Raw genomic sequence first — 115,343 nt, forward strand, 5'->3', positions numbered from 1 at the left:
CCAACCAACCAACCAACCAACCAACCAACCAACCAACCAACCAACCAACCAACCAACCAACCAACCAACCAACCAACCAACCAACCAACTAACCAACTAACCAACTCGCCCCAGCCAATCCGCTATCAACATCCCAACCTGTCACTCTGTATTGATGGGCACCTGTGATAACAAGAGCACACTCCATCACCTCCTATCCCCTACCCCCAACGAATTACCCTGACGGGCAGATATGAGCAGTCAACGCCATCTCAAGAGCTAAAGGTGTGATAAACAGGATAAGCGGAGCCTCGCTAACGCAATGCAGCAGAACTGCGACTGGCATACGTACAGGGCCAACCAACTGGCAGAGACAGAGCAATGATAATTCGCAGAGAAAACGGGAAAGATTGTCAGTGAAGAGAATTGTTGCGCCGATTGCTCAACCGACACATCAGCAGTTGCCACGATGCAAAGATAAAAAAATGGCAGCCATCAGGCTGCCATCGGGAGAGCACGATTCAGCGATCAGAGGGTCGCAGCGACTTCATCGGAGATGGAGCCGTTGTGATACACCTCTTGCACATCGTCCAGATCTTCCAGCATGTCGATCAGACGCATCAGCTTGGGTGCAGTTTCTGCATCCAGCTCCGCTTCGGTGGAGGGGATCATGGTCACTTCGGCGCTCTGGGCCTTGAAGCCGGCAGCTTCCAGACCATCCAGCACGGTACCGAAGTCGTTCGGGGTGGTGTACACCTCGATGGTGCCATCCTCTTCGGTGACCACGTCATCGGCGCCCGCTTCCAGCGCGGCATCCATCAGGGCATCTTCGTCTACGCCCACGAAAGTCAGCAGACCTTTCTTGCTGAACAGATAGGCAACGGAGCCGTCGGTACCCAGGTTGCCACCGCACTTGCTGAAGGCGTGACGCACTTCGGCTACGGTACGGTTACGGTTGTCGGTCAGGCACTCTACCATCACGGCAGAGCCAGCCGGGCCGTAACCTTCGTATACGATGGTCTCGAGCTGTTCGCCATCGCCACCACCGGCGCCACGCTGAATGGCACGGTTGATGGTGTCGCGGGTCATGTTGTTGGTCAGGGCGGCAGTCACCGCAGCACGCAGACGCGGGTTGTTGGCGGGATCGGCATCACCCAGACGCGCGGAGGTAGTGATTTCGCGGATCAGCTTGGTGAAGATCTTGCCACGCTTGGCGTCCTGAGCGGCCTTGCGGTGTTTGATGTTGGCCCATTTACTGTGACCTGCCATAGAGACTCTCCGTTATTTTTTAAATGTCAGTAACACTGATCATGACTAACCCAAGGGAAACACAGAGGCCGCACGGCGGCGGCCTCCGGTGCCGGTATCGGCTTACTCGTCGCCCTTGACGGTGGTTGCAATCGCCAGCTCACCCAGTTGGGCGGCGTTGGCAAGGCTGGGGGCGTCTGTCATCAGACAGGCGGCCGCGGTCGTTTTCGGGAAGGCGATGACGTCCCGAATGTTTTCGGTGCCGGTCAGCAGCATGCTGAGACGGTCCAGACCGAAGGCCAGACCGGCGTGCGGCGGGGTGCCGTACTTCAGCGCATCCAGCAGGAAGCCAAACTTCAGGCGCTGCTCGGCCGGGGTGATACCCAGGATATCGAACACGGTGGATTGCATCTCGCTGTTGTGGATACGGACAGAACCGCCACCCACTTCGTAACCGTTGATCACCATGTCGTAGGCGTTGGCGTAAGCACCCACCGGGTTGGCTTTCAGCTCGGCCGGGCTCATGTTGCTCGGCGCGGTGAAGGGGTGGTGCATGGCAGCCAGACCGCCTTCGCCATCTTCCTCGAACATCGGGAAGTCGATGACCCACAGCGGCTTCCAGCTGTTCTCCAGCAGACCCAGATCACGGCCCACTTTCAGACGCAGGGCGCCCATGGCATCGCAAACCACTTTCTTGGAGTCGGCACCGAAGAAGATGATGTCGCCGTCGGCCGCGCCGGTACGGGCCAGGATCTCGCGCACGATGGAGTCAGAGAGGAACTTGGCAACCGGAGACTGCACGCCTTCGATGCCATTGGCCGCTTCGTTGACCTTCATCCAGGCCAGGCCCTTGGCACCGTAGATACCGACAAACTTGGTGTACTCGTCGATCTGCTTGCGAGAGAGCTCGGCACCACCCGGTACTTTCAGGGCTGCCACACGGCCTTTCGGATCGTTGGCGGGGCCCGCGAACACGGCGAACTCGACAGCAGTCAGCAGATCAGCCACATCGACCAGCTCCATCGGCAGACGCAGGTCCGGCTTGTCGGAGCCGTAGCGACGCATGGCTTCGTCAAAGGTCATGATCGGGAAGTCGCCCAGATCCACGTTCAGGATGTGCAGCCACAGTTTACGGATCATCTCTTCCATCACTTCACGCACCTGCGGCGCGGTCATGAAGGAGGTCTCCACGTCGATCTGGGTGAATTCCGGCTGGCGGTCGGCACGCAGGTCTTCGTCACGGAAGCACTTGACGATCTGGTAGTAGCGATCGAAGCCGGACATCATCAGCAACTGCTTGAACAGCTGGGGGGATTGCGGCAGAGCGTAGAACTTGCCCTTGTGCACGCGGCTCGGCACCAGATAGTCACGGGCACCTTCCGGGGTGGCCTTGGTCAGCATCGGGGTCTCGATATCGAGGAAGCCGTGCTCGTCCATGAAGCGGCGTACGAAGGCGCTGGCCTTGGCACGGGTCTTCAGGTACTTGGCCATCTCGGGACGACGCAGATCCAGGTAACGATACTTGAGGCTGATCTCTTCGCTGTTGACCTGATTGAAGTCCAGCGGCAGCGGCTCGGCACGGTTGATGATGTTGAGTTCGTGGGCGAACACTTCGATGGCGCCAGTGGCCATGTCGCTGTTGCGCTGGGACTCGGGACGGGTGCGCACCACGCCGGTCACCTGGATGCAGAACTCGCCGCGCAGCTCGGAGGCCAGGGCGAACGCGTCCGGCTTGTCCGGATCGAAGAACACCTGAACGATCCCTTCCCGGTCGCGCATATCGATAAAGATCAGACCGCCGAGATCACGACGACGATGAACCCAACCGCACAATGTAATGGTCTGCCCTGCATGGGCCTCATTGACCTGTCCGCAATAGATAGAGCGCATGGACTTCTTCCTTCGAAATTGTAGAGAGACGGTTAACCTTGGGCCGCCGGGCACGACTGGCAAGCACCGTCTGTCTCACAGCTGGCCAGATTCTTTTTCTTACCCGGTTTGAAATCAGTCTCGTACCATCCGGTTCCCTTGAGCCGGAAGCCTGCCGCCGATATCAGCTTGACCAGATTCGGCTTGCTACAGGCCGGACAGTCGGTCAGGGGGGCATCGGAAAGCTTTTGCAGTTTTGCCAATTCATGGCCACAGACGTCGCAACGATATTCGTAGATAGGCATGGGTCACAAGAAATTGAAAAACAAAAGGGCTGGCATTATAGAGGAAAACCCCCTTTTGGGTAAAATGGCCAGCAGCCTCCTTTCGCCAGTTTTTTGCACTCGATGGCAAAAAGCGGGTAAAAAATCGGCACGAATGCACCAAGAGTGAAGAGAATAGCCATCATGAGCCTCTATTTGGGCCTGCCGCAGTGGTCCCACCCCGGCTGGCCCGGCCAGCTACTGGGCCTTGGCGCCAAGCCTGCCGAACACCTCGCCCACTACGCCACCGTGTTCAACTCAGTGGAGGGTAACACCACCTTCTACGCCCTGCCGACACCGGACACGGTACAGCGCTGGGCCGATGCGGTGCCCGATCATTTTCGTTTCAACTTCAAATTTCCGCAAACCATCAGCCACCAGAGCGATCTGGTGAGCGCAGACAAACAAGTCGCCGACTTTATTCGCCTGCTCGCCCCGCTGCACGACAAGCTGGGGCTGCTCACCCTGCAGTTGCCCGCCCGTTTCGGGCCACAGGGGCTGGCCAGACTGGCGGCCTTTATCGAGCGGCTGCCACGGGCGTTTCGCTACGCCCTCGAGGTGCGTCACCCTGACTTCTTCGCCAAGGGGGAGGCCGAGCGAGCATTGAACCGGCTGCTCATGGAACAAGGCATCAACCGGGTGATGCTCGACAGCCGGCCACTCTTCTCGGTGCAAGCAACCACGCCAGCCCTTGTCGATGCCCAGGGCAAGAAGCCACGCCTGCCGGTACATCTGCTGGCCACCGCCAACGCCCCCATGGTGCGCTTTATCGGCCTGCCGGATCCGGCGGCCAATCACCCCTTCCTGCCCAGCTGGCTCCCCCACTGGCGCCAGTGGCTTTCCGAGGGCAAGGATCTCTACCTCTATATACATACTGCCGACAACGCCCAGGCACCTGAGCTGGCCCGCCAGATCACCCGCTTGCTGGAGCAGGAGATGGCCCCCTGGCCAGGGGAAAACGATCGCGCACGGCAGGGAGTGCTGCGCTTTTAGCCAACCCATTCTGCGGCCATCGTTTCGCTGCAAAAAAAGTGCTTTTTTGTGGCGTGGCAAGCCCTGGCGTCAAGACAAACGGCCATCAATCCTCTACACTACCGCCCCAAGTAAGGGTCCGGAACATGGCCCGTACGAACAGGACAGGTCCAAAGGATTTCACGACCAGCCACCCCGTTCGTAAACAGGTGATAAATCTACTCTGATGGGTGTCACCCAACGACTCAATTGAACAATACAGCCGGGTGATGTCCCGACTGTCAGGTTGCGCCAGCATGCATACCAAAGATCAAATTTTTGCCGCCCCGATCGCCCGATTGGGTGACTTCTGTTTTGACGAACAGGTCGTCGACGTGTTTCCCGATATGATCCAGCGCTCGGTGCCGGGTTACAGCAACATCATCTCTGCCATCGGCATGATGGCCGCCCGCTACGCCCAACCCGAGAGCCGACTCTATGATCTCGGCTGCTCACTGGGCGCCGCGACCCAGGCGATGCGTCGCCATGTCAGCCAGTCCGGCTGCCGCATCACCGCGGTGGATCTCTCCCACCCGATGATTGAGCGCGCCCGCGCCCACCTCTCCGGTTTCAAATCCGAGGTGCCGGTGGAGCTGGTGGAAGCAGATATCTGCGACATCGAGATCGAGAACGCCTCCGTGGTGGTGCTCAACTTCACCCTGCAATTTGTCGAGCCCGAAAAGCGTGCTGCCCTGATCCAGCGCATTCACGATGGTCTGCGCCCGGGCGGGATCCTGATCCTGAGCGAGAAGTTCCGCTTTGAAGATGAACCGGTCAACGAGCTGCTCATCGATCTGCACCTCGACTTCAAGCGGGCCAATGGCTACAGCGAGCTGGAGATCAGCCAGAAACGCACCGCCCTTGAGAACGTGATGCGCACCGACAGCCTGCCGGTGCATCAGGCTCGCCTACGGGACGCCGGTTTCGTCCATCAGGATCTCTGGTTCCAGTGCTTTAACTTCGGCTCCATGATTGCCATCAAATCCAGCGACGCCCAGCCATGATCGACTTTGCCAATTTCTATCAACTGATTGCCAAAAACCGGCTGAGCCACTGGCTGCATACCCTGCCCGCCCAGCTGCACGCCTGGCAACATGACAACCAGCATGGCGACCTGCCGCGCTGGAACCGCGCTCTCAACAAGCTGCCGGTGGTCTCCCCCGGCAACGTCGAGCTGAAAAGCCGGGTCGAGATTGGCTCGGCCGAGAGCCTGGGCGAAGGGGAGCGCAAGAAGGTCGAAAGCCTGCTGCGCCACTTCATGCCCTGGCGCAAGGGGCCGTTCACCGTGCACGGCATCCACATCGATACCGAGTGGCGTTCTGACTGGAAGTGGGATCGGGTGCTGCCCCATATCAGCCCGCTCGAAGGACGTTACGTGCTGGATGTGGGTTGCGGCAGCGGCTACCACCTCTGGCGCATGGTGGGTGAAGGGGCTCGGCTTGCAGTCGGCATAGACCCGAGTCCGCTGTTCCTCTGCCAGTTCGAGGCCATTCGCCACTTCGCGGGCAATGATCAGCGTGCCCACCTGTTGCCGCTCGGTATTCAGGAGCTGCCGGAGCTGCGTGCCTTTGACACCGTCTTCTCCATGGGAGTGCTCTATCACCGCAAATCCCCCATCGAGCACATCGAGCAGTTGCGCAATCAATTGAAAGATGATGGCGAGCTGGTGCTGGAGACGCTAGTGATTGACGGCGGTGTCAACGACGTGCTGATGCCCACCGATCGTTACGGCAAGATGCGCAACGTCTGGTTTATTCCCTCAAGCCGCGCCCTCAAGCTATGGGTCGAGCGCTGCGGCTTCACCGACGTGCGAATAGTAGACGAGAATATGACCAGCACCGACGAACAGCGTCGTACCGACTGGATGATTAATGAATCCCTGAGTGACTATCTGGATCCAGACAATCCGGCACTCACGGTAGAAGGACACCCGGCGCCGAAACGTGCCGTACTGATTGCCCGCAAGGCCAAAGACTAGCCGGTGGCGCTTGTGGAAGTTACACTGACCCAATTCCAGGAAGCACAGTTAAATGAATGACATGAAAAGCAAATTAAAAGGAATGACCCTGCTCTCCCTGCTCAGTCTCGGCGGGTGTGTCAATATGGAAAAAACGCCTCAGGTTCCCGCTCTGACGCTGGCCGAGCTTCGTAGCGAGCTGAGCCAGAGCGAGCTGCGCCTGCAAACATCCATGGAACAGCAACAGAAGCAGTATGTGCAGCAACAGCACCTGCTGGTTCAGCTCAACACAGATGTCACCAATATGAAAGAGTCCGTCAAGCAAGTAGATCACAAGCTCGCAGCTCTCCCCTCCGAGCCACCCAAACCGATGGCCATCCCCACCGAGAAGTGCCCGGCCCCCAATCAGGGCCACACCATCGATGGCAAGCTGATGGTCGGTGAAGCGGAGTGGATCTGGGTTGATGCCGCCAACGACGCCTTCCAGGCGCGGGTCGATACCGGTGCGACCACCTCCTCCATCAGTGCCCAGGAGATCACCATTTTCGAACGCAATGGCAAAAACTGGGTGCGCTTCTTCCTGAGTCATCAGGATGTGGATGACAAGATCCAGATCGAAGCGCCGCTGGTACGCCATGTGCGGGTGCGTCAGGCCTCTGCCGACGATCTCGACCGCCGTCCGGTGGTCCGTCTGGCGGTACGGATTGGCGACATGACCGAGAAAGCCGAATTTACCCTGAAGGACCGCAGCGACATGACCTTCCCGGTGCTGCTGGGTCGCGAATTTTTGAAAGACATCGCCGTGGTTGATGTGGCCCGCGAATATATCCAACCCAAACCCAAGCTCAAGGATGTGAAATAATCCATGGTTTCCCGTAAGCCGTTCTATTTGCTGGTAGCCCTGCTGTACATTGTCGGCCTGGGGATGACGATCTATCACCATATCGCGTTGGATGTGCCGCTGACGCCCGGTGAAAAGCGCCAGATCTGGTCCATCGAAGCCAAGCTGGAGTTTGAGGCGACCGGTGAGCCGGTGATCGCCTCCCTGGCCATTCCGGGCACCCAGCCCGGTTTCACCCTGATGAACGAGAACGCCGCCAGCCCCGGCTACGGCCTCTCCTTTGTCGAGAAAGATGGCGATGCCCGCGCCGAGTGGTCCATCCGCACCGCCTCCGGCCGTCAGGAGCTCTACTACCGCGTCGACATGATGGCAGATGCCCATGCCAAACCGGCCGCCAATCCGCAGCCGCCTGCCATCGAGAAGCAGATCGAGAGTGAGCCTTATGCCACCGCGATGAAGCAGATCCTCGAGCGGGCCCAGGAGCGCTCTGCCGACGGCTACACCCTGACTCGCGAGATCATCAAGGAGATCGAGAAGCAGGAGCAGAACGCCGAGCTGCTGAAAAAGCACAAGAGCCGTGCCAACCTGATCGCCGAGCTGCTCAACAATGCTGACGTCCCCACCCGCGTGGTGCATGCTCTGAATCTGGAAGATGGCCGCCGTCGTCAGGAGCTGGTGGATTACCTGCAGGTATTCAACAGCCCGACCGACTACAAGCTGTTCAACCCGCAAACCGGTGAACAGGGCCGTCCGGCCAACCTGCTGCTGTGGGAGTACAACTCCGGCGCCCTGCTGGATGTGACCGGTGGTCACAACTCCCGTGTCAGCTTCTCGATGATCGAGCAGGAGCAGCCGGTCAGCGTGGCGCTGGCCCAGAAGTTTGAAAAATCAGAGATGATGAACTTCTCTATCCACAGCCTGCCGCTGGAAGAGCAGACCCTGTTCAAGGGCTTGCTGCTGATCCCGATCGGCGTGCTGATGGTGGTGTTCTTGCGCGTGATTGTCGGCATCAAGACCTCCGGTACCTTTATGCCGGTGCTGATCGCCGTCGCCTTTATCCAGACCCAGCTGATCACCGGTCTCATCGGCTTCCTGCTGATCGTCGGCACCGGTCTCATCATCCGCTCCTATCTATCTCGGCTTAACCTGCTGCTGGTCGCCCGAATATCGGCAATCATCATCATGGTTATCTCGATGATCGGTATCTTCTCCGCGTTCGCCTTCAAGCTGGGGCTGACCGACGGTATGAAGATCACCTTCTTCCCGATGATCATCCTCTCCTGGACCATCGAGCGGATGTCCATCCTGTGGGAAGAAGAGGGCCCGAAAGAGGTGTTCCGTCAGGGCGGTGGCTCCCTGCTGGTGGCCATCATCGCCTATCTGGCCATGGACAACGAACTGATCCGTCACCTCACGTTCAACTTCCTCGGCCTGCAGCTGGTACTGATGGCGACCGTGTTGTTGATGGGTAACTACACCGGCTACAAGCTGAGTGAGCTGAAGCGCTTCAAGCCGCTGGTGGACGAGATCAAGTCTGGCGCCACCCCGGGTAAGGACAAGTAACAGATGTGGTTCTGGGAAAAGTACACTACTCCGTGGAGCCTGTCGCAGGCAGGCATCCTCGGTATGAACAAGCGCAACCACTCCTACATCAGCCGCTACAATCCGCGCAGCCTCTATCCGCTGGTGGATGACAAGCTGCAGACCAAGCAAATTGCGCTGGATGCAGGCGTGACGGTGCCTGAGCTGATCGGCACCATCCGTGCCCAGCACGATGTAGGTCGCATCACCGAGCTGGTAAAAGATTGGCCGGGCTTCTGCATCAAGCCGGCCCGTGGCTCTGGCGGCAAGGGGATCCTGGTGATCCTCCGTCAGGAAGATGGTCTCTTCTACAAACCCAACGGCAGCGCCTGCAACGGCCAGGATCTGGAGCGCCATGTCTCCAACATTCTGGCGGGGCTCTATTCGCTTGGTGGCAAGCCAGACGTAGCGCTGGTCGAAGGCCTTATCAACTTCGATGACGTATTCGACGGCTACTCGTTCGAAGGGGTGCCCGATGCCCGGGTGATCATCTTCAAAGGCTTCCCGGTGATGGCGATGATGCGCCTCTCCACCTCGGCCTCCGATGGCAAGGCGAACCTGCACCAGGGCGCCGTTGGGGTGGGTCTGTGCCTGCGTACCGGCCGCGCGCTGCGGGCGGTGCAGTTTGGCAATCCGCTGCGACACCACCCGGATACCGGCCTCGACCTCTATGAGCTCAAGGTACCCCACTGGGATACCCTGCTCACCCTGGCCGCCTCCTGTTACGAGATGTCTGGTCTGGGCTACATCGGTACCGACATGGTGCTGGACAAGTTCCGCGGCCCCATGCTGCTGGAGCTCAACGCCCGCCCGGGTCTGGCCATTCAAATCGCCAACGGTCGTGGCCTGGTGCCCAACCTCAAGACCATCGAGAAGCTGGGACAGGTCAAGATGAGCGTGGCGCAGCGGGTCAACTTTGCCAAAGAACACTTCGGTATCTTTGACGAGTAGTCCCGCCCCCCATGTCAAAAGCGCGCCAAAGGGCGCGCTTTTTTATGACTGCCGTTTATCGGCGCGCTGCCGGCAACGACAATCCTGCCGAGCAATGGGACAGAACCAGACAGCCAAACAACGGCCATAAAAAAACCGATGCCTGGGCATCGGTTTTTCACTATCCGGCACGCAGACCCGATTACAGGGAAGCGGCGTTCTCGGACAGATACTTGGCAACGCCATCCGGGGAGGCGGTCATGCCTTTCTTGCCTTTCTCCCACTGAGCCGGGCACACTTCGCCGTGCTCTTCGTGGAACTGCAGGGCATCCACCATGCGCAGCATCTCGTCGATGTTGCGACCCAGCGGCAGATCGTTGACTACCTGGTGACGAACAACACCGTTTTTGTCGATCAGGAAGGAGCCACGGAACGCCACACCGGCTTCCGGGTGCTCGACATCATAGGCTTTGCAGATCTCGTGCTTGATGTCGGCCACCAAGGGGTACTTGACTGGGCCGATGCCGCCGTCTTCGATCTTGGTGTTGCGCCAGGCGTTGTGAGAGAACTCGGAATCGATGGAAACACCGATCACTTCCACGCCACGCTTGTTGAACTCTTCCAGACGGTGATCGAAGGCAATCAGCTCGGACGGGCAGACGAAGGTGAAGTCGAGCGGATAGAAGAACAGGACGGCTGCCTTGCCTTTGATGTGGGATGAGAGGGTGAACGAATCAACGATCTCGCCATTACCCAGAACGGCTGCGGCGGTAAAATCGGGTGCGGGACGGCCTACCAATACCATATTCAATTCCTCTTTAAGTGAAGTGAACAATCCAGTCAGGATTGGGCTACCAAGAGCCTAGTCCGTCTAATTCAAGCGACAAACTATAGACCCGGTGGTAGATTAGTTAAATCAAATTAAATAGATAGCATTAATCGGATTTTCCTATGCAACGTTGGCCCAGCCTCAAACAGCTGCAATATCTGGTCGCTCTCGACGAGCACAAGAACTTCAACCGCGCCGCCAAGGCCTGTCATGTCAGCCAGTCGACCCTGAGTACCGGGATCCAGACGCTGGAAGAGATGATGAACCTGCAACTGGTGGAGCGGGACCACAAGAGCTTCATTATGACCCCGGTCGGCATGGAAATCGTCGAGCGCGCTCGCAATTTGCTCTCCGATGCGCGAGATCTGATGGAACTAGGTCAACACCAGGGTGGTGTGATGCAGGGGACCGTGCGTCTGGGCTGTATTCCCACCATCGCCCCCTTCCTGCTCAGCAAACTGCTGAAAGTATGCAGCAAAACCTATCCTGACCTCGAATTGTTACTGCGGGAAGACACCACCAGCAATCTGCTCAAACAGCTGGAACAAGGTCAGCTCGACTTGCTGATCCTCGCCCTCCCCATCGAGATCGGTGGTTTTCACTGCAAGACCGTCGGCCAGGATCCGTTCCACATGGTGATGCCCGCCAGCATGGCGGCCGGTCTGCACACCCCGTTCGACTACAAGGAGCTGCCAAACCAGAGCATCTTCCTGCTGGAGCGGGAGCACTGCCTCACCGAGCACGCAGTGAGCGCTTGCCGTCTGCGGGACAAGAGCAAGATCAATCCCTTTGCCGCCACCAGCCTGCACACTCTGGTGCAGATGGTCGAGGCGGGACTTGGCACTACCTTCCTGCCTCAGATGGCCATCGACGCCGGCATTCTTGCCAATTCGGATCTGGTCGCCATTCCCCTGCCGGGGGAAAAATCCTATCGCGAGATCGGCATGGTTTGGCGTCCCAGTACCACCCGGGTGCAAACCTTCTATAAGCTGGCCGAATTGCTTACCCCACTGATCAATCCCGCCCACTGACCCCGAATGCCAGCCGCAGGCTGGCGTTTTTCGCTCACTTGCCGCATTTTCTCCTTGCGGGACTAGGTATCAAGCCAGATCCCTGTTTATGATGGAAAAGTTGTCACGCCACTGGCGGCCGTCACCACATTCTGTCCGGGGTGGCGGTTAACAGACGTCTCTATTGGTAGACCCCGTTGTGGAGAGCTCTCCGATGTACCGCAAGCTGATGCTATCCCTGCTGACCCTGCTGCTGGCCGCCTGCTCCAGCACGCCAGAGCCACCGCCGCCCCGTCAGCAGAGCAGTGCCTTTGACGGTTTCTACCAGCAGTGGCGTGGCGTCCCCTACCGGATGGGCGGCACCAACCGCGCCGGACTCGACTGCTCCGCCTTCACCCAGCTCGCCTACAATCAGGTGCTGGGAGTCAACTTGCCAAGAACCACCGAATCCCAGGCCAGTATCGGCAAACCGGTGGATCGCTACCGGCTGCAACACGGGGATCTGGTCTTCTTCAAAACCGGCTGGCAGCAGTACCATGTGGGGGTCTATACCGGTGCCGGCGAGTTTATCCACGCCTCCACGAGCAAGGGTGTAATCCGTTCGAGACTCGACAATGTCTACTGGAACAGCCGCTATTGGCAAGCCCGTCGGGTAACCCAGTAAAGGTTCAAACACCTGCCCGTTATACTGCTGGACTCCGTCAATCCCGGTCGCCAGGTCGAGATAATCCCCTGCACTGAAAACTCAATTGGCCCCAAAACCTGCCTTTCATACCATTTTGTGATAAGGTGGTGGCCAATTTTTAGCACTTTCGCGCTTTTCTCATACGCTATCTGTCCTGATTGACAATAAGCGAAGCAGCGAAAGTGGCTGTGACAGCACTGCCGGACGGGTGGCTCACAGCAGCAGTATCAAGGGTTAAATAGATAAGGAGATCATCCAATGAAACAGTATCAAAACTGGCTGGGGCAATACCTGATGAGTCGCCGTGACGGCGACCACGCCATGGCATGCGAGATGGCGAGTTCCATCTGCGAGTTCTGGCAACAACAGGGAGATGAAACCGAACTGGACAAGTGGCAGCAGATTTACCAGAACCATCTGGAAAAGACCACCTGATCCCGACCGTCACCTTGCTGCCAGCCATCTGTTGGCAGCAAGGCTGCCCCCTATTGCTTCGCGCATAGCCAGTTCCCGCATAACGCCCTTTTGCATGCCCCCTCTACCATTTCTTGAGTCCATGACAGTGCTCATCCAGAACCAAGTGTCGAGCTCGTCGATGCAACCGGACACAACAGGGTTCCCCACCCTGTTTCCCCGGGTTTCATCCAAACCAACCGCGTCCTCACGGCGGGTTTTCTGTTTTGAGAACAAGGGGATGGGCAGTTCTGTCGCAATCCATGGCGACAATTTCCCCAAGTTGGTCAGTTTGTGCTAAAATGGCGCTCATTTTTTGACATCTCGCGTCACGTTCGCCGCCAGATTGCCCATCGGGCTCTCTGCCCGGGTCGTGACTTTGCACCATCATGCCTGATGATGTTCCCCCCAAGATGAGCCGACAGGCTCCCGTCAAGGTGGGCACCTTCAAGGGCACATGAGATAAGGAGATCGGGTAATGAAACAATATCAAAGCTGGCTGGGAGATTATCTGATGAGCCGACGTGACGGAGATCACGCGATGGCTTCGGAACTTGCCAACACCATCTGCGCCTTCTGGAAGGCCCAGGGTGATGAAGCAGAAACCAGCAAATGGCAGCAACGCTATCAGCAACACGTAGAGCAGGCGCAATAAGCCCCTGCACTCTTTCGCGATAAGAAAACCGGCGCACATGGCGCCGGTTTTGCGTTTCTGGCAAGCAGCAGATTACATCTGGTCGATCATGTCCTGAGCAAACTGGGAACAGGAGCGCAGGGTGGCCCCTTCCATCAGACGCTCGAAGTCATAGGTGACGGTCTTGTTGCGGATCGCCGCTTCCATCCCCTTGATGATGAGATCGGCCGCTTCGACCCAGCCCATGTGGCGCAGCATCATCTCGGCGGAGAGGATCAGCGAGCCCGGGTTGACCTTGTCCTGACCGGCATATTTCGGTGCAGTACCGTGAGTTGCCTCGAACAGAGCCACGCCATCACCGATGTTGGCACCCGGCGCGATACCGATACCGCCCACCTGAGCAGCCAGCGCATCGGAGATGTAGTCACCGTTGAGGTTCATACAGGCGATGACGTCATACTCGGCCGGACGCAGCAGGATCTGCTGCAGGAAGGCGTCGGCGATGACATCCTTGATGACGATGGTCTTGCCGGTTTTCGGGTTCTTGAAGGAGCACCAGGGGCCGCCGTCAATCAGCTGGGCTCCGTACTCGTTCTGGGCCAGGGCATAACCCCAATCCTTGAAGGCACCTTCGGTGAACTTCATGATGTTGCCCTTGTGCACCAGGGTCACTGAGTCGCGATCGTTGTCGATGGCATACTCGATGGCGGCACGCACCAGGCGCTCGGTACCGGCCTTGGACATCGGCTTGATGCCGATCCCGCAGGATTCGGGGAAGCGAATTTTCTTCACGCCCATCTCGTTTTGCAGGAAGGCGATTACCTTGTTCGCTTCGGCGCTGTCGGCCTTCCACTCGATACCGGCGTAGATGTCTTCGGCGTTCTCGCGGAAGATCACCATGTCGGTCAGATCAGGACGCTTCACCGGGCTCGGGGTGCCGTCGTAGTAACGCACCGGGCGCAGGCAGATGTAGAGATCCAGCTCCTGACGCAGGGCCACGTTGAGGGAGCGGATACCGCCACCGACCGGAGTAGTCAGCGGGCCCTTGATGGCCACGCAGTATTCGCGAATGAAATCCAGGGTTTCGGCCGGCAGCCAGGCACCTTCGCCATAGACATGAGTCGATTTCTCGCCGGTGTAGATCTCCATCCAGGCGATCTTGCGCTCGCCCTTGTAGGCTTTCTCGACCGCAGCATTCACCACATTCAACATGGCAGGGGTTACGTCAACACCGATGCCATCCCCTTCAATAAACGGAATGATCGGATGGTTGGGAACCTGCAGCTTGCCGTTGGCATCGACTGTGATTTTCTGACCCTGGGTCGGGATTACTACTTTGCTTTCCATCGGCATCTCCTAACTTCCGTTTGTTATCAACTTGTTTGTTGCGCGCGGCCATCTTAGCCCATTCATTTTCATAATAAAACGACAAGAAAGCATGTCAGACCAAAGAGGTAGCCACCCGCCAGTGCACCGTCACAACGCCTTGCCGACCCCGCCCCGTTATCCCTCCAGCTCGCTGGCCGCCGCCTGCGGCTGACTCAGGGAACGGTACTGGGAAGGGGTCAAGCCGGTCTTCTGTTTGAACACCCGGCAGAAGTAGTTCACGTCGGTAAACCCGCAGCGATTGGCGACCTCTTCGAGACGGAAGCGATACTTTTTCAGCATGAACTTGGCCCGCTCCAGCCGCACCCAGCTGATGTAGTCCGCTAGCCGCATGTGCCCCTGCTGGCGGAACAGGCGTGAGAGATGGCTGGGGGAGAGATTGAAGCGGGCGGCGATGCATTCGCGACTGATGGGGCGGTGGAAATTTTCCTGAATGTAGATGCAGATGCCGTGAAAAAGATCGGAGCCACGAGGACGACCGCTCTCTGACTCCACCAGCAACTGCCGTGAATAACTTAGCAGCGCCTGCAGCAGGTGATTGTCCATCGGTGCCCTTATCGGCTCCTGCGCAAGGGTGTTGAGGGAGAGCAGGATATGATCGAGCGCCCGTCCGGCACCGGCCTGAATACTGTGCTTCTGCACATCGAAGAAGCCGGTGTCTCCCTTGTGCTTGCTCACCAGACTGAACCCTATCTGACGCTTGCCGAACAACAGGCTGAGCACGGAACAGTCATTGTCCCAATCCGGCTTGTTCCAGCCGTTGGGGGGAATGTACATCGCCTCCCGCGGCCCCATCTGTACCGACTGCACATCCCCTTCCGGGGACCAGATCTGGTTGAGATAGTGGCCACTGAATACCAGCTCGAGACGCGGAAAATTGACCTGATAACTGAAGCAGGGAGGCACCCCTTTGTCAGAGGCAAACAACACCTTCTCAAAGCCTCCCCCCTCACTTAGAAAGCCGTCCAACAGCTGGGTAAAGATGATACTCATGAATGATCCTGATCAAGATGCAGAGAGCAACCGATTGCGGTGCGCTGCCCCTGCCATGCTATAGTCCGCGCCAGACTGAAATTCCCAAAAAATCGTTCTGATACAAGGAGCCATCCATGAGCTACCCGCCGTTTTTTCTAATGTGCAACCCGATCCAGGATTATGTCTGGGGCAGTCGTGATTCCCTGACCACGCTGTTTGGCATCAAAAATCCCGAAGGCAAACCACAAGCTGAACTGTGGATGGGCGCTCACCCCAATGGCTGTTCCGAAGTGACCCTGGCAGGCGAGACCGTGAAGCTATCCAGCCTGATTGACGCCAACCCCACCGCCATGTTGGGCGAAGCTACCCAGGCTCGTTTCGGCTCACTCCCCTTCCTGTTCAAGGTGCTCTGCGCCGAGCAAGCCCTCTCCATTCAGGTACACCCGAGCAAGGCACAGGCCGAAGCCGGTTTTGCCAAAGAAGAAGCCGCAGGCATCGATATCAAGGCGAGCAACCGCAACTACAAGGATCCGAACCACAAGCCGGAGCTGGTCTTTGCCCTCACCCGCTATCAGGCGATGAACGGCTTTCGCGCCATCCCGGCCATCCTGGCCCTGTTCGATCGCATGGCGCTGCCCGCACTGGTCGACCTGACCGCGGCGCTTCGCCAGTCACAGGATGAAGCTGGCCTGCAGCACTTCTTCCACCAGTTGCTGATCCTCAGCGGTGATCGCAAGGACGAGGCGCTGGCTGGCCTGCTGGCCTATGCCGCCGCCCATCAGGATGAAGAGACTTTCGCCACCATCAGCAAGCTGGCCAACCAGTACCCGGGGGATGTGGGGCTCTTCTCGCCGTTGCTGCTCAACGTGGTAACACTTGAGCCGGGTCAGGCGATGTTCCTCGACGCCCAGACCCCCCACGCCTACATCCACGGCACTGGCCTCGAGATCATGGCCAACTCCGACAACGTGCTGCGTGCCGGTCTGACCCCCAAATACATGGATGTGCCGGAGCTGCTGGCCTGCACCCGCTGTGTCGCCAAACCGGACGACCAGATCCTGCTCACCCCTCGCATGGAAGGCACAGTACAGCACTTCGACGTGCCGGTACCGGATTTCACCTTCAGCGTATATGGCGCAGGCGAACATGCCCTCACCACCGGCAATGCCGAGATCCTGTTCGCCATCGATGGGCCCATCACCCTCATTGGCCAGGATGGCGAGCGTCTGACACTGACCATAGGGCAATCTGCATTTGTACCCGCCAGCACCAGCGATTATCGCGTGACGGCTGAAGGGCGTTTTGCCCGCGCCAGCAACCGCTGATCCTGGTGGGCCATCGGCTCATCACCCTCTGTTCAAAGGGCCCAGCAGGGCCCTTTTTTTCAGCTCATCTGACCATGTGGAGCCCGGTACGACTCACAAAATCGGTCATTTAACTCAACATCGAAGAATAACACGCTGACTTATAATGATTAATATCATTTAGCCTCCCTGGTCACGCCACCCTGCAGTTATGCGAGCCAGCTCACACCCTTCCCCACACGTCATAAAAATCCAGTTAATGCCATTTTTTTCCTCTGTCCCAGGATATTAATCAACGAAATAATAGAAACCGTTAATTTACAGGCAGCAGGAAAAACATTTAAGAGCATTTATATATTCCAGATGTAACACAGCTCAGCCACTTATTTCATAAGTGTAAGGGGCGATTTTTTAAATCAGGCTCTGGGTGCCTGTTATTTTTCTGCGCATTTATTTTTCCGCCTGTATGGCCAGATCGTTTTCACGATCCATTTTATCTGGCTGATATTCCCCCCGTCACCCTCTATATCCAGTGACAGTCGGGGTAATACATGCAGATGGCTCTCTCATCCGGCAGATATTCATTGGCTGGCCCGGCGTTCTGCATTATCTGTTTTTATACGTTCGATACCCTACTTTCATTAACCTGTGGCGACAAATATGAAACTGAAACGTTCCCTGCTCGCGTGTGCCGTACTGGCTGGCCTGGTTGGTATATCCGGTTGTCAAAATGACTCGGATACCGCTGTCGATAACAATAAAGAGACTAACGTCTCCCGTTACGTCAATCCGTTCATCGGCACAGGTAATTTAGGCAACACCTATCCCGGCGCCACGACCCCGCATGGCATGGTGCAGCTGTCGCCCAATAATGGGGCCAATGGCTGGGAATATATCTCCGGCTATTACTACCACGACAACCGCCTCGCCGGGTTTTCCCACACTCACCTCTCGGGCGCCGGAGCTGGAGATCTCAACGATATTCTGGTGATGCCGATCAACTCACGCTCCAATTTCATGCTGAACGAGGGGTCGGCCTCACTGAATCTGGAGGCCTCCCGCTACAGCCACAAGGATGAAGAGGCAACGGCGGGCTACTACAAGGTCAATCTGAAGGATTACGGGATCAAGGCCGAGCTGACCGCCTCAGATCGGGTGGGGGTTCATCGCTACACCTTCCCGCAAGATAAAAAATCGGAAATCGTGGTCAACCTCGGCTTCAAGGTCAACTGGGACTACACCTCCGACTCCTATCTGAAATGGGACAAAACCCACAACCGGATCGAGGGCCATCGCTTCTCTGACGGCTGGGCCCCCAGCCAGAAAGAGTTCTTCGTGATGGAGTTCGACCAGCCCATCAAAAACATCCGCTTCGCCTACTTTGACAAAGACCAGAACCGCTATCTGGACCTGCCGGAAGGCACCACCGAGATCGGCAACGAGACCCGTGGCAAATATCAGTACGCGCGTGCCTATGTGGAATTTGATACCGCGGCGGCGGGCTTGGTCGTCGAGGCCAAGGTAGCCCTCTCCAACGTCGAGATCGGCCGGGATGGCAACGCTGGCGCCTCACTCAACATGACCGAAGTGGCCAATATGTCGTTTGACGATGTCCGTCAGGCTGCGACCCAAAAATGGGAAAAGGAGCTGGGCAAGATCCGGGTCAGTGGGGATGAGGAGTACAAACAGACCTTCTATACCGCGCTCTACCACACCTATCTGGGCCAGACCATTCACTCTGATCTGGACGGGCGCTACCGCCAGGTGCATCAGGGGCGCAACGCCTATCCGGATGGCAACACACCGTGGGGCGAGCAGATCGATACCCTCAAGGAGTCGGTTCGCACCGCCGATGCCAACCGGGATGGCAAAGCGGACTTTACCCGTTACGACACCTTCTCCCTGTGGGACACCTACCGCGCAGTACAACCCCTCTCGTCACTGCTGGAGCCGGATCGCCTCGCCGATGTGGTGCTCTCCATGCTCTCCTACGCCGAGGAGGAGTGGATGGACGATCTGGGCAACCTGCGCAAGGGCAGATTGCCGGAGTGGACCTTCAAGGGTAACGAGACCGGCATGATGATGGGGATGCACTCCACGCCGGTGATCCACGACGTACTCTCCAAAGGCTCGCTGGACAGACGGATGATCGCGCTGGGCTTCAGCGATGCGGAACGTCAGGAGATCAAGGAGCGACTGGTGACCGCCATGATCACCGACGCCCGCGCAGCCACCAGCCAGGGGGTCGCCTGGATCAAGGAGTACGAGCAGCAAGGCTATGTACCTGCCCAGTTGCATGACACACCGCCGGGCAATGACTGGGAATCTCACTCCCCCTTCAAGGATGCCTGGACCTCATCCTACTCGCTGGAGTACTCCATGAATGACTGGGCGATCGCCCAATCGATCAAGGCAGTATTTGGCGAAAGTGACCCCCGCTATCAGGAGTTTGCCGATCGATCCAAGAACTGGCAGGCGCAGTTTGACTTTGGCGGCAAGCAGTACAAGGGGTGGTTCAAGGCCCGCGACTACGCTGGCAACTTCATTGATGCCGGTTGGGTAGACCCGAAAACCGGCCGGGCAGTGGGCAAGGATTGGCGCCCCGACATGTTCAACTGGTCATTCGCCGAGTCCAACGGTTGGCAATACGCCTTCAGTGTTCAACATGACATTCATGGCCTGGTCGATCTGATGACCCGCTTCGACCAGACCCAGAATCCTCAGGCCAAACGGGGCGAACTGTTTGCCAAACGGCTGGACGAGTATTGGAGCACCTATCCGGATCGCAACGCTGGCGACAACCAGTTCCCGGTATTCAACACCGGCAACGTGGGACAGCATGTGCAGGGCAACGAGCCCGATATCCATGTGCCCTACCTCTACAACTACGTAGGACAGCCCTGGAAGGGACAGGCCGCCATCGTGGCAGCCACCAACGTCTGCTACAAGAACACCCCTGACGGCATCTGTGGCAACGATGACTTTGGCACCCTCTCTGCCTGGTTCGTGTTCCGGGCGCTGGGCTTCTTCCCGGTCAATGCCTCCTCCGGCATCTACGAGATTGGCACCCCCATGTTCGAAACCGCCTCGCTCGATGTGGGTGCGGGCAAACAGTTCACCGTCACGGCCCAGAATGTCAGCCGCGACAACATCTACATCCAGTCCGCTCGCCTCAATGGCAGCGAGTTCAATCGCAGCTACCTCACCCATGAGGAAATCCTCAGTGGCGGCAAGCTTGAATTCGTGATGGGCGATAGCCCCAACCAGAATTGGGGCAGCCAGCCGGAAGATCTGCCGCCCGCGCAAGGTATCGGCACCTTCCTGCACGAAGGCGACCTGCCTGCCGGTTCCCGTTAATCACCTGTTCGGGGGAGGACTTCCTCCCCCATCACCACTCAAAAATGGAATGACCATGTTCAAGTGCAATCTTCTTTCTCTTGCGGTGATTGCCGCACTGACCGGTGGCATCGCCGGTTGCAACAGTGAGAGCGAGTCTACCGCTATCGAGAAACCGGTAACTCCGGTTGTCGATCTGTCGGTACTGAAATACGTTGACCCCATGATAGGCACCGCCGCATCAGGCCACACTTTCCCCGGTGCCACCCGCCCTGCCGGCATGGTGCAGCTCTCGCCGGATACCTTTATTGGCTCCAACACCGATCACGAGAGCGGACTCAACCCCTGGCACTCAGCCTCCGGCTACTGGGACTCTTCCAATTACCTCACGGGCGAGATCGTCGCAACCGATGTTCCGCTCTACGGCTTCTCCCATACCCATCTCTCCGGCACCGGCGCCACCGATCTGGGCGACATTCTGGTACTGCCCTACGCCGAGATGGCCGACGCCCAGATAAACGCCTTTGACAAAACCAATGAGCACGCCAGCGCCGGTTATTACAAAACCAGACTGAACAAGGGGGAGATTGAGGTTGAACTGACCACCACCAAACGAGTCGGTTTGCACCGTTACACCTTCGCCAAAGGAGCGGATCGGAATGTGAAATTCGATCTGGGTCATACCCTGCTGAACAACAACGGCCAATCGCTGAAAAACAAAATCGAAGTGGTGGATGAGTACACCCTGCGTGGCCGCAAAACCTCCACTGGCTGGTTCCAGGGACAGAACCATCAGGGCCAGAACATCTTCTTCTACGCCAAATTCAACCAACCTGTGGCCAGGGCCATGCTGGGCGAGCAGGACAAGATGCCCACCCGGGAGATGCGCCCCAACAGCGTCTATCAAGGGGATGACCTGACCGCCTACCTCAATTTTGGCCAGGGTGACCAACCGCTCGAGATCCGGGTCGGTATCTCGGCGGTGAGCTGGCAAGGAGCACAGAAGAATCTGGAGGCGGAAGCCCCCACCTTTGATTTTGCCAAGGTGAAGTCAGACGCAGAATACGCGTGGGCCGAAAAGCTGGCAACACTCAAAACCGAAGGGGGGACGGAGACCGAGAAGACCAATTTCTACACCGCTCTCTACCACATGATGATCGCCCCTATCGAGCTCTACGATGTGGATGGCAAGTATCTTGATATGCAAGGCACCCTGCGCACCCTGCAACCTGGCGATACCCCCAACTACTCCATCTACTCGACCTGGGATACCTTCCGCGCCGTTCACCCCATGTGGACCATCATGGACCCGCCACAGGCGACTCTCTACGCCAAGGATCTAATCCGCAAATCCAACGTGGAGTTCGGCCTGCTGCCCAAATGGGAAGGCCACGGCTCGGAAACCGGCACCATGATTGGCTACCCCTCGGCGGCCATCCTTGCCGATGCGGTGACCAAGGGGCTGATCGATGCGCAAGAGGCACTGGAAGCCTCGGTCAAATCGGCCCACTACCGGCCTGCCGATTACCCGCAGATCCATGACGACATCCTGAGCTCGCTGATGGCCGGTCAGCTCAGCTATCACGAGAAAGAGCAGTGCGTCCGTTATCCCAACTGGAACTCGGTCTCCTACTCGCTGGAGTTCTCTTTCTACGACTGGACCATCGCCGAGATGGCGAAAGCCGCGGGCGACATGACTACCTATCAGGAGTTCAAGGCACGATCCTACAACTCGCTCAAACATTGGGATCCCCAGGCTGGCAATGCCGATGGCAAAGGCTTCTTCGTACCGACCGAGCTGAAAAACGGTGACCCGTGCGCCCTGAAATACGCGGCGGCCGATTTCGATCCCTACAAGTCGGATGCCTTCTACTACACCGAGGGCAATGCCTGGCAGTGGCAGTGGTCCTTCATGCAGGATCTCGACAAGCTGACCGAGATCATGGGTGGCCAGCAGGGACTGAACGACAAGCTCGACAACCTGTTCAACGCCGACCCCAACGGGGGCGAAGCACATCGGGACATGACCGGTTACATCGGGCAGTACATTCATGGCAACGAGCCCTCACACCACGTCATCTATCTCTACAATCGCACCGCCCAGCCCTGGAAAGCGCAGGAGTACCTCGACCGGGTCTATAAGGAGTTCTACAAAACCACCCCGGATGGCCTGATCGGCAATGAAGACGTCGGCCAGATGTCGGCCTGGTACATCATGAGTGCCATGGGCTTCTATCAAATCTCCCCGGGCGACCCGACCTACACCATCGGTCGTCCCATCTTTGACAAGGTCACCATCAACCTGCCCGACGGTCAGTTCAACGTGGTAGCGCAGAACAACAGCCCGGACAACCTCTATGTCAAAGAGGTCACCATCAATGGCAAGCCACTCAACCAGTACAACACCTTCGCCCACAGCGAGATCCGTCCCGGTGGTGAGCTGCGTTTTGTGATGACCAACCAGCAACCGACCCCGTAACTCTACAAGCGGCAAGCCACCCGGCTTGCCGCTTTTTCATCTCCGGAATTTGAGGAACAACAATGTTCAAACCCCACAAGCTGGCCATCATGGTGACAGCCCTGCTTGGCCTCTATGGCTGCAACACAAATGATGAGACTACTGACAATGGCCGCCCCAATAATGCCCTGCAGGTGCTGCAATATGTCGATCCGCTGATCGGCACCGATGGGCTGGGCAATGTCAATCCGGCCCCGGTCATGCCGGAAGGGATGATCCAGCCGGGCCCGGACAACTGGAATCCGGCCAACTGGAATGGCAAGGGATCCCCTTCCGACTATCACCACCATCTGGCCAAGCTTTCCGGCTTCAGCAGCACCCATATCTCGGGGGCAGGCAAGGGGGATCTCAATGATTTCGCCTTCTTGCCCTTCATCGGCAGCAATACCGACCCGGTCACCATCAACAAGACGAGCGAACAGTCGGAAGTAGGCTATTACAAAGCGGATCTGGTGGAGACCGGCATCAAGGCCGAACTCACTGCCACCCAGCGGGTCGCCTTCCACCGTTACAGCTATCCGGCGGGTGAAGATCGCAAAGTCCAGCTCGATCTGCAGCACGAGCTGCTGGAGCAATACGGCAACCACTCCCGCAATATTTACTTCAAGCGGGTGAGCGACAACACCATTGCCGGAGCCAGAACCAGCAACGAGTGGGGGCAGTGGCAGACGGTCTTTTTCTACGCCGAGTTTTCCGAGCCGTTTGTGGATCAGATCCTCTATGTCGATGGCAAATTGAGCAACGACACCGAGGTGGGGTTGGCCGATTACATCGGGTATGGCGAAACCAGACCCCGGGTACGGGATGTGGTGACCCAGCTCAACTTTGCCAAAGGGGAACGGCCCATCACCATGAAGATGGCCATCTCGGGCACCGGCATTGAGGGGGCCATGGCCAACCTGCGCGCCGATGAACATGACTACCGCTTCGATCAGGTGGTGCAGGAGAACAAGCAGGCATGGGCGAAAGTGCTCAATAAGTTCACCCTGGAGGGTGGCAGCGATGCCGACAAGACGATGTTTTATACCTCGCTCTATCGCACCTACATCGCCCCCTTCGTCTATCAGGATATGGATGGTCAATATCGCGGAATGGATGGCAAGGTGCATCAGGCCAAGCCGGGCTTTACCAACTATTCGGTCTACTCCATGTGGGACACCTTCCGCGCCGCTCACCCATTGAAGACCATCATCGAAAAAGAGCGATCCATCGACTATGTGCACGATCTGCTCAACAAATATAAAACCGGCGGCATCATGCCCAAATGGGAGCTGCACTCCGACTATACCGGCGAGATGGTCGGCTACCCGGCGGTCTCCATCATCGCCGACGTCATCGTCAAATACCCGGATGCATTCACACAGGAAGAGATAAAGCTGGCGCTGCAGGCGGCCAATGTCTCCGCCAACTTTGACCTCGCGCTGACCAAAAGCTGGGTGCCCTATCAGGATCCCTGGAACGGCGACAAGCGCTTCACCGTGATGACCCGTCACGGCCAGTATGCCGAGCAGCACGGCTATGTCCCCGCCAACGTCAAACTCAAGCCGGAAGAGGGCGGCATGGCGCAGGACAAGTACGATGAACTGGTCAACGAGTCCGTCTCGTACGGTGTCGAGAATGCCTACTATGACTGGTGCATCGCCCAGCTGGCCCGACTGGCTGGCGACAAATCCGCCGAGAACCGCTATCTGGCCCGGGCGACTACCTGGCGCGCCTATTTTGACTACAACCCGGCGCAATATGGCAAATATGGCGCGACCGGCTTTATGCGCCCCAAAAATTACGATGGCAGCTGGGTCAACAATTACCCCTCCTGCGCCATCGATAAAAACGGCAATCCCGTTACACCACCACAAAACTGTGACACCAACGACAGCAGCCGTTATGACATCTTCTGGCCCTATCGGGCCGAGCACAGGGGGCAGGACTTTACCGAAGGCAATACCTGGCAGTGGAGCTGGTTTGTTCCCCACGATATCGAGGGGCTCAAAGAGGTGATGGGGGGCGAGGAGGGATTCCGGAAGAATCTGGATGCCCTCTTCACCGCCAACTCCAACGCTGATACCTCGCAAGGGGATATGACCGGCTATATCGGGCAGTTCGTGATGGGGAACGAACCGGATCACCATGTTCCCTATCTCTATAACTGGACCAAGGAGCCGTGGAAAACCCAGGAGTATGTGGATCAGGCGGTGCGCAGCTTCTTCCACCCGACCACCACAGGGCTGATTGGCAATGAGGATGTGGGGCAAATGTCCGCCTGGTACATCATGAGTGCGCTGGGCTTCTATCAGGTCACGCCGGGGCTCCCGGTCTACACCATAGGTCGGCCACTGTTTGACAAGGTGATCATGGATATCGATGGCGGAAAATTCACCGTGATCGCCGAAAACAATGGCACCCAAAATATCTATGTGGAATCGGTCACCATCAATGGCAAACCATTGGGGGAAAACCTGACGTTCAATCACAGCGATATTCGTGCCGGTGGTGAACTGAAATTTATCATGACGGCGCAAAAACCGATCCGCTCAGATAATAAATAACCATCATGCACTATCAATATATGTTCAGGCCCAAAGCTTCCTTTGGGCCTCTTTTTTGTTCACTAACAAAAATGTTCAAAAATATACCGCACGCAATTACATGATACCCGGATCACAAACAACGCGCCTTGCCACAAAAGTCTAGTGAATGACACTTTTTTACTCTGTCGATGAAACAGATGGCATGGGAATAATAGTGCTCGCCGGGATCAATGCCATCGAGCACCAATATTGCTCAGGGATCGCTCCGGTCTCATAAAAATAGATCATGACTGCTCACCCTCTACCCGATGGAGCCGCTCAATATGTTCAAGAAAAATATTCTGGCCATTGCCCTGACCAGCACAGTAGCCATGTTATCCGGCTGCGATTCAGATAACAGCAGCGACAATAACGACGATCAAAAGCCAACGCCAACCAATGTGTTGCAATATGTGAACCCATTCGTTGGCACTGGCTTTAACGGTCACACCTTTCCCGGCCCTGTGGTACCGGAGGGCATGGTGCAACTCTCGCCGGATACCGAGTTGATCGGCTGGCACTCCTCCTCCGGCTATCACTTTGACAAAGATACCCTGTTCGGATTTTCCCACACCCACCTCTCAGGCACCGGCATGGGGGGGCTGGGGGATATTCTGTTCCTGCCCTTTACCGAAGATAAATCCAAATACATCGAGCAAAGCGATGATTACCGCAAAGCCATCTCGGTCAAAATGGACAAAAAATCCGAGCAGGCCGAGCCTGGCTACTATGCGGTGCGCATCGCCGAGAATGGCATCAAGGCCGAGCTGACCGCCTCCGAGCGGGTGGGCTTTCACCGCTACACCTATCCGCAGGGGCAACCCCAACGGCTGAAGATCGATTTGAACTCGATCCTCAACAGCGACTGGGGATCGAGTTCGCTGCGCAACAAACTCACCGTCAGCGAAGATGGCTACACCATCACCGGCGAGCGAGATGCGACTCACTTCTCCGGCTGGGCGAAAAACCAGAAGATCTTCTTCCATGCGACCTTCGACAAGAAGATCAAAGGGGTCTACATCCTCGCTGGTGGTGTGCCGGTAGAGGGCTTGAGCGCCGAGCACAAGGCCAAATCCAAAGCGGATGTCACCGCTTACGTCGAATTTGAAGAGGGCGGCTCAGCCCAACTGAACGCCAAAGTTGCCCTATCGGCGGTCGATGCCACCGGCGCATGGAACAACTACCAGGCCGAAGGGGATGTTTCGTTTGACGAGGCCCGCGCCAACGCCCGCGAGAAGTGGGCCAACGCCCTCAATTTCACCATCGAGGGGGGCAGCAAGGAGCAAAACGAGATCTTCTACACCGCCCTCTACCACACCAAGATCGCCCCCATCGTCCATCAGGATGTGGATGGCAACTACCGCGGCATGGGCAAAGGGGCGCAGGCCAAGGGGGAAGGCAGCTACTCCATCCACTATGGCCAGGCAAGCGAAGATCAGCCCAACTTCTCGGTCTACTCACTGTGGGACACCCAGCGAGCGCTGCACCCGCTTAAAACCATCACCGAACCCACCCGCGCCGTGCAGTATGCCAAGAACCTGCTCCAGAAGTATCTGGAGAGCGGCCTGCTGCCCAAGTGGGAGCATCTGGGGGATGAGACAGGCACCATGGTGGGCTATCCGGCGGTGGTGGTGATTGCCGACGCCATCACCAAATACCCCGATGCCTTCACTGCGCAGGAGAAAAATCTGGCGCTCACGGCCGCCATCGACTCCTCCACCTATACCAACTACCCCATGCTGGCGACCGAGTGGGACAAGGCGGTGCTGGACAAGACCCTGACCAACCACATCGATTACATCGAAAAGAACGGCTTTGCCCCGGCAGTGCAGCGGATCGACGGTCAGCCCGTCTTCGCTGACTACACCCTCGAGTCGGTCTCCTACGGTCTGGAGAACGCCTTCTATGACTGGGCCATCGCCCGGATCGCCAAGGCGGCCGGCAACCCGGCGGCCGAAGCGCGCTATCTGGCCCGTTCTAACGGCTATCAGCGCTACTTCGACCACAATGCGGCCGAATACGCCCAGTACGGGGTGACCGGTTTCATGCGTCCGGTGATGATCGATGGCGCCTTCATGACGCCGTTTGATCCCTATGGCACCGAACATGAGACCGGCAACTATACCGAGGGCAACGCCTGGCAGTGGACCTGGTTTGTGCCCCATGACATCAAGGGTCTGAAAACCGCGATGGGCGGAGAAGAGGCCTTCAAGCAGAATCTGGACGCCACCTTTGCTGCCGAGAGTCAGGGGTCGGAGACCGCTGACATGACCGGGATGATGGGTCAGGTGGCCTTCGGCAATGAACCCTCCCACCATATTCCCTACCTCTACAACTGGACATCGGAGCCCTGGAAAACTCAGGAGACGGTCGACTACATCCTCGACACCATGTACTCGAACACCCCGGCAGGCATCATAGGCAACGAGGATGTGGGCTCCATGTCTGCCTGGTATGTGATGTCAGCACTTGGCTTCTATCAGGTGAATGCGGCAGACCCCGTTTACACTATTGGCCGCCCGCTATTTGCCAAAGCGACCATCCCGGTCAAGGGGGGAACCTTCACCATCATCGCCGATAACAACAGCGCCAAGAACCGCTATGTCCAGTCGGTCACCATCAATGGCAAACCGCTCAAGGATGGTCTCTTCTTCGAGCACAAGGAGTTTGTACCGGGGGGCAACCTCCACTTCGTGATGGGCGATACCCCGCCACAAAAGTAACGATCGATAGCATTGAAGTGACATTCAGCACGCAATCCGAAAATGTCACTTTGTGATACCCGACGGCCCACGCCAGATGGATTGATAAAATCCAATCAGCGCTGGGCCATTTTATTTTCCAGTGGGAAACCCAGGTTCAGCCATTAACCCGTTTTTCTCAAATATGCCTTAAATCGGGCAATAAACCGCAAAAAATGGCTGTAAATCCCATTACAAGGGTTTTTCTGTCATACCTTGACCGCTGTCACATCCTGCCATTAATTAAACAAAAACCACTATTGAGTTAAAGATCAACACTTTGCGAGCTGGATCACACCAGCAAAACCATGCAACAAAAATCCAGTTATTGCTACATTCATCGCCTGTCCAACCCTACCCGTGAGGGCAATAATGAGCCCAATTCGCAACGCATGACTTAGCCCTTACAGGGAAGGAGAGTGAGATGTTACCCACCATGACCAACGGCAGACTCATCTGCCTGGAGTTGAAGGCCACCAGCAAGGAGGCTCTGTTCGACGAGATGGCACAGATGCTGGCGCGCGATGGCGCCGTGTCTGATCAACAGCAATTCGTCAAGGATATCTGGGCCCGCGAGCAGCTGGACTGCACCGGCTTCGAGCAGGGTGTCGCCCTGCCCCACGCCAAGAGCAAGGCGGTCAGCCGTCCGGCCATAGCCATCGGTGTCAGCCGTCAGGGTATCGAGTACGGCGCCGAAGATGGCAAACCGACCCAGCTTATCTTCATGATCGCCTCCCCGGATGGCGGCGCCAACCACCACATCGAAGTGCTGGCCGAGCTCTCCACCCGTCTGCTGGAACCGGGCTTTATCGAGCAGATGAAAGCCGCCACCACCGTCGAGCAAGCGCTGACCCTGCTCAAGCAAGGCCCGAAAGTGCAAAAACCGGCCCCAGCCGCCAAACCGGCTGCCACTGCACCGGCTGAACCCGAAGAGCGCACCTTCAAGGATCGCCTCAATACCATGAAGCAGCACCTGCTGTTTGGTACTTCCCACATGATCCCTTTCATCGTGGCGGGCGGTGTGCTGCTGTCACTGTCGGTGATGATGAGCGGCAAGGGCGCCGTGCCGGAAGCGGGCTTCCTCAAAGACATGGCAACCATGGGGATCGCCGGTCTGACCCTGTTTACCGCCGTGCTGGGTGGCTATATCGCCTACTCGCTGGCTGACAAGCCGGGCCTGGCCCCGGGCATGATCGGCTCCTGGATTGCCGTTCAGCACTATCAAACCGGTTTCCTCGGCGCCATTCTGGTGGGCTTTATCGCCGGTTTCGTGGTCAATCAGCTCAAACGGATCAAGCTGCCTGACTCCATGACCTCCCTCGGTTCCATCTTCATCTATCCGCTGATCGGTACCTTTCTGGTGTGCGGCATCGTGATGTGGGGGATCGGTGCCCCGATCGCCGCCATGATGGAAGGGATGAACCACTGGCTCTCCAGCATGGCGGGCTCAGGTAAAGTGATGCTGGGTGCCATTCTGGGTGGTATGACCGCCTTCGATATGGGCGGCCCGGTCAACAAGGTTGCTACCCTGTTTGCCCAGACTCAGGTCAACACCCAGCCCTGGCTGATGGGCGGCGTCGGCATCGCCATCTGTGTGCCGCCGCTCGGTATGGCACTGGCTACCCTGATGTCTCCGAAGCGTTACAAGAAAGAGGAGCGTGAATCCGGCAAAGCGGCCGCCATCATGGGCATGATCGGTATCAGCGAAGGTGCAATCCCGTTTGCCGCCGCGGACCCCATGCGTGTCATCCCAGCCATCGTCGCAGGCGGTATCGTCGGCAACATCACCGGCTTTATGATGCACAGTATCAACCACGCCCCTTGGGGTGGCTGGATTGTCCTGCCGGTTGTTGAAGGCAAGATGGGCTACATCCTGGGTACCATCCTCGGCGCCCTGACCACCGCCATCATCGTCAACCTGCTGAAGAAGCCGGTGAGCGAAGAAGATGACGTCACTACCACCCAAACCAGCTTCGAAGTCATTGAAGCGGAAGGAGAAGCAGACGTACTGGCCATCACTGCCTGCCCGTCTGGCGTGGCCCACACCTTCCTCGCCGCCAAGAGCCTGCAGAAGGCCGCCGCCAAGCAGGGGATCAAGATCAAGGTCGAGACCCAGGGCGCCAACGGCATCATCAACCGCATCACCGCCAAGGATGTCGCCAACGCCCGCTGCGTCATCTTCGCCCACGATGTGGCCATCAAGAACCGCGAGCGCTTCACCAATATCGAGGTCATCGATGTGAAAACCAAAGAGGCGATCCACAATCCGGAAGCACTGCTGGCCCGCACGCTGGGCAACAAGGCAAACGCCGCCTGATAACCGTCAGACTCCACCTATAACAAGGGGCCCATCACTGGCCCCTTTTCGTTGCCTGTCGAGCAACCGCACATCATCCCACCGACCAAGCCACTGATTTAAAACATATTAACCAGTCACATCACGGATCTTGGCGAGCCGTCACAGAACGGTGACGTGTAAAAAAACAGCAATTGAAGCGCTGGTCAGATCTCATGTCAAATGGCTCCGCCTACTAAACTGGAGCATCACAAAAATGATAAAAATCAATAAATTGGTTCTGGCTGTTACCCTCACCCTCACTGCCACCCCCTTGCTGGCCGCCCACTGGGAGTGCGGTGAGCACGTGCGCTTCGGCCTGCCCTCCGAATCGGATCAGAAGCTCTGCCGTGAAGGGTATGCCGTCGGCTACAACTACGACTACAAGGTGGCGGACTGGGTCTCCTACCGGATGACAGCCCAGAGCGCACAGGGCACAGTGCCGCGCAAGGATGCCTTCGCCGAGGACAGGGAGATCCCGGTTGCTTATCGCGCCACCCTCTCCGACTACAAGGGCTCGGGCTACGACCGTGGCCATCAGGCCCCGGCGGGGGACATGAAATCGAACAAGAACACCATGAAAGAGAGCTTCCTGCTGAGCAACATGACACCGCAGATCGGGGTGCTCAACCAGAAGGCGTGGCGCGTGCTGGAGGACAAGGTGAACAAGTGGGCGGTCTCCCGCAAGGATGTGCAGGTGATCACCGGCCCCATCTTTACCGGCTCTGAAGAGTCCATCGGTCAGGGTGTGGCGATCCCGAGCGCCTACTACAAGATCGTGATGGACCCGGCCAGACTGCAGGCCATCGCCTTTATCATGCCGCAGGAAGAGGTGCCTATTAGCCAGATCGCCGACTACCGGGTCTCGGTGCGCGAGGTGGAGGAGCAGACCCAGCTCAACTTCTTCAGCGATATGCCCGAAGAGCAGCAAGAGACGCTGGAAGCTCGCGTCTCCCCGATGTGGAACTGACCGCGAACACTCGCCAACAGATGGATTGACACCCCATCTGTCTTGCATCGCGATAGATAGAGGGAGGGAGGGACCAGCGCCCCTCCCAGCAGGGGGAGTCACGCTCCCCCTGCCCTTTTCAGATGGCTGCTGACCCGTTGCGGCCATTTTTGCGGCCACTGGTGTGGCATCACCCGACGACCCGCCCCGACTCACAGTTTGCCACGCCGTTAGCTGCTATATTGCTCCGCTCTTTGGCACTAACAGACTGAATTGACGCACATTTGCCTTATCCCATCGGCCCACAAGCCGGCGCACCACGGCGCGATTCAGCCCGACAGAGGACCTTTTGATGAAACAGACCCTTCTTGCCCTCACCCTCGGCGGCCTGCTGGCGCTCTCGCCCCTCGCCCTGCAAGCGGCCGAGAGCTCGATGCAAATGGAGCACGACCTCAATACCCTGGTCAGCAAACGCCAGGCGGTGGACATGCTGCTCGGCGAAGCGCTGCAGATCTACAAGTCGCCAGCCAAAATCTCCCACGCCGGTTTTACCGCCAAGATGCCGAGCAATATGGAGCTGGTGACCGAGCGTCTGCTGGCCGCCTACCAGCTGGAACCCTACCGCACCGACCTGCTCATCTCGGCGGCCAACGCCCAGATCTACAACGGCAACCTGAGCCGCGCCATCACCTTGCTGGAGCAGGCGCAGGCCGTCGCCCCCGATGATCTCGACATCAACAGCTATCTCGCCATCTGGCTGTTGGTGAAGGGTAACAAGGAGGCCTCCCGCAGCTATCTGGCGAAAGTGGCGGATCGCAACAGTGGCCGCGCCGCCGATCTGGAGGAGATCATCGCCCGGGTGCAGCGGATCACCGCCGCCCCGCTGCAGACCGAACTGACCGAGGATCAGGTCAAGGCCAGCAAGGAGGGCAAGCGCGCCATCGTCACCCTGGGCTACGCCCTCAATCCCGACGGCAGCATGGACAAAATCCTGCTGGGCCGCCTGCAAACCACCCTTGGGCTGGCCAAAGCCGACCCGGAGGCGCTGATCATACTGACCGGCGGCGTGCCCCAGAACCGCCATACCGAGGGCAAGCTGATGGCCGACTGGCTGGCCAACCACGGCATCGACCGCAGCCGCCTGATTGAAGAGAACTACGCCACCAGCACGGTGGATAACGCCCTCTACAGCGCCTATGCCCTCGCCCGCCACCAGATTGACTATGCGGTGCTGGTGAGCTCAGCCAGCCATGTGCGCCGCGGTCAGACGGTGCTGGAAATCGCCTGCGACCAGATTGGCCCAGCCAACATCAAGGTGGCGAGCGTCAGCTACCCTGACAAGCCCCTCGAGGAGCTGGCCACCCCGAGCGAGAGCGAGCTGCTCGGCATCTACCGCGACGCCCTGCGCACCTACGGCATGTGGAGCTACCGCTCCGCCCCGCTGATCGAGCGTTGATCGGCCATCAACACGAAAAAGAGAGGGAGGCGTGATGCCTCCCTCTCTTTTATTGACCGATGATTGGCCAAGCCGCGCCCGTTAGCTGACGATAAAGCCCTGCGAGGGGCTCGCTTTGGGATCATCGCCGAAGCGGTTTGGCCCCTGCTGGCCGTTGCAGACCATAAAGTAGATAAGCACCAGGGTGCCGATAATGGGGATAAGCCCGAGCAGCAGCCACCAAGCGCTGCGGTCGGTATCGTGCAGACGACGGGCCGCCACCGCCAGCGATGGAAGCAGCACAGCCAGCGAATAGATGGAGCTGATCAGCTCATTGTCGCCGCCGATCAGCTTGTCCACCATGCCGAGCAGCAACATGACGATGACGTTGCACAGCACGAACATCCAGTATTCGGTGCGACGGGCCCGCCCGCTAAATACCGCATATTGCTTGAGGACCGAGATATACCAGTTCATTGCGCCTCCAGACTGTTTTCAAAAACAAGTAGTTGCAGATCCGAACCGAGCTTAGCGCGATCAGTGTCCGGCGTCGATCACCAGCAGCTCCAGATCCTGGCGACTGACCCGCTTGCTGTCCACCTTCACATAGAGCGAACGTTCCTTCCGTGCCAGCAGTACATCGTTCACCCCGTCGCAGGCTCGGAGTTTCTGCTCCAGTGCAGGGCTCGCCTCCACCCCTTCCGGTAACAGGATGCGCAGACTGCTCACATAGGGGGGCTCCTGCATGGTAAGGCTGACCCCGAGCCAGACAAGGGCCAGCGCAGAGCAGCCGCCAAACACCAGGGCGCCACCACCCAGACTGTAGAGCAGGCCCCCCAGGCTGCCACCGATAGCCACTCCGATAAACTGGCTGGTGGAGTAGATCCCCATGGCCGTACCCTTGTAACCCGGTGGCGACTCCTTGCTGATCAGGGATGGCAGCAACGCCTCCATCACGTTGAAGCCGATGAAGAAGAGCTGCAGGCCGGCGAGCAGGCCCCACAGCTGCAGGCCAGCCTGCCACAGCACCACTTCGGCGCTGAGCATCACCAGCACGCAGATCTGGAACACCAACTTCATCTTTCTGCGCGTCTCGGCATAGATGATGAAGGGTACAACGCTGACGAAGGCAATCAGCATGGTGACCAGATAAGCCTGCCACTGGCTGTCCCGAGGCAGACCCGCTTGCTCCAGCAGCGGCGGCAACGCCACGAAGCTCGACATCAACAGGGTATGCACGCACAAAATGCCGAGATTGAGTTTGAGCAGGCGCGGATTGGTCAGCACAGTGCGCATCCCGCCCCTGACCATGCCGGACTCGCGATTGAGCAGATGAGTTGTCGGTGTCGGCACCAGCCAGAGGGTGACGGCAATGCCCCCCAGCGCCAGCAGGGCGATGAGCCAGAACAGGCCGGAGAGTCCCAGCGCATGAGTGATGAGGGGGCCGGTCACCATGGCGATGGCGAAGGTGATGCCAAAGCTCACCCCGATGAAGGCCATCGCCTTGGTGCGGTTCTGCTCGCGGGTGAGATCCGACAAGAGCGCCATCACGGCGGCCGAGATGGCGCCGCTGCCCTGCAGGGCGCGGCCGGCGATGACGCCCCAGATGGAGTGGGTCAGCGCCGCGATCACGCTGCCGAGGGCAAACATCAGCAGGCCGCCGACGATGAGGGGCTTGCGGCCCACCTTGTCGGAGAGCAGACCGAACGGGATCTGGAACAGCGCCTGGGTCATGCCGTAGATGCCGATGGCCAGGCCGATGAGCGCCTCGGAGGCCCCCGCCAGCGACATGCCGTAGGTGGTCAGCACCGGCAGCACCATAAACATGCCGAGCATGCGCAACGAGAAGACGGAGCCGAGCGCCCAGGTGGCACGGCGCTCGCCCCTCGTCATGGTGAAATCATTCATGATGGCCTCGATAGGTCAGGGAAAAGGAAGACTCAAGGGGTGGCCGACACGCGCCATGCCACACCCGACAGAGGGGAAAAGTACCCGATGGGCGGCCCCATAATAACAGAGCCGGGGAGGTTCCCGGCTCTGGATCTCATGCAATCGGAAGCAACGCACACTATCGGAGCAACATGCTCACCAGCGCCACAGGCTCGGCCTCTGGCTGGAAGTCTACCGACATCATGACACTCAGACAGGTAATGGTGACGATGGAAAACATAAACAGCTTGCGCGCCCAGAGAGCATCATCAACCAGCTGTTTGTAACCCGACAGCGCCATCCCCAGCCACCAGACACTCACCGCAGTGGCCACCACCAGATACTTGTAGCCGGCGTAACCGCCGAGGAACAGCATCAGGGTCGGCACCATAAAGGCCAGGATGTAGAGGGTAATGTGGTGCTTGGCCACCGAAATTCCCTTCACCACCGGCAACACCGGAATGTTGGCCGCCTGATAATCCTTGAAGCGGAAAATGGCGATCGCATAGGAGTGCGGCATCTGCCACAGGCTGAAGATCGCCAGCAGGATCAAGGCCCCCGAGTCGAACTGACCGCTCACCGCACAGTAGCCGATGACCGGCGGCGCGGCGCCGGAGAGGCTGCCCACCAGGGTGCCGTAGACCGAGTGACGCTTCATGTAGAGGCTGTAGACCCCCACATAGACAATGAAGCCCAGCACCGCCAGCAGAGCGGCCAACGGATTGGCCGCCCAATAGAGCAGTGCAATGCCCGCCATGCCAAGCGCGGTGGCGTACCAGAGCGATACGCCGGGGGCGATCAGCCCCTTCACCAGAGCACGGTTCTTGGTGCGCTCCATGATGCAGTCGATGTCCCGGTCGATGTAGTTGTTGAACACGCAACCGGAGGCCACCACCAGCGAAACACCCACCATGGTCAGAATGAACAGGGGCAGGTCCAGGCTTCCTTTTGAAGCCAGCAGAAATCCCCCGATCACCGAGATGAGGTTGCCGAAGATGATGCCCGGCTTGGTCACTTGCAGGTATTGCTTCATCATTGCCAGCCTGCTCAGTGGACCATCATGTTGATGTTGAGGTTGTACATGATCCACAGGGAACCCACGACCACGATGGCAATGATGAGCACGGTAAAGACCAGTGCCACCAGGTTCCAGCGCTCCTCGGACGAGGTGTTCATGTGCAGGAAGTAGACCAGATGGACAAAGATCTGCACCACCGCCATGCCAACCACGGTGGCCAGCACGGTGGTGTGGGAGGCGGAGCCGTCTATCACCATCCAGAACGGTACGGCAGTCAGGATCAGTGACAGCACGAAGCCGATCAGGTAGCTCTTGGCGCTGCCGTGGCTGGCGCCGTGATTATCAACGGAATGACTCATTTACATTGCCCCCATCAGATAGACCACGGTAAAGACGCAGATCCACACCACGTCGAGGAAGTGCCAGAACAGGCTCAGGCACATCAGGCGGGAGCGGTTGCGATCGGTCAGCCCCTTCTTGGCCACCAGCACCATCATCACGATGATCCAGATAAGGCCGCTGGTGACGTGGATACCGTGGGTACCGACCAGGGTGAAGAAGGCGGAGAGGAAGGCGCTGCGATCCGGGCCGTAACCTTCTGCGATCAGGTGATGGAACTCGTAGATCTCCATCGCGATAAAACCGGCACCCAGCACAAAGGTCACCAGCAACCAGCCATTGACGGTAGACACCCGGTTCTTGTTCATCGCCAACATGGCAAAACCGAAGGTGATGGAGCTCAACAGCAGCAGCATGGTTTCGGCAAATACGAACGGCAGTTCGAAGATATCCTTGCCGCTCGGACCGCCGGCAGTGCCGTTGACCAGGACCGCATAGGTTGCAAACAGACATGCAAACAGGATGCAGTCACTCATCAGGTAGATCCAGAAACCAAACACCTTGTTGGCACCGGCATCATGGTGCCCATGATCATGGGCACTCTCGTGAGTGTGATGTAGAACGTCGGTCGCCATAGCGTCACGCCCCCTTGTTAATGTTGGCAAAATGCTGACCTTCGGGTGCCCATACCCTCCGGGCACCGTAAACGTGGATGTGATATGAAACGCCAGTGGTCATAGCACTAAGCCCCCTTGTTGATGTTGGCAAAATGCTGATCTTCGATGCGCGTGATCTCGTCAACCTGGACGTAGTAGTCCACGCCATCGTTGAAGCTATGGATGATCCAGCTGCCAATCATGGCGACAAAGGCAAGGATCGCCATCCACCAGATATGCCAGATCATGGCAAAGCCAAAGATGGCGCTGAAGCCCGCGATGATCACCCCAGCCCCGGTGTTCTTGGGCATGTGGATCGGCGCATACTGCTTGGGCTGCTGATAGGCTGAACCGTTTTGCTTGGCATCCCAGAAGGCATCCAGACCGGTGATCTTCGGCTCGATGGCGAAGTTGTAGAAGGGCGGCGGTGAAGAAGTCGCCCACTCCAGCGTCCGGCCACCCCAGGGGTCACCACTCACATCACGGTTCTGCTCGCGGTCACGGATGCTGACCACCAGCTGGATCACCTGGCACAAGACACCAAGGGCAATCAGGCCGGCACCACATGCTGCTACCACCAGCCAGGGGTGGAAGGCCGGATCCAGCTGTTGGCTGATGCGGCGGGTCATCCCCATGAAGCCCAGTACGTAAAGCGGCATGAAGGCAACAAAGAAGCCGATAATCCAGCACCAGAAAGCACGCTTGCCCCAGGTTTCGTTCAGGGTGAAGCCGAACGCCTTGGGGAACCAGTAGGTGATACCGGCAAAGCAGCCAAATACCACGGCACCAATGATGACGTTATGGAAGTGAGCGATGAGGAACAGGCTGTTGTGCAACACGAAGTTGGCCGCCGGCACCGAGAGCAGTACCCCTGTCATGCCACCTATGGTGAAGGTGATGATGAAACCGACGGTCCACAGCATGGGTGAGGTGAACTCGATGCGACCACGGTACATGGTGAACAACCAGTTGAAGATCTTCACCCCGGTCGGGATGGAGATGATCATGGTGGTAATGCCGAAGAAGGCATTCACGTTTGCGCCCGAGCCCATGGTGAAGAAGTGGTGCAACCAGACAATGAAGGAGAGCACGGTAATGGCAATGGTCGCCCATACCAGCGAGGTGTAGCCGAACAACCGCTTCTTGCTGAAGGTGGCCACTACTTCGGAGAAGATCCCGAATACCGGCAACACCAGGATATAAACCTCGGGGTGGCCCCAGGCCCAGATCAGGTTGATGTACATCATCATGTTGCCACCCATGTCATTGGTAAAGAAATGGGTACCCAGATAGCGGTCTGCGGTGAGCAGGGCGATGGTAACGGTCAGGATCGGGAAGGAGGCGATGATCAGCACGTTGGAGCACAAAGCCGTCCAGGTGAACACCGGCAGACGCATCATGGTCATGCCAGGAGCGCGCATCTTGATGATGGTGGCGAAGAAGTTGACGCCAGTCAGCAAGGTGCCCAGACCCGATATCTGCAGACTCCAGATCCAGTAATCAACCCCGACCCCCGGGCTGTACTCCAGCCCAGAGAGGGGCGGATAGGCCAGCCAGCCGGTCTGGGCGAATTCACCGACCCCGAGGGAGATGTTGATCAACACCACGGCAGCGGCGGTGAACCAGAAGCTGATGTTGTTGAGGAAGGGAAAAGCCACATCACGGGCACCGATCTGGAGCGGCACGACGATATTCATCAGACCGATCACCAGTGGCATCGCCACGAAGAAGATCATGATGACCCCGTGGGCGGTGAAGATCTGGTCGTAGTGGTGGGGCGGTAAAATGCCGTCACCACCAGCCGAAGCCATCACCTGCTGGGTACGCATCATCACCGCATCGGCGAAGCCGCGCAGCATCATGACCATACCCAGGATCAGATACATGACCCCAAGACGCTTGTGGTCGACCGAGGTAAGCCACTCTTTCCACAGATATTGCCACTTGCCGAAATAGGTGATCAGGCCGGCAACGGCCAGCCCCCCCAAAATGATACCGGCTACCGTCACCATGATGATGGGTTCATGGAACGGAATGGCATCGAGTGTTAATTTTCCAAACATCGGTTATTCCTCGGATCCTGCTTGCACAGCCTTGTTATCCAACGGCGCGTTCATATGTCCGGCATGCTCCTTCTGCCCGTCATGCGCCATAGCGGCATGGTCCATCTGCATATGTGCCATGTCATCGTGATTCATGGCGGCGCCATGCTCTGAGGGGGCTTTATGGGTCATCCCCTTGTGCTCGCCATGCCCCATGTCACCCATAAACTTGTTGATCAGCTTGACGAAAAGGGCCGGATCGGCACTTGAGAAATACTCTACTGGGTGGTTTTCGCTCTTCTTGGCCAGCGCATTGAACTCATCCATGGTGGTCAGCATCTTGGGAGAGGCCTTGACTTTGGCAACCCAGGTATCAAAACCGGCCTGATCCTGCGTAGCAATCGCCTTGAACTTCATGCCCGAGAAACCGGCTCCGCTATAACTGCTGGAGATACCGTCATACGCGCCTGCTTCATTGGCAATGAGATGCAACTTGGTCTGCATACCTGCCATGGCATAAATTTGCCCGCCCAGCTTGGGAATGAAGAAGGAGTTCATGACAGTGTCTGAAGTCACCCGGAAATTGACGGGGGTATTGACCGGGAATGCTAATTCATTGACCGAGGCAATCCCTAATTCTGGGTAGACAAACAGCCATTTCCAGTCGAGGGAAATAACATCAATCTGGATCGGCTTCACCGTGGACTCCAGCGGCTTGTAGGGATCCAGTTCGTGGGAAGTTTTCCAGGTAATGGTTGCCAGAATGACGATGATAATAACTGGTACGGTCCAGACAACCGCCTCAATTTTATTGGAGTGAGACCAATCCGGAGTATATTTGGCATTGGTATTTGATGCCCGGTATTTACGAGCAAAGACCACCGCCATAATAATCACAGGGATCACCACAATTAACATCAGCCCCAAGGCGGTTAATATCAGTGATTTCTGTTCCAGACCAATCTGCCCTTTGGGATTCATCAAGGCCATGTCGCAGCCGGTCAGCAAGCTGGCCGATGCGATCAACAGCAAAGCACCCAAGCCCCTCTTTAATTCAAAAGGTCTCATGCAGTGTCCTTATGGTCGCAAGGCTAAAGTTGTAAAAACGGGCAACATTGTGATCAGAACCGGAACATGTAAACAACATGGAAAATTAATCTTAAGATTGTGCCAAACTTGGCCTCAGCATGTGAAAAATGTTAATTTTGCATCCGTATCACTATTAATGGCGCCTTTTCCCATAATTAATCAATGACACTCTCTTCTCAATTTATAATTGGACAGGGAGCATTATCTCGCCAACTAACCTTACATAGCATATGGGTATATATGACGAAAAATTAATCCTCCAGCATGAATAATAAACACCTGTCGACTTTGATGATCTGCGACAATTTGAACTCATCATCATTTACGTAATTAAACGCGACGAACAGAACACAGCACGATATTTTTTAGCTGGATTGTTTTTTAACAATTCGAACCCAAACAGATATGTCACTCCATACTCGTTTGATCAATCTGTTTAATAAGTTATTATCAACCCATATAGACGCCATAAAAATATGGCGGTAGGTTGCGTCCTCTTGCTGCTGGCCAGCTACCCCACTCTGTACTTTTCCATTTTTCATACAGCAGGTATTGCCATGAGTATTACACGCAGAGATTTTCTCAACGGCGTTGCCATCACCATTGCGGCAGGCGTCGCCCCCATCAATCTGCTCAAGGCTGCCGAAGGCGGCAGCACGCTGGCGGATAAAACCCTAGCCTACCCGCCCGCCCTCACCGGGCTGCGCGGCAACCACCCGGGCTCCTTCGAACCGGCCCACAGCATCGCCCGTGACGGCAAGCAGTATGACTTCGCCAATATTCCCCTTGAGGGGGAGTACGATCTGGTGATCGTCGGCGCCGGGATCAGCGGTCTGGCCGCCGCCTGCTTCTATCAGCAACTGCTCGGCGCGGATAAGAAGATCCTGCTACTCGACAACCACGATGACTTCGGCGGCCACGCCAAGCGCAACGAGTTCACCACCCCCGATGGCCTGCGTCTGGGTTACGGCGGCAGTGAATCCCTGCAATCACCGCGTTCGGTCTACAGCCCGGTTGCGCTCGGTCTGCTCAAGGCGCTGGAGGTCAACATCGACGAGCTGGCCGCCGGTTTCCAGCAGACCTTCTATCCGGATCTGGGGCTGAGCCGCGGCGTCTATTTCGACGAGAAGCACTTTGGCATCAACAAGATAGTGAACGGGGATCCGGGCCACAACGTGGCGGACGATATCCCGCGCGATCGCCTGAACGGTCGTCCGCTGGCAGAATTTATCGGTGACTTCCCCCTCGATGATGCTGACAAGGCCGCCCTGTTGGCCCTGCACGAAGCGAAGATCGACTACCTGAGCGGCATGACCCGCGAGCAGCAGGACGAGTGGGTGACCCGCAACAGCTACACCACCTTCCTGCGCGATAAAGTGGGCCTCAGCGAGCGGGCGATCACTTACTTCCAGCAGCGCACCAACGACTTCCAGGCGGTCGGCATCGACGCCACCGCCTGCGCCGATGCGCGCCTCTGCGCCTTGCCGGGGTTCGACGGCCTCAATCTGACGCCGCTGGATGCCGAGGAGCAGGCGGAGCTGGACGATCCCTACATCTTCCACTTCCCCGATGGCAACGCCGGTCTCACCCGCCTGATGGTGCGCAAGCTCATTCCGCAAGTGGCGCCGGGTCACACCATGCAGGATGTGGTGCTGGCCAAGTTTGACTACAGCAAACTCGACCTGCCTGAGCACAAGGTGCAACTGCGCCTTGGCAGCACGGCATTGCAGGCCAAAAACGTGCGCCTCGCCGACGGCAAGCTGGCGGTGGATGTCACCTACATCAAGGAGGGGAAACTGCATCGGGTGCGGACCAAGCAGTCGATCATGGCGGGCTACAACATGATGATCCCCTACATGGTGCCCGAGATGCCGGAGCCCCAGAAGGAGGCGCTGCGCCAGAATGCCAAGGCGCCGCTGGTCTACACCAAGGTGGTGATCAAGAACTGGCAAGCCTTCGTCAAGCTGGGGGTGCACGAGGTCTACTCCCCCGCAGCCCCCTACAGCCGGGTCAAGCTCGACTATCCAGTCAGCATGGGTGGCTACGAGCATCCCAAGAGCCCGGATCAGCCGATGTGCCTGCACATGGTCTATGTGCCGACCCTGCCGGGCAGCGGTCTGTCGGCCCGCGAACAGTCCCGCAAGGGGCGCGCCATGATCCTCGGCATGCCGTTCGAACAGCATGAGCAGATGATCCGCGAACAGCTGCAAGGGATGCTCGGCAGCGCCGGTTTTAACCATGAGCAGGATATCCTCGCCATCACGGTCAACCGCTGGTCTCACGGCTACTCCTATGTCACCAACACCCTGTTTGATGACGAAACACAGTGCGAAAAATGGATTGAACTGGGTCGCCAGCCGATCGGCAACATCACCATCGCCAACTCGGATGCAGGCTGGAGCCCCTACGCCCACGCCGCCATCGACGAAGCGTGGCGCGCCGTCAACGAGCTGGTTGCCATGAGCAAGGGAGGTGCCCAATGAGCCGCGCCCTGTCACTGACCGCCAGCGCCCTGCTGCTGGCCCTGCCTGCCCTTGCCGCCCACGCCATGTCGGCGGGGGAATACGTGGCCAAGCTCGGCGATTGCGCCGCCTGTCACACCAGCGAAACCAGCAAGCCGCTGGCGGGCGGCAAAGGGTTCCCGACCCCCATCGGCACCGTATTTGCCACCAACATCACCCCCGACAAGACCCACGGTATCGGCAACTACAGCCTGCCGGAGTTCATCAAGGTGATGCGCGAAGGGGTGGCCCGCGATGGCCATCGCCTCTATCCGGCCATGCCCTACACCGCCTACGCCAAGATGAGCGATAAGGATCTCGAAGATCTCTATCACTACCTGATGAAGGAGGTACAGCCGCTGGCCATCGCCAACAAGGAGAGCGACATCCCCTGGCCCCTCAACATGCGCTGGCCGCTGATGGGCTGGAACTGGATCTACCACGATGACAGCCGCTTCACCCCGGTCGCAGGCAAGAGCGAGGAGTGGAACCGCGGCGCCTATCTGGTGCAGGGTGCCGGCCACTGCGGCAGCTGCCACACTCCGCGCGGGCTTGGCATGCAGGAGAAAGCGCTGACCGAGGCGGACCCTGTCTACCTGAGCGGGGCGGCGCTGGATGGCTGGTATGCCCCCGACATTCGCGGCAGCCGTTACAGCAAGCAGGCGCTGATCGATCTGCTGAAAACCGGCCGCAGCCAGCATGAAGCGGTCGCGGGCCCCATGGGGGAAGTGATCACTCACAGCAGCCAGTATTTCAGCGACGCCGATCTGGCCAGCATCGCCACCTATCTGACCGATCTGAAAGATGAACCGGTGGCGGAGAAAGGGGCCCGCGCCTACGCCAGTGCCAGCGGCAAGGCGGACTACGCCATGTACTGCTCCACCTGTCACGGGGTCAACGGCCAGGGCAATGACCACGTCATCCCCTCGCTGGTGAACAACCGCACCGTGCTGGCGAGCGATCCGTCGAGCCTGATCAATGTGTTGCTGCACGGCGCCGAAACACCGGTCACCCACGGCCATCTGGGTTACCACATGCCGGGCTATGGCTGGACCATGGATGATGAGCGGCTCGCCGAGCTGGTCAACACCCTGCGCGCCTCCTGGGGCAATGAAGGCACCGCCGTCAAGGCGGCTGCGGTCAAGGCCCAGCGCGAGCTGCACGGTAAAGAGTAAGGGCTGTCAGCCCTCTCTTGGCCAAGTGCCATAAAAAACGGGCCTCCACTGGAGGCCCGTTTGCTATTGATGAACCAGGTTCCGGTGCTTATCCCTTGCGGGATTTTGGCCCCGGCAGCGGCGCCGTTGGCTGGCGGTAATCGCCATAAGGGAAGATATTGCGAAAACGCTGGGCCACCGGCTCGGGGATGGAGCGGGAGAAGATCAGCTTTACACCATCGCCATCACGCTGCCCCACAATGCGACCGCGCACCGTGTCGTGGCGCAGGATCTGCTTGGCATGCTCAATAAAGGCGGGTGACACCTTGCCCTGCTTGACCACTACCTTGCCGGGGGCAAGACGGATCTCGAACAGGGCGCCACGCCCCAGCTTCATCAACCACCAGATCAGGGCTATCGCCACTATCAAGGAAATCCAGGCCATCTTCATCCCTCCCAAGCTCTTGATATAAGGCAGTATAAGCGGCCGAGCGTTCCGATTGTTTGGCGCCGATCACAGCCCCCGCGTCAACGCAATAGCGCCTCTTTGCTCAGCAATCCTTGCCCCAGCCCACCAGCGTCTCGCGATAGAGCGCCAGCAAGGCTTCATCGCGCACCGCCACCCCGACCTGCTGCGGACGATAGGCTGCCCAATCATCGTGGGAGTGGCGTTTGCCATCGAACTTTTGCAGGGTGTGGCCGATGGCCGGGCCGCTGGTAATCACCCGCACCGGCCCCTCGCGCAGGGTAAAGAGGGTCGGGTCAATGACATAGGCGATGGCGGACGGATCGTGAACGTGGCAACCAGAGAGCCCCAGCTTCTCGGAGTAGAAGCGCAGGTAGAAGCGGCTGACATCCCACAGGAAGCGGCCCGGCTCCCCCGCCTTGTCCCTGAGCTCATCCAGATAGGCGCTGCTGAAGAAGCTCTGCTGAGTCACGTCCAGCCCGATGATCACTACCGGCCAATCGGCGGTAAAGACCCGGTCGGCGGCATCGGGATCGTCGTGGATATTGGCTTCGGCATAGGGGGTGACGTTGCCGCGATGGCCGTTGACGCCAAAGGCTCCTCCCATCACTACCACCTGTTTCACCAGCGAGACAATCTCGGGCGCCTGTTGCAGCGCCAGCGCCAGATTGGTCAGCGGGCCGATAGTGACCAGGGTGATCTCCCCCGGTGCGGCTTTGACCGCCTCGACAATATATTGCCAGGCGGGGCGGGGATCCGGAGCGATAGTCACCTCCCCCGCCTCCATGTCGCCAAAGCCGCTCGGGCCGTGGACTATGGTAGTAGGGCCGACCGGCTCGCGCAGCAGCGGGGCAGCCGCGCCTTTGGCCACATCCGCCTTCATGCCGTACTTCTGCTTGAGCCAGAGGGCGTTGCGGGTACCATTGTCGATGGTGGCGTTACCAAAAACTGTGGTGATGGCGAGCAGCTCGATGGCGGGGTGGGCCTCGGCAAACAGGATGGCCATGGCATCGTCGATACCCGGGTCGGTATCCAGAATGATTTTATGGGTCATGAGAAATTCCTACGGTGACAAACCCTGCGACAAAAGGGAGAGTCTACCCGGCTGACGGTCTCGTATCCCGGCATGGGATCACAGACCGGGCCTTTGCTCCCGGCAGCGGGGGCGCTGCTGGCGACAATCTGCATAAAAAAAGCGCGGCCCTGTTGTCAGCGCCGCGCCCTTTATCGTTGTTCGTTATCTGCTATCTGGCAGTGATCTGCCTGACCGGATCCTCAGTGTTTGCGGTGCCAACGCGGTGAGGTCGCCTTCTCCCCCCAGGGGGTGACGCAGGGGAGCAGTGCCCCTTCAATCACCATCTCGCTGCCCGCCAGCGCCTCGGCGATCTTCTGGTGCAGCACCCGCAGTACCTTGCCCTCGTGCTCGGCCAGAGAGTGGCCCGCGGCAAAGAACTCCGGCTGATATTGCAGTGCCAGCTTCTGGGCGAATTCGTAGGTGTTGAAGCAATCCGGCATCCGCTCAACCACATCTTCAAGCCGGGCCAACAAGCTGTTCAGTTCCCTGGTCATAGTGCTCTCTCCGTGTAGGTTAATAGCCAAAAACTACCCCTTATTAGATAAGCCACCAACGAGCAAACCACAAAAGTGTGGGGAGACACACAGTTCTCTCTTGCGTCTGGCTTGTGGTGAACGGCAGACAGCTTGCCAGCTTTACATTCCGGTAACAAACAGCTAGATTTAGACCGACTAATCAGTCGGTCATTTTTCATACGGAGAACAACATGGGTGCGGCGCAGCTTCAACACACTCCTGAGGATATCCTCGCCATCAAGATGTCCCTGCCGGATCAGCTGGCGCGGCTCAAGCGGGCGAGTCTGGCTCACCCCATGCCAACCCTGGCCGAGCGCCGGGCGCAGCTGACCAAACTCAAGCAGGCGTTGCTCGCCCACAAGGGGCAGCTGTGCAAGGCGCTGGCAGCAGATTATGGCCAGCGCAGCCACTACGACAGCCTGATCGCCGATGTGCTGCCCTGCATCATGCAGATCAACTACACCCAGAAGCGGCTCAAGCGCTGGATGCAGCCCCACCGCCGTCACACCGGCCTGCTGCTGGCCCCCGCCAAAGTAGAGGTGCACTTCCAGCCACTCGGGGTGGTCGGCATTATCGTGCCGTGGAACTTTCCGGTGATGCTGAGCCTTGGCCCCCTCATCACCGCCATCGCGGCGGGCAACCGGGCGATGCTGAAACTCTCCGAGTTCACTCCCCATACCAATGCCGTGCTGCGCACCATGCTCACCAGCGTATTTGACGAAAGCGAGATCGCCATTATCGAAGGAGATGCCCAGATGGCGGCGGCGTTCAGCTCACTGCCGTTCGATCACCTGCTCTTTACCGGCTCCACCATGGTGGGCAAGCTGGTGATGGCCGCCGCCGCGCCCCAGCTTACCCCCCTCACCCTTGAGCTGGGTGGCAAGAGCCCCTGTCTCATCGCCCCCGACATGCCGGTCGCCACCGCGGTCGAGCGGATGATCTTCGGCAAGAGCCTCAACGCCGGGCAGATCTGCGTCGCCCCCGACTATGTGCTGCTGCCCCGTAGCGAGGTGGATAACTTTATCGCCGCCTATCGCAACCACTTTGCCAAGCTCTACCCTGCCGGGCTCGCCAGCCCCGACTACGGCGCCATCATCAACGATCGCCAGTATCAGCGGCTGGTCAGCTGGCTCGATGAGGCCAAACAGGCGGGAGCCCAGCTCCACCCCTGCTCCACTCCGGCGCGGGATGATCAGCGCCGCCTTCTGGCCCCGCATCTGCTGACCGGGGTGCCGGGCCACTGTCAGGTGATACAGCAAGAGATCTTCGGCCCGCTGCTGCCGCTTATCCCCTACGACACCCTGGAGGAGGCGCTCGCCTACATAGCCGAGCGCCCCCGCCCGCTGGCTCTCTACCTGATGAGCTTCGATCCCGAACTGCAGGCGCGGGTGACCCGGGAGACCCACTCCGGCGGCATGGCCATCAACGAGAGTCTGTTCCAGGTGGCGGCCGATGATGTGCCGTTTGGCGGCATCGGCGCCTCCGGCATGGGCCACTACCACGGGCACGAGGGCTTTCTCACCTTCTCCAAGGCGAAAACCGTGCTGACCCGCGGCAAGTTCACCACCGGCTCCCTGATCCATCCGCCCTACAACAGCTGGATCCAGAAGCTGATGATGGCTTTCTTCCTGCGTTGACGGAGCCCGCCATGACCGACAAGCGCCGCCAGATCCTGGATGCCGCCCTCGCCCTCTGCGCCGAAGATGGTCTGCAGGGAGCAGCTACCGCCCGCATTGCCAAGGCGGCCGGGGTCGCCAACGGCACCCTGTTCCACCACTTTCCGAGCAAGGAGGCACTGATCCTCCAGCTCTATCAGGATGTGAAGACCCGGATGGGCGCTGCCATCTGCGAAGCCGATCCCGAGCTGGCACTGCGCGAGCAGATCCACCACTACTGGCAGCAGGCGATGAGCTGGATGCTGGCCCACCCCAATGAGCTCAAATTTGTGCTGGGTTTCTTTCACTCTCCCCTGCTGGCCCGCCCGGCCCGCAGCCAGATCTTGAATGACACTCTGCGCTTTCTGCCCGCTCTGCTGGTAAAGGGGCAGGCCAGCGGCGAGCTGATGCAGGCCCCCGCGCCGCTGTTGCTGGAGGTGTGTCAGGGGCAGTTCCTCGCCTGCGCATCACTGTTTGTCGATCAACCCGAGCTTGGGCAGGATTCCCACTGGCAAGCCAGTGCCTTTGCCCTCTTCTGGTCAGCCATCTCAGGAGCCAACCCCTATGACAACTCCGACCGTTGAATCTCTGGCCGCACTGGGCCGCCGCCTCTGGATCACCACTCTGCTCTGGGTGGTGGGCCGTACTCTCTGCCGCGCCGCCCGCATCGACGAGGCGGTGCGCCGTGAACTGGCCCCCTTGCCGGATGGCCTGGCCATTCGCCTTGAGGTGGGGGGGCTTGATTACGCCATGAACATGCATAAAGAAGGAGGGCGCTGGTATCCCGGTGCGCCAGCAGCACCCCATGCCACCATCCATCCGCTGCGGGTGCGCTTCAAGCACCCCAATATCGCGTTTCGCGCCCTGAGCTTTCGGCTCGGGGTCAATCAGGCATTTGGCGAAAACCGGCTGCTGGTAGAGGGGGATCTGACCACCGCCATGCATCTGGTGCGGGGGCTTGAGCAGTTGCAGTCCCTGATCCTGCCTGCCTTTATCGCGCGGCCGCTGCTGCGCCACTATCCGGCCCAGCACAACAAGCTTGGCCGTGCCTGCAATATCTATCTGGGTCTGGTAACCGGCTGAGCGCAAGGAGCCTTGATATGAGCCGCTATTACGATTTTTTCTGTCCGGTCAAACTGCTGGCCGGTGAACAGGCGCTGGAGCAGCTGGCCAGCGAGCTGGCAAGCCTTGGTGCTCGCCGCCCCCTGCTGCTGACCGACAAGGGGGTCAATGCCACCGGTCTTGCCACCCTGCTGGCCAATGTGCTGGCCGAGGGGGAGCTGCCGGTCGCCGCCATCTGGGACGAGATCCCGGCCGACTCCTCCACTGCCGTGGTGGAGCGGATCGCCAAACGCTACGCCGAGCTAGATTGCGACAGTCTGGTGGCACTGGGGGGCGGCTCGGTCATCGATACCGCCAAGGCGGTCAATATCTTGGCATCCATGGGGGGTGAACACCTGCTCGACTACTCGGGCGCGGGCTGCCTGACCCGCCCCCTCAAGCCGCTGGCGGTGGTGCCCACCACGGCGGGCACAGGTTCCGAGGTAACGCTGGTGGCGGTGATCAAGGATGAGACGAGTGGGCGCAAGGTGCCCTTCACCTCCCCCTTCCTGCTGCCGCAGTTGGCGGTGCTCGACCCGCGTCTGACTCAGGGACTGCCCCTCAACATCACCGCCGCTACCGCCATGGATGCCATGACCCATGCCATCGAGGCCTTTATCGGCACCGCCAAAAACCCGGTGAGCGATGCGCTGGCCCTGATGGCGGTAGAGAAGATCGCCAATGCCCTGCCTCTCATCCTCAAGGATCCGCAAAACAAGCAGTTGCGGCTGCAGCTGGCTGAAGGTTCCACACTGGCAGGCATGGCCTTCTCCAACTCCATGGTGGGGCTGGTGCATGCCCTAGGCCACAGTCTGGGGGCTCGCTGCCATCTGCCCCACGGCCTGTGCATGAACCTATTCCTGCCTACCGTGCTCGACTACAACCGCCCCGAGGTGGATGGCGAGCTGTCCCGCCTGCTGCTGCCGCTGGTGGGAGCCGAGCGCTTTGCCGCCACCCCTGCCCACCTGCGGGCCGAGGCGACCATCACCGCCATTCGTACCCTGCGCGATACCCTGTGGCAGGCGGTCAAGCTGCCGCGCACCATGAGCGAGGCGGGGGTAAGCGATCGTTCACTACTCGGGGAGATACGGGATCTGGCCGTCAACGACGGTGCCATGCTGTTCAATCGCAAGGATGCCGACCGTGAGCAGTTGCTCACTCTGCTGGAGCGGGCCTGGGCCTGAATCACGCAGACAAAAGATACCCGGCAGAGCGCCGGGTATCTTTTGAGCAGGATCCCGATATGACGCAGAGAGGGCACATCAGGGGAGGATATTGACCCCATGCTGCCGTTATCTGTTCTATACCTTGGCTAACAGTTATTGTGCAGACAGCCATCTTCATGCCAGAGGTGCCCACCATGAGCGACATCATTCATCAGGCCAACCAGCAGCAATTCATCTGTATGGTGGAGGGAAAGGAGTCGAGATTGCGCTACCGGCGCCTCGATGCCAAGACCATCGATGCCTACAGCACCTTTGTACCGCCCGAGCTGCGGGTGCAGGGGATTGCCGATCAGCTGGCCCGCGCCCTCTTCAACTGGACTCAGGCAGAGGGGCTCACTATAGTGCCCAGCTGCAGTTACATTGACGTCTGGTTACGCCGAAATGCCAATAGTTGAGCCATTAGATCCCAAGCAAGAACACGCCTTCCAAGCCAAAACCGAAGCGCTGCTGCGGGCCGATCCGCAGCGGATGGCCTGCCTGCAGGCAGCCGCCGAGCTCAATCTGCCCGACTGGGCGCTGGGGGCCGGCTTTATCCGCAACCTCATCTGGGATCATCTCCACCACAAAACCGAGCCCACCCCGCTCAACGATATCGACCTTATCTACCTCGATAGCAGCGACCCGCAAGGGCTGGCCGAAGCAGAGCACGAAGCCTGGCTCGCCAAACGGCTGCCCGGCCAACAGTGGGAAGTGCGCAATCAGGCCCGCATGCACACTCGCCAGCTGGTGGCGCCGTTTACCAGCAGCCTGGAGGCGCTGAGCCACTGGGTCGAGGTGCCCACCTGCATTGGCGTGCGCCTGACCCAAGATGGCGAGTTCGAGTGGCTTGCCCCCTATGGCTTTGCCATCAACTGGTCGTTGCAAGTGAGTGCCAACCCCAGATGCCGCCAGGACAAACAGATCTTCACCCAGCGCATCAAGGAGAAGCAGTGGCAGACCCTCTGGCCTGACCTTCAGGTAAACTGGCCATAACCTGATTGCAATCTTTCGATAACCTTGGGCACACTAGGGTAAAAGCTGGTTGTAACTCAATGGGTTAAATAATGCGCGACTTCTTCTCTCTCGAACGCTGGCTGCCGGGTCTCGCCGCCCTGCTGCAATACCAGCGCGCCTGGTTGATGCCTGACCTTCGCGCTGGACTCTCGGTCGCTGCGGTGGCCCTGCCCGTGGCCATTGCCTATGCCGAGCTCGCGGGGGTCGGCGCCATCGTCGGCCTCTACTCCTGCATTCTGCCCATGCTGGTCTATGCCCTGTTTGGCACCTCCCGCCAGCTGATCGTCGGCCCTGATGCCGCCACCTGTGCGGTCATCGCCGCCGTGGTAACGCCGCTGGCCGCAGGCGACCCCACCCGTCACTGGCAACTGGTGATGACCATGACCGCCATGACCGGCTTCTGGTGCCTGATTGCCAGCCGCTTCAAGCTGGGGGTGCTGGCGGACTTTCTCTCCCGCCCGATCCTGATGGGGCTGCTCAATGGTGTGGCCATCACCATCATAGTGGGCCAGCTCTCCAAAATCTTCGGCTTCACTTTCAGCGAACGTTACCTCATCGAGCGGATCGCCAGCGGCGCCACCTATATTACCCAGACCCATCTGCCGACCCTGGCCATGAGTCTGGTAGCCCTGCTCACCCTGCTGCTGGCCAAGCGCTACAAACCGGCATGGCCCTCCTCCATGGTGGCCATGGTGGTGACCGCTGCGCTGGTGTGGGGCTTTAATCTCGGCCAGTTTGATATCGCCACCCTGGGGACGGTGGGCTCCGGCCTGCCCGCGTTCCAGATGCCGGAATTTCCCCCCGGTCTGATGCGAGAGCTGGTGCTGCCCGCCCTTAACCTGGCCATGGTGAGCTTCGTCTCCATGATGCTGACCGCTCGCAGCTTTGCCGCCAAAAACGGTTACGAAATCGACGCAGACAAAGAGTTTCGGGCCCTCGGTATGGCGAACCTCGCCTCCGCGGTCTCACAGGGTTTTGCCATCAGCGGGGCGGATTCACGCACCGCGGTCAACGACGCCAACGGCGGCAAGAGCCAGCTGGTCTCTATCATCGCCGCGGCGGTGATCGCCCTCATCACCTTCTATCTGACGGCACCGCTCAAATATATTCCCACCGCCGCCCTCGGGGTGGTGCTGGTGATGGCCTCACTCTCGCTCACCGATTTTCGCGGTCTCTGGGCACTGCGCCACTCCGATCGATCCGCCTTCTGGCTGGCGCTGGTCACCTTTATCAGCGTGCTTACCATGGGGGTAATCCCCGGGATCACCCTCGCCGTGTTGCTGGGCTTATTCCAGTTCCTGCGTAATGTGATGCGCCCCACCGACCAGCTGCTTGGCATGGATGACGAGGGGGTAGTACGTACCCTGGGGGACAACGAACAGGCCAAGGCGATCCCGGGTATTCTGGTCTATCGCTTCAACTCACCGCTCACCTACTTCAATGCACCCTATTTCAAGCGGCGGGTGCTGGCCCTGCTGGTGCAGGATCCCCGAGCCCCCAAGTGTCTGGTGATCGATGCTGTCGCCTGCTTCACCCATCAGGACATCAGCGTGATGAGCATGGTGGGAGAGCTGCACAAAGAGCTGAAACGGCGCGGCATCCATATGGTGATGGCGGGTCGCCACGGCCAGATGACCCACTGGCTAAAGCAGGCAGGCGTGCGGGTGGGCGATGAGGGGATCATCCTCTGCCCCGATATGTATCAGGCGCTACGCCTGACTCGCTGCTACCGCGAGCCGGTGTTCAAGGATGATGCGGTGGTGGAGAGCACCACTGATGCCATCCGCTCCAACTGGCCGCAGGATGATGCCCTGCCCGACTCGGCTCGCCTCACCCTGCCAAGCGAACAGGAGGCGGGCGCCACGCCTGCCTGATCCCTTGGCCTGCTCCCCTGGCCGGTGCAATCCTGCACAAGGATTGCACCGGCCTTGGCCTTGGTGTTAAATGCGCCCCCAGAGGGCACTCCCCCGTGCACTCCCAGCTGTTGGACATGCCATGCAATCTCAATCCCATGCAGGCCCGGGCACGCTATTTGCGCTGACCTGGCCGCTCTTTATCGATCTCGCCCTGCACTTTCTGACCGGTGCCCTCAACACCTTCATGGTGGGTCACGTCTCCTATCAGGGAGTGGCCGCGCTGGCGGTCGGCAATCAGGTGTTCGATCTCGCCATCACATTGTTCAGCTTCGTCAGCATCGGTACCAGTGTGGTGATCACCCAGTATCTGGGGGCGGGCGATCGAGAGAAGAGTCGGGTGGTGATCCACACCGCCATCGGCTTCAACCTGCTGATCGGTCTGGTAGCCGCCATCGGCGTGATGGCAGGAGCAAGCACCATGCTGGCGCTGATGAACCTGCCTGCCAATCTGATGAGCGACGGGACGCTTTACTTGCAGATCATCGGTCTCTGCCTGTTACCGGAAGCAGCAGCCCTCTGTCTGGCAGCCACCCTGCGCGCTCACGGCCACACCCGTCAGGCGATGTATGTGACCCTCATCGTCAACCTCATCACCTTCGTCGGCAACCTGCTGCTGCTCTACGGCTGGTTCGGCCTGCCCCAGCTGGGGGTCGCCGGTGTCGCCATCAGCACGGTCGCGGGCCGACTGGTCGGCGTGGTGCTGCTGGTGTGGCTGGTAGCCCGCAAGACCGGCATTCGACTGGTGGTGCGCGATATCGTCCACCCCAGCCGGGAGATGCTCGGCAAGGTACTCCATATCGGCCTGCCGGCGGCAGGAGAGAACCTCTCCTGGATGCTGCAGTTTATGGTGGTGACAGCCTTTGTCGGACTGCTGGGGGACAAGGCGCTGGCGACCCAATCCTACTTCTTCCAGATCTGCCTGTTTATCCTGCTGTTTGGCCTCTCTATCGGCCTTGGCAACGAAATCATCATCGGTCATCTGGCAGGTGCCAGGCAGTTCGATCGCGCCTATCAACAGCTGCTCAAGAGCCTCAAGCTGGGGCTGGCAGTCACCTGCGTCATCGCCGTGGTGGCTGCCCTCAATGGCCGTACCATCATCAGCCTCTTTACCGATGATGCCGACATCATCACCCAGGTGGCGCAACTGTTTCTTATCAGCCTTATCCTCGAGCCCGGCCGCACCTTCAATCTGGTGGTGATCAACGCCCTGCGGGCCACCGGGGATGCCCGTTTCCCCCTCTACATGGCGTTGCTCTCCATGTGGGGAATTGCCGTGCCACTCTCCTATTTCCTCGGTATCATGCAGGGTTATGGACTGGTCGGTATCTGGCTGGCGCTGGCCTGCGACGAGTGGGTGCGCGGTCTGGCCATGTTCTGGCGCTGGCGCAGTCGTCGCTGGCAAAACAAAATTCTTGTTGAAACAAAAGCGGAATCACAATGAAGAAGATAGGACTCTTGCTGGCTGCCATCCTGCTCAGCCCCCTGGCCATGGCGCAAACTGCCCCTGCCGCTCCCAAGGCTCAAGCCACCCAGACCTGGTATGTGGCCCCCATCGCCATCGATGAAACCAGCGACGCCCAGAAGGCGCTGACCAAGGACTTCATGGCCCAGATGATCAAGACCATCAAGATCAACGAGTACCAGACCGGCAAGGCGGTGGGCAACACCAAAAAGCCCAAGTGGCTGATCCGCACCAAGCTGATCCCCGCCAGCAACGAGCCGCTGGTCGGCAAGAAGCACCCGCAGGGTCTCACCTACGGCAAGGGCAATCCGACCCAGGAGATCGTCGGCGAGCTGCTGATGAACGGCACCCTGGTGGCCCACATCGGCCAGGGCTGGCGCGAGCCTATCGTCCCGGGCACGCCGGTGGCCGACAAGCTATCCATCGCCAACTATCGCTACGCCATAGGGGATCAGGCCAAGTCGGCGGATCTGGAGGAGCTGGCCGCCCAGATTGGCTTTGAGGCGGGCAAGGTGATCCACCGCGACGGCAAGCCGCGGCCCGAGAAGAAAAAGAAAAAAGAGTAAACGCCATACCGGTTACATGAAGGGGCTCTATGCCCCTTTTTTGCTGCCGTTTACCGGCTAACGGCCATCATCCCGCCGTCACAACTGTGATCTGGATTACAGTTTTTCCCTCTCCCTCTGACTAATGAATGTCTGATCTGCTTTTGATTCAACAAGTTAAAAAACATACTCTTTATGCAGCAAACCATTGTTGCCGAATTGGATCCGGATCACATTTATCTGGGGGGGTAAGGGGTAGTTTGGTCTCTAAGGCACAATCAAACGAAACCAAGGAGGCTCCATTACATGTTCCCAGAGTACAGAGAACTTATCTCGAAACTGAAGAGCAGTGATGTCCATTTCCAGAAGAAGTTTGACTTGCACAACGACCTGGATGCGGAGATTAGAAAGCTGGAAAAACATCACGCCAGCGACTATAGCGCCGAGGTGAGGGATCTGAAAAAACAGAAACTCAAACTGAAAGAGGAGATATACGACATCCTCAAGCAACATCCACAATAGATGCCTCGAAGATAATCCGGATAAGCAATTTATCCCTCAGCCCGGCCCAAGCGCCGGGCTTTTTGTCTCTTAACTCAATTAGTTGATCCACCACACTACCGGCAGTAGCGGTTGTTTGTTACATTTTTCATTTCTGATCCAAGGTACAGATGTGATGGTAACATGACCATAGATCGCGTTTTTTATCATCTTTTGCTGCTTTGCATCTTCTCTGGCATTCAGCCACTGCGGGCCCAGGAGCCAGTGCTGGAGTTGTGGCACTCCCAGCAGGCCGGGTATGTGATCGACGACGTGGTCACCCGCTTCAATCAGGAAGGCAATCACAAGGTTCACGTCACCCAGATCGAGCCGGGCAAGATCAAGGCAGATATCCTGCTGGCGGCTCAGGCCAGGGGGCTGCCCGACCTGATGCTGATCCCCTCCGATTTTATCGGCCTCTATCGCCAGATGACCCTCGCCCCCATCCCGGCCGAGTGGTTTTCCCCCGCGCTGATGGCCAGCGCCCTGCGTTATGTCACCCTCGACCGGCAGCGCTGGGGCATGCCCATGATGCAGGGCAACCATCTGATGCTGTTTTACAACAAGACACTGGTCTCAACCCCAATCACCCGCTGGCAAGAGCTGAACGCCATTACTCCCCCCTTGCTTGCACAAGGGGTCTCCCCCGTCAGCTGGCCCTATCACGACATGTACTACTTTGCGGCGTTTCTGCTTACCTTTGGTGGCTCGCCGGTGACCGAAGGGCGCATCACTCTCGACACCCCGGCCATGGTTCAGGCACTGGAAGCATACCGTACTGTCGCCAGAGAGCAGTGGGGCGATCCCGACTGCGACTATGATACCGCCCTGGCCCGTTTCAACGAGGGCAAGAGTGCCTATCTGGTCAATGGGGACTGGGCTTTCAATGACCTGGTGAAAAACATGGGTGAACGGCTTGGGGTGGCCCTGCTGCCTCACTGGGAAGAGCGCCCGATGCACTCCATGAGCGGAGCCTACGTTCTCAGTGTTTCTCGTTGGGCAATGGCAGATGAAGAGCGGCAGGCCGTCATCAAAGCCCTGATGGCCTTCATCCAGCGGGACGATAATCAGCAATTGATCTATCGGCAGGGAGCGCTGTTGCCAATCAATCAGCGGGCTTTTGCCGCCATCAACCAACACCCCGCCCCGCACGAAAAGGTGCTGCTGGAACAGTTTACCCTCAGTACTCCCATGCCTTCCGACAGTGCCATGTCCATTGCCTGGCAGGCGATGGACAAGGGGTTCGAGCGTTTCAAGGAGGGAAGCAGTGCTGCTGATGCGGCCCGTTACATGCAGCAACTGGCTGATCAGCAATACCGGCAGGTCAAGTCAAAATGAGCCACCGTACCTTTCGTCTCGGCCCCACGCTCATCGTCATCCTGTTCACCGTTGCCCTGCTGCCTGCGCTGCTGGTGAGCGGCATATTGCTGGCTCGTCAGCACCAGATCATTGCCCAGAGCGAACAATCCCAGCTGGAACGGGCCCTCACCAGCATGACCCGTGAGGCACGCTTTCGCAGCGAGCTGATCGGCACCCAACTTCAGCAACTCAGCAACGACCGGGTGCTCAATCAGGCACTCGAGAATTTTCTCTTCTCCAGTCATGCCCGGCTGGCGCTGGCTACCTTCATCAAGTCCAACAGTTTACTGACCTCGGCCTACCTGATCGATGATCAGGGTCGGGTAGTGGAGTACATCAACGGCCGGGCCTCCCACCTTGAATCGAGCAACCTGATGCCACAGCTGATGGCCTGGAGCAAGACGCGGGAAGCCAAACAGGGTAAACATCTGCTGATGCCTGTGGATGATCCCCTGCTGATCGGCGATATGGAGCAGGACCGCAGCGGCGGACTGGCGCTGGTGGCCCCCATCTATCGCAATCACCAGCGTGCTGGCGTGATGCAGACCCCTTCCGGCTTCGTGATGGCTATCCTCCCCTGGCGACAGATGGCCCAGCTGCTGGAACCTTATCTCAAGGGGAGCGAGTATCTGGTCATTTCACAAGGAGATACCCCTCTCTACGAGGGCTCACATGACAACACCAGAGACATGGATGACCGGGTCCCCAGCCAGATGGCGCAGCTCTTGACTATCGGCTGGCCACAACTTGCAGAGATGATTACCCCCACCATCACCCTCTACAGCTACAGCGATGACAGGGTTAGCGAGCTGAACAAATCCCAGCAGCTGCTCACCATCAGCATCGCCGTCATGTTGCTGCTGGTGGCCATCGGCTGTGTCTGGCTTACCCGCTGGCTCACCCGACCGCTGCGCTCGCTGGCCGCGCTGGTGCGCAGCTATGGCAAGGGCAACTACCAGCAACGGCAGGCACCGCTGCGCTTTGTGGAGTACGACGAGGTACGCCAACTGCTGCAGGAGATGGCCTACACCATCTCGGCCCAGGTGCGGGCACTCTATCAACAGAACGAACAACTGCAGCAGGCCAACAGCGAGAAAGAGGCCTTCAACCAGCGGCTGCTCGGCTTCAATGACGAGCTGGAGCAAGAGGTGGCATCCCAAACGACCGCCCTGCGTTCGGCCCTGAGCCGGGAGGAGCGCAGCCGCCATGTGTTGCAATCCTGGCTGCAGTTCGGTCTGCACCAGCAGCTGGATGTGGATATCGCCGAGCTGGCTAGCTCCGCCCTGTTGCAGCTCTCCCAGCTCTATCCCGGTCACCGCTGGGGGCTGGTGATCCGCCGCGATGGCCAGCCCCACTACTCCCTGACCCAGGGGGTCGATGCTCCCTTGCGGGATGCCCTGCAGGAGAAGCTGACCCAACTGATGGATGAGGAGGTCAAACACTCCGAATGCCAGTGGGATAACGCACTCTGGAAGATCATGACCCTGCCCGGCAGCCAGAGTGGCGTGCTGTTTGGCTATCTGATGGTGAGCGCCGAAGGGCTGGAGTCGGAGGACAGGGCTATCTTGCGGCTGTTTGCCAAGCAACTGGCAGTGGGCATCGAGGGGCGACTCTTTACCGATGAACTGGCACGGGTCGCCCGCACCGACAACCTCACCGGCCTGCCCAACCGCCAGGCGTTCGAAGAGATGTTCCATCACTATCAGGCTGTGCTGGCGCGCCATCCGGAGCGTCACCTCGCCCTCTTCATGCTCGACCTCAACGGCCTCAAGCGCACCAACGACCAGTATGGGCACGAGGCGGGCGACGCCCTGCTGATCCAGATGGCACGACTACTGCGCACGCTGTGCCGACAGAATGAGAGCATATTCAGAATGGGAGGAGACGAATTCGTGCTGCTGGCAGAGGCGGATCACCTCGCCTGCCAGCAGCTGGCAGGCAGGTTGGAAGCAAGCCAGCAGCACGCCATCGTGCAACATGGGGAGCATAGCTTCCCGCTGCGTTTTGCCATCGGCTGGAGCAGCAGCGACCAGACCCCGCTGGCGGAGCTGAGCCGGGTGGCGGATGACGCCATGTATGCCGACAAGGCGCGCTTCTATCAGGGGCAGCGCTAAAAACAGAGACCTCCGGCGTTGGCGAGCCTTTCGCCAACCCTCTGATTAGCTCGCAAAAATGGCGCGCAAAACTGGACGCGGTGCGGGGCATGACTAAGATAGGGGGCTCTTGATATCGCGATTTGCTAGGGAGTAGGAAATGGAGTTAGTACTTGGCCCACTGGAGGCCCGTGTCATCGGGTGTCTGATTGAAAAAGAGATCTGCACCCCGGATCAATATCCCCTCTCCCTCAATGCGCTGGTCAACGCCTGCAACCAGAAGAGCAACCGCGAGCCGGTACTGGAGCTCTCCGAGCTCGATATCCGCGCCGTGGTGGACGAGCTGATCCGCCGACGCCTGGTAGTCAACACTGCCGGTTTCAATGCCCGGGTCCCCCGCTACCAGCACAGATTCTGCAACACCGAGTTTGGTGAACTGAAATTCGATGCCCAGGAGCTCGGCATCATCTGCGAGCTGCTGCTGCGCGGCCCGCAAACACCGGGGGAGCTGCGCTCGCGCACCAACCGCCTCTGCAGTTTCGATGATGTCACCGAGGTGGATGCGGTGCTGACCCAACTCATCGAGCGTGGCCCCTACGTGGTCAAGCTGCCGCGCGAGCCGGGCAAGCGCGAATCCCGCTACGCCCACCTGTTCAGCGGTGAGGTGGATATTCAGGCGATGATGAATGCCGCTCCTGCGGCTGCCTATGCCTCCCCTACCGCCGACCGCCTGAGCGAGCTGGAGCAGGAGGTGAGCGAGCTCAAGAGTCGTCTCGCCGCCATGGAAGCGCGGCTGGCCGCACTGGATGGTCAGGGCTGATCGCCTTTACCATCGCCAATCTCTATCAGGGAGCCGGGGTTGATGTCCCCGGCTCCCTGTGTTTTTTATCGTGAGGAAGTGCCCGTGATCACCCTGATTAAAGAGTCTGACCACCAGAAGATGCCCTGGAAAAACCAGCAGGGCACAACCAGCCAGATCCTCATCTCCCCCAAGGGGAGCAGCCTTGCCAAACTCGACTTTGACTATCGACTGAGCTCGGCACCCATCAAGAGCGCGGGCCCCTTCTCCCCCTTTCCCGGCTATCAGCGCATTTTGCTGCCGGTAAGCGGGGCTGGCTTTGTGCTCAACGGCCACCCCTACGCCACCTTCGAGGCGGCGCATTTTAGCGGCGACGAGGAGACCCACTGCGAGTTGCTGAAAAAAGAGGTGACCGATCTGGGGCTTATCTACCATCCGGCTCGCATCAGCGCCAACGTGCGGGTGCTGAACCTCCCCTTCCCGCTGACCCTGACCCTCGAGCCAGGGAAGACCTACCTCTGTCACCTGCTGAGCGGCCAGCTGACCGTGCAGGGCAAAGAGGTGGCCATCAACGAGACGCTGGTGGTGACCGGTGAAGAGAGCATTCACTTCGAATGCCAGAAGAAGACCACCATCGCCTTCTTTACCCTGCAGGCCAAATAACGCGAAAGTCGGCTGTGCGCAGTCATGCCACGCCACAACAAGCGACAGATATGAAAAAGCCGGGAAATCCCGGCTTTTTCTATTGAGGCAACCGGCTCGATGCCGCTCAGCACCTTAGTTGACCTTGAAGGAGCCCTTCATCATGGCGAAGTGGCCGGGGAAGGAGCAGAAGAAGGTGAGATCCTTGCCCGCCAGACCGTCGGTCTTGAAGGTGACGCTGCTGCTCTCGCCACCGCCGATCAGCTTGGTATGCGCCAGCACGCGGGGATCATCCTTGGGCAGATAGCCGTTCTCGGCCCCGGCGCTCATCCCCGCCGTCGCCACAGTCTGATAGTCTGCGGTGCTGGACAGCACCCAGTTATGGCCCATGGCGGTCACAGGCAGCTTGCCGGTATGGTTCAGAGTGACCGTCACCTCTTTGCAGGTGGCCGGAACGCTCATCTCTTTGAGGTTGTACTGCATGGCATCATTGCCTTCGATGACCAGTGCACACTCATCCGCCAGAACCGGGGCAGCCAGAGTACTCAGAAACAGCAGGGTAATCGCCTTTTTCATCATCTTCTCCTTTGATTGGCAATGGATGGCAACGACTTGGCGGATGCGGTGAACGCTTCGCAAAGATGCCGTCTAAATCGACCTTCATTTTACTCAATTGTTTTCAATCGGCGATGGGTTTTGGCCAAAGCTGCGGGCTAGGTCACCAGACGGTGCTCTACTCGCCACTATCTCCCTCACGGATGGACGATACGACCCGCTCCAGCCACAGGTTCAAAAATGTTTAATTTTTTCTGCCCTTTTCCCTCCGATTGCCCCCATCAGGGCTCGCCCGGCGGGCGCCCCTTGGCTAAGCTAGCGCCCCGATATGAACCTTCTCCAGATGAGAGCGCCGGATGATTGCGATAACCCCCGTGGCGGCCCTGCGCGGCCTGCTGCTGACCCTGCTGCTGGCGCTGGCCGGCTGCCAGCCCACCCCGCCTGCCCAGACCCGTATTCAGGGCAAGACCATGGGTACCTACTATGTGGTGACCCTGAGCGATAGCTACCCCGGTGGGGAGCCCGCCCTCAAAAGCGACGTAGAGAGCCTGCTGGCCCGGATGAACAAGGAAATCTCCACCTACGATCCGGGCTCGCTCATCTCCCGTTTCAATCAGGGGCCCGCCAATACCCCGTTTGCCATCCCGCCCGCCATGGCCATCATAGTCCAGCAGGGGATTGATGCCGGTAAGCTGACCAACGGCAAGCTGGATGTGACCGTGGGGCCTCTGGTCAATCTGTGGGGCTTTGGCCCGGACAAACGGCCGGTCAAGCGGCCCGATGAGGCGGCCATCGCCGCCGCCCGCCACAAGGTGGGCATCGACAAGCTGACCCTGACCCCGCAAGGGGATCACTTCCTGCTCGAAAAAACGATCCCGGATCTCTATCTCGACCTCTCCACTCTCGGCGAAGGGGCGGCATCGGATGAAATCGCCACCCTGCTCGAGGGCAAGGGGGTACACAACTACCTGATCGAAGTGGCCGGTGCGGTGCGCAGCAAGGGCAACAACAGCAAGGGCTCGCCATGGAAAGTGGCCATCGTCGAACCCTCCGATCAGCCGGGGGCGTTTTCCGATATCGTCATCCCCAACGGTATGGCGCTCAGCACCGCAGGCAGCTATCGCAACTACTACGAGCTGGATGGCCAGCGTTACTCCCATATCATCGATCCTGCCACCGGCCAGCCGGTCACCCACAAGCTGGTCTCCGCCAGCGTGATCACCCCGACCGCGCTTGAGGCTGACGCCCTCGATACCGCGCTGATGGTGATGGGGCCCGAAGCGGGTATGGCATTTGCCAAACAGCACAAGCTGGCGGTCTATCTCATCATCAAGACCGAACAGGGGTTCAAGGCCAAGTACACGCCCCAATTCGCCCACTATCTGGCGAAGCAACCGACAGAAAAGCACTGATAAACAGAAGGCCCCGATAACGGGGCCTTCTCATTACGGTTGATGATGAACTTGTCACGGGCTATTCGATGGTCACCCGGTGAGGGGCTGGCGTTTCCACCTGCTTGGGCAGTTGCAACGTGAGGATACCGTTCTCGAACCTGGCGCTGACCTTGTCCAGCGCCACCTCGACCGGCAACTCCAGAGTGCGTGAAACACTGCCAAAATAGCGTTCACTGCGCAGTGTTCGCTCATCCTTGTTCTGGCTGTCAAACTGGCGGATCTCCGCTTTCAGCGTCACCTGTTTACCATGGATATCCACATGGATGTCCTCTTTGGCAACCCCCGGCAACTCGGCTTGCAGCACATAGTTGCCATCACTCTCCTTCAAATCCAGCCTGATCTGGCTCGGCAAGGGGTCCCCGTGCAAGGGGCGAATATAGAAGCCGGACGCCATATCGCGAAACAGGTCATCGAACAGACTGGTACGGCTTGGTAGCAAACTCATCTCTGATCCCTCCGTGATTCATGGACTGACAGAGGCAGGCCCTGATACCTGCCTGATGGGGCCTATATGTGACCGGGGCTTGTCGTTGCCCCCTCTATCAGTCTAAAAAGTGTGCCGCGTGCTGCCACCCCATCTGAGCTTTATTTGATATGGATCAACCACATCGCCCTGGCCACCAGGCACAGAGCGTGACATGGAAACTGGAAGTTGCGTGACAAAAGCACATTGATTGCCACTTGACACGCTTTGGTGGCACACTTTCTCCCATCAACCCGTAGCGCCTCGACCCAGAACAATGCAGACACCGGAAAACGCGTCAGAAAAGAAGAGCCCTGCCAAGCCACAACGCATTCTGATGGTCAATGAGCAGCGCTCGTTTCAGGTGATGATGAAGGCGATGCTGATCAATCTGGGTATCAGCAACATCACCTACTCCAATACCGCCGAGGATGCACGGCGTCGCTGCCAGAAGGGCAGCTTCGACATCTATCTCATTGATTACGATCTGGGGGTCGGCGAAAATGGCCGCCAGTTGCTGGAGAGTCTGCGCGACCAGAGCCTGATCCCGCCCCAGAGCGTGGTGATCATGGTGAGCAGCGACAGCTCCCGCGCCATGGTACTGAGCGCACTGGAAGCCGAGCCCGACGAATACCTGATGAAGCCCTTCTCTCAGGAGCAGTTCTCGTTTCGCTTGAAGCGTGCCCTCGCCCGGCGCAACGCCCTGGCCAGCGTCTTTACCGCGCTGGCTGATGACAATCTGGCAGCGCTCATTACCGCCTGTGCCGAGCGGGCCGATGCGGTGCCCCGTTTTGCCAACTACTGCCGCTGCCTGCAGGCCGATACCCACCTCAAACTGGGTCAGGCGCAAGAGGCACGCGCCCTGATGCGCCAGCTGCTGGCCGGGCAGGAGAACAGCTGGGCCCGCCTGACGCTGGGCAAGGCGTGCAACACCCTGGGGCTCCACGAAGAGGCGGTCAGCCATCTGCAGGCGACCCTCAAAAATACCCCGCTGATGGTGGAGGCTCACCTCTGGCTGGCAGAATCCCTGCTGGCCCTTGGCAATGACGAGCAGGCGCAGCAGGAGCTCAGACGGGCGGTGGATATTTCCCCCCAGTCGGTGCAACTCTCCCGTCGGCTGGCGGAGGTGTGCCTGCAGCGTCACGACTATGCCCAGGCCAAGGATGTGCTGATGTCGCTGATCGACCTGTCGCGCAACTCCATCCACCGCACGCCCCATTATCTGGGGGCCTATATCCAGACCCTGACCCTCTACGCCCTCAACAGCAACGACAGCTACCACATCGCCAACCTGCAAAAGCAGGTCAATTCTGCCCTGTCGCGCATCCGCGATTCGCTGATGATGTCGGAGTTCAACTACCCGGTGTTCGAGCAGATCTGTCAGGCCCGGGTGCAGATTGCGCTGGGGGAGCTGCTCAAGGGCAAGAAGATGCTCTATCGCGCCAATCAGAACTGGCTCGATGAACCGGCCACCATGCCCCCCGCCCTGCTTGGTGAGACCATCCTCGCCCTCTATCAGCTCGGCGAGTTCGAATATGCCGAAAGCCTGCAAGGGCTGCTGGCGGAGGACGAAGATCGGCTGCTCACCACCTGCATTCAGGCAACCCGGGATGACAAGACGGTGCTGGAGCGGCGTCAGCGCTACCAGCAGCTCAACGATCTGGGGATCAAGGCCTATCAGAGCGGCGAGCTGGAGCAGGCTCTCGGCCATTTTCGCGAGGCCCTGCGCCGCGCCCCCGCCAATACCGGTGCCGCTCTCAACAAGATCCAGGTGCTGCTGCAACTGATGCAGAAAAACCGCAAGAGCCCGGAGTTTGGTGCCGAGTGCAAAGACACCCTGGACGTGCTCGACGGCATCCCCCTCAACCCGGCCCAGCAGGAGCGTTTTCGCAAGCTGCGTCAGGAGTTCAACCAGTTCAGCTAAGACGCCGCCACGCCCCCTTTTCCCCGCCTATGCTGAAACCAGTTCGGCAATGCGAGGGAAACGAAGATGGCGATGTGTCGTTATCTGGTGGCCGATGGCCGCCACTGCAGTGAAGAGGCTGGCGAGCACGATCTCTGCCACTGGCATGATCCCCACCATACCCATCAGGAAGCCCACACCGCCGAGGCGCTTGAACAGTACGTTCGCGCAGGCGGACTCTGCCACGGCCTGCAGCTGTCACGGGCCAATCTGGCGGGCCTCAATCTGGTCAACAAGGAGTCCGATCAGGGATTTTTGCTGGAGCAGTGCAACCTCTATCGCGCCAACCTGCGCGGTGGTCACCTCTACGGCCTGCGCATGAAGGGCGGCAGCCTGATGAAAGCCGATCTCAGTGATGCCAACCTCCAGTGCGCCACCCTCGATGACGTCAACCTGCTCGGCATCCGCTGGCACAACACCCGGCTCGACAACATGCAGACCGGCAAACGGGTGATGCAGGATCGCAAGGGGCGCCGCGAACGGGATCCCAAACAGGCGCGCATCTGGTTCAAGGAGGCGGAAGAGACCTACCGGGATCTGCGCAAAGCCTCCGAGGCACAGGGGATCTTCACCATGTCCGGCAACTATATCCAGCAGGAGCTCACCATGCGCCGCCTGCAACTGCCGTTCTGGTCGACCCAGCGTTTTACCTCCTGGGTGGTCGATCTCTTCTGCGGCTATGGCGAGGCCCCGATGCGGGTGGTGCTCTTCTCGTTGCTACTCATCTTTATCTGCAGCATTTTTTACTTCTTCTGCGGACTGCATTTTCAGGGCGAGCACCTCATCTACCAACCCGGTGCCCCGCTCGAGCAAAATGCCATCTTCCTGCTCGAATGCCTCTACTACAGCGTGGTCACCTTCACCACGTTGGGGTACGGTGACTTCACTCCGGTCGGCCTCTCCAGGATCTTCGCCGCCTTTGAAGCCTTTACCGGCAGCTTTACGCTGGCGCTGTTTGTGGTGGTATTCGTCAAAAAGATGACCCGCTGACACCTCTGCCCACCCCGCGGTGCCTGCCACTGATGCAGGCCCGCGGCCAAACTTGCATCCACCGCCGATTCCTAGTCCAATAGCCACTTATAAAAATGACATGAGCATCCCGGACATGAAGATCATCTCTTTCAATATCAACGGCCTGCGCGCCCGTCTGCACCAGCTGCAAGCCATCATCGACAAGCACCAACCCGATGTGATCGGCCTGCAGGAGATCAAGGTACACGACGAGGCTTTCCCGCTGGCCGATGTGGAGGCCATGGGCTATCACGTGGAGTTTCACGGCCAGAAGGCCCACTATGGGGTCGCCATCATGAGCAAGCAGAAGCCGGTCAAGGTGGAGAAAGGCTTCCCCACCGATGACGAAGAGGCCCAGCGCCGGATGATCATGGCGACCTTCGAGCGCGAAGACGGCTCTCTCATCAAGGTGATGAACGGCTACTTCCCGCAGGGTGAAAGCCAGGATCACGAGACCAAGTTCCCGGCCAAGCAGAAGTTCTACGAGGATCTGCAGCACTATCTCGAAACTCATCACACGCCGGACGACCAGCTGGTGCTGATCGGGGATATGAATATCTCCCCCACCGATCTCGACATCGGTATCGGCGAAGCGAACCGCAAGCGCTGGCTGCGGGATGGCAAGTGCTCCTTCCTGCCCATCGAGCGCGAATGGATGGAGCGGCTGAAAGGGTTCGGTCTCACCGACACCTTCCGCGCCGCCAACCCTACCGAGTGCGAGCGTTTCTCCTGGTTTGACTACCGATCCAAGGGCTTTGACGAGAATCGCGGCCTGCGCATCGACCTCATCATGGCCTCCGACGCCCTCAAGGACAGCGTGACCGAGACAGGTATCGACTATGAACTGCGCGGCATCGAGAAACCCTCCGACCACGCTCCCATCTGGGCCTGCTTCGCCTGATTGATTGAGTGCGGGCGAGGGCTCCTCTCGCCCGCCACAATACTCCCCCCCCCTTTTTTTCCTCCTGGCTATTGTCATCGTAAGCACTATCCTGTCGGCAATCTCGTTCTCATATGATACTCTTTACTCCATTTTTCAGCAGCAGAACGGCTTCTGTTGTGAAGAACAGAGAGAACTTTTTCGATCAAGCAGCTTGGGTTCAATGTTCATGCTCTATGATTGAAAAACTTCAATAATCCAATGAGTTAATTTGTAATCATGAAGTTAATCACGTCAGCCGAAAAAAAAGGTGTGCATGATGGCCGCAATCGGGCCAACTGGAGTGAAATGATGATGGAGCCAAACACCAGAGCAGGATTATTCAAACAGGGGATGCTCGCTCTGACGCTGGCCGGTGCACTGGCCGGCTGTGGCGGGGAAACAAACCAGACGGCGCAAACCATGCCGGCCGTGCCCGTGGTAGTCAACGAGGCGATCCTGACCGATGTGCCGCTCACCACCGAGATGGTTGGCGAAACTGCCGGCTTTCGCGAGATCGATGTGCGCTCCCGGGTCAGTGGCATCCTGCTCAAGCGCACTTATGTGGAAGGCCAACCGGTTACCGCCGGCCAGCAACTGTTCCTGATCGACCCCGAGCCCTACAAGGTGGCGCTGGAGCAGGCCAAAGGCACCCTGGCCCAGGAGCAGGCCAGACTCAACAAGGCACGCGCCGATCGGGATCGCATCATTCCCCTCTTCAAGCGCCAGGTGGTAAGCCGCAAGGACTATGACGACACCATCGCCAACTATGAAGCGGCCATCGCCAGCCATCAGGCCGCTCAGGCCAAGGTGAAGGAGGCCGAGCTCAACCTCAGCTATACCAAGGTCACTGCCCCCATCAACGGCATGGCGAGCAAGAGCTCCCAGTCCGAGGGGAGCCTTATCTCCACCAGTGGCGACAACGGCCTGCTCACTACCATCACCCAGTTTGATCCGCTCTACGTCAACTTCTCCTACTCGGAGCAGGATCGCCTCGATTTCGAGAACTCGGTCAAGAGAGGGACCATTGAAGCCAAGGACGCCACCAACTGGCGCACCCATATCCGCCTGGCCGATGGTTCTGTCTACCCACAAGCGGGCAAGCTCAACTTCTCCGACAACCGGGTCGATCCCCAGACCGGCACCATCCGTGCCCGCGCCATCTTCGATAACAAGGACGGCGTGCTGCTGCCCGGCCAGTTTGTCCGTATGACCATCGATCTGGGCACCCGCAAGAATGCCATCGTGGTGCCGCCCCGCGCTATCGTCCAGTCCCAGGCTGACCGCATGGTGATGGTGGTCGATGCCGAGAACAAGGTGATCCCCCGTCCGGTCAAACTGGGCCCGGTGGTCTCCGAGGGGGTGCTGATCGACAGCGGCCTCAATGCCGGTGACCGTTACATCGTCGAAGGCTTGATGAAGGCTCGCCCCGGCAGCGTGGTGAAACCTGTCTCTGCCGACGAGATGAAAGCCATCACCGCCAAGATGGTCAGCCACTCAGCGGCCAAGTAAGGAGCTCGTATGTTTTCTAGGTTTTTTATCGAGCGTCCCATCTTCGCCAGCGTGATTTCCATCATTATCGTGCTGGGCGGATTGGCGGCAATGCGCTCGCTTCCCATCGAGCAATATCCCCAGATCACCCCGCCGGTGGTCTCGGTGACCGCTTTCTATCCGGGGGCCACTCCGGAGGTGATCTCCCAGACTGTCGCCGCACCGCTGGAGCAGCAGATCAACGGCGTCGAGCGGATGATCTATATGCAATCGGGTTCGGCCTCCAACGGCCAGATGAACCTCAACGTCTACTTCGAGATCGGCACAGATCCGGATCAGGCCACCATCAACGTCAACAACCGGGTATCGGCCGCCATGGCCCAGCTGCCGGAAGAGGTGAAAAAGCAGGGGGTAACGGTCAAGAAGAAATCGACCTCCATCCTGCAGGTGGTCACCCTCCAGTCGCCGAACGGCTCGTTTGATACCACCTATCTGTCAAACTATGCCCTGCTCAACATCATCGACGAGCTCAAGCGGATTCCCGGCATCGGTGATACCACTCTGTTTGGCGGTACCGACTATGCGATGCGCATCTGGTTGCGGCCGGATCGACTGGCCCAGCTCGAACTCACCCCGAGTGATGTGATTAGCGCCATCCGCGAGCAGAACACCCAGTTTGCGGCAGGCAAGATCGGCGCTCAGCCCACCTCGACCCCCATCGACTTCACCTACACGGTGCAGACCAAGGGTCGCCTTGAAGATGTGAAAGAGTTCCAGAACATCATAGTTCGCTCCATGCCCGATGGCTCCAAGATCCGGGTCCGCGATGTCGCCCGGGTCGAGCTGGGGGGCAAGGATTATGATCTGGTGGCCCGCGCCAACGGCAAACCGGCCATCGGTATCGCTACCTATCTGCAGCCCGGTGCCAACGCCGTAGCAGTCGCCGATGCGGTGCACACCACCATGGAGCGGCTCAAGGAGCGCTTTCCGCAGGATATCGAGTACCAGATCCCCTACGACACCACAGAGTTTGTGAAGATCTCCATCGAAGAGGTGGTACACACCCTGTTCGAGGCGATCGTGCTGGTGTTCGTGGTAGTCTACCTGTTCCTGCAGAACTTCCGCGCCACCCTGATCCCCTGTATCGCAGTGCCAGTGTCGCTCATCGGGACCTTCGCCGGCATGCTGGTGCTCGGTTTCTCCATCAACCTGCTGACCCTGTTCGGCATGGTGCTCGCCATCGGTATCGTGGTGGATGACGCCATCGTGGTGCTCGAGAACGTCGAGCGGATCATGAGCGAGAAGAAATGTTCGCCCAAAGAGGCTGCCATCCTCGCCATGCAGGAGGTCTCAGGTCCGGTGGTCGCCATCGTGCTGGTGCTTTGCGCCGTGTTCCTGCCGGTCGCCTTTATGGGTGGCATGACAGGGGTGATGTACAAGCAGTTCGCCATCACGGTCGCGGTCTCGGTGGCCATCTCCGGTCTGGTGGCTCTGACTCTCTCTCCGGCCTTGTGCGCCGTGTTGCTGAAAGAGGGACATCACAAACCGGCCCGTTTCTTCGTCTGGTTCAACGATAAATTTGACCAGCTGACCCGCGGCTATGTACGGGGTGTGGCCTTCCTGAACCGTCGGGTGGGGGTCGCTTTTGCCATCATCGCCGTACTGTTGCTCTCCATCTACGGTCTCTTCCTGAAAGTGCCGGGCGAGCTGGTACCGAACGAAGATCAGGGCTACCTCATCTCCGCCGTCATGCTGCCGGATGCCGCCGCCATGAGCCGGACACAGGCAGTGGCGGATCAGTTCGACAAGCTCGCCATGGCCAATCCCAATGTGAAGGATGTGATCACCTTCTCGGGCTTCGACATCCTCTCCAACGCCATCATCAGCAACAGCGGTCTCACCTTCATTACCCTGAAGGACTGGAGCGAGCGCAAGGGGACAGGCCAGGACTCCTTCGATCTGGCCAAAACTCTGCAGGGGATGAGCCTGATGGGGCTGGCTGACGGCTTTGTTGCCTCCTTCAACCCGCCCCCCATCCAGGGGATGTCCACCACCGGCGGACTGGAAGGCTACCTGCAAAACCGGGGTTCCGGCAGTGCCCAGGAGTTTTCGGGCGAAGTACAGCGCTTCCTCGCCGCCGCCAAGGAGCGCCCCGAGTTTGCCAGTGTCACATCCACATTCCGTGCCAATGTGCCGCAGGTCTATCTCGACCTGGATCGCGAGAAAGCCAAGGCGCTGGGGCTGCCGATCAATGCGGTGTTCGACACCATGCAGGCCACCTTCGGTCAGGTCTATGTCAACGACTTCAACCAGTTTGGCCGAACCTACCGGGTACAGTTGCAGTCCGAAGCGGACTACCGCGCCAAGAAGAGCGATATCCGCAACGTCTACGTGCGCTCCAACACCGGCGAGATGATCCCGCTCAGCAGCCTAGTGACGGTCCGTGATGCCACTGGCCCCGAGCTGGTAGAGCGTTTCAACATCTTCCAGGCAGCCAAGATCATGGCACAGCCGGCACCCGGCTACAGTTCGGGTCAGGCGATCGCCGCACTGGAAGAGGTGGCCAACAGCACCCTTGGCAACGATGCCAAGCTGGAGTGGACCGGTTCCGCCTATCAGGAGAAGGCCTCTGCCGGTAGCGCAGGCATGGCGTTCGGCTTCGGTATTGTGATGATCTTCCTCATCCTGGCAGCCCAGTACGAACGCTGGAGCCTGCCGTTTGCGGTGATCACAGCCGTACCGTTCGCCCTGTTCGGCGCCCTGCTGGCCACCTGGCTGGTAGGACTCACCAACAACGTCTACTTCCAGATCGGGCTGGTGACCCTGGTGGGCCTTGCCGCCAAGAACGCCATACTGATTGTGGAATTCGCGGTGATGAAGCACGAGGAGGGGATGAGCCTCATCGAGTCGGCACTGGAGGCGGCGCGCCTGCGTTTTCGCCCCATCGTGATGACCTCGCTGGCCTTCATCCTCGGCTGTGTGCCGCTGGTCACCTCCAGCGGCGCCGGTGCCGCAAGCCGTCACGCTCTCGGCTGGCCGGTCATCGGCGGCATGCTGGCGGCCACCTTTATCGCCATCTTCTTTATCCCGCTCTTCTTCCGCCTCATCATGAAAGGGTCGGAAAAACGCGCCAAGCCGTAACGCTCTCCACGGGCGTGCCACCGATAACAAACTACCCCCGCCCGTGCGGGGGTATTTTTTTGTCTGCGGTGTGCTTCAATGACACACATCGAGACTTTTTTGCACAGGATCCGGATATGCTGGCTCAGCTCTGGCTCGCGACGACCTTGACGACCACTACCCTCTCCGCCTGTGGTCATCACGATTATCCCCCCTGGAACTGGCTGAGCGATGGCAAGATCATCGGCGTTTGTGCCGAAGTAGTCAGTACCCTCTATCAACGGTTGGGTTTCAATGTGGATCTCTCCTATGTGGGCCCCTGGGCCCGCTGTCAGCAGAAAGTGGCGAAAGGAGAGGTCGACATCAATATCTGTGCGCTGCGCAACGAAGAGAGAGCACACTACTCCCGCTTTACCCGAACGCCCATGGCCATCAATGACATGGCGGTGTTCGTGCGCCAACCCGGCAGCCGCTTGCTGCAGCGACGGGAGGATCTGACCGGACTGCGGGGAGCCATGATGATAGGCGTCAGCCTTGGCAGCGAAATGGATGATTTTTTGCAAGCAAATACCCGCATCTACAGGGTCAACTCCCTCAAGCAGGTATTTGGCCTGCTGGCCAGTGACCGGGTCGACTTCGTTCCCTATGGCCGCTCTTCCGGCCGCCTGTTTTTGAGCGAAAATTACCCGAGCAGCGGAATGACTGATCTGCAGTGGCCACTGCAGCGCGGTGAGCTCTATATTTCTGTTTCACTACAATCTCCCCATCTTGGCACCCTCGAACAGCTGGAACCCATGCTGCAAGCGCCGGGCATGAGGCAGTGGATAGATCAGCTGCTGGAGAAATACAGCGACATCTATCTGCAACAACAGCGCCAGCCCTCGCCTTGACCTTCTCCCAGAAGCAAGGTTTAGAGTCTGGATACCAGATCCTGAAGGATGACCGGATTGTCACTCACCCAGCTTGCGACAAGATTGCCCTCTGCCCTGCTAGCCCGGCTATTGCTGGCGCTGCTGCTCGTGTGCAATCTGACCCTCTGCATCAGCTGGCATGCTTCTCCCCTCTCCTCCGAGACGACCCAAAGCAGCCCCCTGCCAATGGTGATGTTGGATTCATCCATGGCGATGGCGGATGGCGAGAGCTCTCATGCGATGCCCGCAATGTCTCACCCGAGCGATACCATGGCCCTCTCCTGCCATCAGGGAGACGAGGGGTCGGCCATGGGCGATGAGTGCCAGATGCAGACCGGCGTCAATGCCCTCTCCTTCGGCGCGATAGCTCTGCTGGGTGTATTGGTCGCCCTGCTGATCTTCCCCCTGCTACTTGGCAGTAACTTCGCAACTGCACTGCTTGATAACTGGTTGCGGGATCCCTTCCTGCGATCACGCGGTACCCATCCCCCCTCCTGGCCGCGCCGACACCTGATGTTGTCGGTGCTGCGACACTAGAAAGATCTTCTCTTGCGGCAGCGGCAAGCCTCGGCTTGCCCGTCTCCTGCCGCCTTGCCTGACCCTGTGCCCCGGCCAAACCGGTCCGCTCACTGGGAGCCGTGCGCGCTGATACAGCTGCGCCCCGTTTGCCGCCAATCCCTTAGGTGATGCCTTGTCCATCTCCGATCCGGCGGCCTGCACAAGAGAAGAGATATGATGTCACTTGTCCCTGTTACCGGCCTTATCGCCGCCAAGAACTTTGCCACCCTGCCACTAAGTGGGGGTGTGCGATGAGCCAGAAACTGCTGGTATCAGCCCTGCTGCTGGCCCTCGGCGCCGGTGGCGGTTACTGGGCTGCCAAACAGACCACTGCTAGCACCGTGGCCAAGGAGAAGACGCCGCTCTACTGGGTCAACCCCATGGATCCGCGCGACAAGCGCAATGCCCCGGCCAAGGACAACATGGGGATGGACTTTATCCCCGTCTATGAGGAAAAACAGGGCGGCTCACCGGGCACTGTCACCATCAGCCCCGAGATCCAGCAGAACCTGGGGGTGCGGCTTGCCAAGGTGGAGAAGCTCCCTATCCACCAGCAGATCGAGACGGTGGGCTACGTCGGCTATGACGAGGACAAGCTGGAGGCGGTCAACGCCCGCATGGCGGGCTGGATCCGCACCCTCGCCATCAAGAGCGAAGGGCAGCAGGTGAGCAAGGGGAGCCTTATTTACGAGCTCTACGCCCCGGATCTGGTCAACGCCCAGCACGAATACCTGCTGGCCCTCAACACTGCCAACCCGCTGCTGCTGCGCGCCGCCGAAGGCAAGCTCAAGTCCCTGCAGGTACCGGCAGATCAGATAGCGGCCCTCAAGCGCACCCGTCAGGTGCAGGAGACGGTGCGTTTCTATGCCCCCAGCAGCGGTTATGTCTCCGAGCTGAAGGTGCGAGAAGGCCAGTATGTGGAGCCTGCCGCGGCGCTCTTTAACATCAGCACCCTCAAGCAGGTGTGGGTGAGTGCAGAGGTGTTCGAGCGCCAGGCCGCCCAGCTGAAGGTGGGGGATCCGGTCACCATGACCCTCGACTATGCCCCCGGCCGCAGTTGGCAAGGTAAGGTGGATTACCTCTACCCGACTCTGGATGCCACCACCCGTACCCTCAAGGTACGGCTGCGCTTCGCCAACCCGGACGAGTTTTTGAAACCCAATATGTTCGCCAAGGTGACCATTCAGGCGGGCAAGGGAGAGCAGCAATTGGTGGTGCCGAGCGAAGCGGTGATCCGCACCGGCAGTCAGGACCGGCTGGTGCTGGCGCTGGGGGATGGCAGCTTCAAGTCGGTGGCCGTCACTCTGGGCCCCCAGTTTGGCGACAAGGTGGCCATCAAGGCTGGGGTAGAGGCGGGGGATAACATCGTCAGCTCTGCCCAGTTCCTGCTCGACTCCGAGTCGGCCATCGATTCGGACTTCCAGCGCATGACGGCGGTGCGCCCTGTCCAGGTGTGGACTCAGGGCGAGGTTGAAAGCATCGATCTGGCCAAACGTACCCTGATGGTCTCCCACCAGCCCATCCCCGAGTGGCAGTGGCCCGCCATGGAGATGGAGTTCACCGTCGCCGACGGGGTCGATATCAGCAAGCTGGTCGAGGGGCAGACCCTGCACCTGCAGGTAATGCAGGAGGGGGATGAGTACCGCATCACCAACATCCATCAGGAGAAGGCCCCGGCCAGCGGCCACGCTCCGGAGCAGGCAAAAGATGAGATGGAAGGGATGGACCATAGCCAACATCAGATGGCGATGCCCGAGGTGGAGAAGAAATCATGACCCCTGCCATCATTCGCTGCCTAGCAGGCAACCGCTCTCCGCTCTCTGTACTTGGTGAGAAAGGAGTTCAATCATGATCCCGTCGATTATTCGCTGGTCCATCGGCAACCGCTTTCTGGTGCTGCTATTGACCCTCATGCTCACCGCCTGGGGGCTCTGGTCGGTCAAACAGACCCCGGTGGACGCCCTGCCGGATCTCTCCGACGTGCAGGTGATCATCAAGACCTCCTATCCGGGCCAGGCGCCTCAAGTGGTGGAGGATCAGGTGACCTACCCGCTCACCACCGCCATGCTGGCGGTGCCGGGGGCCACCACGGTGCGCGGCTACTCCTTCTTCGGCGACTCCTTCGTCTATGTGCTGTTTGACGACAACACCGACCTCTACTGGGCCCGTGCCCGGGTGCTGGAGTATTTGAGTCAGGTCGCCCCCAACCTGCCCGCCTCCGCTCGACCCCAGCTCGGCCCAGATGCCACCGGGGTGGGCTGGGTCTATCAGTACGCACTGGTGGACAGAACCGGCAAGCATGACCTCAGCCAGCTCACCTCGCTGCAGAACTGGTTCCTCAAGTACGAGTTGCAGACGGTGGACGGGGTCTCCGAGGTCGCCACCGTCGGCGGCATGGTGCGCCAGTATCAGGTGCGGGTCGATCCGGACAAGCTGCGCGCCTACGGCATCCCGCTCTCCCTTATCGAGACAGCCATCAAGCAGGGCAATCAGGAGACCGGCGCCTCCGTCATCGAGATGGCAGAAGCGGAGTACATGGTGCGATCCAACGGCTATCTGAAAAGCGTGGAGGATCTGAAGCAGATCCCGCTCGGTACCAATGTGCGCGGCGCCCCGCTGCTGCTGGGCGATGTGGCTGATGTGGTCACCGGGCCCCAGAGCCGGCGCGGCCTGGCCGAGCTCAATGGCGAAGGGGAAGTGGTGGGCGGCATTATCGTCATGCGCTATGGCGAGAATGCCCAGCACACCATCGACGGGGTCAAGGCGCGGCTCGCCCAGCTCAAAAGCAGCCTGCCGGAAGGAGTAGAGATCGTCACCGTCTACGATCGCTCCGACCTTATCCAGCGCGCCATCGACAACCTCTCCGGCAAGCTGGTAGAGGAGTTCGCGGTGGTGGTGCTGGTCTGCCTCGCCTTCCTGTTCCACCTGCGCTCGTCGCTGGTGGTGGTCATCTCCTTGCCCATCGCCATCCTGACCGCCTTTATCGTGATGCACCTGCAGGGGATCAACGCCAACATCATGTCGTTGGGGGGCATCGCCATCGCCATCGGCGCCATGGTGGATGGCGCCATCGTGATGATCGAGAACGTCCACAAACACATGGAGCGGGAGGCGCTCACCGATAAGAACCGCTGGCGCATCATCACCGAGGCAAGCATAGAGGTGGGGCCCGCCATCTTCTTCTCCCTGCTCATCATCACCATCAGCTTCCTGCCGGTGTTCGCGCTGGAGGCGCAGGAGGGGCGGATGTTCCACCCGCTCGCCTACACCAAGACCTATGCCATGGCGGCGGCGGCCGGGCTCGCCATCACGCTCGTGCCGGTGATCATGGGCTACTTTATCCGTGGCAAGGTGCTGGCGGAGCAGGCCAACCCGCTCAACCGCTGGCTGAGCCTGGGCTATGTGCCACTGCTCAAAGCCGTCTTGGCTCGTCCGAAAACCACCCTGGCCATCGCCGCCGTGGTGACGGTGGCGGGCTTCTGGCCGCTCAAGTACCTGGGCTCCGAGTTCATTCCGCCGCTGGACGAGGGGGACATCATGTATATGCCCACCACCGCAGCCAATATCTCGGTGGGCAAGGCGCGGGAGATTTTGCAGCAGACCGACAAGCTCATTCGTACCGTGCCCGAGGTGCAGAACGTGTTCGGCAAGGCGGGCCGCGCCGAATCAGCCACCGACCCTGCGGATCTGGTGATGATGGAGACCAGCATCCAGCTCAAACCCCGCGATCAGTGGCGCCCCGGCATGACCCCGGAGAAGCTCAAAGAAGAGCTCGACTCCCTCATCCGCTTCCCCGGCCTCACCAACGCCTGGGTGCCCCCCATCAAGACCCGCATCGACATGCTGGCCACCGGCATCAAGACCCCGGTCGGCATCAAGATTGCGGGGCCCGATCTCAAGGTGATCCAGCAGCTCGGCCAGCAGCTGGAACAGATCGTCGGCAAGGTGGAGGGCGCCTCATCGGTCTACGCCGAGCGGGTCGCCGGTGGCCGCTACGTCAAGGTGGACATCGACCGGCTGAAAGCGGCCCGCTACGGCCTCAACATCGCCGACGTGCAGGCGGTGCTCGCCACCGCGGTGGGCGGCATGGAGGTGGGCCAGACCATCGAGGGACGTGAACGCTACCCTATCAACCTGCGCTACCCCCAGAGCTATCGCGATTCAGTGGCCAGCCTCGAGCTGCTGCCGGTGGTGACTCCGAGCGGTGCGCGTATCGCGCTGGCGGATGTGGCCCGGGTCTATATCAGCGACGAGGCCCCGATGCTGCGCAGTGAAAATGCGCGCCTCAACGGCTGGGTCTACGTCGATATTCGCAGCCGCGATATCGGCTCTTTTGTAGCTGAGGCCAAGGCAAAGGTGGGCAAGCAGCTGGTGCTGCCGGCGGGCTACGCCCTCACCTGGTCTGGCCAATACGAGTACATGGAGCGGGCCAAGGCGCGCCTCGCCTACGTGGTGCCGCTCACGGTAGCCATTATCGTGCTGCTGCTCTATCTGGCGTTTCGCCGCGTTCAGGAGGTACTGCTCATTCTCACCACCTTGCCGCTGGCGGTGGTGGGCGGGATCTGGACCCTCTGGCTGCTCGATTTCAACCTCTCGGTGGCGGTCGGGGTGGGCTTTATCGCTCTGGCGGGGGTGGCGGTAGAGACCGGCGTCTTGATGCTGGTCTACCTCAACCATGCCTGGGATGACCTGGTGGCCAGTGGCAAGCCGGACAAGGCGGGTCTGCACCGGGCGGTGATCCACGGCGCCGCCCTGCGCCTGCGCCCCAAGATGATGACGGTGGTCACCATCATCGCTGGCCTCTTGCCCATCATGTGGAGCCACGGCACCGGATCCGAGGTGATGCAGCGCATCGCCGCCCCCATGATCGGCGGCATGGTGAGCGCGCTGGTGCTGACCCTCTTGGTGCTGCCCGCCGCCTACTACCTGTGGCGCAGTCGCAGCCTTGGCAAGAGCGCGTACCCGCAATCCGAGTAACCCGATTTCACGATCCATATTGACTGAACGATAAGGAAACCATCATGAACTACAAAACGCTGACCCTGACCCTGCTGCTTGGCCTTGCCACCCAGACCAACCTGCAAGCCGAAGAGATGATGCACCATGAAGGGCACGATATGAGTCAGACGGGTGAGATGAGCGAACAGGCCGCAATGGTGATGACCAAGGGGGTCATTACCCGCCTCGATGAGGGGCGCGGCAAAGTCGGCATCAAGCACGAGGCGATCGAGAACCTCAAGATGCCCCCCATGACCATGGTCTTTCGAGTAGCTAACCCGGCCCAGCTCCAGGATCTGAAGGTGGGGGATGCGGTGCGTTTTCACGCCGAGAACCCGGACGGCAAGCTAACCGTAACCACTATCCAGAAACAGTAATCAGAGTCATTTCAAAAAAAACGGCGGGATCATCCCGCCGTTTTCTGTTATTGCACCATCCGCCGAGCGGTCTCCTCAGCCGTTCGGATAGGCTTGGGCTATGTTGGCCTGCGCCACCCCCATCAACTGAACCGAGATATCCTGCAGCACATAGAGGTCGCGGCGACGGGTCCAGGGTTGATCGGATTGCTCGTCGTACCAGACGGGCAGTTCGATCCCCTCCGGGGCATGGCTCGCCACCTTGCGGGCACGGCAGGTGATGATGCAGCGCTTGACGTGGTCGCGGTGACCGATAACGGCCGCCGTGCCAAGGGCGGCGGCATCTCCGCCGGCATAATCCCTGACAATGGCCTCCACCACGCCGTCCGTGCTGAGGTAGACCAGCTTGCCTTCATTATCCCAGTAAGGCTCGATGGAGATGACATCCCGGGCTGGAATGTCCGGATAGCGGGCCGAGTCGAGGAAGCGGGCAATCTCCCATTGCACGTACATGGGCACCGGCTTTTGCCGATAGAGGGCCGCACAGCAGGCAGCCAGAGCCTCGTTCATGGGGCCGGGCTCGGCCAGTTCATCCGGGTTGCCCGAGGCGTTGGGGCGGTTGCCGAAGGCAAAGGCGATGACGCAGTGGGCCTGGTCGATGGCGACCCGGGACGGGGTCATGTTGAAGCAGGCCTCCTCGATGAAGGGGGCCAGCTGGCGGGCCGTCTGCTCGTCGTGCAGCTCGGCGCTCAGCCGGTCGGTCAGGGTGGTGCGAAAATCCGCCGCACTCCCCTGGCTGTCATTGCTGCTGTTGCAGCCGGTGAGGGTGGCGACCAGGGGGGTACTCAACAGCCCCAGGGTGACTCTACGTCGACTCTCGTTCATTTAGATTCCTCTTTGGTAGCAAGCACTTAACGGGAACAAGCAGCAATTAACCCTTGACCCAATAAACGCTCATACCATACGGAAAAACGGGGGCGACAAAAGCCATACCGCGAGGCTCGTACCCAGAACGTGCAGCAATTCACACATTAATCAATAAACGAAAGCACTCTTTTGCGAATGAGCCAATAAAAGAAATTAACATCCACATTAATGAACCACTGATAGATAGATACTCTATCTGTGGTTCATTCGCACAGATTTCATCCCTCAGATAACGCGCTCGTTCAGCTGCGGGTTGCCAGCAACTGCTCCACATCCTCGATCACCTTGAGAGCCGCCTGCGGGCCGCCGCTGGAGGTCCAGAGCGACCCGTCAACGGCGCCAAAGCGCTTGGCCTTGATCACCGGCAGTTGCTGGAACGCCGGGGTCTGCTCCGCCTGACGCATGGCATCCACCGCATCACCGCTGGCGCTCAGAGTGCCGACCACCAGCCAGTCAGCATCCAGCAGGTTGAGGGACTCCAGACTCAGCGCCGGTGAGTGGGGTGCGCCAGTCCCCTGCTGCTTGCTTGGGCGTACCAGCCCCATCGACTCCACTACGCTGCTGGCAAAGGTGCCCTGATACATAAAGCTCGGCCCCTTGGGGTTCCAGCGCACTATGCTGATGCTCTCCCCCTGATGCTTGGCCAGCTTGCTGCGGGCCTGAGTCAACCGCTCGGCATACTGCAGCAAGAAAGTATCCCCTTGCTGGTCGCGGTTGAGGGTGTGAGCGGTGCGGCGGAAGCTATCCTGCCAAGGCTCACCCCACTTGCTGGTCACCACGGTCGGCGCGATCTCCCCCAGCAAGGTCAGCAGCTCGGGACGGGTCTGGCCGGTCAGGATAAGGTCGGGCTCCAGCGCAATCAGCGACTCCAGATTGGGGCTGTCGAGATCGCCGATCACCTGGATACCCATGCCCGCCTTGTTCAGCAAATAGCGGGGCAAGGTGGGTTGACCACGGCCATTGACGGCGCCGATGGGGGTCAGCCCCAGGGTCAGGGTGCTGTCGAGTTCGAGCTCGCTCAGCACCACCACCCGCATTGGCTGGGCTGGCACCTGCACCTTCTGGCCAAACGCATCGGTCACTTCACGCATCTCCTGCGCCTGAACCTGCGGCGCGGCCAGCATCAGGATGGCTGCTGCCAGGGCGGCAAAACGCTTCATCATTTCACTCCTTCTCGTTGCACGGCCCGGATAATCGGCCGCGTGAATACACTCGGTGGGCCCACAGAGCAGGCCCATATGACTCAACTCGCCGAACGCAGGGCACGGCCATGTTCGTGGCGACGGGGCACGATAATGGGCGCCCCGTCGCCGGGGGCATGCAGAATGTCGACACTGGTCTGGTAGAGCCGGTCGATCAAGGACTTGGTCACCACCTCCCGGGCCGGGCCCATGGCGGCAACGGTCCCCTCGCCGATGGCGATCAGCTCGTCACAGTAGCGGGCCGCCATCGCCAGATCGTGGATCACCAGCAGCACGGTTTTGCCCTCGGCGGTGATGCGATGGATCGCCTCCATCACCTCGGTCTGGTGACCGATATCGAGGGCGCTGGTGGGCTCGTCGAGCAGCACCATGTCGCTGTCCTGCGCCAGGATCATCGCCAGCCACGCCCGCTGTGCCTGCCCGCCGGAGAGGGACGCAGCGCTCTGCTGCCAGATCCCCTCAAGCTGCATTCGCTCGCAGGCAATACGCACCATGCGGGCATCCTCCTCACCCCACTGATTGAACCAGCCCTGATGAGGGTGACGGCCATACTGCACCAGCTGCTCCACCAGAATGCCGGCAGGCAGGGTGGGCCGCTGGGGCAGATAGGCGAGCTCCCGCGCCAGCCCCTTCATGGGGTAGCTGGCAAGCGGCTTGCCTTTGAGCAGGATCTCGCCGCGTTGGGCTTTCATCTGGCCGGATAACAGCTTGAGCAGGGTCGATTTGCCGCAACCGTTGGGGCCGACGATCCCTACCAGCTTGCCCCTCGGCACGCTGAAAGAGATGTCCCGCAAAATGGGGGTCTGCTGATAGGCGAAATGGAGGCGATTTACGGTGAGCGTCATCAGTCAGCCCTCTGGCGATCGTTAACAAGAAGAAACAGCAGCAACAGGCCGCCGAGAATACGGGTCATGATGCCGGTCGCCACCTCGTGGGGGCTGGCCAGCACCCGGACCAGGGTATCGCTGGCAAGCAGCAGCAGGGCGCCGCTAAGCGCCGCCAGCCAGAGCGGCACCACCCGGTCTTTCACCAGCCAAGAGGCAAGAATGGGGGCAGCCATGGCGATAAAGACCACGGGGCCGCCGATGGCGGTGCCGAGCGCCGCCACCAGAATGGCCTGCGCCAGAATGCCCAGTTGCACCCGATCGCCGTTGACGCCAAGCCCTCTGGCCATCTCGGGGCCAAAGCGTAGCACCGCCAGCGAGCGGGAGAGATAGACGATCCACGGGCAGAGCAGCAGCAACAGGATGGCGATGGGGGTGATGGTGCTGTAACCCACGGCGATAAAGCTGCCCATGTTCCACAGATAGAGGGAGCTCAAGTGCAGCAGGGCCTGGGTGGACATCACAAACTGGCCGAGCGCCTCGAACAGCTCGGAGAGGCCGATACCTATCACCACGAACAGATAGCCCTGCTCACCCGGTTTGCGGCATAGGGCATAAAGCACCAGCGCCGCGAAGATGGCGCCGATAGGGGCCGCCCACCAGGGCCAGCTGCCTATCGTCAGGTAGAGGGAGAAGACGATGATGGCCAGAGAGGCCCCGTTGTTGACCCCCACCATGTCGGGTGTGGCCAGCCGATTGCGCACCAGCGTCTGCACCAGACAGCCGGAGAGCCCCATGGCCGCCCCCGCCACCACCACCCCAAGGATGCGCGGCAGCCGGATCTTGAACAGGGTGAGCTGCTCAAGCCGCGTCCCCTCCCCCATCAGGGTGTTGACCACCCCGGCAAAACCGAGCTTGCCGCCGCCAACGCTCAGGGCCAGCAGAGCCAACGCCAGCAGCGCCATGGCCAGCAGCGCCAGCCAGCGCCAGCTCAGCAGATGGATCAGCAAAGAGCGGTTACCGGCCCGCAGGCAGAGCATATCGGTAGGTGTGCGCATCAGCCCCTCACTTGACGGTCAGCAGGGTACGAAAGCCCCCGCGATGGACGATGGCGATCAGCACTGGTGCGCCGATCAGGGCCAGAATGACGCCGTTGGGCAACTCGAACGGCTGGATCAGCCAGCGCGCCAGAATGTCGGCCAACAGCAGAAACAGCATGCCGAACAGGGCGGAGAAACAGACCTGCACCGACAGCTTCACCGGCTCCACCAGTCGGCCACAGTAGGCGGCCAGAAAGCCGACAAAGCCGATGGGACCGGCAATGGCGATGGCACTGGCGGTAAACAGGGTGGCGGCCAGCAGTACGCCAATTCGCACCCGGTTGGGGCGGATCCCCAGCGCCTGGGCCTGACTGTCCCCCATCTGCATCAGGGTCAGCTGGCGACAGAGCAGCAGGGTGATGACAAACGCCGCCAGCACGAAGGGCAGCACGGCGATGATGGCATCGAGATTGGCCGCCGACAGGGAGCCGAGGTTCCAGAAGCGGTACTGCTCCAGCACCATCTTGTTGGAGAGCAGCAGAAAGCTGGAGAGACCGCCGAAGGTGGCGGAGAGCGCCACCCCGACCAGAATGAGCTTGAGGGGGTTGGAGCGGCCAATCATCATGCCGAGCCCCAACACAATCACGTTGCCGAGCAGTGCGCCGAGTCCGGCCCAGAGCAAATAGCCATAGGCAGACTCCACACCAAACCAGGTGAGCCCCACCACCAGCGCAAAGACGGCCCCGGCGTTGACTCCCAGCAGACCTGGCTCTGCCAGCGGGTTGCGGGTCGCACTCTGCAACAAGGAGGCAGCCAGAGATAAAGAGGCGCCGACCACCATGGCACAGAGGGTGCGCGGCAGTCGCAAGGTATTGAGCACCATGGCGAGCTTCTCGTCGCCAGCCCAGCGGGCATCCCCCATCAGGTAGCCGAGCACCTCGCGAGCACCATAGACACCCGCACCGGTGGCGAGCGAAAGAGAAAGCAGTACAAACAGGAGGAACAATCCCAGCCAGAACAGCGAGGTCTGGTCTCTAAACACCCTTTAACTCCTTATGGTGGCAATGCGCATGTTGTTGAAATACATGTGGTTGAAATAAAAGCCGTCACCCGAGGTGATCCCCTGACAACAGCGGAAGCCCGCCAATGCGGGCTCCCGTTCAGCCATTACAGCTTGTAGGCCACACCGGCATAGACAGTGCGCCCGTCGAGGATCTGATCGGCCTCGGTGGCAACCCAGTCACGCTTGGTATTGGTCAGGTTGTTGAGTCCGAACTTCAGATCCAGTGCCCGGGTGGCGTTCCAGACTGCCCCGACATCCAGGGTGTGGAATCCTGCAGTCGTCTCATAGGTGGTGCCGCTCATGCGCGGAACCGGGAGGATCTGGCTGCCAGTGTAGTTCCAGCCCAGCTGGGTACTCAGGCTCTCGATGACCTGCCACTCCAGCTTGGCGTTGGCGGTATGCTCCGGCGTCCGATAGAGATCCTTGCCGCTGGTCTTGTCTTCCCCGTCGATCAGGGTGACGTTGCTGGAAAGGGTCAGGGTATCGGTGATATCAAACCAGCCGCTCAGCTCCACCCCCTTGATGCGGGCCTTGCTGACGTTCTGATAGGTCATCACCGCCGGACGCCAGGTGGAGGTCCATGCCTCGCTCTGGATCTTGTCCTTGATATCGTTGTGGAAGGCGGTAACCCCGGCGCCCCAGAACGAACCATCGTAGGCGGTGCCCAGCTCGTAGCTGACGGCGGTTTCCGGCTTCAGATCCGGGTTGCCCACCACGGCGCAGCGACCGCGACAGGCAGCTACGGCATAATCCGGGTTGGACTGGGCAATGGTCGGCGCCTTGAACGCCTTGCCAATGCCGCCCTTGACCACCCAGTTGTCCGTCAGGCTGTAGAGGGCGTAACCGCGGGGGCTGAACTCGGTGCCATAGGTCTCGTGGTGATCTACCCGGCCACTCAGGGTCAACGCCAGATCGCCAAAGCCAAACTCATCCTGCAGATAGAGCGCGCTCTGGTTGACGCTGACATCGCCCCCCTTGAGGTTGACGTTGTGCTTGAGTTCGGTGATGCGGTACTCGGCACCACTGGTCAGCAGGTGGCTGCCCAGATTACCGCTCAGCTGGCCATCGAAGGTGTGGTTGGTCTGGCTCACATCGCCGCTGGTCTTGCTCAGCGCCGTCATCAGTTCGGAGTCATCAAAGAGATCCACCTGCTCGAAGGCATAGCCGACCCGGCTGTCGAACTGATCCCAACGGCCGACGTGGGTGGCATTGAGCCCCAGTCGCTCCATCTGCTGGATATTGCGCGGCGTCTGGCCGTAGTTGTTCCAGTGGGCCTCCCGATCGTCTTTGGCGTAGTTCATCCCTACATCCAGATCCTGACGATCATCGATCAACCATTTGACGTTGGAGAGGATCCCCAGCTTTTCACGCTGCTCGATGGCATCGGCCTTGGGGTTGATGCTCTGCTCGCTCTGCCAGGCATCCCTGTGGTTCCCTTCCACCACCAGGTTGGCCAGCAGCTTGTTGTCGATCAGCGCCCCGCCCACATAGGCACTCGCCTTGTTGATATCCCCTCCGTGACCGTCGGTGGGGTCACTGAAGGTATAGGTGGCCGCCGCTTCGGTCTTCTCCCCGGGTTGGCGCAAGATGACGTTGACCACCCCACCCAGCGCATCTGCGCCGTAGAGGGAGGAGATGGGGCCACGGATCACTTCGATACGCTCAATGGCCGCCATCGGGATGGCGGAGAGATCGAAATCATTGCCATAACCGGAGGTAAGAGCATCGCGGGAGCTGATACGCCGGCCATTGACCAGCAACAGGGTGTAATCCCCCTCCAGCCCGCGCAACTTGATCTCGCTGCGGCCGTAGCTGGTCGCAGGGCTGATATTGACCCCCGGCAACTGTTTCAGAGCGCCGGTCAGATCATTGACATTGAGCTTGTCGAGCTCGACCCGAGTCACCACAGAGACGCTGGCCGGGGCGGTCAGCTCGCTGTGCCGGGTTTTACTCGCCGTCACCACCATAGTTTCATGAGCGGCGACAGGCGCAGTCCCTTGGGCCAGAACTGGCAGGGCAAAAAGGGACAACACCAGTGGATGCACTGCAAATCGTCGGGATGATGTACGCATCATCAACACTCCACATAAAACAACCAAGGCCAACACCACCGACATCCCTGTCTGACCTCGCCAGACCCGGTGCAAAGTGATGGAGTTCATTGGCATGAACAGTCGTCCATGCCCCATCACCCCGAACATCAGTGCATTACGGCAGGCCCTGCGTTGTGCTATGCCACTCGCAGCCATCAATAACAAAAGCGCCGTACCGACTGACATCGGGACGGCGCAATACTAAATGCAAATCATTTTTATTTGCAAGAGTGAATCAGGTATTCTTTCGCATCCGCTTAATTATCCATCACATCGTGGCGAGTCTGGTGATAGGCCTCTTCACTCTTGCCCCGGCGCCAGTACGGCACGGCGTAGAGCGACTGGCGATCCACCTCGAGCACAGACCGAAAATGGCGGCGCAGCGGCAGCACCAGCGCCTCTTCCCCACCCAGCCAGAAGAAGCCACCATCGCGCACCAGCGGCAGAGCAATCACATGCTCCAGCAGGCCGCTGGACTCGGGCTCGCCGACAAACCAGTGACAGCGCACCCCGACCGGCAGCGTCAACGGCTGAGCATCGGCCTGATCCGGCACCAGAATCGCAATTTCCCCTCTGGCATCGGCAGGCATCACCTCGCACATCGCCATGATGGCGGGCAAGGCGGTGAGATCCCCTACCAGACAGTAGTGATCGGCCGGTTGCAGCATAGGGTTGGGACCACCCGGCCCGGAGAGGATTACCTTCTCTCCCGGCTTGGCATGGGTAGCAAAGGCGCTGGCGGGCCCGCCGTCACCGTGCAGCACGAAGTCGATATCAATTTCCTGCTCATCACGGCGAAACGCGCGGATGGTGTAGGTGCGGATCACCGGCTTGTCAGCCGGGTCACTCCAGCGCGGGCCGCTCGGGGTCATGGCAGGCAGCACCGGCTCTACCTGATGGGGCTGGGCCAGCATCACCTTGATATGGGCCCCACCGCAGGTGAAGGGATAGTCAGCCAGTTCGCTGCCACCAAAGGTGATACGACGCAAATGGGGGGTGATCTGGGTAATGGCTTTGACAGTCAGCAGACGGGGACGATTGGGAGGCAGAGATGGGGACACAATGAGGCTCCTCGTTGAGTGTGTTGCCTATGCTACACACAAATGGGAATCACTATCAAATGCGATTATTTCTCGTCTATCCGGCTCAAACATCACTAATCACTACCATCAGCCCCCGAACAGAGAAACGGGCTTATGCACGCTAGTCCCATGATTGGACGAAGAAAGCAGCCGGACAACAACACTGTCACGCAGGGTTCCATTTGCCTATTTCGACCATAGTTTTTCGAGATCAAATTTTATTTCTCAATAAGTTTCCTATCCTTAGTGAAGCAGTTAATGTAAGCACAGGATGCCAAACAGGATTGTATGATGGATGACCAGATCCTGATTATTGATGATGACGAGCTCTCCCTCCCCGACGCGCAGCAAGCAGGCTGGAGGGTGATGATTGTTGACGATGAACCGGAAGTGCATCGCATCACCAAGATCACTTTAAACAAATTCGAGTTTGACAATCGTCCCATCGAGTTTCTGCATGCCTATTCGGCAGCAGAGGCAAAAAAATTGCTGGCCACCACCCCGGATGTTGCACTGCTGCTGCTGGACGTGGTGATGGAGGTCGATCACGCCGGTCTTGATGTCGTCAAATATGTCCGTGAAGAGCTGCAAAACAAGATGGTACGAATCGTGCTGCGTACCGGCCAACCCGGCCAAGCGCCGGAAGATGACGTGGTGACCAACTATGACATCAACGACTACAAGGATAAAACCGAGCTCACCTCCCAGAAGCTGCGCACCCTGCTGCGTGCCAGCCTGCGCTCCTATCGGGATATCCGCACCCTGGAAAGCAATCGGCAAGGGCTGGAAAAAGTCATCGAAGCCTCCAAGGGGATCTTTGAGAAACGGGCGCTGCGTCAGTTTGTCGAAGGCGCCCAAGAGCAGCTGAGCGCCCTGCTCCATCTGGGAGAGACCCAGATTTACGATGTAAAACAATATGCCTACGAAGTGAAGGATCAACTGCTGGAGCCCCTGCTGCCAGGTCATCCCCCGGTGCGGTTGACAGAGGCACCCGAGATACTGCGTCAGGCCATGACCCGGGGCTGCAATATCTACAACACCAACCAGATGGTGCTCTACTGCCAAAACCCGCGCCACCACCTGTTGTTTCATATCGAGACCACTCGCCAGCTCAGTCAGATCGATACCAGCCTGCTGACCCTGTTTACCGAAAACATCATAGTGGCACTTGAAAATATCCGGCTCAACGAGGTGATCGCCGACAACCAGCGGGAGATCATCTATCGCATCGGCGAACTGGTCGAAACCCGCTCCAAGGAGTCAGGGTTACACGTCAAACGGGTCGCGCTCTACACCGAGCTTTTCTGCCATCTGCTGGGGATGAGCGAAGAGCAGAGCGAGCTGGTTAAACGGGCCTCACCACTGCACGACATTGGCAAGGTGGGTATTCCCGATGCCATTTTGCACAAACCTGGCAAGCTGACCCCGGAAGAGTGGGAGATCATGAAAACTCATGCCCAACTCGGTCAGGATATGCTCTCCGGCAGCGATCTGGCGTTGTTCCAGATTGGCGCCACCATAGCAGGCAATCACCATGAGAAGTGGAATGGCAGCGGTTATCCCCGCGGTTTGAAGGGGGCCGATATCCCACTGGAAGGACGGATCGTGGCACTGGCCGATGTGTTCGATGCCTTGGGTTCGGATCGCTGCTACAAGAAAGCGTGGCCGCTGGACAAGGTGCTGGCCCTGATTGAAGAGGAGAAGGGGCAGCATTTCGACCCCCAGCTGGTCGAGCTGATGATGGCCAATCTGGACAAGTTCCTCGAAATCCGCGAGCAGAACAAGGATGTCTATATTGGCGATCACTGATTGCTGCCAATCCCTTATCCTAAGGGTTCGAGCTAAAAAACCGCCCTGCTTATCGAGGGCGGTTTCTTCTCTCTGGTGTATCGTTTTTCCCGAGTCTGGGCTACTGCTCTGGCAAATTGAGATCCAGCTTGGCTGCCGGTTGGCCGTTTTGTTGATTTTCAGCCTGAGCTGCTGCTAGCGCACGTTTAAAAGCACGCCGTTTTTGCATCACCACAAAACCTGCGCCTCCCAGCAACACCAGTAGTACCCCACCCCCAACCAGAACCCAAAGTAGCCACCCCATTCCCTCTTCAGGCTGCTCTTCGGTAGACTCGGCGCTGGAGGCCTGAGCGGCTGCTGATGCCACCTCTGCGGGAGGCGGAGGGGGCGGAAAGATATTGAAGGTTTTCACTGGCAACTCGATCTTCAGCTCGCGCCCCAGACGAGTGGTGCCATAAAGGGTCGCTTTCACCTCATGCTGACCGACCTCCTTGATGGCAGAGAGATCGATATCAAGCTTGGGCTCACTGGCCGTCTCGCTAAACTCGTAGAGGCCACCCACATTGCTGGTGACACTCCCCTTGATCGCGACAGAGGCCGGATCCAGTTCATCACGATCGATCAGCAGCGACAATTTGGCGCCCAGCTCTTCCGAAGGGGGTGTCAGGTTATAGCTGAACGGATAAGGATAGAGCAGCACATCCTGATAGCGGGCTCGGACAAACACCTGATTACCTGTGCTGAACATGGCGCGGTATTTGCCGGCGGGAATATCCTGTAGTGTCACTTCCGCCGTCATGATGCCGTCACCCGGCACTTCGTCCAGCCCCTTGCCATCATCGCGATAGTGGCCAAGTACTTGATCCAGCACGACCTCTTTCTTATCGGCATCGCTGAACGATTGCAGCTTGACGGTCATGCCAAGATCAGAGAGATAGTATTTATCTTTCGGCGGCTGACCATTGATCAGCAACCACGCCTTGAGCTTGACCACCTCCCCCTGATAGAGCTGCATCGGCAAGGCGGCAATATCAAGCCGGATATCGGAGAGGATACGAACCCGATTGTCGGGATCCACCTCGCCGATCGCCTGCCAGGGGCCCGGCATCGGATTGCGCAGAGTAATGAGATCATGCTCCGGCAATGCCAGCCAACCCACATCGGCAGGTTTGACCTTGCCCACGTAAAGCTTGCTGCCATCGGGGCGAACCAGGATCACGGACGGAGTGCCCGGCTTGCGCTTGATAATGAAGGTGATCTCCTTCACCCCGTAATCGATGCGAAAGCGGTTATCAAGCAGCGGAATATCGGAAGGGGCAAATACCTCGGTCGCCGTCGCCCCCAGCGAGAGCAACAACAGCAGACCTGCACACCACTTGCTCATTGCCGCCACAAACAACTTCCTCCCTTCTTCTGTACCAGATCCAGTCTCGCTTCGTGCAGGGCCTGAACCTCGGCACTGGCACGCACCACCTTGAGGGCGGGTCGGTTGCTCTCCAACCGGCGAATGCTGGTGTCCTGATTGCTCTCGTTTTCGTTGCTCTCGGTAGCCAGATTGAGTTTGGTCTGGCCGCCGGTCATCAGCAGGTAGACGTCCGCCAGGATCTCCGCATCGAGCAAAGCCCCGTGCAGGGTACGGTGGGAGTTGTCGATACCGTAACGATCGCACAGCACATCCAGGTTGTTGCGCTTGCCGGGGAAGAGATCCCGCGCCATCGCCAGGGTATCTGTGATGGTGCAGATATCCGCCGTCTTGAAGTTGAGTCCGAGCTTGCTGAACTCATAGTCCATGAAGCTCACGTCAAACGGCGCGTTGTGGGCGATCAGTTCGGCGCCGCGGATGAACTCGAGGAATTCGTCGGCAATCTGGCTGAACGACGGTTTGTCACGCAGAAACTCGTCGGTGATACCGTGCACCTGGATCGCTTCCGGGTCGACCAGACGATCAGGCTTGATATAGACGTGATAGTGGTTACCGGTCAGCTTGCGGTTGATCACCTCCACACAGCCGATTTCGATAATGCGGTGCCCCAGATAGACAGGGCCGCCCGCCGTATTCATACCTGTGGTTTCGGTATCCAGAATGATCTGGCGATTCAGTTGGGGTGTGTTCATGATCCAATCTATGTCAAACTTCGGCTTTACTTACTCGCTAGTTTACCCCAAGCCTCATGTTAAAACAGATTGATTGCTCATGTTAAAACAGATTGATTTATTCACAGATGGCTCCTGCCTAGGCAACCCGGGCCCGGGTGGCTATGGCGCAGTCATGGTTTATGGCAAACACCGCAAGGAAATTTCAGCCGGCTTCAAGCTGACCACCAATAACAGGATGGAGCTGATGGCTGCCATCATGGGGCTTCGAACCCTCAACGAGCCCTGCAAGGTTCGCCTCACCACCGATAGCCAATATGTGCGCCAGGGGATCACCCAGTGGATCATCGGCTGGAAAAAGAAGGGGTGGATGACCGCCAATCGTCAACCGGTCAAGAACGTCGATCTCTGGAAGGAGTTGGATGCAGAAGTGGGTCGCCACCAGATTGAGTGGCTCTGGGTAAAGGGCCACTCCGGCCATCCGGAGAACGAACGGTGCGACGAGTTGGCCAGAGATGCCGCCTGCGGCAAGGATCTGGCCGAGGATACCGGTTACCAGCCCTGACGGGCCATGCCCGGTGTAGCGAGGGACTTTGGCAGTTGCCAGCGCCGCCGCACCGGGATCAGTGGAAAACGCCGTTTACGGGCAGCAATCACGTATACCGACGCAAACGCCTTGCAATAATCCCGCCCGATACTCTCCCGCCACCAGCTGTGCCAGCTCTGTTTACCCATAAACGAGTAACCGAAACGCTCGTCAAACATCACTTCACACCCCAATAGATGCAGCCAGTCCGTCACCCGCCCAGGGGTAAACATCCGAGCAGACCAGGGCAGCTTGCGCCGTAAAAAAGGGATACAGTGGCCAACCCCCACCAGACTCACCGGATTGTAACCACTGATGATCAGCCAGCCATCATCGGTCAGCACCCTTTCGGCTTCACGCAATACCTGATGGGGATCGGCGGAGAAATCGAGGCAGTGAGCCAGCAGACAGGCATCGACGCTGCCGGTTCGCACCGGCAGCTCGAGGGGATCGCCATACATGTCGAGCAGCCGCCCGCCGGGGGCGACCCCGATCTGGTGACGAATGGAGGAGCGTTTACAGGAGAGTTCAGCGCTCAGGGCTCCTACCTTGAGCAAGTGATATCCGAACAAGTTGGGGCACCAGCTGTCGAGCCGCTCCTGAATTTCGGCCGCCACCCAGTCACCCATAGGCAGCGCTGACCAACTGGTCGGGATCTCGATTTGTTGTTCGGTACGTGCCACCTGCATAATAGGGTTCAACTCGGGGTTTCGAACGCCATCCTGTTATATAAGATACCCTCCCTAAAGAGAAGCAGACTCATGTATCCAGTGATCACAGTTCCAGCCTTTAATGACAACTACATCTGGTTGATCCGCCACGAAAATCACTGTCTGGTGGTCGATCCGGGCGATGCCGCACCCGTGCTGGAGCGGCTCGAGGCATTGGGGCTGGTGCTCGATGCCATCCTGCTGACCCATCACCATCACGACCATGTCGGGGGCGTCACCGACCTGCTTGCCCACTTCCCCCACGCCCGGCTCTATGGCCCCAAACTTGACCCTATGCCGGATCATCATGGCCAGTGGCTCGAAGATGGTGATCAGATCAACTGGCACGGCCTCGCCCTCGAGGTAATCCATGTGCCCGGGCACACCCGTGGCCATATCGCTTACTATGGTAACGGCATGCTCTTTTGTGGCGATACCCTCTTCTCGGCCGGTTGTGGCCGCCTGTTTGAAGGGACGCCGGAACAGATGTACCACTCGTTACAGCGCCTTGCCGCCCTGCCCGACGAGACCCTGATCTACTGCGCCCATGAGTACACACTCTCCAACCTGCGCTTTGCCTATGCAGTTGAACCGGACAATCCGGCGATCCGTGATCAGATCGGACTGATCAGCAAACTGCGGCAACAAGGGCTGCCAAGCCTGCCCACCCGGCTGGAGGATGAACGCAAGTTTAATGTTTTTCTGCGCTGCGAGCTCGATTCAGTGAAATTTTCTGCTGAAAAGCACGGGCTAAAATGCGTGGAAAATCCGGTAGATACCTTCACCATCTTGCGTCAGTGGAAGGACGTTTTTTGAACAAACCTTGATCAGGGGGCCATTGCCCCTTATGATGCGGGCTGTTTTTCCCAAAAATGACCGGAACGAGATGAAGGTACGAACGGCCTTATTGGCAGCGCTGTTGCTCAGCGGCTGCCAAAACCTGAGCCATCAGGATGACCGGGCGCTAACGGCAATCGAGCCGATCAAGTCCCACCAGGTCAAGAAAAAAGCGCATAAAAAACACTCTTCCCATTTCCTGTTTGGCGATGAACAACTGGATGAAATGGAAGAGACGGACAATCTGTGGGTGCGTATCAGCGATGATATGCAACTGGAAACTCCGGACAACCCGCGCATCCGCCAGCAACGTGAGTGGCTGTTGCGCAATGATAAGCATCTGGCGACCATTGCCAGCCGGGCTGAACCCTACCTCTATCTGATGGTAGAGGAGATTGAACGGCGTGAGCTGCCAATGGAGCTTATTACTGTCCCGATGATCGAGAGCATGTTTGATCCTCATGCCCGATCCCGCAGCAATGCCGTCGGACTCTGGCAGTTTGTGCCAGCGACAGGCAGAAACTTCGGTCTGCGCCACGACAACTGGTATGATGGACGGCGCGATGTGCTGGCCTCCACCAATGCGGCGCTCGACTATCTGGAATACCTGAACCGCTTCTTTGACGGTGACTGGCTGCAAACGCTGGCCGCCTACAATGCCGGTGAAGGCCGGGTGCGCAACGCCATCCAGCGTAATCAGCGCGCAGGCAAGCCGACCGACTACTGGTCGCTCGATCTGCCGCGCGAAACCCGGATGTATGTGCCCAAGATCCTCGCCATGGCTGACATGATCAGCAATGCGGACAAGTACAATATCCAGTTGCCGGTGCTCGCCAACGAGCCGAAGCTGCGTGTGGTTGAGACTGGCAGCCAGATCGATCTGAATGTGGCCGCCCAACTGGCAGGTCTGCGCACGTCACAGCTCAAGGAGGTCAATCCAGCCCTGAGCCGTGGCGTGATGTCGCCCCGTGGCCCTTACCGCCTGCTGGTACCGGTGGAGTATGCCGATACCCTGGAGCTGGCACTAGCTGATCTGCCCAAGAGCGAGCGTATTCGTACCCGCTCCTATCAGGTCACCAGTGGCGATACTCTGTCGCGCATCGCCCAGAATCACGGCGTCAGCGTGAGCGAGCTGAAGCTGGCCAACAATCTGCGCAGCAACAACCTGCGTCGCGGTCAACAACTGGTGATCCCGACCCATGGCCAGGTCAGCAGCAAGGCCAGCTCCGCCAGCAAACCGCAGCAGCTGGCAAGCCGTGGCAGCAGCCAGAAGGCCAAGGTCAGTTACAAGGTGCGCTCGGGTGACAACCTGTGGAGCATCAGCCAGGCGCACGGTGTCTCCCACGAAGAGCTCGCCAAGTGGAATGGTCTGAATGCCAAGTCGGCGCTCAAGCCAGGCATGAAGCTGGTGGTCTATCCCAAGCAAGGGAAGAAGAGCGACAAATCGATGGTGTATCAGGTTCGTCGTGGCGACTCCATCTCCTCCATCGCGGCTCGCTTCCAGGTGGCCATCAACGATGTGATGCGCTGGAACCAGCTGGATAAAGGGGATTACCTCAAGCCCGGTCAGGAGCTGACTCTGTTTGTGAAGAACAACACCTAAGCCTCACCGCTTGAACCCGATAAAAAACGGGGCTAGTCATCTGACTGGCCCCGTTTTTTATTACTGCGGCTAACCGCTGCTGTGTCTGAGCCGCCGACTAAAACAATGGCTTGGCGCCACCTGCGGATGCATCACCGCTCTGCAGGCAAAACTATCACCGCTATTCCCAGAGCCTTGTCGGCACCACCATCAGCACGGTGCGCTGACCGATCGCCACGTTGGCATTGGGGAAGACCACAGCCTCACGCGGCTTCTCGACCGTGTAGCGCAGCTCACCATCCTCGGCCAACACGAACCCTTGCGGAAATTCGGTGAAGTTGTCCACATCGCTGGCGAATAGAAAGCGAAACTGCTCCGATTTTTTGGTGATCACCCGATCGATGGCAAACAGGGTGAAATCGTCCGCCCGCCACGGCTCCAGTGCCACTTCATCCTGAGTGACCAGCTCCTGCAGTGCCTGCCGGGTTTCGATAAAGCGGGTCATATCGTTCTCACCAAATGGCCGTACCTTGCCCAGCTCCACCGTAAAGGCATGGGCCCCATGCTGGCGGGAGCTGTAGTAGCTGAAGGTCGTGGTCGGGCTGGCGGAGAGCAGAATGGTGCGCACCCCGCAGGCGCCGAGGAACTGCACCTGCTCGCGGCAGTGGGGCCGCTCGTGGGGAAAGGGGTAGACGGCGAACTTCTCGTGGCGCGAACCGCGAATGGCGGTGTGCAGATCGTAGTGGTAACGGGGACGAGCCGGATCGGCAAAGAAGCGGCTAACATACTGCTCGAGGCGCATGGCACGGATCCGCTCCCGATTGCAGAGCCCCTCCCCCTTGCTGTGGGCGCCAGAGAAGAGCCGGTTCATGTTCTCCTCCACTTCTCGCAGCCCCAGATTCATCGCCGCCGGATTGCCAAACAGGAACAGCACCCGATGGCGGGCGCTCAGCTCGCCTGAGAGCAGACGGCTCAGCAGCTGGTTGCAGATCTCGATGGGGGCAGTCTCGTTGCCGTGGATACCGCAGGAGAGGACGATATCCTTGCGTCCTCCCGGCTGGCCGTCCGCGCCACTGGCAGCCTCCAGACAGAGCACGCCCGTATCCCAGACGCTGACCCACGCACCATCGGGCAGGGCAAATTCAAAGGGATCGAGCTGCCACTCATGGCTGCGGGTCATGGCCAAAAAATCGTGCTGGGGAATCATCCGTCTCACCCTCTTGCGCTGGAACACTATGGCCGGATTATACGCAAGGCATCACGGCTTAAAATCGTTTTTTAAACAAATTCAAACATTAACGATACAAGTGTGATAACAATCGAACGATGACAGCAATGACGGTAGCGATATGGAATAAAGAGGATAGGAAAAAAGATCAACGTAAAGCGGGGGGAGATAAAACAGACAATAACAGACCTGGCAGTTGGTCGCCACAGGGGCAGAACAGCAAACGACTCAGCAGAAAAACAAGGCATCCATGCCCGGCTGATCAACCACGCCAGAACGGCTTGGTGGTCTCTTGATAACGGTCAGCTTCGTTCAGGCCGATGTCTTTGAGCAGGTACTCGGGCAGTTCGGAGAGCTGGCGACGGCTGCGGCTGCGCTCCAGCCAGGTCAGAACGGTCATTTTAACGCGAGCAACCAGATTCAATTGGCTGGAATGCTGGTAACCGGTTTCGGTATAAGTCATGTTGGCCATGATGTGGCTCCTCTGAATATTTGTTTACGCACTGGGCTTTATTTGATGCGCAAAGCTTAGTCAGGGAGTCAGACCGACTCAATTGACGAATTTTGATACGTTACATTAGTAAATCTAATGTCTAAAAACGGCAGGATTTAATTTTAATCCTTTGATTTTAAACAAATAATTATTTTTACGGTTGGCCAGCAGAGTCGCACAGCATATTGTGCTGCATGGCACCCATCTATATATGCATTTTACTGCTTTACATATGCAGGGATGGACAGGGTGTGAACAGCTGGCAACAGCGGAGTTACACGTGATTGTTAATTTAATGATCTTGTGGCGATCTTTATTTAACACCCTGAAACATAAATAAAACCATCACCACATCCCCATTCAGAGGCGCACATTGCCCCCTCCTCAAAGTGCCTCTTGGCACTCCAACCGCATGCTGGTATGTTTATTTATACAGTAGTTTTGCTACCCGCAGCGATGTCATACCTGATGTCGTCAACAGCGGGTCAGACCACAGGATCATCGATGGATACCTTTACCCCGACCGCCGCCCTGCGTCAACAGATGGCCGCCATTGAAGCCTCTCTCAACCAGCTGGCCGATCTGCTTGGCCAACTCGATCTGCAGGAGGCTCATGTCTATCCTCTCCCCCCGGTTGCACAGGGGGAAGAACACGACCCGATCGAGCAAATTGAGGTGGGCTATCTCAACGGTGAAGCCGCGCTGGCGGCCACCCTCGCCGCTTATCGGGACCACAGCGCCCGCCCCGGCTGCTCCACCAAGGCGACTCATCGGCTGCCCGGCTGGTTGCGCTTTCCTGCCGCCGCAGCCCCCTTGCTGCAACCGCTGATCGACCAAATAAACCAGCACAAGCTCGATTTCAAGGCGCTGGTGCAGCAGGCGGGGGGAAGGGACGAAAAGTTCGAGCTGGTACATACCGCCCTGCCCGGCGTGATCACCCTGCAGGTCTACCGCAAACTGACCCTGTTGGCAGGTGAGCTGCAATCCCTTGGCTTTACCTGGGCTGACAAGCAGACTATCAATCGCCTCAGTCGCGAACAGGTGCTGGAGATGCTGGAGCGCAGCCGCCGCTATATACCGGCCCTCTCCAACAACGAGGAGTGGAGCAAGATGGTGGATCAGGAGGTGTACGACATTCGCCGTCTGCCCGCCGATGCCGAGCTGCGGATCCGACGCCCGGTCAAGACCCACCCGATGATCAACCTGCTCTGGCTGGAGCGCACCCCGCGCAAGCAGCAGATCAAGGCGAGCCTGCCTCTGCTGCTCTGCTCGGATACCCCGCCTGCAGTCACCCATCTGGGCAACTATCCCCCCAAGAGCCGGCAGGCGCGGCGAGATCGCAAGATTGGCGGCGAGCCCATCATCGAGCGGCTGCACCTCTATCTCTATCAGGGATAGCTGGATAAGGGATAACCGGGCCGCCTTGCCGCGATAAACAACGAATTCCGCATCTGCATCCCAAATAAGAAAGGGGAGAACATCTCTGGATGTTCTCCCCTTTTCTGTATCGATAGCCGATATGAAAGGCGGCGTCGCCAATCAGCCCATCAGCAGGGCCCGCAGGCTCTCCACATCCAGCCCGCGCACCTCGGACTGGCCGCTCAGCAGGCCATCGGCCAGCGCCCGCTTCTCGTCGTGCAGAGCGACGATCTTCTCCTCCACCGTCTGCTCGCACACCAGCCGGTACACGGTCACCGGCTGGGTCTGGCCCATCCGGTGCGCCCGATCGCTCGCCTGATCTTCCACCGCCGGGTTCCACCAGGGATCGAGGTGCAGCACGGTATCGGCCTGGGTGAGGTTGAGGCCGGTCCCCCCCGCCTTAAGGCTGATGAGGAACAGCGGTACCTCCTCATGACGAAAACGCAGGATGGAGTCCTGACGGGACTTGGCGGAGCAGCCCCCATCCAGATAGCAGTAGTCCCAAGACTTCTGCTCGATGCGGGTCCGCAACAGACTCAGCAGATCGACGAACTGGCTGAACACCAGCACCCGATGACCGCCGTCGATCGCCTCTTCCAGCAGGGCCATCGCCTCGTCCAGCTTGCTGCTGGTTTGCGACCACTCGGGCATCACCAGCTCCGGCGAGCAGCAGAGGCGGCGCAGTCGGGTCAGGCCACTCAGCACATGCATCAGGGCGCGGCCATCGGCGCTTTGCACCTGCTGCACCACTTCCCGCCGGGTCGCCTCGTAGAGCTGGCGCTCTTCGGGGGAGAGGCTGATGTGGTGGATGATCTCGGTCTTGTCCGGCAGCTCGGTCAGCACCTGCTGCTTGAGACGACGCAGGATAAAGGGGCTGATCACCGCCCGCAGCAGCGCCATGTGCTGGGGATCCTTGACCGCCTTGCCAAAGCGACGCTTGAACTCGCCAAGGCTGCCGAGCAGCCCCGGGTTGATAAAGGTGAAGAGGCTCCACAACTCCCCCAGATGGTTCTCGATGGGCGTGCCGGAGAGGGCGAGGCGAAAATCCCCTTCCAGCTGGAACAACAACTTGGCGCGCTGGGTACCGGCGTTTTTGATCTGTTGTGCCTCATCGAGCACCATGGAGGGCCAGCGACGCCCCTTGAGCGCCTCCGCCAGACTGCCGAGCATACCGTAGTTGATGATGATCACCTGCCCCGCTTTGGCATCGCGAATAATGCGCTCGCGCTCGGCGGGATTGTCAAAGATCACCACCTCCAGCTCGGGGGCGAAACGGGCGACCTCCTCCTGCCAGTTGGTGACTACCGACTTGGGCACCACTACCAGCGCAGGGCCAAGGTGCTGGCGCATCCGCAGCACGATAAGCGCCTGCAACGTCTTGCCAAGCCCCATGTCATCGGCCAGACAGGCGCCAAAACCGTGATGGGCCAGGGTCGCCATCCAGCGCACCCCCTCCTTCTGGTAATCCCGCAGCGCGGTGAGCAGCTCCGGCGGGCAGGATACCTCCTGCTGCCACTCCTGCTGCAGAGATTGCCATGCCGCATCCCCCTCGGTGGTGATGACCGAGAGCAGACGGGTCAGCGGATAGGCCAGCTTGTGGTTGATCCGCTGCTCGTCGTCGAGCATGGCCCCCAGCATGGTGAGCCGCTCCACCAGCTTGTCGCTCAGCATCAGGCTGGTCTTTTCGTCGAGCTGGACGGTGCGCTGACCCGGGGTCAGCTGACGCAGGATCAGGCGCAAATCGAGGATCTGGTGCTCATCGAGGGCCAGCGCCCCTTCGACCTGGAACCAGTCCTGCCGCCGCTCGATGCGCAGGCTCAGTGCCGCTTCATCCAGGCTCTTGAGGCGGGCGCTGTCCTGATGCCAGTGAATGACCACACCGGCATCCACCAGCTCCGGCAGGGCATTGACCAATGCCAGTGCCTGCTCTCCTTCAAGGCGCCACTCGCTGCCGGGCAGATCGATGGGAAGCTGATTGCGCAGCAGTTGGGCCTGCCCCTTCTCGGCCGCGAGATCCCGCTGCCAGTAGTGGTACGCCTTGATCCCCTGCCGCACGATCGCCTCCCCCTTGCCAAGGGGCTGGGGCGGCAGATCCTCAAAGCGGGTCACCAGCTTGACCGCCAGCTGGCTATCCTGCCAATCGAGCTGCACCGAAGGAATGCCCGGCCAGGGGGCCAGTTCGGCATTGCCGTGCAATCCCTCAACCTGGCTGTGCCAAGGCAGATCGGCGATCCCGTCCAGAGTGCGCTGCAACTCGCTCATCCCCTCGGCGGGCAGCAGCGGGATGGATTCGAGCGCTGGCAAGCGGTCGAGCAGCGGCTGCGGGGTGAGGATGAGCTGCCACAGATCCTGCGCCAGCGGCATGATATGGGCCCCGCGGGCGGCTGCATCTGGGATCAGCAAGGCACTCATCCCCTCTTCGGTCGCGATAATCTGCAGCAGCGGCGCCGTGATGGCGAGCTGCAGCTTCTGCCCCTTGGCGTTGAACAGGCGGGGGTGATCGGCCAGCGGCGCCCAGACATCCCGGGGCAAGCGTCCCATCACCCGCGGCAGGGTGCGCACCACTGCCCAGTCGTGCTCATCGAGCAGCGCCGCATACTGGGTGGAGAGCAGGGTGGGATCGACCCGGCGGCCCGCCGTCCACTCCCCCTTGGTGCTGAGTTTCTGGATCTTGCACTCCAGCTCGGGGCCATCGGCGTGAAGCAGCCACACCAGCCGCTCCTGCGGCTTGCGCACACCGCTGGCACGTCCCAGCCCCTGCAGCCAGTTGAGCCAGCTGGCGGAGGCTGCCCCCTTCTCCTCGCCGCCTTCCTCTTCTGACTCTTCGTCTTCGGCCTCGCTGTTGCGCAGCTGGCAGAGTGGCGCCCCTTTGGCCCCCTCTCCCAGCAGCAGGCGCAGCAGATCCTGACAAAACGCCATCAGCCGATGATGGGGTTCGGCGTCAAGCAGGTGGGAGAGATCCCACTTGTGCAGCATGGCCACCTGCGCGCTCTGGGCGCCGTGACGGGCCAGCGCGCAGAGATCGAGCCAGAGATAGCCCCAGTGCAGCTCCTCCACCGGCAGTTGCAGGGTATCGAACAGCCCGACCGCCTGCCCATGCCGCTCACCGGCCCACTGGCTGAGCAGATCGGCCAGCAGCGGAAATTGTCCGCCAAGGCTGCGCTGCCACTTCTTGCGCTGCTCGCTGGCAATGACGGGGTCTGCCTGCTGCAACCAGCCGAGCCAGAGCAAAGCACTGAAGGCACGCGGCCACTGCCCCTCATGACCCTCGGCCTGCCACTGGCCCAGAGCCGTGAGCAGCCGCTCACCCAGCGGGCCACACTCCCCCTGCGAGGCAACCGCCTGCAGGGCAGGCCACAACAGGCTGGAATCGGTGCTTTCGCCATCCCCACAGAGCCAGCGCCACTCCGCCTCAAACGCCTTACCTTGCGCCTGCACCTCGGGGGCACAGCGCACTAGCGCATTGGCCAGCGGCCAGCGCTCTTCATAAGGGGCATCGAGCAGCAGCTGCAGCGAGAAGTGCTCCAGCAACAGTTGCTGCCAGGCGGGGCTGGAACCCGCCAGCAGCAGATGGGCATCTGCGGTATCGAGCAGTGTGAGCAGATCACCGGGAGAGAAGAAAGCCGGGATCTCGCCCGCCTTGCCCCTGCAAAGCTCGCGCACCAGCCCGTGCACCAGATCCTGGCCGGTCACCGAGGAGACCCGGCTCCAGTCAGGGGCAGCACAAAGCCCAGCCCGCACTCCCAGGATCAGCGCCAGCGTCCCCTCTGCAGTCAGGCTCCACTGCTGCTCCCCGCGCAATCTGACAAGGCCGGCGTCATGGAGCCGGGTCAGGTGGCTGGCGAGCTCATGGCCCGCCCCCAGCGTATCTTGTAACAGACGGGTACTGGCGACACGCTGCAGTTGCAAGGCACTGAGCAGCAGATAACTATCCGGGGAGAGGGTGGAGGCAGACATCAAGACTCACGGGCAGATGCAAAAGCGGAATTTTAACGGTAAAGCGTCAGCCACTCGACCCTTTACCGTGAAATAACTCAAAAAAAAACGGCCATCCGTGATGACCGTCGAAAGTAACGAAGGAAATAGCCGGATCATCCGGTTACCTCCCACAGCGGGAAAATCGGGAGCGCTAGCCCCTAATTCGTGGGGCCAATGCTAGAGGTTGACGTATTAAAAAGCTTTGAAGCGGATCACAATTGAAAAGGATTTCTGAAAACGCTTTCAATATTTGACGACCAAAAGAGATGATTTTGCGCCAAATGAACCATCTTCAGCCTGGCCTTTCTCTCGTCTCGGCATGGATCCCCATATCCCAATGTCCATTCAGTACTCGACGGGTTCTCTTTACACTGACTGCATGCGCGGAACATCACTGACTGTTGGTAGCTGAGCGATTGCCCTTGTCCGGAGCATTGGCAGACTGATCTGGCCAGCACGCTCGGTTCTCGGCAAGTTACGAGGGCTGCGTGGCAACTCACCGGTTGCAAGAAACAGGGTTCCATCCGACCGGCTTGCCCGGGCTGTCATTGATCGATAGGATGTGCCCCATTCCAAGAGGGCAGGAGCAACATGATTTTGCGACAACGCGTGGCGACAAGACTCCTGCTGCTGGTCTGCATTCTGCTGCTCAATTGTGCACTCCAGCCGCTGACCAGGCTGGCTCAGCTGGAGATAGCCGCTGGCTGCCATATGCTGACCGTCCCATCCTCCGCCATCGATGTCGATGAGGATGGCCGCGCCGCAACGCCGCAACCCGGCAGTTGCCAGCTCAACGGCAAGTGGCTCAGTGCCGCCAGCGTGCAATGCGCCGAACAGCTCTTCTTTGCCATCGCATTCCTGATCGCCCTGCTGGCACCACTATCCCGTTGCTCGCCCCCCCTCCCCCCACCCAGAAATATCTCCCCGCCAGAACGGCGGCTTCATCTCACCCTTTGTGTCTGGCGAGAATGAGTCAGTCGCGGCTTAAACAACCCTGACTTTCATTTTCAAGAGACAACACCATGTCAAACATCTTCAAGACTGCCCTCTTGCTGGGCAGCCTGCTGTGGCAATCCATCGGATTGGCCAGCGATACCGGCTGGCTCACCAGCCCCCGCAACGATCACGCACAAATCCGGCTGCAAGCAGATAGCCGGGATCCGGCACAGCCCCGGGTGCTGCTCAGTCTGGCACTCGAGTCCGGCTGGAAAACCTATTGGCAAAACCCGGGTGAAGGGGGAATTGCCCCTGAAATTCTCTGGGATGATCCCAAACTCACTCAACAATGGCACTGGCCAGTGCCAGAGCGATTCGCGGTCAGCGGCATGTCGACCCAGGGGTATCAGCAGGCCGTAACCTTTCCCATCAGCCTTGGCCATGGCAACCGCAAGGCGCTGACCGGCACGTTACGCCTTTCAACCTGCAGTAACGTCTGCATCCTGACCGACTACCCTTTTGCCCTTGCTCTGGATGGTACGGCACCGGACGGATTCGACCTTGCCTATGCACAGGCGATGAGCAAGCTGCCTCAAGCCATGCCCAAGAGCGTCAACCTCCAGGCCGGCTACCAGCAAAACCGGCTACAGCTGAGCGCTAAGCAGCAAGAGGGGTGGCGGGCTCCGCAGATTTTCCTCCAGCAGCTGGAGGGGGTCGAGTTTGGCGAGCCCAGCCTGGAGGTGCAGGGCAATACCCTGATTGCCCGCATTCCGGTCAGCGATGGCTGGCAAGGGGATGCACCGGATATCCGTCATCAGCAACTGGGCGTGGTACTGGTCAACGGTGACGAAGCCTGGCAGAGCCAGGTCACCATAGGTGATCCCCTGCCACTACCCGCTGGTGGCCACTCGCTGCGCTGGATCCTGGGGGCAGCACTGCTTGGGGGGCTTATTCTCAACCTGATGCCCTGTGTGTTGCCGGTGCTGGCCCTCAAGCTGGGATCAGTACTGCAACTGGAGACCCGTGAGCGTCGCCCGGTTCGCTTGCAGTTCCTGGCGGCAAGCGCAGGTATCCTGGTCTCCTTTTGGACGCTGGCACTGATGAGCACCCTGCTGCGCGCCACCCAAGGGGCCGTCGGCTGGGGTATCCAGTTCCAGAGCGTCTGGTTTATCGGCTTCATGGTCGTGGTGACCTTGCTGTTCTGTGCCAACCTGCTGGGGCTGTTCGAGATCAGGTTATCCAGCAATGTCAACACCCGCCTGGCAACCGCGGGTGGCAACGGCATGGCCGGTCACTTTCTGCAGGGCTGCTTTGCCACTCTGCTTGCAACCCCCTGCTCCGCCCCTTTCCTTGGTACCGCAGTCGCCTTTGCGCTCGGGGCACCATCCGGTCAACTCTGGCTTGTCTTTACCGCACTGGGGATTGGCATGAGCCTGCCATGGCTGCTCATCGCCGCCCTGCCCCGTCTCGCGCTCTGGCTGCCAAAACCGGGACGCTGGATGGGGCGCCTGCGCATCCTGCTCGGCCTGATGATGCTGGGCTCCAGCTTCTGGCTGCTCAGCCTGCTTGGCAACCATATCGGCCATAACGGGGTGGTGATCCTGATGACTCTGATACTGGCAGCCCTGCTGCTGGCGGTCGTATGGCGCCACGGTATTCGCGGTGTAACCCTGGGGCTGGCGCTGGGCTGCTTGCTGGCCGCAGCCCTGCTGCTCGGCGGCGCCTTCACCATGGAGGGCAAACCACCACAGGATACCGTCAACTGGCAGCCACTCTCGGAGCAGGCCATCCAGGACGCCCTGGCACAACACAAGCGGGTCTTCGTCGATGTGACCGCCGACTGGTGCATCACCTGCAAAGCCAACAAATTCAACGTGCTGCTGCGCGATGATGTGCAACGAGCCCTGAGTGCCCCCGATGTGGTGGCCTTGCGCGGGGATTGGAGCCGCCCCTCCGACAGCATCGCCGGCTTCTTGCGCCAACGCGGCAGTGTGGCCATTCCTTTCAACCAAATCTATGGCCCCGGGCTACCGGGTGGCGAGATCCTCTCTCCCCTGCTGGACCGTGCAACTCTGCTGGCCACTCTGGAGCACGCTGCGAACGCCCCTGTTCAAGGAGAAACAAGATGAGATATATCCTGCTCATACAGACCCTGCCGGGAGAGCGGGGCATACCCGCAGCGCAAGGGGGAAATTATCGGCAATCGGCTGATCTCCCTCATGTAGCGCTCGGGCGCAACGTCAAAAACGCACTGGTCATCAAGGGGCAGTCATGACAGCAACATCATCCCGGATCCTCCGTCTGCGCCGCTGGAGCAAGGAAGCCCTCTGGCTGCTGCTGTTGGCGGTGATTATCTCGACAGCGCTGGACCTCTGGCGCAGTCCGGCGCTGCCAGAGGAAAGCCCGCTGCCTCAACTGCTGCTGCAAGATGGCACTCTGGCCGACCTGCAGACAATGAGTCGGGACAGACCACTGCTGATCTATTACTGGGCCAGCTGGTGCGCAGTCTGCCGTGTTACCACACCGACAGTGGAGCAGCTATGGCGAGACGGCGAAAACGTGCTGACAGTGGCGCTGCGCTCCGGCGACCAAGCCAGGTTGCAGCAGGGGATGGCCAGGAAGGGGCTGACCTTCCCGACCCACAATGATGAGCATGGCGACCTTGCCGCCCGCTGGCAGGTGAGCGTCACCCCCAGCTTCCTCATCATCAAGCAGGGTAAAGTGGTGAGCTCCACCACTGGCTGGAGCTCGGGCCCGGGACTGAAACTGCGGTTGGCCTGGGCCAGCCTCGGCTAACTCGGCCCGCCAGGGAGCACTATTGCGGCCCCTCTTCCCGCTGAAGAGGGGCTTTATCGACAGCCATCCGATGCCTATTTATCAGTGATGGGTGGCCCCCTCGCGGGTTAATGGCTCAAATCGGAAGTGGTAATCCATCGGCGATCGCGTGGACGGTGAACCGTGATGGATACCATTCATGGGTTGACGCTGAACAAGGCAAAGCCCAGCAAGCGGGAGATAATATGTCCAAAACCAGATAGGGATCCCGGTCATAGAAGATCAGCAACCGAGTTTAATGTTCCCGACAAACCTTGAGCTTCACGGCGTTCACTACGCATAAAAACCACGGGGGCCTGATGGCCCCCGCAAACACACCGGATGAGAAAAACGCCTTACTTGGCGGCGCTATCCTTCACACACTTCTGGACAAAGCTGTTCTTGGCTGCGCCAGCCAGCTTTTTGTCGGCTGCCGCCTTCTCGCACTTGGCCGCCGGATCCACCGCCGCGCCCGTCTTCACGCACTTCTGGATAAAGCTGTTCTTGGCCGCACCGGCCAGCTTCTTGTCGGCGGCCGCCTTCTCGCACTCGCCGGTCGCAGCGCCAGCGGCATCTTTCACGCACTTGCCGACAAAGCTGGTCTTGGCGGCGCCGTTAAGCTTTTTGGCCGCAGCCTGCGCCTCGCACTGTAACTGGGCTGCGTCGTTGGCAAAGACCGGGTTGGCCAGCAGCACGCTGCCGCAGAGCAGGCCGAACAGGATGGTACGCTTCATGGATGATCTCCTCTCTATCTGGTGATGTGTTTGCATGGTCATATTTGCATGACGGTATGTTGCAAATAGCGGTTGCAACAGCTGATTGTTGCCGCAGATCCCCCGCCTCGCCAGCTTGGGAGCGGAGCAGAGGGCAACCATCGCCCGCACTATAGCGCCGATTGGCTGAGCGGGATTGTCCCCAGCCAACCTTTCCTCAGCGGCAAGCCAGCCACCCTCTTCCCCACCACGCCTACCAACCCCAATAAAATCAAGGGCCATGGGAATCCAGTTCCCGGTCAGGGCGATTTGTTGAGCCAGCGCAAAAAATCAGTCATTACTGACACTTACGTCACTTTTTGACTGGTGCGGCCAGATTCGATTGGCTTAGCATAGCCATCTGGTGCCTATTCATCTGTGGTGGGCTACTGCCCTCGCTGGTTAATGGAGCATTTTGGAAGCTTTAATCCACGGGTAGTACCGTGGTCTTTGCACAGTAATTAATGCAATTCGTAGGTTGGTGCTGAGCACAGCCCAACATACGTAATGGATAAAACACGCCTTGTTTAGGAGGATGTTGCATCATCAATTTTTTCATAGCACCTGTTTTATTTCAGGGGATTAATTCCTCTTTAGCTCGACAGGCTAATTCCCACCATTAACAGTCACGTAACTTATGAACATATTAAATAGAAAAGATAAAAACGATGATGAGTATTATTTTTTAAACGAACTAAAACTAATCCCTGGTGATATAATCCTTGAACGCGGGCTAGGTATTCACTCAAAGTTAATCATGGAAAAAACACAGGGTAGTTTTTCTCATGCAATGATATATGTAGGGGGTACCCTCATTGAAGCTACCGTACAAGGAGGCGTCTACAGTCGAGTCCCAAATAGAATTGTAGTGCCTAATGAAAATTATCTACGAGTTCTCCGCCCAAAAGCATACTTAGATGATGAATCTAAAAAGAATTTATGTACATATGCCAGAAATATGTGTGGGAGCGCATATAGCATCCGAGAAGCATTGATTGTTACGAATGACAATAAACCTCAATATTCTCTGACACGAGGTCAATTTTGTTCTCGATTGGTTGCGCAGGCGTATGCATCTATTGGTATAAACTTATCCTCAAACATAGATTTCTGCTCACCTGCCGATATAGAAAAAAGCTCTTTTTTAGAGGAGATTACAGGCCTTATCTATAAAGGCACAAAGGAGCAAGCTGACTTTGCTTATGAGAACAGCACCCATGAACAACATCAAAAAAGAGCGGTGAAATGGGTTAGAAAATCTAAAAAAATCCTCTCAAAAGAAAAAATTAAAACAGTTTTTGATCAAAAATCAAATAAAAATAGCGACATAGCCACAATCAATGATATATTAATGGCTGTTTATCAAAATAAAGCAAATAGAACTATAGATGAACAAATAGCAGCCGCCATGATATCTACGGGTTATAATCTTGGGCCATTTGATGATATCGAAAGGAACCCTTATAGATATTCAATTCCAAAATTCCATTCTGTTTATAACGACATACCATTAGACGAACGTGAGTTCAATTTAAATAAAGAATATACCAGAGAGAAACATGAGCTTAAACACAGACCTCATAATTATTTTGCCTCATATAATAATCTAAAGGATAACTTGAATAGTCCAACATTCAAAGTTTGCTTTGAAATAGACCTAAACATGATAAAAGCACTCAATGAAAGACTAAAGGTTTTGATTGAGTACTGCATCTGTGCGAGTGTAAAACTACCAATGACATCCGATGAAATGATCATGATTCAGTCACTTGATCGTGTCATACAGTGTGGATACAACCTTCTTTCACAAACTCCACCATTTTCGTGAAAAAATCTGGAATACCCATTTTTCTGAGCCAGCAATTACTTGGCTGGCTCAAGTTTAATCCCCACCTCAGTCGAAAAAACCGTACGGGTCCATTCCATTATTCCGAATAGTATGTCATTGCGTTCGTGAAGCTTTTACATGTGACATGGAGTACGCATCATGCGCTGAAGCCCTTTCACTTCAAGCTTTGTCACCAGATAGCACAAATGCCTGACACCACAGAGCGTCCGGCAAGATATTTCTCTATTAAGATCAGTCACTTAGCAGCTAACGTGAGGGGTAACCCAGATAGTTATCCGCCTTATTGCACAGCAGACCGAACGTGAATCAACTTTACCCATACAATAATCCCCCGCTAACGGGGGATTTTTATTTCTATCGGTTATCTCAGCTCAGCAGCTTAACCCACCAAAAACGCCCTTAACCGGGCAAACTCTGCTGGCAGGTTATGAGAGAGCAGCGGCAGCTCGGCGTGCTTGGCCAGCGGGCCGGGCAGCGGTACATCGAGATTGAGGATCTCGTCCACCGACTCCTTGAACTTGGCGGGATGAGCGGTGCAGAGGAACACCCCTACCTCGTCCTCGGCCAGCTGTTCACCCAGCAGATCCCAGGCAATGGCGCCGTGGGGCTCGCACAGGTAATCCAGCTGATGCAGCCGTTTCAACGCATCGCGGGTCTGGGCGTCGTCACGCATGCCGGAGCCTAAGGTCTCCAGCGCCCAGCCCTTGCGACGGCAGAGCTCTTCTACTCGCGGCCAGTTGTTGGGGCGGCTGACATCCATGGCGTTCGACAGGGTGGCCACTGTCTGGTGCGGCTCCCACTGACCGGTTTTCAGATAGCGCGGCACGGTATCGTTGGCGTTGGTGGCGGCGATAAAGCGCTTCACCGGCAGCCCCAGCGCCTTGGCGATAAGGCCCGCAGTGAGGTTGCCAAAGTTGCCGGACGGCACGCTGATCACCGCCTTGGCGCGGTCGGCTTTCGGCAGCTGGGCTACAGCTTCGAAGTAGTAGCAAACCTGTGCCAGCAGGCGGCTGATATTGATGGAGTTGGCGGAGTTCAGACCAATGGCCTTTTTCAGCGCCTCGTCGTCAAAGGCCTGTTTTACCAGCGCCTGACAGGCATCGAAGTCGCCGTCGATGGCGATGGTGCGGATATTGCCGCCGAGGGTGCAGAAGAGCTTCTCCTGCAAGGGGCTGATCTTGCCCTTCGGGTAGAGGATCACCACCTCGATCCCCTCCAGCCCGTAGAAGGCGTGGGCCACGGCGGCGCCGGTGTCGCCGGAGGTGGCGGTAAGGATAGTAATTTTGTCGTTGGTTCTAAAGGCCGCGAGACACTGGGCCATAAAGCGGCCGCCGAAATCCTTGAATGCCAGGGTCGGGCCGTGGAACAGCTCGAGGGCATAAGTGCCGTCTTTGAGTTTCACCAGCGGCGCCGGGAAGGTGAAGGCGGCGTTGACAAGCTCGCTCACCTTGGCGGCGGGGACTTCGTCCCCCAGCAGGTGGCTCAGGATGCGGGCAGAGCGTTCGGCCAGCGGCAGATCGAGCAGGGCATCCACATCGGCGAGCGGTTCGAGTTGTTCGGGGAAGAAGAGCCCCTGTTCGCGACCCAAGCCCTGACGCACCGCCTGCGCAAAGCTCACCTGTTCGCTGTTGTCCTTGATGTTGTAGAGATTCATAGCTCGCTTCCTGTTACCCGTGCCCCGGCCATGTCCAGTTTGCAGACCCGGGCAAATCCATCTTCGTTCTGCACGAAATGTGCTTCCATCCAATCTTTCATTCGCTCGGCCTGGGCCAGATCCTTCATCACCACAAACACGGTGGGACCGGAGCCGGAGATGCCAGTGGCGAGCGCCCCGTTCTGGGCCGCCTGCGCCCGCACCTCGGCAAAGCCTTCAATCAGCGCCGCGCGGTAGGGCTCGGCAATCACGTCTTTCAAGACGCTCGCGGCCAGCCCCTCCTGCCCGGTGTAGCTGGCGTGGACAAAGGCAGCCAGACGGCGGCCATAGGTGAGGCAATCCTGACGGCGATATTGGGCCGGCAGAATGGCGCGGGCGGCAGCGGTCGAAACCACGGTACCCGGGTAGCAGACCACCCAGTACCACTGATCGAACACCGGAATACCCTGACTGATAACGCCGTGCTCTTCCAGCACCAGCTGCATGCCGCCAAGATAACAGGGGGCGACGTTGTCGTAATGAACGGAGCCGGAGATCTTGCCTTCCATCTCCCCCATCAGCAGCAGCATGTCGTGCTCATTGAGCGGCGCGCCGTGAAAGGCGTTGAGCCCTTCAAGGGCCGCCACCACGCTGCAGGCGCTGGAACCCAGACCCGAGCCGACCGGCAGGTTCTTCTCCAGCACCATTTCGAGCGGCTTGAGTTTCAGGCCGCGCTTTTCCAGCGCCTCGCCATAGGCCACCCAGCAGTCATGGAGGATATTCTTTTTCGGATCGTCCGGTAGCTTGTGGGCGTAGCGGCCCACGGATGAGAGGGCAAAAGGCACGTCAGCCGCTTTTACCTGCACCCGATCGCCCAAGAGGGAGCCATCCACGGGGGCGAGCGCCGCCCCCAGTACATCGAATCCCACGCTCAGGTTGGCGCTGGAGGCGGGTGCATAGGCGACTACGCTGCCGCCTTCAGTCATATAAGAGGGGTACATGTCTGAACTCATGCTTACAACTCCTGCTTCCAGTTCTGGGTGCGCAGCACGTCGGCAAAGACGCCCGCCGCAGTCACTTCGGTACCGGCGCCATAGCCGCGCAGCACCAGCGGGATCGGCTGGTAGTAGGTGGAGAAGAAGGCGAGCGCGTTCTCCCCCTCTTTGACCTTGAACAGCGGCTCGTCGCCACCGACCGCCTTGATGGCGACCTTGCACTTGCCACCTTCAATGGAGCCTACATAGCGCAGCACCTTGCCTTCACGCTGGGCGGCGGCGAACTGGTCGCGGAACCAGCCGTCGGCTTCGGGCAGACGGGCCATAAAGGCTTCTACATCGCCGCTCACATCAAAGCCGGGTGGCAGCGCCTGCTCCACCTCGACATCGGAGAGCTCCAGCGCCATGCCGGCTTCGCGAGCCAGAATGAGCAGCTTGCGCGCCACATCCATGCCGTTGAGATCGTCGCGGGGATCCGGCTCGGTAAAGCCGTTGCTGCGAGCAATCTTGGTGGCTTCAGAGAACGCCATCCCTTCATCCAGCTTGCCGAAGATAAAGGAGAGTGAACCGGACAGAATGCCGTCGAAGGCGCGCAGCTTGTCACCGGCCTTGATAAGGTTCTGCAGGTTCTCGATAACCGGCAGACCGGCGCCGACGTTGGTTTCATAGAGGAACTTGCGGCGAGTCTGGCGAGCGGTGCGGCGCAGCGCCTTGTAGTAATCGAGCGAGCCGGTGTTGGCCTTCTTGTTCGGGGTAACCACATGGAAACCGGCGGCCAAGAAGTCGGCATACTGGACGGCCACCGCCTCGGAGGAGGTGCAGTCGACGATCACCGGGTTGATGATGTGGCTATCTTCCACCAGCTTTTTCACCCCTTCCAGCGAGAAGCTGTCGCGGGCTTCCACCAGCTGTTCGCGCCAGTTGGCGAGGTTGAGGCCATCCTTGTTGACCGCCATCTGGCGGCTGTTGGCGATGCCGACCACGCGAAGGCCAGTGCCCTGCTCGGCCAGTACCGGCTGCTGGCGGGCGATCTGATCCACCAGCGCGGCGCCGACGCCACCGACCCCGACCACAAAGAGATCGATAAACTGCTGGCTGCCAAAGAAGTTCTGGTGACACGCCTTGATCGCTTCCGCCACCTTGCGATCCCGCACCACCGCCGAGATGGAGCGCTCGCTCGACCCCTGCGCAATGGCGACGATATTGATGGAGGCTTGCGCCAGCGAGGTGAAGAAGCGGGCCGCCATCCCCTTGCTGGTGCGCATGCCGTCACCGATCAGGGAGATGATCGCCAGATCGCTGATGATATCCAACGGCTCCAGCAGCTGGTTTTTGAATTCGAGCTCGAACTCGCGCTCCAGCACCTTGCGGGTCTTCTCACTGTCGTAGCTGTGGATACAGAAGCTGACGCTGTACTCGGAAGAGGACTGGGTGATCAGCACGATACTGACCCCGGCGCGGGAGACGGCGGAGAAGATGCGACCGGCCATGCCGACCATCCCCTTCATGCCGGGGCCAGAGACGTTGAACATGCACATGCCGGAGAGATCCGAGATGGCCTTCACTTTCAGGTCATCGTCGCCGCTCTCGGGGCCGATCAGGGTGCCCGGCCCCTGCGGGTTGAAGCTGTTCTTGATGAGGCAGGGAATATGGAACTGGGCCACCGGCGCGATGGTTTTCGGGTGCAGCACCTTGGCGCCGAAGTAGGAGAGCTCCATCGCCTCCTTGTAGGAGAGGGTTTTCAGCAGGTAGGCATCCGGCACCAGACGGGGATCGCAGCTGTAGCAACCCTCGACGTCAGTCCAGATCTCGCAGCACTCGGCATCGACACAGGCAGCCAGCACGGCTGCCGAGTAATCAGATCCGTTGCGGCCCAGCAGCACGGTTTCACCCTTGTCGCTGCCACCGGTAAAGCCCGGCATCAGGTAGAGGCAATCGCTACGCAGCCCCTTGGCGGCAAAACGCAGGCGGGAGGCTTCAATATCGACATGAGCTTCCAGATAACCGCCGTCGGTCACCAGCAGCTCTTCCGGTACGATCAGCTCCAGATCCAGACCTCGCACCCGCAGCAGCTCGTGCATAAAGGCGATGGAGAGGTTCTCGCCACGGCTCAGAATGCGCGCCTGCACGTTGTCCGGGCAGAGGCCCAGCAGACGGATGCCCTGCATCAGCCGCTCCACCTGATCCAGTTCGCTGGTGAGACGGGCCAGCAGCGCCTTGTCATCGAGCGCCGGATAGGCCGCCTTCAACCCGGCCAGCAGGCGGGAGAAGATGCCGTTGACTTCAAACAGGGTGGAACTGGCATCCATGCCGCGGCTGGTCTGCTCCACCAGCGCCACCAGATGATTGGTCACCTTGGCAGGTGCAGAGAGCACCAGGGCTACCTGAGATTGGCCGTGGGTGTTGACCGCGATATCGGCCACCCGTAAAAAACGCTCTGCATCGGCCAGTGAAGACCCGCCAAATTTCAACACTCTCATCGCTTTCTCTCCCTGTAAATCTATGAAATTCAATCTAAAAACCAATCCAACAAAAAGGCCCGTACTGGGTGGGTACGGGCCTTTTCTGATTTCTGTGCTTGTTCGTCAGCGCATCAACCGGCCCCAGTGCCACCTGTGGTGGTACCGGTAATAATGGTGGTGGTGATGACGTTGGTGAATAACTGCATGACGAACACTCGTTGACGAAGCTGGCTTTTAGCAATACCGCGGCGGGCGATGGGCTGTCAACTTAAACCTCTTTGCCAAGTTTGCGCGCAAGGTCTTTGCAGAGCAGGTGGAGCATGTTCAAATCCCGCTGCGGCAGCATGGGCACCCGGTCCATCACCCATTGATGCAGTTTTTCATCCTGCGAAACTCCGAGTTCACCCAGCAATTCTGCTGTTTTGCTTTTCAGCACCCGAACCTGCCCGGCGTTATCAAAATTTTCTGCTACCGCAGAGGCGCCGTCGGCGTTCAGCTCATCCATCAGCTGGCTCATCTCGTAGGCGTAGAGCATGATCGCCTGCCCCAGATTAAGGGAGGGGTAGCTCACCTTGAGGGGCAGATAGCTGATGAGATCGACCTCGGCCAGCTGCTCGTTGGAGAGCCCCGACTCTTCGCAGCCAAAGACGATGGCCACCTTGTTGAGTGAAGGCTTGCTGCGGATCTGCTCGCGGATCTCCCCCGGGGTGAGGTAGTGCTGGTAGCGACCGCGCTCACGGGCGGTGGTGGCGATCACCAGATCCATGTCCGCCAGCGCCTCGGGCAAAGTCTCGAACGCTTCGGCCTGAGTCAGGATCTCCTGGGCGCCGTGGGCCACCCAGCTCGCCTCCTCCTCTTCGTGTACCCGGCTCGCCACCAGTCGCATGGCATCGAATCCCATGGTTTTCATGGCGCGGGCCGCCGCCCCCACGTTCGCAGGACGGGCAGGTGCCACCAGGACAAAATAGAGCTTCATCGGGTTTCCTCACAGGCCGGACGGCCTCTCAAACAGACAGCAAACAGTCGCTAAACCATCACCAAAACAGGGGCGCAATCTACCGTTTATCCCCGAAAATTGCCACTTGAACAGACGTTTGAATGTTGCGATAGTGGCCAGACGTGTGAACAAATTACACCCAATCCTTCGCGCTATCGGCCCGACAGATCACAAGGAAGAGAGAGATGCAGCAGCCATTGGAACAGGCCGTCGCCGAGACTATCTTGCAACGCTTCGAGTCGTTTTACAGCCGGTTTCTCGAGATAACCCAGGGCAGCAAGAGCCGCTTCGAGAACAGTGACTGGCTGGGGGTGCAGCTCGCCGGGCGCGAGCGTATTCGCCTCTATGACCACCATGTGGGGGCTACCGCCAGCTCCATCCGCCAGATGATGGGGGAGCACCACGCCACCCAGGAGCTGCTCAAACGGGTCAAAAGTGCCTTCAGCGATCTGCTGCCCCGTTGTGACAACTTCGAGGTGGCGGAGTCCTTCTTCAACTCCGTCTATCGCCGGATCTTTCGCCATCGCAATATCCGTGACGAGAACCTCTATATCCACCCCTTTGTCAGCCGTGGCGAAAAACCGGACCTGAGCGCCCTGCTGCGGATCTATCGCACCGATCTCGCCCACTTGCCGCAGACCTTGAGCCAGCTTTTGGGGGATTACAGCTTCACCCTCCCCTACGAGGACAAGCAGCGGGATATTGTCGACATCCACCGCCATCTTGCGGAGAACGGCCCGCAAATACTCCATGATGAGCCGTTTGCCATCGAGCTGCTCAAAGAGGTGTTCTACCGCAACAAGGGGGCCTATCTGGTGGGGCTGATCCGGGTAAAAGATCAGGTCTTCCCCTTTATCCTGCCCCTGCTCAGCACTGGCCACAGCATCTATGTGGACACCGTCATCTTCGAGCCGGATCTCGCCTCCATCGTGTTTGGTTTCGCCCGCGCCTACTTTATGGTCTATGCCCGCGAACCGGCGCTGTTTGTCGCCTTCCTGCGCCAGATCATGCCCCACAAGCCCGATTACGAGATCTACAACGCCATCGGCTGCCAGAAGCATGGCAAGACCGAGCTCTATCGCCACTACCGCCACCATCTGGCCCAGAGTCGGGATCAGTTCATCATCGCTCCCGGCATCAAGGGGATGGTGATGAGCGTGTTCACCCTCCCCTCCTACGATGTGGTGTTCAAGGTGATAAAAGACGAGTTCACGCCCCCCAAGGATGTGAGCCACGAGCAGGTGAAGGCAAAATACCGGCTGGTTAAACAGCACGATCGGGTGGGTCGGATGGCCGATACCCAGGAGTTCACCAACTTCGAGTTTCCGCTGGACCGCATCTCGCCGGAGCTCCTTGCCGAGCTCAAGACGGTGGCGCCCTCGGCCCTCACCATCAGCGACGACAAGCTGGTGATCAAGCATCTCTATACCGAACGCAAGATGATCCCGCTCAACCTCTATCTGGACAAGGCGGACGAGCAGCAAACCCGCCTCGCGCTGGAGGAGTACGGCAACGCCATCAAGCAGCTGGCGGCGGCCAACATCTTCCCGGGGGACATGCTGTTCAAGAACTTCGGCGTCACCCGTCACGGCCGGGTGGTCTTCTACGACTACGACGAGATCTGCTACATGACGGAGTGCAACTTCCGCCAGATCCCGCCGCCGCGCTACCCCGAGGATGAGTGGAGCGCCGAACCCTGGTATTCGGTGGCCCCCAACGACATCTTCCCCGAGGAGTTCGCCACCTTCCTGCTGCAAAAGCCGCAGGTGCGCGAGATCATGTTGCAGCTGCACAAGGAGATGTTCGACGCCAACTACTGGAAGATGCTGCAGAGCAATATCAAGGTGGGGGTGTTCGAGGATGTCTATCCCTACCGGCGCAAGAAGCGCTTCAAGTACCAGCGCGGCGGCTGAGTCCGCCGAGCCCGCGCACATCGCAGCAACGAAAACGGGGTGGCCCAAGCCACCCCGTTTTGCTATCCGCTTTGAGGCCTTAACTGCCGCGACGGCGGATCACCCCCTCCTGCATGGTGCTCGCCACCAGCATGCCATCACGGGTAAAGAACTGGCCGCGCACCAGACCGCGACCGCTACTGGCGCTCGGGCTGTCTACCACGTAGAGCAGCCAGTCGTCGAAGCGAAAATCCCGG

General features: G+C 59.0%; 92 protein-coding genes and 1 pseudogene (1 of these 93 running past the window's edge). 55 read left to right on the top strand and 38 right to left on the bottom strand.

All coding sequences use genetic code 11. The annotated features are described in order from the left end of the window. Positions 1-507 precede the first annotated feature (507 nt). From G5168_RS02240 to G5168_RS02250, 3 genes are all read right to left on the bottom strand, one after another. Positions 508-1,248, bottom strand: coding sequence for a YebC/PmpR family DNA-binding transcriptional regulator (locus G5168_RS02240; protein WP_005337681.1), 741 nt, complete (start codon positions 1,246-1,248; stop codon positions 508-510). Between the two features lie 102 nt (positions 1,249-1,350). Further along, complete coding sequence (aspS, locus tag G5168_RS02245; RefSeq protein ID WP_157162313.1) at positions 1,351-3,117, bottom strand: aspartate--tRNA ligase; 1,767 nt, start codon at positions 3,115-3,117, stop codon at positions 1,351-1,353. Between the two features lie 32 nt (positions 3,118-3,149). After that, entirely contained in the window at positions 3,150-3,401 is a 252-nt protein-coding gene (locus G5168_RS02250) for an FmdB family zinc ribbon protein (RefSeq protein ID WP_005337686.1), read from the bottom strand. A gap of 162 nt (positions 3,402-3,563) precedes the next feature. On the opposite strand from G5168_RS02250, the gene G5168_RS02255 reads away from it, so the two are divergent. The 6 genes from G5168_RS02255 to G5168_RS02280 all read left to right on the top strand — a co-directional run bounded on the left by G5168_RS02255 (position 3,564) and on the right by G5168_RS02280 (position 9,760). Continuing rightward, positions 3,564-4,412, top strand: coding sequence for a DUF72 domain-containing protein (locus G5168_RS02255; protein ID WP_227342372.1), 849 nt, complete (start codon positions 3,564-3,566; stop codon positions 4,410-4,412). 275 nt (positions 4,413-4,687) lie between these two features. Then, the gene (gene cmoA / locus G5168_RS02260) at positions 4,688-5,434 is read left to right on the top strand and encodes a carboxy-S-adenosyl-L-methionine synthase CmoA (protein ID WP_069529805.1); all 747 of its coding nucleotides are present in this window, start codon (positions 4,688-4,690) and stop codon (positions 5,432-5,434) included. Beyond that, complete coding sequence (gene cmoB, locus G5168_RS02265; RefSeq protein ID WP_042056497.1) at positions 5,431-6,408, top strand: tRNA 5-methoxyuridine(34)/uridine 5-oxyacetic acid(34) synthase CmoB; 978 nt, start codon at positions 5,431-5,433, stop codon at positions 6,406-6,408. Before cmoA ends, cmoB begins: the two co-directional genes overlap by 4 nt. Before the next feature lie 52 nt (positions 6,409-6,460). Continuing rightward, entirely contained in the window at positions 6,461-7,249 is a 789-nt protein-coding gene (locus tag G5168_RS02270; protein WP_227342371.1) for an ATP-dependent zinc protease, read from the top strand. Positions 7,250-7,252: 3 nt separating this feature from the next. Next, positions 7,253-8,791, top strand: a complete 1,539-nt coding sequence (locus G5168_RS02275; protein ID WP_227342369.1) for an inactive transglutaminase family protein — start codon at positions 7,253-7,255, stop codon at positions 8,789-8,791. Between the two features lie 3 nt (positions 8,792-8,794). Further along, the gene (locus G5168_RS02280) at positions 8,795-9,760 is read left to right on the top strand and encodes an alpha-L-glutamate ligase-like protein (RefSeq protein ID WP_216953262.1); all 966 of its coding nucleotides are present in this window, start codon (positions 8,795-8,797) and stop codon (positions 9,758-9,760) included. A 181-nt stretch (positions 9,761-9,941) separates the two neighbouring features. Here G5168_RS02280 and G5168_RS02285 read toward each other — a convergent pair whose 3' ends face one another. Then, positions 9,942-10,544, bottom strand: a complete 603-nt coding sequence (locus G5168_RS02285) for a peroxiredoxin C (RefSeq protein WP_216953261.1) — start codon at positions 10,542-10,544, stop codon at positions 9,942-9,944. A 146-nt stretch (positions 10,545-10,690) separates the two neighbouring features. Here G5168_RS02285 and G5168_RS02290 point away from each other — a divergent pair, with 146 nt between their 5' ends. The 4 genes from G5168_RS02290 to G5168_RS02305 all read left to right on the top strand — a co-directional run bounded on the left by G5168_RS02290 (position 10,691) and on the right by G5168_RS02305 (position 13,371). Beyond that, positions 10,691-11,599, top strand: coding sequence for a hydrogen peroxide-inducible genes activator (locus G5168_RS02290; RefSeq protein ID WP_216953260.1), 909 nt, complete (start codon positions 10,691-10,693; stop codon positions 11,597-11,599). Positions 11,600-11,792: 193 nt separating this feature from the next. Then, a complete protein-coding gene (locus G5168_RS02295) occupies positions 11,793-12,242 on the top strand; it encodes a C40 family peptidase (protein ID WP_216953259.1) in 450 nt (149 codons plus the stop codon). Between the two features lie 279 nt (positions 12,243-12,521). After that, entirely contained in the window at positions 12,522-12,698 is a 177-nt protein-coding gene (locus G5168_RS02300; protein ID WP_005347176.1) for a hypothetical protein, read from the top strand. 496 nt (positions 12,699-13,194) lie between these two features. After that, a complete protein-coding gene (locus G5168_RS02305; protein ID WP_005337712.1) occupies positions 13,195-13,371 on the top strand; it encodes a hypothetical protein in 177 nt (58 codons plus the stop codon). 72 nt (positions 13,372-13,443) lie between these two features. Here the strand turns inward: G5168_RS02305 and icd are convergent, their stop codons facing one another. Both icd and G5168_RS02315 read right to left on the bottom strand, forming a co-directional pair. Next, complete coding sequence (gene icd, locus G5168_RS02310; RefSeq protein WP_005347179.1) at positions 13,444-14,697, bottom strand: NADP-dependent isocitrate dehydrogenase; 1,254 nt, start codon at positions 14,695-14,697, stop codon at positions 13,444-13,446. A gap of 156 nt (positions 14,698-14,853) precedes the next feature. Beyond that, positions 14,854-15,729 (bottom strand): AraC family transcriptional regulator, encoded by an 876-nt coding sequence (locus G5168_RS02315; RefSeq protein WP_005347181.1) that lies wholly within the window; start codon positions 15,727-15,729, stop codon positions 14,854-14,856. Between the two features lie 116 nt (positions 15,730-15,845). On the opposite strand from G5168_RS02315, the gene manA reads away from it, so the two are divergent. The 8 genes and pseudogenes from manA to G5168_RS02355 all read left to right on the top strand — a co-directional run. Beyond that, positions 15,846-17,036, top strand: coding sequence for a mannose-6-phosphate isomerase, class I (manA, locus tag G5168_RS02320; RefSeq protein ID WP_421251796.1), 1,191 nt, complete (start codon positions 15,846-15,848; stop codon positions 17,034-17,036). A gap of 639 nt (positions 17,037-17,675) precedes the next feature. Further along, complete coding sequence (locus G5168_RS02325) at positions 17,676-20,372, top strand: GH92 family glycosyl hydrolase (protein ID WP_335843681.1); 2,697 nt, start codon at positions 17,676-17,678, stop codon at positions 20,370-20,372. 55 nt (positions 20,373-20,427) lie between these two features. Further along, a complete protein-coding gene (locus G5168_RS02330; protein ID WP_421251797.1) occupies positions 20,428-22,830 on the top strand; it encodes a GH92 family glycosyl hydrolase in 2,403 nt (800 codons plus the stop codon). A 62-nt stretch (positions 22,831-22,892) separates the two neighbouring features. Then, a complete protein-coding gene (locus G5168_RS02335; protein ID WP_421251798.1) occupies positions 22,893-25,415 on the top strand; it encodes a GH92 family glycosyl hydrolase in 2,523 nt (840 codons plus the stop codon). Positions 25,416-25,720: 305 nt separating this feature from the next. Further along, on the top strand, positions 25,721-28,159 hold the full coding sequence (locus G5168_RS02340; RefSeq protein ID WP_266135106.1) for a GH92 family glycosyl hydrolase: 2,439 nt from the start codon (positions 25,721-25,723) through the stop codon (positions 28,157-28,159). 442 nt (positions 28,160-28,601) lie between these two features. Beyond that, positions 28,602-30,494, top strand: a complete 1,893-nt coding sequence (locus G5168_RS02345; protein ID WP_227342359.1) for a PTS fructose transporter subunit EIIC — start codon at positions 28,602-28,604, stop codon at positions 30,492-30,494. Positions 30,495-30,729: 235 nt separating this feature from the next. After that, a complete protein-coding gene (locus G5168_RS02350; RefSeq protein ID WP_005353183.1) occupies positions 30,730-31,482 on the top strand; it encodes a DNA/RNA non-specific endonuclease in 753 nt (250 codons plus the stop codon). A gap of 550 nt (positions 31,483-32,032) precedes the next feature. After that, a pseudogene (locus tag G5168_RS02355) lies at positions 32,033-32,734 on the top strand (ElyC/SanA/YdcF family protein); the annotation flags it as partial. On the opposite strand, the gene G5168_RS02360 reads toward G5168_RS02355, so the two are convergent. The 8 genes from G5168_RS02360 to cyoA form a co-directional block, all read right to left on the bottom strand. After that, on the bottom strand, positions 32,702-32,953 hold the full coding sequence (locus G5168_RS02360; protein ID WP_227343022.1) for a toluene-4-monooxygenase system B family protein: 252 nt from the start codon (positions 32,951-32,953) through the stop codon (positions 32,702-32,704). The pseudogene G5168_RS02355 and the gene G5168_RS02360 overlap by 33 nt on opposite strands. 45 nt (positions 32,954-32,998) lie before the next feature. Further along, entirely contained in the window at positions 32,999-33,373 is a 375-nt protein-coding gene (locus tag G5168_RS02365) for a DUF805 domain-containing protein (protein WP_204381032.1), read from the bottom strand. Positions 33,374-33,433: 60 nt separating this feature from the next. Then, positions 33,434-34,804, bottom strand: coding sequence for an MFS transporter (locus tag G5168_RS02370; protein WP_266135111.1), 1,371 nt, complete (start codon positions 34,802-34,804; stop codon positions 33,434-33,436). A gap of 160 nt (positions 34,805-34,964) precedes the next feature. Then, complete coding sequence (cyoE, locus tag G5168_RS02375; protein ID WP_216978421.1) at positions 34,965-35,861, bottom strand: heme o synthase; 897 nt, start codon at positions 35,859-35,861, stop codon at positions 34,965-34,967. Between the two features lie 11 nt (positions 35,862-35,872). Beyond that, positions 35,873-36,202, bottom strand: coding sequence for a cytochrome o ubiquinol oxidase subunit IV (locus G5168_RS02380; protein ID WP_216953247.1), 330 nt, complete (start codon positions 36,200-36,202; stop codon positions 35,873-35,875). Continuing rightward, positions 36,203-36,817, bottom strand: a complete 615-nt coding sequence (locus G5168_RS02385) for a cytochrome o ubiquinol oxidase subunit III (RefSeq protein ID WP_266135112.1) — start codon at positions 36,815-36,817, stop codon at positions 36,203-36,205. Between the two features lie 107 nt (positions 36,818-36,924). After that, a complete protein-coding gene (gene cyoB, locus G5168_RS02390; RefSeq protein WP_421171827.1) occupies positions 36,925-38,901 on the bottom strand; it encodes a cytochrome o ubiquinol oxidase subunit I in 1,977 nt (658 codons plus the stop codon). A 3-nt stretch (positions 38,902-38,904) separates the two neighbouring features. Beyond that, positions 38,905-39,948 carry a cytochrome o ubiquinol oxidase subunit II gene (cyoA, locus tag G5168_RS02395; protein WP_216953244.1) on the bottom strand — a complete coding sequence of 348 codons (1,044 nt, stop codon included), beginning with the start codon at positions 39,946-39,948 and terminating at the stop codon, positions 38,905-38,907. Positions 39,949-40,526: 578 nt separating this feature from the next. Between cyoA and G5168_RS02400 the strand changes: the two genes are divergently transcribed. Next, on the top strand, positions 40,527-42,452 hold the full coding sequence (locus tag G5168_RS02400) for an NAD(P)-binding protein (protein ID WP_216953243.1): 1,926 nt from the start codon (positions 40,527-40,529) through the stop codon (positions 42,450-42,452). Then, positions 42,449-43,645: a c-type cytochrome gene (locus tag G5168_RS02405; protein ID WP_216953242.1), complete on the top strand. Its 1,197-nt coding sequence runs from the start codon at positions 42,449-42,451 to the stop codon at positions 43,643-43,645. Before G5168_RS02400 ends, G5168_RS02405 begins: the two co-directional genes overlap by 4 nt. A gap of 88 nt (positions 43,646-43,733) precedes the next feature. On the opposite strand, the gene G5168_RS02410 is transcribed toward G5168_RS02405, so the two are convergent. The 3 genes from G5168_RS02410 to G5168_RS02420 all read right to left on the bottom strand — a co-directional run bounded on the left by G5168_RS02410 (position 43,734) and on the right by G5168_RS02420 (position 45,659). Further along, on the bottom strand, positions 43,734-44,069 hold the full coding sequence (locus tag G5168_RS02410; RefSeq protein ID WP_005353195.1) for a DUF3634 family protein: 336 nt from the start codon (positions 44,067-44,069) through the stop codon (positions 43,734-43,736). A gap of 106 nt (positions 44,070-44,175) precedes the next feature. Further along, entirely contained in the window at positions 44,176-45,144 is a 969-nt protein-coding gene (locus tag G5168_RS02415) for a nucleoside hydrolase (protein ID WP_005337734.1), read from the bottom strand. Positions 45,145-45,365: 221 nt separating this feature from the next. Continuing rightward, the gene (locus G5168_RS02420; protein WP_005353197.1) at positions 45,366-45,659 is read right to left on the bottom strand and encodes a hypothetical protein; all 294 of its coding nucleotides are present in this window, start codon (positions 45,657-45,659) and stop codon (positions 45,366-45,368) included. Positions 45,660-45,871: 212 nt separating this feature from the next. Between G5168_RS02420 and G5168_RS02425 the strand changes: the two genes are divergently transcribed. From G5168_RS02425 to G5168_RS02490, 14 genes are all read left to right on the top strand, one after another. Further along, a complete protein-coding gene (locus tag G5168_RS02425) occupies positions 45,872-47,317 on the top strand; it encodes a coniferyl aldehyde dehydrogenase (protein ID WP_421171824.1) in 1,446 nt (481 codons plus the stop codon). An 11-nt stretch (positions 47,318-47,328) separates the two neighbouring features. After that, positions 47,329-47,919 carry a TetR/AcrR family transcriptional regulator gene (locus G5168_RS02430; RefSeq protein ID WP_421171822.1) on the top strand — a complete coding sequence of 197 codons (591 nt, stop codon included), beginning with the start codon at positions 47,329-47,331 and terminating at the stop codon, positions 47,917-47,919. Further along, positions 47,900-48,418: a hypothetical protein gene (locus G5168_RS02435; RefSeq protein ID WP_421171820.1), complete on the top strand. Its 519-nt coding sequence runs from the start codon at positions 47,900-47,902 to the stop codon at positions 48,416-48,418. The genes G5168_RS02430 and G5168_RS02435 overlap by 20 nt, the downstream gene beginning before the upstream one ends. A 17-nt stretch (positions 48,419-48,435) precedes the next feature. After that, positions 48,436-49,620 carry an iron-containing alcohol dehydrogenase gene (locus tag G5168_RS02440; RefSeq protein ID WP_421171818.1) on the top strand — a complete coding sequence of 395 codons (1,185 nt, stop codon included), beginning with the start codon at positions 48,436-48,438 and terminating at the stop codon, positions 49,618-49,620. Between the two features lie 176 nt (positions 49,621-49,796). Then, positions 49,797-50,057: a GNAT family N-acetyltransferase gene (locus G5168_RS02445; RefSeq protein WP_033114285.1), complete on the top strand. Its 261-nt coding sequence runs from the start codon at positions 49,797-49,799 to the stop codon at positions 50,055-50,057. Beyond that, the gene (locus G5168_RS02450; RefSeq protein WP_421171816.1) at positions 50,044-50,634 is read left to right on the top strand and encodes a nucleotidyltransferase family protein; all 591 of its coding nucleotides are present in this window, start codon (positions 50,044-50,046) and stop codon (positions 50,632-50,634) included. Before G5168_RS02445 ends, G5168_RS02450 begins: the two co-directional genes overlap by 14 nt. Positions 50,635-50,705: 71 nt before the next feature. Next, positions 50,706-52,529: a SulP family inorganic anion transporter gene (locus G5168_RS02455; RefSeq protein WP_421171814.1), complete on the top strand. Its 1,824-nt coding sequence runs from the start codon at positions 50,706-50,708 to the stop codon at positions 52,527-52,529. Between the two features lie 121 nt (positions 52,530-52,650). Continuing rightward, positions 52,651-54,012, top strand: a complete 1,362-nt coding sequence (locus G5168_RS02460; RefSeq protein WP_216978410.1) for an MATE family efflux transporter — start codon at positions 52,651-52,653, stop codon at positions 54,010-54,012. Then, entirely contained in the window at positions 54,009-54,599 is a 591-nt protein-coding gene (locus G5168_RS02465; RefSeq protein ID WP_227342341.1) for a hypothetical protein, read from the top strand. Before G5168_RS02460 ends, G5168_RS02465 begins: the two co-directional genes overlap by 4 nt. Before the next feature lie 285 nt (positions 54,600-54,884). Continuing rightward, a complete protein-coding gene (locus tag G5168_RS02470; RefSeq protein ID WP_005337763.1) occupies positions 54,885-55,100 on the top strand; it encodes a YdcH family protein in 216 nt (71 codons plus the stop codon). 243 nt (positions 55,101-55,343) lie between these two features. Continuing rightward, the gene (locus G5168_RS02475) at positions 55,344-56,456 is read left to right on the top strand and encodes a sugar ABC transporter substrate-binding protein (RefSeq protein WP_227342340.1); all 1,113 of its coding nucleotides are present in this window, start codon (positions 55,344-55,346) and stop codon (positions 56,454-56,456) included. Next, entirely contained in the window at positions 56,453-58,591 is a 2,139-nt protein-coding gene (locus G5168_RS02480; RefSeq protein ID WP_216953235.1) for a sensor domain-containing diguanylate cyclase, read from the top strand. The genes G5168_RS02475 and G5168_RS02480 overlap by 4 nt, the downstream gene beginning before the upstream one ends. A gap of 139 nt (positions 58,592-58,730) precedes the next feature. Continuing rightward, entirely contained in the window at positions 58,731-59,390 is a 660-nt protein-coding gene (locus G5168_RS02485) for a YceH family protein (protein WP_227342339.1), read from the top strand. A gap of 84 nt (positions 59,391-59,474) precedes the next feature. After that, positions 59,475-60,032, top strand: coding sequence for a HutD family protein (locus tag G5168_RS02490; protein ID WP_227342338.1), 558 nt, complete (start codon positions 59,475-59,477; stop codon positions 60,030-60,032). A 114-nt stretch (positions 60,033-60,146) separates the two neighbouring features. Here the strand turns inward: G5168_RS02490 and azu are convergent, their stop codons facing one another. Then, a complete protein-coding gene (azu, locus tag G5168_RS02495; protein ID WP_227343020.1) occupies positions 60,147-60,587 on the bottom strand; it encodes an azurin in 441 nt (146 codons plus the stop codon). A gap of 335 nt (positions 60,588-60,922) precedes the next feature. Here azu and G5168_RS02500 point away from each other — a divergent pair, with 335 nt between their 5' ends. After that, positions 60,923-61,978, top strand: a complete 1,056-nt coding sequence (locus tag G5168_RS02500; protein ID WP_227342336.1) for an FAD:protein FMN transferase — start codon at positions 60,923-60,925, stop codon at positions 61,976-61,978. 61 nt (positions 61,979-62,039) lie between these two features. On the opposite strand, the gene G5168_RS02505 is transcribed toward G5168_RS02500, so the two are convergent. Next, positions 62,040-62,465, bottom strand: a complete 426-nt coding sequence (locus tag G5168_RS02505; protein WP_103250619.1) for an Hsp20/alpha crystallin family protein — start codon at positions 62,463-62,465, stop codon at positions 62,040-62,042. 295 nt (positions 62,466-62,760) lie between these two features. On the opposite strand from G5168_RS02505, the gene G5168_RS02510 reads away from it, so the two are divergent. The 10 genes from G5168_RS02510 to G5168_RS02555 all read left to right on the top strand — a co-directional run bounded on the left by G5168_RS02510 (position 62,761) and on the right by G5168_RS02555 (position 77,831). Continuing rightward, positions 62,761-64,407, top strand: a complete 1,647-nt coding sequence (locus tag G5168_RS02510) for a tetratricopeptide repeat-containing response regulator (protein WP_227342334.1) — start codon at positions 62,761-62,763, stop codon at positions 64,405-64,407. Between the two features lie 66 nt (positions 64,408-64,473). After that, positions 64,474-65,436, top strand: a complete 963-nt coding sequence (locus tag G5168_RS02515) for an ion channel (RefSeq protein ID WP_005353221.1) — start codon at positions 64,474-64,476, stop codon at positions 65,434-65,436. Positions 65,437-65,551: 115 nt separating this feature from the next. Beyond that, positions 65,552-66,358, top strand: a complete 807-nt coding sequence (gene xthA, locus G5168_RS02520) for an exodeoxyribonuclease III (protein ID WP_100653387.1) — start codon at positions 65,552-65,554, stop codon at positions 66,356-66,358. A 372-nt stretch (positions 66,359-66,730) separates the two neighbouring features. Beyond that, positions 66,731-67,888, top strand: a complete 1,158-nt coding sequence (locus tag G5168_RS02525) for an efflux RND transporter periplasmic adaptor subunit (protein WP_408082994.1) — start codon at positions 66,731-66,733, stop codon at positions 67,886-67,888. Between the two features lie 9 nt (positions 67,889-67,897). Next, positions 67,898-71,008, top strand: a complete 3,111-nt coding sequence (locus G5168_RS02530) for an efflux RND transporter permease subunit (protein ID WP_100645526.1) — start codon at positions 67,898-67,900, stop codon at positions 71,006-71,008. 116 nt (positions 71,009-71,124) lie between these two features. Continuing rightward, a complete protein-coding gene (locus tag G5168_RS02535; protein WP_216978400.1) occupies positions 71,125-71,877 on the top strand; it encodes a substrate-binding periplasmic protein in 753 nt (250 codons plus the stop codon). Positions 71,878-71,934: 57 nt separating this feature from the next. Further along, complete coding sequence (locus tag G5168_RS02540; RefSeq protein WP_227342331.1) at positions 71,935-72,435, top strand: hypothetical protein; 501 nt, start codon at positions 71,935-71,937, stop codon at positions 72,433-72,435. A 272-nt stretch (positions 72,436-72,707) separates the two neighbouring features. Next, positions 72,708-74,231 carry an efflux RND transporter periplasmic adaptor subunit gene (locus G5168_RS02545; protein WP_421251799.1) on the top strand — a complete coding sequence of 508 codons (1,524 nt, stop codon included), beginning with the start codon at positions 72,708-72,710 and terminating at the stop codon, positions 74,229-74,231. A gap of 73 nt (positions 74,232-74,304) precedes the next feature. Next, entirely contained in the window at positions 74,305-77,433 is a 3,129-nt protein-coding gene (locus tag G5168_RS02550; RefSeq protein ID WP_257690444.1) for an efflux RND transporter permease subunit, read from the top strand. Positions 77,434-77,477: 44 nt separating this feature from the next. Continuing rightward, on the top strand, positions 77,478-77,831 hold the full coding sequence (locus G5168_RS02555; RefSeq protein ID WP_227342327.1) for a copper-binding protein: 354 nt from the start codon (positions 77,478-77,480) through the stop codon (positions 77,829-77,831). A gap of 75 nt (positions 77,832-77,906) precedes the next feature. Here the strand turns inward: G5168_RS02555 and G5168_RS02560 are convergent, their stop codons facing one another. The 7 genes from G5168_RS02560 to G5168_RS02590 form a co-directional block, all read right to left on the bottom strand. Continuing rightward, positions 77,907-78,695: a hypothetical protein gene (locus tag G5168_RS02560; protein ID WP_227342325.1), complete on the bottom strand. Its 789-nt coding sequence runs from the start codon at positions 78,693-78,695 to the stop codon at positions 77,907-77,909. 284 nt (positions 78,696-78,979) lie between these two features. Beyond that, positions 78,980-79,897, bottom strand: coding sequence for an ABC transporter substrate-binding protein (locus G5168_RS02565; protein ID WP_100645523.1), 918 nt, complete (start codon positions 79,895-79,897; stop codon positions 78,980-78,982). 83 nt (positions 79,898-79,980) lie between these two features. Continuing rightward, complete coding sequence (locus tag G5168_RS02570; protein WP_227342324.1) at positions 79,981-80,784, bottom strand: ABC transporter ATP-binding protein; 804 nt, start codon at positions 80,782-80,784, stop codon at positions 79,981-79,983. Then, positions 80,784-81,821 carry a FecCD family ABC transporter permease gene (locus tag G5168_RS02575; RefSeq protein ID WP_421251800.1) on the bottom strand — a complete coding sequence of 346 codons (1,038 nt, stop codon included), beginning with the start codon at positions 81,819-81,821 and terminating at the stop codon, positions 80,784-80,786. The genes G5168_RS02570 and G5168_RS02575 overlap by 1 nt, the downstream gene beginning before the upstream one ends. 7 nt (positions 81,822-81,828) lie before the next feature. Then, a complete protein-coding gene (locus tag G5168_RS02580; protein WP_019446608.1) occupies positions 81,829-82,845 on the bottom strand; it encodes a FecCD family ABC transporter permease in 1,017 nt (338 codons plus the stop codon). A gap of 125 nt (positions 82,846-82,970) precedes the next feature. Continuing rightward, a complete protein-coding gene (locus G5168_RS02585) occupies positions 82,971-84,938 on the bottom strand; it encodes a TonB-dependent receptor domain-containing protein (protein ID WP_227343018.1) in 1,968 nt (655 codons plus the stop codon). 278 nt (positions 84,939-85,216) lie between these two features. Then, the gene (locus G5168_RS02590) at positions 85,217-86,020 is read right to left on the bottom strand and encodes a siderophore-interacting protein (RefSeq protein ID WP_069526731.1); all 804 of its coding nucleotides are present in this window, start codon (positions 86,018-86,020) and stop codon (positions 85,217-85,219) included. Positions 86,021-86,332: 312 nt separating this feature from the next. On the opposite strand from G5168_RS02590, the gene G5168_RS02595 reads away from it, so the two are divergent. After that, positions 86,333-87,850, top strand: coding sequence for an HD domain-containing phosphohydrolase (locus tag G5168_RS02595; protein ID WP_216954328.1), 1,518 nt, complete (start codon positions 86,333-86,335; stop codon positions 87,848-87,850). A 100-nt stretch (positions 87,851-87,950) separates the two neighbouring features. Here the strand turns inward: G5168_RS02595 and G5168_RS02600 are convergent, their stop codons facing one another. Further along, complete coding sequence (locus tag G5168_RS02600) at positions 87,951-89,213, bottom strand: TIGR03503 family protein (RefSeq protein ID WP_227342321.1); 1,263 nt, start codon at positions 89,211-89,213, stop codon at positions 87,951-87,953. Continuing rightward, the gene (gene dnaQ / locus G5168_RS02605; protein ID WP_047439188.1) at positions 89,210-89,944 is read right to left on the bottom strand and encodes a DNA polymerase III subunit epsilon; all 735 of its coding nucleotides are present in this window, start codon (positions 89,942-89,944) and stop codon (positions 89,210-89,212) included. Before dnaQ ends, G5168_RS02600 begins: the two co-directional genes overlap by 4 nt. Positions 89,945-90,023: 79 nt before the next feature. Here dnaQ and rnhA point away from each other — a divergent pair, with 79 nt between their 5' ends. Continuing rightward, positions 90,024-90,488 carry a ribonuclease HI gene (gene rnhA, locus G5168_RS02610; protein WP_227342319.1) on the top strand — a complete coding sequence of 155 codons (465 nt, stop codon included), beginning with the start codon at positions 90,024-90,026 and terminating at the stop codon, positions 90,486-90,488. On the opposite strand, the gene G5168_RS02615 is transcribed toward rnhA, so the two are convergent. Then, positions 90,476-91,198: a methyltransferase domain-containing protein gene (locus G5168_RS02615; RefSeq protein ID WP_227342318.1), complete on the bottom strand. Its 723-nt coding sequence runs from the start codon at positions 91,196-91,198 to the stop codon at positions 90,476-90,478. The genes rnhA and G5168_RS02615 overlap by 13 nt on opposite strands. 72 nt (positions 91,199-91,270) lie before the next feature. Between G5168_RS02615 and gloB the strand changes: the two genes are divergently transcribed. Both gloB and G5168_RS02625 read left to right on the top strand, forming a co-directional pair. Then, entirely contained in the window at positions 91,271-92,035 is a 765-nt protein-coding gene (gene gloB, locus G5168_RS02620; protein ID WP_227342316.1) for a hydroxyacylglutathione hydrolase, read from the top strand. Between the two features lie 70 nt (positions 92,036-92,105). After that, complete coding sequence (locus G5168_RS02625) at positions 92,106-93,659, top strand: LysM peptidoglycan-binding domain-containing protein (protein WP_421251801.1); 1,554 nt, start codon at positions 92,106-92,108, stop codon at positions 93,657-93,659. A 160-nt stretch (positions 93,660-93,819) separates the two neighbouring features. On the opposite strand, the gene astE is transcribed toward G5168_RS02625, so the two are convergent. Continuing rightward, positions 93,820-94,845 (bottom strand): succinylglutamate desuccinylase, encoded by a 1,026-nt coding sequence (astE, locus tag G5168_RS02630; protein WP_421251802.1) that lies wholly within the window; start codon positions 94,843-94,845, stop codon positions 93,820-93,822. A gap of 283 nt (positions 94,846-95,128) precedes the next feature. Further along, the gene (locus G5168_RS02635; protein ID WP_005337823.1) at positions 95,129-95,338 is read right to left on the bottom strand and encodes a DUF1127 domain-containing protein; all 210 of its coding nucleotides are present in this window, start codon (positions 95,336-95,338) and stop codon (positions 95,129-95,131) included. Between the two features lie 525 nt (positions 95,339-95,863). Between G5168_RS02635 and G5168_RS02640 the strand changes: the two genes are divergently transcribed. After that, entirely contained in the window at positions 95,864-96,757 is an 894-nt protein-coding gene (locus G5168_RS02640) for a DNA replication terminus site-binding protein (RefSeq protein ID WP_042057948.1), read from the top strand. A 141-nt stretch (positions 96,758-96,898) separates the two neighbouring features. Here the strand turns inward: G5168_RS02640 and G5168_RS02645 are convergent, their stop codons facing one another. Beyond that, a complete protein-coding gene (locus G5168_RS02645; protein ID WP_421251803.1) occupies positions 96,899-100,735 on the bottom strand; it encodes an SNF2-related protein in 3,837 nt (1,278 codons plus the stop codon). Positions 100,736-101,347: 612 nt separating this feature from the next. Between G5168_RS02645 and G5168_RS02650 the strand changes: the two genes are divergently transcribed. The 3 genes from G5168_RS02650 to G5168_RS02660 all read left to right on the top strand — a co-directional run bounded on the left by G5168_RS02650 (position 101,348) and on the right by G5168_RS02660 (position 104,488). Then, a complete protein-coding gene (locus G5168_RS02650) occupies positions 101,348-101,728 on the top strand; it encodes a hypothetical protein (protein WP_421251804.1) in 381 nt (126 codons plus the stop codon). A 50-nt stretch (positions 101,729-101,778) separates the two neighbouring features. Next, positions 101,779-103,821 carry a protein-disulfide reductase DsbD family protein gene (locus tag G5168_RS02655; protein WP_421251805.1) on the top strand — a complete coding sequence of 681 codons (2,043 nt, stop codon included), beginning with the start codon at positions 101,779-101,781 and terminating at the stop codon, positions 103,819-103,821. Between the two features lie 142 nt (positions 103,822-103,963). Continuing rightward, positions 103,964-104,488, top strand: coding sequence for a protein disulfide oxidoreductase (locus G5168_RS02660; RefSeq protein WP_216978388.1), 525 nt, complete (start codon positions 103,964-103,966; stop codon positions 104,486-104,488). Between the two features lie 374 nt (positions 104,489-104,862). Here the strand turns inward: G5168_RS02660 and G5168_RS02665 are convergent, their stop codons facing one another. Next, positions 104,863-105,240: a hypothetical protein gene (locus G5168_RS02665; protein ID WP_005338113.1), complete on the bottom strand. Its 378-nt coding sequence runs from the start codon at positions 105,238-105,240 to the stop codon at positions 104,863-104,865. Between the two features lie 655 nt (positions 105,241-105,895). Between G5168_RS02665 and G5168_RS02670 the strand changes: the two genes are divergently transcribed. Then, the gene (locus G5168_RS02670; protein ID WP_421251806.1) at positions 105,896-107,086 is read left to right on the top strand and encodes a hypothetical protein; all 1,191 of its coding nucleotides are present in this window, start codon (positions 105,896-105,898) and stop codon (positions 107,084-107,086) included. Positions 107,087-107,486: 400 nt separating this feature from the next. On the opposite strand, the gene thrC is transcribed toward G5168_RS02670, so the two are convergent. The 4 genes from thrC to G5168_RS02690 all read right to left on the bottom strand — a co-directional run bounded on the left by thrC (position 107,487) and on the right by G5168_RS02690 (position 113,173). Beyond that, a complete protein-coding gene (gene thrC, locus G5168_RS02675) occupies positions 107,487-108,761 on the bottom strand; it encodes a threonine synthase (protein ID WP_335830243.1) in 1,275 nt (424 codons plus the stop codon). Continuing rightward, complete coding sequence (thrB, locus tag G5168_RS02680; RefSeq protein WP_204380002.1) at positions 108,758-109,753, bottom strand: homoserine kinase; 996 nt, start codon at positions 109,751-109,753, stop codon at positions 108,758-108,760. The genes thrC and thrB overlap by 4 nt, the downstream gene beginning before the upstream one ends. Before the next feature lie 2 nt (positions 109,754-109,755). Beyond that, positions 109,756-112,215, bottom strand: a complete 2,460-nt coding sequence (gene thrA, locus G5168_RS02685; protein WP_421251807.1) for a bifunctional aspartate kinase/homoserine dehydrogenase I — start codon at positions 112,213-112,215, stop codon at positions 109,756-109,758. Positions 112,216-112,465: 250 nt separating this feature from the next. Continuing rightward, positions 112,466-113,173: a tRNA/rRNA methyltransferase gene (locus tag G5168_RS02690; RefSeq protein WP_421251808.1), complete on the bottom strand. Its 708-nt coding sequence runs from the start codon at positions 113,171-113,173 to the stop codon at positions 112,466-112,468. A gap of 206 nt (positions 113,174-113,379) precedes the next feature. On the opposite strand from G5168_RS02690, the gene aceK reads away from it, so the two are divergent. Next, complete coding sequence (aceK, locus tag G5168_RS02695; protein ID WP_101531469.1) at positions 113,380-115,107, top strand: bifunctional isocitrate dehydrogenase kinase/phosphatase; 1,728 nt, start codon at positions 113,380-113,382, stop codon at positions 115,105-115,107. Between the two features lie 79 nt (positions 115,108-115,186). On the opposite strand, the gene tesB is transcribed toward aceK, so the two are convergent. Then, on the bottom strand, positions 115,187-115,343 hold the final stretch of the coding sequence (gene tesB, locus G5168_RS02700; RefSeq protein WP_019445657.1) for an acyl-CoA thioesterase II. The gene runs 710 nt beyond the window's last position; the window shows 157 of its 867 coding nt (coding positions 711-867); its start codon lies beyond the right edge, outside the window; it ends in the stop codon at positions 115,187-115,189.

The sequence above is a fragment of the Aeromonas sp. 600724 genome, assembly GCF_049175135.1.
GTDB classification, from domain to species: domain Bacteria; phylum Pseudomonadota; class Gammaproteobacteria; order Enterobacterales; family Aeromonadaceae; genus Aeromonas; species Aeromonas veronii_A.

Bases quoted from the DNA above. Each gene is read 5' to 3' on its own strand.
- G5168_RS02240 (WP_005337681.1), bottom strand. From the start codon at position 1,248: ATGGCAGGTCACAGTAAATGGGCCAACATCAAACACCGCAAGGCCGCT.
- aspS (WP_157162313.1), bottom strand. From the start codon at position 3,117: ATGCGCTCTATCTATTGCGGACAGGTCAATGAGGCCCATGCAGGGCAG.
- G5168_RS02250 (WP_005337686.1), bottom strand. From the start codon at position 3,401: ATGCCTATCTACGAATATCGTTGCGACGTCTGTGGCCATGAATTGGCA.
- G5168_RS02255 (WP_227342372.1), top strand. From the start codon at position 3,564: ATGAGCCTCTATTTGGGCCTGCCGCAGTGGTCCCACCCCGGCTGGCCC.
- cmoA (WP_069529805.1), top strand. From the start codon at position 4,688: ATGCATACCAAAGATCAAATTTTTGCCGCCCCGATCGCCCGATTGGGT.
- cmoB (WP_042056497.1), top strand. From the start codon at position 5,431: ATGATCGACTTTGCCAATTTCTATCAACTGATTGCCAAAAACCGGCTG.
- G5168_RS02270 (WP_227342371.1), top strand. From the start codon at position 6,461: ATGAATGACATGAAAAGCAAATTAAAAGGAATGACCCTGCTCTCCCTG.
- G5168_RS02275 (WP_227342369.1), top strand. From the start codon at position 7,253: ATGGTTTCCCGTAAGCCGTTCTATTTGCTGGTAGCCCTGCTGTACATT.
- G5168_RS02280 (WP_216953262.1), top strand. From the start codon at position 8,795: ATGTGGTTCTGGGAAAAGTACACTACTCCGTGGAGCCTGTCGCAGGCA.
- G5168_RS02285 (WP_216953261.1), bottom strand. From the start codon at position 10,544: ATGGTATTGGTAGGCCGTCCCGCACCCGATTTTACCGCCGCAGCCGTT.
- G5168_RS02290 (WP_216953260.1), top strand. From the start codon at position 10,691: ATGCAACGTTGGCCCAGCCTCAAACAGCTGCAATATCTGGTCGCTCTC.
- G5168_RS02295 (WP_216953259.1), top strand. From the start codon at position 11,793: ATGTACCGCAAGCTGATGCTATCCCTGCTGACCCTGCTGCTGGCCGCC.
- G5168_RS02300 (WP_005347176.1), top strand. From the start codon at position 12,522: ATGAAACAGTATCAAAACTGGCTGGGGCAATACCTGATGAGTCGCCGT.
- G5168_RS02305 (WP_005337712.1), top strand. From the start codon at position 13,195: ATGAAACAATATCAAAGCTGGCTGGGAGATTATCTGATGAGCCGACGT.
- icd (WP_005347179.1), bottom strand. From the start codon at position 14,697: ATGGAAAGCAAAGTAGTAATCCCGACCCAGGGTCAGAAAATCACAGTC.
- G5168_RS02315 (WP_005347181.1), bottom strand. From the start codon at position 15,729: ATGAGTATCATCTTTACCCAGCTGTTGGACGGCTTTCTAAGTGAGGGG.
- manA (WP_421251796.1), top strand. From the start codon at position 15,846: ATGAGCTACCCGCCGTTTTTTCTAATGTGCAACCCGATCCAGGATTAT.
- G5168_RS02325 (WP_335843681.1), top strand. From the start codon at position 17,676: ATGAAACTGAAACGTTCCCTGCTCGCGTGTGCCGTACTGGCTGGCCTG.
- G5168_RS02330 (WP_421251797.1), top strand. From the start codon at position 20,428: ATGTTCAAGTGCAATCTTCTTTCTCTTGCGGTGATTGCCGCACTGACC.
- G5168_RS02335 (WP_421251798.1), top strand. From the start codon at position 22,893: ATGTTCAAACCCCACAAGCTGGCCATCATGGTGACAGCCCTGCTTGGC.
- G5168_RS02340 (WP_266135106.1), top strand. From the start codon at position 25,721: ATGTTCAAGAAAAATATTCTGGCCATTGCCCTGACCAGCACAGTAGCC.
- G5168_RS02345 (WP_227342359.1), top strand. From the start codon at position 28,602: ATGTTACCCACCATGACCAACGGCAGACTCATCTGCCTGGAGTTGAAG.
- G5168_RS02350 (WP_005353183.1), top strand. From the start codon at position 30,730: ATGATAAAAATCAATAAATTGGTTCTGGCTGTTACCCTCACCCTCACT.
- G5168_RS02365 (WP_204381032.1), bottom strand. From the start codon at position 33,373: ATGAACTGGTATATCTCGGTCCTCAAGCAATATGCGGTATTTAGCGGG.
- G5168_RS02370 (WP_266135111.1), bottom strand. From the start codon at position 34,804: ATGAATGATTTCACCATGACGAGGGGCGAGCGCCGTGCCACCTGGGCG.
- cyoE (WP_216978421.1), bottom strand. From the start codon at position 35,861: ATGATGAAGCAATACCTGCAAGTGACCAAGCCGGGCATCATCTTCGGC.
- G5168_RS02380 (WP_216953247.1), bottom strand. From the start codon at position 36,202: ATGAGTCATTCCGTTGATAATCACGGCGCCAGCCACGGCAGCGCCAAG.
- G5168_RS02385 (WP_266135112.1), bottom strand. From the start codon at position 36,817: ATGGCGACCGACGTTCTACATCACACTCACGAGAGTGCCCATGATCAT.
- cyoB (WP_421171827.1), bottom strand. From the start codon at position 38,901: ATGTTTGGAAAATTAACACTCGATGCCATTCCGTTCCATGAACCCATC.
- cyoA (WP_216953244.1), bottom strand. From the start codon at position 39,948: ATGAGACCTTTTGAATTAAAGAGGGGCTTGGGTGCTTTGCTGTTGATC.
- G5168_RS02400 (WP_216953243.1), top strand. From the start codon at position 40,527: ATGAGTATTACACGCAGAGATTTTCTCAACGGCGTTGCCATCACCATT.
- G5168_RS02405 (WP_216953242.1), top strand. From the start codon at position 42,449: ATGAGCCGCGCCCTGTCACTGACCGCCAGCGCCCTGCTGCTGGCCCTG.
- G5168_RS02410 (WP_005353195.1), bottom strand. From the start codon at position 44,069: ATGGCCTGGATTTCCTTGATAGTGGCGATAGCCCTGATCTGGTGGTTG.
- G5168_RS02415 (WP_005337734.1), bottom strand. From the start codon at position 45,144: ATGACCCATAAAATCATTCTGGATACCGACCCGGGTATCGACGATGCC.
- G5168_RS02420 (WP_005353197.1), bottom strand. From the start codon at position 45,659: ATGACCAGGGAACTGAACAGCTTGTTGGCCCGGCTTGAAGATGTGGTT.
- G5168_RS02425 (WP_421171824.1), top strand. From the start codon at position 45,872: ATGGGTGCGGCGCAGCTTCAACACACTCCTGAGGATATCCTCGCCATC.
- G5168_RS02430 (WP_421171822.1), top strand. From the start codon at position 47,329: ATGACCGACAAGCGCCGCCAGATCCTGGATGCCGCCCTCGCCCTCTGC.
- G5168_RS02435 (WP_421171820.1), top strand. From the start codon at position 47,900: ATGACAACTCCGACCGTTGAATCTCTGGCCGCACTGGGCCGCCGCCTC.
- G5168_RS02440 (WP_421171818.1), top strand. From the start codon at position 48,436: ATGAGCCGCTATTACGATTTTTTCTGTCCGGTCAAACTGCTGGCCGGT.
- G5168_RS02445 (WP_033114285.1), top strand. From the start codon at position 49,797: ATGAGCGACATCATTCATCAGGCCAACCAGCAGCAATTCATCTGTATG.
- G5168_RS02450 (WP_421171816.1), top strand. From the start codon at position 50,044: ATGCCAATAGTTGAGCCATTAGATCCCAAGCAAGAACACGCCTTCCAA.
- G5168_RS02455 (WP_421171814.1), top strand. From the start codon at position 50,706: ATGCGCGACTTCTTCTCTCTCGAACGCTGGCTGCCGGGTCTCGCCGCC.
- G5168_RS02460 (WP_216978410.1), top strand. From the start codon at position 52,651: ATGCAATCTCAATCCCATGCAGGCCCGGGCACGCTATTTGCGCTGACC.
- G5168_RS02465 (WP_227342341.1), top strand. From the start codon at position 54,009: ATGAAGAAGATAGGACTCTTGCTGGCTGCCATCCTGCTCAGCCCCCTG.
- G5168_RS02470 (WP_005337763.1), top strand. From the start codon at position 54,885: ATGTTCCCAGAGTACAGAGAACTTATCTCGAAACTGAAGAGCAGTGAT.
- G5168_RS02480 (WP_216953235.1), top strand. From the start codon at position 56,453: ATGAGCCACCGTACCTTTCGTCTCGGCCCCACGCTCATCGTCATCCTG.
- G5168_RS02485 (WP_227342339.1), top strand. From the start codon at position 58,731: ATGGAGTTAGTACTTGGCCCACTGGAGGCCCGTGTCATCGGGTGTCTG.
- azu (WP_227343020.1), bottom strand. From the start codon at position 60,587: ATGAAAAAGGCGATTACCCTGCTGTTTCTGAGTACTCTGGCTGCCCCG.
- G5168_RS02500 (WP_227342336.1), top strand. From the start codon at position 60,923: ATGATTGCGATAACCCCCGTGGCGGCCCTGCGCGGCCTGCTGCTGACC.
- G5168_RS02505 (WP_103250619.1), bottom strand. From the start codon at position 62,465: ATGAGTTTGCTACCAAGCCGTACCAGTCTGTTCGATGACCTGTTTCGC.
- G5168_RS02510 (WP_227342334.1), top strand. From the start codon at position 62,761: ATGCAGACACCGGAAAACGCGTCAGAAAAGAAGAGCCCTGCCAAGCCA.
- G5168_RS02515 (WP_005353221.1), top strand. From the start codon at position 64,474: ATGGCGATGTGTCGTTATCTGGTGGCCGATGGCCGCCACTGCAGTGAA.
- xthA (WP_100653387.1), top strand. From the start codon at position 65,552: ATGAAGATCATCTCTTTCAATATCAACGGCCTGCGCGCCCGTCTGCAC.
- G5168_RS02525 (WP_408082994.1), top strand. From the start codon at position 66,731: ATGCTCGCTCTGACGCTGGCCGGTGCACTGGCCGGCTGTGGCGGGGAA.
- G5168_RS02530 (WP_100645526.1), top strand. From the start codon at position 67,898: ATGTTTTCTAGGTTTTTTATCGAGCGTCCCATCTTCGCCAGCGTGATT.
- G5168_RS02535 (WP_216978400.1), top strand. From the start codon at position 71,125: ATGCTGGCTCAGCTCTGGCTCGCGACGACCTTGACGACCACTACCCTC.
- G5168_RS02545 (WP_421251799.1), top strand. From the start codon at position 72,708: ATGAGCCAGAAACTGCTGGTATCAGCCCTGCTGCTGGCCCTCGGCGCC.
- G5168_RS02550 (WP_257690444.1), top strand. From the start codon at position 74,305: ATGATCCCGTCGATTATTCGCTGGTCCATCGGCAACCGCTTTCTGGTG.
- G5168_RS02555 (WP_227342327.1), top strand. From the start codon at position 77,478: ATGAACTACAAAACGCTGACCCTGACCCTGCTGCTTGGCCTTGCCACC.
- G5168_RS02560 (WP_227342325.1), bottom strand. From the start codon at position 78,695: ATGAACGAGAGTCGACGTAGAGTCACCCTGGGGCTGTTGAGTACCCCC.
- G5168_RS02565 (WP_100645523.1), bottom strand. From the start codon at position 79,897: ATGAAGCGTTTTGCCGCCCTGGCAGCAGCCATCCTGATGCTGGCCGCG.
- G5168_RS02570 (WP_227342324.1), bottom strand. From the start codon at position 80,784: ATGACGCTCACCGTAAATCGCCTCCATTTCGCCTATCAGCAGACCCCC.
- G5168_RS02575 (WP_421251800.1), bottom strand. From the start codon at position 81,821: ATGCGCACACCTACCGATATGCTCTGCCTGCGGGCCGGTAACCGCTCT.
- G5168_RS02585 (WP_227343018.1), bottom strand. From the start codon at position 84,938: ATGCGTACATCATCCCGACGATTTGCAGTGCATCCACTGGTGTTGTCC.
- G5168_RS02595 (WP_216954328.1), top strand. From the start codon at position 86,333: ATGGATGACCAGATCCTGATTATTGATGATGACGAGCTCTCCCTCCCC.
- G5168_RS02600 (WP_227342321.1), bottom strand. From the start codon at position 89,213: ATGAGCAAGTGGTGTGCAGGTCTGCTGTTGTTGCTCTCGCTGGGGGCG.
- dnaQ (WP_047439188.1), bottom strand. From the start codon at position 89,944: ATGAACACACCCCAACTGAATCGCCAGATCATTCTGGATACCGAAACC.
- rnhA (WP_227342319.1), top strand. From the start codon at position 90,024: ATGTTAAAACAGATTGATTTATTCACAGATGGCTCCTGCCTAGGCAAC.
- G5168_RS02615 (WP_227342318.1), bottom strand. From the start codon at position 91,198: ATGCAGGTGGCACGTACCGAACAACAAATCGAGATCCCGACCAGTTGG.
- gloB (WP_227342316.1), top strand. From the start codon at position 91,271: ATGTATCCAGTGATCACAGTTCCAGCCTTTAATGACAACTACATCTGG.
- G5168_RS02625 (WP_421251801.1), top strand. From the start codon at position 92,106: ATGAAGGTACGAACGGCCTTATTGGCAGCGCTGTTGCTCAGCGGCTGC.
- astE (WP_421251802.1), bottom strand. From the start codon at position 94,845: ATGATTCCCCAGCACGATTTTTTGGCCATGACCCGCAGCCATGAGTGG.
- G5168_RS02635 (WP_005337823.1), bottom strand. From the start codon at position 95,338: ATGGCCAACATGACTTATACCGAAACCGGTTACCAGCATTCCAGCCAA.
- G5168_RS02640 (WP_042057948.1), top strand. From the start codon at position 95,864: ATGGATACCTTTACCCCGACCGCCGCCCTGCGTCAACAGATGGCCGCC.
- G5168_RS02645 (WP_421251803.1), bottom strand. From the start codon at position 100,735: ATGTCTGCCTCCACCCTCTCCCCGGATAGTTATCTGCTGCTCAGTGCC.
- G5168_RS02650 (WP_421251804.1), top strand. From the start codon at position 101,348: ATGATTTTGCGACAACGCGTGGCGACAAGACTCCTGCTGCTGGTCTGC.
- G5168_RS02655 (WP_421251805.1), top strand. From the start codon at position 101,779: ATGTCAAACATCTTCAAGACTGCCCTCTTGCTGGGCAGCCTGCTGTGG.
- G5168_RS02660 (WP_216978388.1), top strand. From the start codon at position 103,964: ATGACAGCAACATCATCCCGGATCCTCCGTCTGCGCCGCTGGAGCAAG.
- G5168_RS02665 (WP_005338113.1), bottom strand. From the start codon at position 105,240: ATGAAGCGTACCATCCTGTTCGGCCTGCTCTGCGGCAGCGTGCTGCTG.
- G5168_RS02670 (WP_421251806.1), top strand. From the start codon at position 105,896: ATGAACATATTAAATAGAAAAGATAAAAACGATGATGAGTATTATTTT.
- thrC (WP_335830243.1), bottom strand. From the start codon at position 108,761: ATGAATCTCTACAACATCAAGGACAACAGCGAACAGGTGAGCTTTGCG.
- thrB (WP_204380002.1), bottom strand. From the start codon at position 109,753: ATGAGTTCAGACATGTACCCCTCTTATATGACTGAAGGCGGCAGCGTA.
- thrA (WP_421251807.1), bottom strand. From the start codon at position 112,215: ATGAGAGTGTTGAAATTTGGCGGGTCTTCACTGGCCGATGCAGAGCGT.
- G5168_RS02690 (WP_421251808.1), bottom strand. From the start codon at position 113,173: ATGAAGCTCTATTTTGTCCTGGTGGCACCTGCCCGTCCTGCGAACGTG.
- aceK (WP_101531469.1), top strand. From the start codon at position 113,380: ATGCAGCAGCCATTGGAACAGGCCGTCGCCGAGACTATCTTGCAACGC.